Annotated in this window: 88 protein-coding genes, 1 tRNA gene and 6 pseudogenes; 45 read left to right on the top strand and 50 right to left on the bottom strand. The window is 59.2% G+C overall.

Annotated elements, in window-relative coordinates; all coding sequences use genetic code 11:
* The first annotated feature begins 159 nt into the window (after window positions 1-159).
* The 5 genes from QMX88_RS08905 (at window position 160) to QMX88_RS08885 (ending at window position 4551) form a co-directional block, all read left to right on the top strand.
* Window positions 160-792 (top strand): sarcosine oxidase subunit gamma, encoded by a 633-nt coding sequence (locus tag QMX88_RS08905; RefSeq protein ID WP_282368335.1) that lies wholly within the window; start codon window positions 160-162, stop codon window positions 790-792.
* 147 nt (window positions 793-939) lie between these two features.
* Complete coding sequence (gene purU / locus QMX88_RS08900; RefSeq protein ID WP_122536486.1) at window positions 940-1797, top strand: formyltetrahydrofolate deformylase; 858 nt, start codon at window positions 940-942, stop codon at window positions 1795-1797.
* 126 nt (window positions 1798-1923) lie between these two features.
* Complete coding sequence (fdhA, locus tag QMX88_RS08895) at window positions 1924-3123, top strand: formaldehyde dehydrogenase, glutathione-independent (RefSeq protein ID WP_282368332.1); 1200 nt, start codon at window positions 1924-1926, stop codon at window positions 3121-3123.
* 309 nt (window positions 3124-3432) lie between these two features.
* Window positions 3433-3900, top strand: a complete 468-nt coding sequence (locus tag QMX88_RS08890; RefSeq protein WP_282368330.1) for a DUF1190 domain-containing protein — start codon at window positions 3433-3435, stop codon at window positions 3898-3900.
* Window positions 3901-3987: 87 nt separating this feature from the next.
* The gene (locus QMX88_RS08885; RefSeq protein WP_282368328.1) at window positions 3988-4551 is read left to right on the top strand and encodes a DUF2780 domain-containing protein; all 564 of its coding nucleotides are present in this window, start codon (window positions 3988-3990) and stop codon (window positions 4549-4551) included.
* Between the two features lie 51 nt (window positions 4552-4602).
* On the opposite strand, the gene QMX88_RS08880 is transcribed toward QMX88_RS08885, so the two are convergent.
* Window positions 4603-5490, bottom strand: coding sequence for an acyltransferase (locus tag QMX88_RS08880; protein ID WP_282368326.1), 888 nt, complete (start codon window positions 5488-5490; stop codon window positions 4603-4605).
* 223 nt (window positions 5491-5713) lie between these two features.
* On the opposite strand from QMX88_RS08880, the gene rloA2 reads away from it, so the two are divergent.
* From rloA2 to creD, 4 genes are all read left to right on the top strand, one after another.
* Window positions 5714-6214, top strand: coding sequence for a retropepsin-like aspartic peptidase RloA2 (gene rloA2, locus QMX88_RS08875; protein WP_282368324.1), 501 nt, complete (start codon window positions 5714-5716; stop codon window positions 6212-6214).
* A 59-nt stretch (window positions 6215-6273) separates the two neighbouring features.
* Window positions 6274-6954, top strand: a complete 681-nt coding sequence (gene creB / locus QMX88_RS08870) for a two-component system response regulator CreB (protein WP_282368322.1) — start codon at window positions 6274-6276, stop codon at window positions 6952-6954.
* Entirely contained in the window at window positions 6954-8384 is a 1431-nt protein-coding gene (gene creC / locus QMX88_RS08865; protein WP_282368319.1) for a two-component system sensor histidine kinase CreC, read from the top strand. Before creB ends, creC begins: the two co-directional genes overlap by 1 nt.
* Window positions 8385-8525: 141 nt before the next feature.
* Complete coding sequence (creD, locus tag QMX88_RS08860) at window positions 8526-9902, top strand: cell envelope integrity protein CreD (protein WP_282368317.1); 1377 nt, start codon at window positions 8526-8528, stop codon at window positions 9900-9902.
* A gap of 182 nt (window positions 9903-10084) precedes the next feature.
* Here creD and QMX88_RS08855 read toward each other — a convergent pair whose 3' ends face one another.
* The 11 genes from QMX88_RS08855 to QMX88_RS08805 all read right to left on the bottom strand — a co-directional run bounded on the left by QMX88_RS08855 (window position 10085) and on the right by QMX88_RS08805 (window position 22480).
* Window positions 10085-10714: a glutathione S-transferase family protein gene (locus QMX88_RS08855; protein ID WP_192173159.1), complete on the bottom strand. Its 630-nt coding sequence runs from the start codon at window positions 10712-10714 to the stop codon at window positions 10085-10087.
* A 106-nt stretch (window positions 10715-10820) separates the two neighbouring features.
* Window positions 10821-12134, bottom strand: a complete 1314-nt coding sequence (locus tag QMX88_RS08850; RefSeq protein ID WP_282368314.1) for an MFS transporter — start codon at window positions 12132-12134, stop codon at window positions 10821-10823.
* A gap of 587 nt (window positions 12135-12721) precedes the next feature.
* Window positions 12722-13207, bottom strand: coding sequence for a hypothetical protein (locus QMX88_RS08845; RefSeq protein ID WP_282368312.1), 486 nt, complete (start codon window positions 13205-13207; stop codon window positions 12722-12724).
* Window positions 13208-13221: 14 nt separating this feature from the next.
* Window positions 13222-13710 carry an Hcp family type VI secretion system effector gene (locus QMX88_RS08840; RefSeq protein ID WP_282368310.1) on the bottom strand — a complete coding sequence of 163 codons (489 nt, stop codon included), beginning with the start codon at window positions 13708-13710 and terminating at the stop codon, window positions 13222-13224.
* A 281-nt stretch (window positions 13711-13991) separates the two neighbouring features.
* Window positions 13992-14183 (bottom strand): hypothetical protein, encoded by a 192-nt coding sequence (locus tag QMX88_RS08835; protein WP_074886829.1) that lies wholly within the window; start codon window positions 14181-14183, stop codon window positions 13992-13994.
* Window positions 14180-15319 (bottom strand): PepSY-associated TM helix domain-containing protein, encoded by a 1140-nt coding sequence (locus QMX88_RS08830; RefSeq protein ID WP_192173154.1) that lies wholly within the window; start codon window positions 15317-15319, stop codon window positions 14180-14182. The genes QMX88_RS08835 and QMX88_RS08830 overlap by 4 nt, the downstream gene beginning before the upstream one ends.
* Window positions 15320-15400: 81 nt before the next feature.
* Complete coding sequence (locus tag QMX88_RS08825) at window positions 15401-17836, bottom strand: TonB-dependent siderophore receptor (RefSeq protein ID WP_282368307.1); 2436 nt, start codon at window positions 17834-17836, stop codon at window positions 15401-15403.
* 312 nt (window positions 17837-18148) lie between these two features.
* The gene (locus QMX88_RS08820; protein ID WP_282368305.1) at window positions 18149-19141 is read right to left on the bottom strand and encodes a FecR family protein; all 993 of its coding nucleotides are present in this window, start codon (window positions 19139-19141) and stop codon (window positions 18149-18151) included.
* Window positions 19138-19656 (bottom strand): RNA polymerase sigma factor, encoded by a 519-nt coding sequence (locus QMX88_RS08815; protein WP_282368303.1) that lies wholly within the window; start codon window positions 19654-19656, stop codon window positions 19138-19140. Before QMX88_RS08815 ends, QMX88_RS08820 begins: the two co-directional genes overlap by 4 nt.
* Before the next feature lie 159 nt (window positions 19657-19815).
* Window positions 19816-20535 carry a 3'-5' exonuclease gene (locus tag QMX88_RS08810; RefSeq protein WP_282368301.1) on the bottom strand — a complete coding sequence of 240 codons (720 nt, stop codon included), beginning with the start codon at window positions 20533-20535 and terminating at the stop codon, window positions 19816-19818.
* A gap of 10 nt (window positions 20536-20545) precedes the next feature.
* Entirely contained in the window at window positions 20546-22480 is a 1935-nt protein-coding gene (locus QMX88_RS08805) for a putative nucleotidyltransferase substrate binding domain-containing protein (protein ID WP_282368299.1), read from the bottom strand.
* A 233-nt stretch (window positions 22481-22713) separates the two neighbouring features.
* Between QMX88_RS08805 and QMX88_RS08800 the strand changes: the two genes are divergently transcribed.
* Window positions 22714-23160, top strand: a complete 447-nt coding sequence (locus tag QMX88_RS08800; RefSeq protein ID WP_163022123.1) for a response regulator — start codon at window positions 22714-22716, stop codon at window positions 23158-23160.
* Window positions 23161-23257: 97 nt separating this feature from the next.
* Here QMX88_RS08800 and QMX88_RS08795 read toward each other — a convergent pair whose 3' ends face one another.
* Window positions 23258-25435 (bottom strand): malate synthase G, encoded by a 2178-nt coding sequence (locus tag QMX88_RS08795; RefSeq protein WP_282368294.1) that lies wholly within the window; start codon window positions 25433-25435, stop codon window positions 23258-23260.
* A complete protein-coding gene (locus tag QMX88_RS08790; protein ID WP_282368292.1) occupies window positions 25428-25715 on the bottom strand; it encodes a hypothetical protein in 288 nt (95 codons plus the stop codon). The genes QMX88_RS08795 and QMX88_RS08790 overlap by 8 nt, the downstream gene beginning before the upstream one ends.
* A gap of 189 nt (window positions 25716-25904) precedes the next feature.
* Between QMX88_RS08790 and QMX88_RS08785 the strand changes: the two genes are divergently transcribed.
* On the top strand, window positions 25905-26423 hold the full coding sequence (locus QMX88_RS08785; protein WP_282368291.1) for a glycine cleavage system protein R: 519 nt from the start codon (window positions 25905-25907) through the stop codon (window positions 26421-26423).
* Between the two features lie 59 nt (window positions 26424-26482).
* Here the strand turns inward: QMX88_RS08785 and rarD are convergent, their stop codons facing one another.
* From rarD to QMX88_RS08760, 5 genes are all read right to left on the bottom strand, one after another.
* Window positions 26483-27376 (bottom strand): EamA family transporter RarD, encoded by an 894-nt coding sequence (gene rarD, locus QMX88_RS08780; protein ID WP_282368289.1) that lies wholly within the window; start codon window positions 27374-27376, stop codon window positions 26483-26485.
* 55 nt (window positions 27377-27431) lie between these two features.
* On the bottom strand, window positions 27432-28406 hold the full coding sequence (locus tag QMX88_RS08775; RefSeq protein WP_192173144.1) for a serine/threonine protein kinase: 975 nt from the start codon (window positions 28404-28406) through the stop codon (window positions 27432-27434).
* 346 nt (window positions 28407-28752) lie between these two features.
* On the bottom strand, window positions 28753-30666 hold the full coding sequence (locus QMX88_RS08770) for a PhoX family protein (RefSeq protein WP_282368287.1): 1914 nt from the start codon (window positions 30664-30666) through the stop codon (window positions 28753-28755).
* 103 nt (window positions 30667-30769) lie between these two features.
* Window positions 30770-31534 carry a TOBE domain-containing protein gene (locus QMX88_RS08765; protein WP_282368286.1) on the bottom strand — a complete coding sequence of 255 codons (765 nt, stop codon included), beginning with the start codon at window positions 31532-31534 and terminating at the stop codon, window positions 30770-30772.
* A gap of 91 nt (window positions 31535-31625) precedes the next feature.
* Window positions 31626-32360, bottom strand: coding sequence for a ComF family protein (locus tag QMX88_RS08760; RefSeq protein ID WP_282368284.1), 735 nt, complete (start codon window positions 32358-32360; stop codon window positions 31626-31628).
* 109 nt (window positions 32361-32469) lie between these two features.
* Here QMX88_RS08760 and bioB point away from each other — a divergent pair, with 109 nt between their 5' ends.
* The 11 genes from bioB to QMX88_RS08705 all read left to right on the top strand — a co-directional run bounded on the left by bioB (window position 32470) and on the right by QMX88_RS08705 (window position 44770).
* On the top strand, window positions 32470-33525 hold the full coding sequence (gene bioB / locus QMX88_RS08755) for a biotin synthase BioB (RefSeq protein WP_192173140.1): 1056 nt from the start codon (window positions 32470-32472) through the stop codon (window positions 33523-33525).
* A gap of 182 nt (window positions 33526-33707) precedes the next feature.
* Entirely contained in the window at window positions 33708-34898 is a 1191-nt protein-coding gene (gene bioF, locus QMX88_RS08750; protein ID WP_282368282.1) for an 8-amino-7-oxononanoate synthase, read from the top strand.
* Entirely contained in the window at window positions 34891-35622 is a 732-nt protein-coding gene (locus tag QMX88_RS08745) for an alpha/beta fold hydrolase (RefSeq protein ID WP_282368280.1), read from the top strand. The genes bioF and QMX88_RS08745 overlap by 8 nt, the downstream gene beginning before the upstream one ends.
* Window positions 35615-36463: a malonyl-ACP O-methyltransferase BioC gene (gene bioC / locus QMX88_RS08740; RefSeq protein ID WP_282368278.1), complete on the top strand. Its 849-nt coding sequence runs from the start codon at window positions 35615-35617 to the stop codon at window positions 36461-36463. The genes QMX88_RS08745 and bioC overlap by 8 nt, the downstream gene beginning before the upstream one ends.
* Window positions 36464-36550: 87 nt before the next feature.
* Window positions 36551-37231: a dethiobiotin synthase gene (gene bioD / locus QMX88_RS08735; protein WP_192173136.1), complete on the top strand. Its 681-nt coding sequence runs from the start codon at window positions 36551-36553 to the stop codon at window positions 37229-37231.
* Window positions 37232-37355: 124 nt separating this feature from the next.
* Complete coding sequence (locus tag QMX88_RS08730; protein ID WP_282368275.1) at window positions 37356-37652, top strand: pyrroloquinoline quinone biosynthesis protein PqqE; 297 nt, start codon at window positions 37356-37358, stop codon at window positions 37650-37652.
* A gap of 351 nt (window positions 37653-38003) precedes the next feature.
* Entirely contained in the window at window positions 38004-39809 is a 1806-nt protein-coding gene (locus QMX88_RS08725; protein WP_282368273.1) for a phenylacyl-CoA dehydrogenase, read from the top strand.
* A gap of 177 nt (window positions 39810-39986) precedes the next feature.
* Window positions 39987-41282 carry a GGDEF domain-containing protein gene (locus QMX88_RS08720; RefSeq protein WP_282368271.1) on the top strand — a complete coding sequence of 432 codons (1296 nt, stop codon included), beginning with the start codon at window positions 39987-39989 and terminating at the stop codon, window positions 41280-41282.
* 222 nt (window positions 41283-41504) lie between these two features.
* Complete coding sequence (locus QMX88_RS08715; RefSeq protein ID WP_282368269.1) at window positions 41505-43283, top strand: acyl-CoA dehydrogenase C-terminal domain-containing protein; 1779 nt, start codon at window positions 41505-41507, stop codon at window positions 43281-43283.
* Between the two features lie 373 nt (window positions 43284-43656).
* On the top strand, window positions 43657-43818 hold the full coding sequence (locus QMX88_RS08710) for a YqaE/Pmp3 family membrane protein (RefSeq protein ID WP_037019089.1): 162 nt from the start codon (window positions 43657-43659) through the stop codon (window positions 43816-43818).
* 85 nt (window positions 43819-43903) lie between these two features.
* The gene (locus tag QMX88_RS08705; protein WP_282368259.1) at window positions 43904-44770 is read left to right on the top strand and encodes a DMT family transporter; all 867 of its coding nucleotides are present in this window, start codon (window positions 43904-43906) and stop codon (window positions 44768-44770) included.
* Between the two features lie 208 nt (window positions 44771-44978).
* Here the strand turns inward: QMX88_RS08705 and QMX88_RS08700 are convergent, their stop codons facing one another.
* The 10 genes from QMX88_RS08700 to QMX88_RS08655 form a co-directional block, all read right to left on the bottom strand.
* Window positions 44979-46805: a S9 family peptidase gene (locus tag QMX88_RS08700; protein ID WP_282368257.1), complete on the bottom strand. Its 1827-nt coding sequence runs from the start codon at window positions 46803-46805 to the stop codon at window positions 44979-44981.
* A complete protein-coding gene (gene pqqE / locus QMX88_RS08695) occupies window positions 46771-47958 on the bottom strand; it encodes a pyrroloquinoline quinone biosynthesis protein PqqE (RefSeq protein ID WP_282368255.1) in 1188 nt (395 codons plus the stop codon). Before pqqE ends, QMX88_RS08700 begins: the two co-directional genes overlap by 35 nt.
* Window positions 47930-48205, bottom strand: a complete 276-nt coding sequence (gene pqqD, locus QMX88_RS08690) for a pyrroloquinoline quinone biosynthesis peptide chaperone PqqD (RefSeq protein ID WP_282368254.1) — start codon at window positions 48203-48205, stop codon at window positions 47930-47932. Before pqqD ends, pqqE begins: the two co-directional genes overlap by 29 nt.
* Window positions 48202-48957, bottom strand: coding sequence for a pyrroloquinoline-quinone synthase PqqC (gene pqqC / locus QMX88_RS08685; RefSeq protein ID WP_282368253.1), 756 nt, complete (start codon window positions 48955-48957; stop codon window positions 48202-48204). The genes pqqD and pqqC overlap by 4 nt, the downstream gene beginning before the upstream one ends.
* A 139-nt stretch (window positions 48958-49096) precedes the next feature.
* Complete coding sequence (pqqB, locus tag QMX88_RS08680) at window positions 49097-50008, bottom strand: pyrroloquinoline quinone biosynthesis protein PqqB (protein ID WP_282368252.1); 912 nt, start codon at window positions 50006-50008, stop codon at window positions 49097-49099.
* A gap of 93 nt (window positions 50009-50101) precedes the next feature.
* Window positions 50102-50173 carry a pyrroloquinoline quinone precursor peptide PqqA gene (gene pqqA / locus QMX88_RS08675; protein WP_008365141.1) on the bottom strand — a complete coding sequence of 24 codons (72 nt, stop codon included), beginning with the start codon at window positions 50171-50173 and terminating at the stop codon, window positions 50102-50104.
* 188 nt (window positions 50174-50361) lie between these two features.
* The gene (gene pqqF / locus QMX88_RS08670) at window positions 50362-52725 is read right to left on the bottom strand and encodes a pyrroloquinoline quinone biosynthesis protein PqqF (RefSeq protein ID WP_282368251.1); all 2364 of its coding nucleotides are present in this window, start codon (window positions 52723-52725) and stop codon (window positions 50362-50364) included.
* A 94-nt stretch (window positions 52726-52819) separates the two neighbouring features.
* Window positions 52820-53620 (bottom strand): carbon-nitrogen hydrolase family protein, encoded by an 801-nt coding sequence (locus tag QMX88_RS08665; RefSeq protein WP_282368250.1) that lies wholly within the window; start codon window positions 53618-53620, stop codon window positions 52820-52822.
* Window positions 53621-53630: 10 nt separating this feature from the next.
* A complete protein-coding gene (locus QMX88_RS08660; RefSeq protein WP_192173124.1) occupies window positions 53631-55325 on the bottom strand; it encodes a flavin monoamine oxidase family protein in 1695 nt (564 codons plus the stop codon).
* A gap of 142 nt (window positions 55326-55467) precedes the next feature.
* Window positions 55468-55929 (bottom strand): Lrp/AsnC family transcriptional regulator, encoded by a 462-nt coding sequence (locus tag QMX88_RS08655; protein ID WP_192173123.1) that lies wholly within the window; start codon window positions 55927-55929, stop codon window positions 55468-55470.
* A 248-nt stretch (window positions 55930-56177) separates the two neighbouring features.
* Here QMX88_RS08655 and ppk2 point away from each other — a divergent pair, with 248 nt between their 5' ends.
* The gene (ppk2, locus tag QMX88_RS08650; RefSeq protein WP_192173122.1) at window positions 56178-57089 is read left to right on the top strand and encodes a polyphosphate kinase 2; all 912 of its coding nucleotides are present in this window, start codon (window positions 56178-56180) and stop codon (window positions 57087-57089) included.
* Between the two features lie 36 nt (window positions 57090-57125).
* Here ppk2 and QMX88_RS08645 read toward each other — a convergent pair whose 3' ends face one another.
* A complete protein-coding gene (locus tag QMX88_RS08645; RefSeq protein ID WP_282368249.1) occupies window positions 57126-58172 on the bottom strand; it encodes an FUSC family protein in 1047 nt (348 codons plus the stop codon).
* Window positions 58173-58340: 168 nt separating this feature from the next.
* Between QMX88_RS08645 and QMX88_RS08640 the strand changes: the two genes are divergently transcribed.
* The 13 genes and pseudogenes from QMX88_RS08640 to trbJ all read left to right on the top strand — a co-directional run.
* Window positions 58341-58961 carry a YjfI family protein gene (locus tag QMX88_RS08640; protein ID WP_192173120.1) on the top strand — a complete coding sequence of 207 codons (621 nt, stop codon included), beginning with the start codon at window positions 58341-58343 and terminating at the stop codon, window positions 58959-58961.
* A gap of 15 nt (window positions 58962-58976) precedes the next feature.
* Window positions 58977-59684: a PspA/IM30 family protein gene (locus tag QMX88_RS08635; RefSeq protein ID WP_074886925.1), complete on the top strand. Its 708-nt coding sequence runs from the start codon at window positions 58977-58979 to the stop codon at window positions 59682-59684.
* Window positions 59685-59761: 77 nt separating this feature from the next.
* A complete protein-coding gene (locus tag QMX88_RS08630; RefSeq protein WP_282368243.1) occupies window positions 59762-60325 on the top strand; it encodes a rhomboid family intramembrane serine protease in 564 nt (187 codons plus the stop codon).
* A 49-nt stretch (window positions 60326-60374) separates the two neighbouring features.
* On the top strand, window positions 60375-61034 hold the full coding sequence (locus QMX88_RS08625; protein ID WP_282368241.1) for a DUF2491 family protein: 660 nt from the start codon (window positions 60375-60377) through the stop codon (window positions 61032-61034).
* A 13-nt stretch (window positions 61035-61047) separates the two neighbouring features.
* Window positions 61048-61473 (top strand): DUF350 domain-containing protein, encoded by a 426-nt coding sequence (locus tag QMX88_RS08620; protein WP_074886933.1) that lies wholly within the window; start codon window positions 61048-61050, stop codon window positions 61471-61473.
* A 28-nt stretch (window positions 61474-61501) separates the two neighbouring features.
* Complete coding sequence (locus QMX88_RS08615) at window positions 61502-62227, top strand: DUF1190 domain-containing protein (RefSeq protein ID WP_282368238.1); 726 nt, start codon at window positions 61502-61504, stop codon at window positions 62225-62227.
* Window positions 62228-62241: 14 nt separating this feature from the next.
* Entirely contained in the window at window positions 62242-63399 is a 1158-nt protein-coding gene (locus tag QMX88_RS08610) for a glutathionylspermidine synthase family protein (protein WP_282368236.1), read from the top strand.
* Window positions 63400-63976: 577 nt separating this feature from the next.
* Entirely contained in the window at window positions 63977-65845 is a 1869-nt protein-coding gene (locus QMX88_RS08600) for an ATP-binding protein (protein ID WP_336620218.1), read from the top strand.
* Window positions 65827-65916: pseudogene (locus tag QMX88_RS29615) on the top strand (hypothetical protein); the annotation flags it as partial. The gene QMX88_RS08600 and the pseudogene QMX88_RS29615, both read left to right, overlap by 19 nt.
* Before the next feature lie 54 nt (window positions 65917-65970).
* Window positions 65971-66540: a hypothetical protein gene (locus QMX88_RS08595; protein ID WP_282368234.1), complete on the top strand. Its 570-nt coding sequence runs from the start codon at window positions 65971-65973 to the stop codon at window positions 66538-66540.
* Window positions 66537-67718 (top strand): UvrD-helicase domain-containing protein, encoded by a 1182-nt coding sequence (locus QMX88_RS08590; protein ID WP_282368232.1) that lies wholly within the window; start codon window positions 66537-66539, stop codon window positions 67716-67718. Before QMX88_RS08595 ends, QMX88_RS08590 begins: the two co-directional genes overlap by 4 nt.
* Before the next feature lie 15 nt (window positions 67719-67733).
* On the top strand, window positions 67734-68366 hold the full coding sequence (locus tag QMX88_RS08585) for a hypothetical protein (RefSeq protein ID WP_282368230.1): 633 nt from the start codon (window positions 67734-67736) through the stop codon (window positions 68364-68366).
* A gap of 733 nt (window positions 68367-69099) precedes the next feature.
* Window positions 69100-69721, top strand: a pseudogene (trbJ, locus tag QMX88_RS08580) (P-type conjugative transfer protein TrbJ); the annotation flags it as partial.
* A 316-nt stretch (window positions 69722-70037) separates the two neighbouring features.
* Here the strand turns inward: trbJ and QMX88_RS08575 are convergent.
* From QMX88_RS08575 to rpsU, 7 genes and pseudogenes are all read right to left on the bottom strand, one after another.
* The gene (locus QMX88_RS08575) at window positions 70038-70592 is read right to left on the bottom strand and encodes a site-specific integrase (RefSeq protein ID WP_282368228.1); all 555 of its coding nucleotides are present in this window, start codon (window positions 70590-70592) and stop codon (window positions 70038-70040) included.
* A gap of 105 nt (window positions 70593-70697) precedes the next feature.
* Window positions 70698-71039, bottom strand: coding sequence for an integrase (locus QMX88_RS08570; RefSeq protein ID WP_282368226.1), 342 nt, complete (start codon window positions 71037-71039; stop codon window positions 70698-70700).
* 127 nt (window positions 71040-71166) lie between these two features.
* A tRNA-Ile gene (locus QMX88_RS08565) sits at window positions 71167-71243 on the bottom strand.
* Window positions 71244-71258: 15 nt separating this feature from the next.
* Window positions 71259-74201 (bottom strand): annotated as a pseudogene (locus tag QMX88_RS08560) (sensor domain-containing protein); the annotation flags it as partial.
* A gap of 440 nt (window positions 74202-74641) precedes the next feature.
* The gene (gene rpoD / locus QMX88_RS08555; protein WP_282368224.1) at window positions 74642-76486 is read right to left on the bottom strand and encodes an RNA polymerase sigma factor RpoD; all 1845 of its coding nucleotides are present in this window, start codon (window positions 76484-76486) and stop codon (window positions 74642-74644) included.
* Between the two features lie 67 nt (window positions 76487-76553).
* Window positions 76554-78521: a DNA primase gene (gene dnaG, locus QMX88_RS08550; protein WP_192173114.1), complete on the bottom strand. Its 1968-nt coding sequence runs from the start codon at window positions 78519-78521 to the stop codon at window positions 76554-76556.
* 262 nt (window positions 78522-78783) lie between these two features.
* Window positions 78784-78999: a 30S ribosomal protein S21 gene (gene rpsU, locus QMX88_RS08545; protein ID WP_002551877.1), complete on the bottom strand. Its 216-nt coding sequence runs from the start codon at window positions 78997-78999 to the stop codon at window positions 78784-78786.
* Window positions 79000-79195: 196 nt separating this feature from the next.
* Between rpsU and tsaD the strand changes: the two genes are divergently transcribed.
* Complete coding sequence (gene tsaD, locus QMX88_RS08540) at window positions 79196-80221, top strand: tRNA (adenosine(37)-N6)-threonylcarbamoyltransferase complex transferase subunit TsaD (protein WP_282368222.1); 1026 nt, start codon at window positions 79196-79198, stop codon at window positions 80219-80221.
* Between the two features lie 48 nt (window positions 80222-80269).
* Here the strand turns inward: tsaD and plsY are convergent, their stop codons facing one another.
* On the bottom strand, window positions 80270-80839 hold the full coding sequence (gene plsY / locus QMX88_RS08535) for a glycerol-3-phosphate 1-O-acyltransferase PlsY (protein WP_074886952.1): 570 nt from the start codon (window positions 80837-80839) through the stop codon (window positions 80270-80272).
* Window positions 80840-80913: 74 nt separating this feature from the next.
* On the opposite strand from plsY, the gene folB reads away from it, so the two are divergent.
* Both folB and folK read left to right on the top strand, forming a co-directional pair.
* A complete protein-coding gene (folB, locus tag QMX88_RS08530; RefSeq protein ID WP_282368217.1) occupies window positions 80914-81267 on the top strand; it encodes a dihydroneopterin aldolase in 354 nt (117 codons plus the stop codon).
* On the top strand, window positions 81258-81785 hold the full coding sequence (gene folK / locus QMX88_RS08525) for a 2-amino-4-hydroxy-6-hydroxymethyldihydropteridine diphosphokinase (RefSeq protein ID WP_282368215.1): 528 nt from the start codon (window positions 81258-81260) through the stop codon (window positions 81783-81785). Before folB ends, folK begins: the two co-directional genes overlap by 10 nt.
* A gap of 40 nt (window positions 81786-81825) precedes the next feature.
* Here folK and QMX88_RS08520 read toward each other — a convergent pair whose 3' ends face one another.
* From QMX88_RS08520 to QMX88_RS08470, 11 genes and pseudogenes are all read right to left on the bottom strand, one after another.
* A complete protein-coding gene (locus QMX88_RS08520; RefSeq protein WP_282368213.1) occupies window positions 81826-83055 on the bottom strand; it encodes a multifunctional CCA addition/repair protein in 1230 nt (409 codons plus the stop codon).
* A 70-nt stretch (window positions 83056-83125) separates the two neighbouring features.
* On the bottom strand, window positions 83126-84688 hold the full coding sequence (locus tag QMX88_RS08515) for a SpoVR family protein (protein WP_133775468.1): 1563 nt from the start codon (window positions 84686-84688) through the stop codon (window positions 83126-83128).
* Window positions 84685-85956 (bottom strand): YeaH/YhbH family protein, encoded by a 1272-nt coding sequence (locus tag QMX88_RS08510; RefSeq protein WP_074886967.1) that lies wholly within the window; start codon window positions 85954-85956, stop codon window positions 84685-84687. The genes QMX88_RS08515 and QMX88_RS08510 overlap by 4 nt, the downstream gene beginning before the upstream one ends.
* A gap of 116 nt (window positions 85957-86072) precedes the next feature.
* On the bottom strand, window positions 86073-87995 hold the full coding sequence (locus QMX88_RS08505; RefSeq protein WP_192173109.1) for a PrkA family serine protein kinase: 1923 nt from the start codon (window positions 87993-87995) through the stop codon (window positions 86073-86075).
* A 287-nt stretch (window positions 87996-88282) separates the two neighbouring features.
* Complete coding sequence (gene glpE / locus QMX88_RS08500; protein ID WP_192173108.1) at window positions 88283-88603, bottom strand: thiosulfate sulfurtransferase GlpE; 321 nt, start codon at window positions 88601-88603, stop codon at window positions 88283-88285.
* Window positions 88604-88690: 87 nt separating this feature from the next.
* Window positions 88691-89541: pseudogene (locus tag QMX88_RS08495) on the bottom strand (symmetrical bis(5'-nucleosyl)-tetraphosphatase); the annotation flags it as partial.
* Window positions 89541-89921 (bottom strand): Co2+/Mg2+ efflux protein ApaG, encoded by a 381-nt coding sequence (gene apaG, locus QMX88_RS08490; protein WP_192173106.1) that lies wholly within the window; start codon window positions 89919-89921, stop codon window positions 89541-89543. The gene apaG and the pseudogene QMX88_RS08495, both read right to left, overlap by 1 nt.
* A gap of 117 nt (window positions 89922-90038) precedes the next feature.
* Window positions 90039-90845, bottom strand: a complete 807-nt coding sequence (gene rsmA, locus QMX88_RS08485; RefSeq protein WP_192173105.1) for a 16S rRNA (adenine(1518)-N(6)/adenine(1519)-N(6))-dimethyltransferase RsmA — start codon at window positions 90843-90845, stop codon at window positions 90039-90041.
* A complete protein-coding gene (gene pdxA, locus QMX88_RS08480) occupies window positions 90842-91831 on the bottom strand; it encodes a 4-hydroxythreonine-4-phosphate dehydrogenase PdxA (protein ID WP_282368204.1) in 990 nt (329 codons plus the stop codon). Before pdxA ends, rsmA begins: the two co-directional genes overlap by 4 nt.
* Window positions 91828-93150, bottom strand: a complete 1323-nt coding sequence (locus tag QMX88_RS08475; RefSeq protein ID WP_282368202.1) for a peptidylprolyl isomerase — start codon at window positions 93148-93150, stop codon at window positions 91828-91830. The genes pdxA and QMX88_RS08475 overlap by 4 nt, the downstream gene beginning before the upstream one ends.
* Entirely contained in the window at window positions 93131-95914 is a 2784-nt protein-coding gene (locus QMX88_RS08470) for an LPS-assembly protein LptD (protein ID WP_282368201.1), read from the bottom strand. Before QMX88_RS08470 ends, QMX88_RS08475 begins: the two co-directional genes overlap by 20 nt.
* 129 nt (window positions 95915-96043) lie before the next feature.
* Between QMX88_RS08470 and QMX88_RS08465 the strand changes: the two genes are divergently transcribed.
* The 4 genes and pseudogenes from QMX88_RS08465 to QMX88_RS29605 form a co-directional block, all read left to right on the top strand.
* A complete protein-coding gene (locus QMX88_RS08465) occupies window positions 96044-97087 on the top strand; it encodes an aminoglycoside phosphotransferase family protein (protein ID WP_282368200.1) in 1044 nt (347 codons plus the stop codon).
* Between the two features lie 58 nt (window positions 97088-97145).
* Window positions 97146-97814 carry an N-acetylmuramate alpha-1-phosphate uridylyltransferase MurU gene (gene murU / locus QMX88_RS08460; protein WP_192173100.1) on the top strand — a complete coding sequence of 223 codons (669 nt, stop codon included), beginning with the start codon at window positions 97146-97148 and terminating at the stop codon, window positions 97812-97814.
* Window positions 97815-98307 (top strand): annotated as a pseudogene (locus tag QMX88_RS29610) (TerB family tellurite resistance protein); the annotation flags it as partial.
* 74 nt (window positions 98308-98381) lie between these two features.
* Window positions 98382-98588 (top strand): annotated as a pseudogene (locus QMX88_RS29605) (DnaJ domain-containing protein); the annotation flags it as partial.
* A 54-nt stretch (window positions 98589-98642) separates the two neighbouring features.
* Here the strand turns inward: QMX88_RS29605 and QMX88_RS08450 are convergent.
* The gene (locus QMX88_RS08450; protein WP_282368194.1) at window positions 98643-99626 is read right to left on the bottom strand and encodes an alpha/beta hydrolase family protein; all 984 of its coding nucleotides are present in this window, start codon (window positions 99624-99626) and stop codon (window positions 98643-98645) included.
* A 223-nt stretch (window positions 99627-99849) separates the two neighbouring features.
* Here QMX88_RS08450 and QMX88_RS08445 point away from each other — a divergent pair, with 223 nt between their 5' ends.
* Entirely contained in the window at window positions 99850-101838 is a 1989-nt protein-coding gene (locus QMX88_RS08445) for a PAS domain-containing sensor histidine kinase (RefSeq protein WP_442969441.1), read from the top strand.
* A complete protein-coding gene (locus QMX88_RS08440) occupies window positions 101835-102464 on the top strand; it encodes a response regulator (RefSeq protein WP_122536572.1) in 630 nt (209 codons plus the stop codon). Before QMX88_RS08445 ends, QMX88_RS08440 begins: the two co-directional genes overlap by 4 nt.
* Window positions 102465-102562 lie beyond the last annotated feature (98 nt).

The raw sequence follows: 102562 nt of genomic DNA, 5'->3' as shown, positions 1-102562 counted from the left end.
GAGTAAGTCTTGGCTTGCTTACATCCCTGTGGGAGTGAGCTTGCTCGCGCTGGCGTGAGATCAGGCTCACATCTGGTGACTGATACACCGCGATCGCGAGCAAGCTCACTCCTACGGGAACGTGTTCACTGAAACAACAGAATTCAACACAGGTGCTCTATGACCACAGCCAACGTTTACCAACAGCGGCCAGCGACCGAGGCCAAAGCCGAGTCGCCACTGTTTCATGCTGACCTTCAGAGCCTGATTGGCAAGGGCCGCAGCAATCCGGGCGTCGTGCTGCGGGAGAAAAAACTGCTTGGCCACCTGACCATCCGTGGCGATGGCCACGACCCGGCGTTCGCGGCCGGCGTGCACAAGGCGCTGGGCATGGAACTGCCGGGCGCGCTGGCGCTGGTCTCCAGCGGCGATAGCTCGATCCAGTGGCTGGGCCCGGATGAGTGGCTGTTGATCGTCCCGACCGGTGAAGAATTCGCCGCCGAGCAGAAGCTGCGCGAAGCGCTCGCTGGTCTGCACATCGCTATCGTCAACGTCAGCGGCGGGCAATCGCTGCTGGAGCTGACCGGTCCGAAGGTGCGCGAAGTGCTGATGAAGTCCACCAGCTATGACGTGCACCCGAATAATTTCCCGGTGGGGAAGGCCATCGGCACGGTGTTCGCCAAATCGCAGCTGGTGATCCGCCGTACCGGTGAAGAGACCTGGGAACTGGTCATCCGCCGCAGCTTTGCCGATTACTGGTGGCTGTGGCTGCAGGACGCGAGCTCGGAGTATGGTTTGGGCGTCGCTGCCTGATTCCGGATTGACGACACGACCTGTGCTGATCGTTCCCACGCTCAGCGTGGGAACGCCGCCTGTGATGCTCCGCGTCACTCGACTATGGACGCGGAGCGTCCTGAACCGCATTCCCACGCAGAGCGTGGGAACGATCAAGGAATATCTATGAGCCGCGCCCCCGATACCTGGATTCTGACCGCCGACTGTCCCAGCGTGCTGGGCACGGTGGACGCGGTGACGCGTTACCTCTTTGAGCAGGGCTGCTACGTCACCGAGCACCATTCGTTCGATGACCGGCTGTCCAGCCGCTTCTTTATTCGCGTCGAGTTCCGCCAGCCGGAGGGATTTGACGAGTCGTCTTTCCGTGCCGGCCTGGCCGAGCGCGGCGAATCCTTCGGCATGATCTTCGAGCTCACGGCCCCGAATTACCGCCCGAAAGTGGTGATCATGGTCTCCAAAGCCGACCACTGCCTGAACGATCTGCTCTACCGCCAGCGCATCAATCAGCTGTCCATGGACGTGGTTGCTGTCGTCTCCAATCACCCGGACCTCGAACCATTGGCGCGCTGGCACGACATCCCCTACTACCACTTCCCTCTCGATCCCAACGACAAACCGGCCCAGGAAGCGCGGGTGATGAAGGTGATCGAAGACACCGGCGCCGAACTGGTGGTGCTTGCCCGCTACATGCAGGTGCTGTCGCCGGAGCTGTGCCGCAAGCTCGATGGCAAGGCGATCAATATTCATCACTCGCTGCTGCCAGGCTTCAAGGGCGCCAAGCCCTATCACCAGGCTTACAACAAGGGTGTGAAACTGGTCGGCGCGACGGCGCATTACATTAACAACGACCTCGACGAAGGGCCGATCATCGCCCAGGGCGTCGAAGTGGTCGACCACAGTCACTACCCTGAAGACCTGATCGCCAAGGGCCGCGACATCGAAGGCCTGACCCTGGCACGCGCAGTGGGTTACCACATTGAGCGCCGGGTGTTTCTCAACGCCAACAGGACGGTGGTGCTGTAGGTGGTAGCTGCAAGCTTCAAGCTTCAAGCCGCAAGAAAAGGCGGTGTTCACACTTCTTGCGGCTTGTAGCTTGCCGCTCGAAACCCGATCCACTCTCTATCCAACAATAAATAAAGAGGTGATGGCATGTCTGGTAATCGTGGTGTGGTGTATCTCGGCGCAGGCAAGGTCGAAGTACAGAAAATCGACTATCCCAAGATGCAGGACCCGCGCGGCAAGAAGATCGAGCACGGGGTGATCTTGCGCGTGGTTTCCACCAACATTTGTGGTTCCGATCAACACATGGTGCGTGGCCGAACGACGGCCCAGGTTGGCCTCGTACTGGGTCACGAAATCACCGGTGAAGTGATCGAGAAGGGCAGCGACGTCGAGAATCTCAAGATCGGCGATCTGGTGTCCGTGCCGTTCAACGTCGCCTGCGGCCGTTGCCGCTCCTGCAAAGAACAACACACCGGCGTCTGCCTGACCGTTAACCCGGCCCGTGCCGGCGGTGCCTACGGTTACGTCGACATGGGCGACTGGACCGGCGGGCAGGCCGAATACGTGCTCGTGCCCTACGCCGACTTCAACCTGCTCAAGCTTCCCGATCGCGACAAGGCGATGTCGAAGATCCGCGACCTGACCTGCCTTTCCGACATCCTGCCGACCGGCTACCACGGCGCAGTGACTGCCGGCGTTGGCCCGGGCAGCTCGGTGTACATCGCCGGCGCCGGTCCCGTGGGGCTTGCCGCTGCTGCCTCGGCCCGCTTGCTGGGCGCTGCAGTTGTGATCGTCGGTGACGTCAACCCGGTGCGTCTGGCGCACGCCAAGGCGCAGGGTTTTGAGATCGCCGACCTGTCCAAAGACGCCCCGCTGCACGAGCAAATCGCCGATCTGCTGGGTGAGCCCGAAGTGGACTGCGCCGTCGACGCTGTGGGCTTTGAAGCGCGCGGTCATGGCCATACGGGCGCCAAGGCCGAGGCACCGGCCACCGTACTCAACTCACTGATGGGCGTGGTTCGCGTCGCTGGCAAGATCGGCATTCCCGGCCTTTACGTAACGGAAGACCCGGGCGCCGTGGACGCTGCCGCCAAGGTGGGCGCGCTGAGCATTCGTTTCGGCCTGGGCTGGGCGAAATCCCACAGCTTCCACACCGGCCAGACACCGGTCATGAAGTACAACCGTCAACTGATGCAGGCCATCATGTGGGACCGCATCAACATCGCCGATGTGGTGGGCGTGGAAGTCATCAGCCTCGACGATGCCCCGCGCGGTTATGGCGAGTTCGATGCCGGTGTGCCGAAGAAATTCGTCATCGATCCGCACAAACTGTTCAGCGCCGCGTGATCCTCTGACGCTCACAAAAGGCGACCTTCGGGTCGCTTTTTTTATGTCCGACGTAGGGTTCTAACCCGACATTTGTAGGGCGTTTCTGAAAATGGTTGAGGAGCGCTTGAATTGCGTTCCTGCTTGTTTCAGCTGCCTTTTCTCCGTGCTATTTGTCCGGCCGGTTTTTCAGGTGGCGGGTCATGCATGGTTGTCAGGTGGGTTAGAACATCGATTCATTTCCTCGTCGCAATGCCGCTGCTCTGGCTGCCGGCGACGTTGGCAAGCGCTCACCTGGAGCCCTTTTCGTCGGGCTGGGCTTCCTCGGAAATGTTCTTTGAAAATCCGAATGCCTGCATCTGGGCCGGGGTCGACCCGCCGGTCTGCGAGGCAGGATACCGCGCTGCTTACCGACAGCATGTGCGAGTGGCGCCGACCTACCGTGAGCTGGCGGACTGCGAGGCGGACTTCACCCCGGGTGAGTGTTTCGCGGCCGACGTTTCCCGGCTCTGGTCGCCCTGGCTGTCCGGTTTCGCGATCATCACCCAGGTTCAGCTGACATCCACCGGGGGTAGCCCCGACTCCCAGGTGCGCCTCTTCAGTGAGCCGCTCTATCGCGGCGCCGATCATCAGGGCGGCACGCGCTTGATCAGCCTGCGGGAGAAGCTTAACAACGGCGAGCATTTCGATAAGGCATTCATTCGCCACCGAGTCCTTCAGGCGGGTTCGAAGGCTGCGAATCAACGGCTGGCGCGGACCTTCGAGCCGCAGCGCCTGTTTTATGTGAGCGAACCCTGAGACCCTGCGTGGAACTTCCCTTCGAGGGGCGGTCCAACGCGTGTTTACCCGGCCATGGCCGGTCTCCCGGAAAACGAGGTTGTTGCGATGAAAGTTTCACTGAAAAACGTACGCGGTGCTGCGCTGGCGAGCCTGATGGCGCTGGCAGCGACGCCGGTCTTCGCTTTCAATCTGAATGACGCGGCCAATGCTGTTTCCAATGCCACCGGCGGCCAGCAAAAGGCAACCGCCGCGCCTGAAGCAGCCGGGCTGTTGAACACGCTGGGCACCCAGTTGAACGTCACACCGGAGCAAGCGGTTGGCGGGACTGGAGCCTTGTTGGGGCTGGCCAAAAACAAGCTCGCCGGCAACGACTATTCGCAACTGAGCAAATCAGTGCCAGGCCTCGACCAGCTGGCCGGCACATCAGCCCTTGGTAGCCTGAGTGGTCTGGGCGGACTGTTGGGTAATTCCGGGAGCAGCAACTCTGCTCTGGATAGCGCACTGGGCAACGTGCAGAGCATGGGCGACGTGAACAAGGCGTTCAGCGCGCTGGGCATGAACAGCAGCATGGTCAGCCAGTTCGTCCCGGTGATTCTGCAATACCTCGGTCAGCAAGGCGCTGGCGGTTCGGCGTTGCAGGCGTTGAGTGGCGTCTGGGGCGCCAAGTAAATTGAGTTGCCGCGCCCCTGCAAAAGGGGCGCTTGTTGCCAAGAAGTGGTGCTAGGAAATCAGGCCGCGTAACTCGGCAATTCGCGCATCCTTCTCTTCCCACAGCCGGTTGACCCAGTCCTGCACATACACGCGGAACACCGGGTCGTTCTCGTAATCGCCCTGCCACAGCGCCGGGTCGAGTTCGCGGGTCTGGATGTCGACGATCACCCGCGGCACCCGTCCTGAAATCAAGTCCCAGAACCCCGGAATGCGCGCACTCGGATAAACGACCGTCACATCGAGCACCGCGTCCAGTTGCTCACCCATCGCCGCCAGCACAAATGCGACGCCGCCCGCCTTGGGCTTGAGCAAGTAACGATAGGGCGAAGCCTGCTCGGCTTTCTTGGCTGGGGTAAAGCGCGTCCCCTCCAGGTAATTCACCACCGTCACCGGCTGACGTTTGAACAGTTCGCACGCCTCCCGGGTGATTTCCAGATCCTTACCCTTGAGCTCGGGATGCCTGGCCAGAAACGCTTTCGTGTAGCGCTTCATGAACGGGTAATCGAGCGCCCACCACGCCAGCCCCAGGAACGGCACCCAGATCAGCTCTTTCTTGAGGAAGAATTTGAAGAACGGCGTACGTCGATTCAGCGCCTGTACCAGCGCCGGGATGTCGACCCAGGACTGGTGGTTGCCGATGACCAGGTAGGACGTGTCGCCACGCAGGCCTTCGTCGCCGCGGATTTCCCACTGGGTTGGCAGGCAAATTTTGAAAATCAGCTTGTTGATCTCACACCAGGTCTCGGCGATCCACATCACTGCCGCCGAGCAGTTGTCGCGCATCTCGCTCTGGAACACCAACTTGAGCAGCGCGAAGACCATCAGCGGGCCGATCAGCACCAGCGTATTGAGCAGAAGCAGCAGCGTGACGGCAATTCCGGTGAGCAGGTGACGCATAAGGCACTCGCGGTCGACAGGGTGGCGCGCAATGATAAGCAGGCCGGGCGCCTGGCGCAAAATCCCTGGTGGCACCGACGAATGTTTCACGCCGTTTTCGGTACGCTTCCCATTGCCTGCACCGCGACTGCCCGGTGCTGCAGTTCCGGGCGCGAACCATCGGCAAAGTTATGGTCTAAACCGGGCACGCCCGACCGCTCATCCATCACGAGGAAAATGTGACGTGAAATCCCTTCTGGCGCTTATGTCTTTGCTGGCGTTGCCTGTCATGGCTGCCGAACCGACGCTGTACGGCCGTTACGAATACATTCAGGTCTCGGAGATCGGCGAGACGTTCAAAGCCAAAATGGACACCGGCGCGTTGACCGCATCGCTGTCGGCCAAGGACATCGAACTGTTCAAGCGCGATGGCGATGACTGGGTGCGCTTCCGTCTGGCGACCAAAGACGCCGACAGCAAAGTGTACGAGCACAAGGTTTCGCGCATCAGCCGAATCAAGGGCCGTTCCGAAGGCGACGATGAAGAAGAACCGGCTGACCCGACCAAGCGCCCGGTCGTGGACCTCGAACTGTGCCTGGGCAACGTCAAGCGCACCGTTGAGGTCAACCTCGTCGACCGCAGCCACTTCAACTATCCCTTACTGATTGGCGCCAAGGCCCTGCGCGAATTCGGCGCGGCGGTTAACCCGGCCCGTCGGTATACGGCGGACAAGCCTGACTGCTGATTGACGCGCGGGACTGATATCCGGCACCGTTCCGGCTTTACGCCACGTGCTCGGATGCCATGCCCCACATTCTCATTGTCGAAGACGAAGCCGCCATTGCCGATACCCTCATCTATGCCCTGCAGGGCGAGGGTTTCACCACTGCGTGGCTAACGCTGGGACAGGCGGCCGTCGACCTGCAACGCGAGACGCCCGCCGACCTCATCATCCTCGACATCGGCCTGCCCGATATCAGCGGCTTCGAAGCCTGCAAACAACTGCGTCGGTTTACCGAGGTGCCGGTGATGTTTCTGAGCGCCCGTGATGGTGAAATTGATCGCGTGGTGGGGCTGGAAATCGGCGCGGATGACTACGTCGTCAAGCCGTTCAGCCCGCGTGAAGTCACTGCACGGGTTAAGGCGATCCTCAAACGAATCGCGCCTCTGGTCGACGCCAATCCCCCCACCGGCCATTTTTCGGTGGATGCCCAGCGCGTGCTGATCAGCTATCGCGGCCAGCCCATGAGCCTGACGCGGCACGAGTTTCGCCTGTTGCGCTGTCTGCTGGAGCAACCAGGACGGGTGTTTAGCCGAGAGCAGTTACTCGATGCGGTCGGCGTTGCCAGCGATGCCGGCTACGAGCGCAGCATCGACAGCCACATCAAAAGCGTCCGCGCCAAGTTGCGGGCGATCGTCGCCGAGGCCGAGCCGATTCAGACCCATCGCGGGCTTGGCTACAGCTACAGCCCGGATCACAGCTGATGCGGCTGGGCCTGCGGATTTTTCTGGTCTATGCCCTGTTCATTGGCCTGACGGGGTATTTCGTCCTCAACACGGTGATGAAAGAGGTGCGCCCCGGCGTTCGGCAATCTACCGAAGAGACGCTGGTGGACACCGCAAACCTTCTTGCCGAGGTGCTGCAGGCCGACGTTAAAGCGGGCACCTTGAGCCAGAGCCGCTTTCCGCAAGTGCTCACGGCCTATGGGTTGCGACAGCCGGACGCGAAGATCTGGGGCATGCCAAAGAATCAGGTCAATAACCGCGTGTATGTGACCGACGCCCACGGCATTGTGTTGCTCGACTCCAGCGGAGAGGCTGTGGGGCAGGATTATTCACGCTGGAATGATGTGTTTCTCACCTTGCGTGGCCAATATGGCGCGCGCTCGACCCGCAGCGATCCTCAGGACCCTAACTCATCGGTCATGCACGTTGGCGCGCCGATTCGCGACGGTGACCGCATTATCGGTGTCGTGACCGTGGCCAAACCCAATAGCTCGCTGCAGCCTTACGTCGACCGGACAGAGCGGCGTCTGCTGTATTACGGCGCGGGGCTGATCGTTCTGGGGGTGATGTTCGCTGGGTTGCTGTCGTGGTGGGTGAGCAGCGCGCTGCGTCGATTGACCGAATACGCCCAGGCCGTGAGCGAAGGGCGCCGCGTCGAGCTGCCCCGGTATCGAGGCGGCGAGCTGGCGCAGTTGTCTGCAGCCGTCGAGCACATGCGCACACAGCTGGAAGGCAAGGACTACGTCGAGCGCTATGTGCACACCCTCACCCATGAACTGAAAAGCCCCCTTGCTGCGATCCGCGGCGCTGCCGAGCTGTTGCAGGGCGACATGCCCGCCGATCAGCGGCAGCGCTTCGTCAGCAACATCGATAACGAAAGCGCGCGCGTCCAGCAGTTGATCGAACGGCTGCTGAATCTGGCCATGGTCGAACAACGCCAGGGACTGGAAGAGCGCGTCCTGGTGCCACTTGCCGGGCTGGTCGAGGACACGCTGGCGGCGCAGGCCGCGCGCATCGAGCGCAAGGGTTTGATCGTCGAACGGCTGATTACGGCTGAGGTGTTTGTGACTGGGGAGCGCTTTCTGTTGCGCCAGGCGTTCTCCAATTTGCTCGACAACGCGCTGGACTTCACGCCAGACGGAGGCACGTTGCGCTTCAGCGCCGAGCGGGAGGGCGAGCGCGTGAACGTGCTGTTTTTCAACAGCGCCGACCCCATTCCCGAATACGCACTGCCTCGCCTGAGCGAGCGCTTCTATTCCTTGCCCAGGCCCGACAGTGGCCGCAAAAGCACTGGCCTTGGGCTCAACTTCGTTGAAGAAGTGATGCAGTTGCATGGAGGGGAAATGCAGATACGGAATGTTGCAGGCGGGGTGATGGTGGTGTTGCAGCTGCGAGTAACGCTGCGATAAAACAAGCCGGTCCGTTAACGTTGTAGACCTGGAGAGGCAAGGGTTTCATCGTCCGAAACATTCCACACAATCTCCACACTTCCCCCACGACTGCTCCACACAGACTTTTCAGAATCTCCCCATCAAAACCGGGAGAGTTCGATGAACAAGGGCATGTCGATTTACAAGGTGGGAATGATCGGTCTGTTGATACTGGCGCTGATGATCCCGTTGATGATGATCAATGGCCTTATCCAGGATCGACAGAGCAGGCGCGACGAAGTGGTCGAAGACATCGCGCGCAGCTCCAGTTACAGCCAGCACATCAGCGGGCCGCTATTGATCGTGCCGTATCGCAAGTTGACCCGGATCTGGAAGCTCAACGCGGAGTCGCGCGAGCGCTATCAGGAAACGGTTGAGGAAAAGGGCCGCTTGTACTTCCTTCCCGAACGCTTTGAACTGGATGGCAAGGTCCAGACCGAAGTGCGTTCGCGCGGCATTTACGAGGCTCGCCTTTATCACGCCGATAACACGCTGAGTGGGCAGTTCGTGCTGCCCGAGCACTTTGGCCTGGGCAATGATTTCGAGAACTACCGGTTCGATGCCCCTTTTCTTGCTGTCGGCATTACAGATATTCGTGGCATCGAAAGTGCGCTGAAGCTTGATCTCAATGGCGAACAACTGGACTTCGTTCCAGGTACCGACGTGGCGCTGTTGGGGGAGGGCGTGAGCGTCGTGCTGCCGCTGGAAACCGGCGTCGAGCAGAAGCGCCTGAATTTCGCGTTCGATCTTCGTCTGCAGGGCACTGGACAGTTGCAGATCACGCCCGTGGGCAAATCGAGTGTTGTACGGGTGGCGGCTGACTGGCCGCATCCGAGCTTCATTGGCAACTACCTGCCCGCCAGTCGCGACGTTTCCGGGCAGGGCTTCACCGCCAATTGGCAGACTTCTTTCTTCGCAACCAATCTGCAGGAAATTCTCAACCGCTGTTCATCCAGCGAAGTGTGTACCGAGTTCGCCGGTCGCAGTTTCGGCGTGAGCTTCATATCGCCGGTCGACCAGTACCTCAAGAGTGATCGCTCGATCAAATATGCGCTGCTCTTCATCACGCTCACCTTCGCGGGCTTCCTGCTGTTCGAAGTGCTCAAAGGGCTGGCGGTCCACCCGGTGCAATACGCTCTGGTCGGTGCGTCGCTGGCGTTGTTCTATCTGCTGTTGTTGTCGCTGTCGGAGCACCTGGGCTTCACGCTCGCGTACGTGTTATCGGCCAGTGCCTGTGTGGCGCTGATCGGGTTCTACGTCTGCCATGTGCTGGGCAGCGTTCGTCACGGACTGTCATTCGGCGTGGCGCTGGGAATCCTGTATGCATTGCTTTACGGCCTGCTCGGTGCCGAAGACTACGCCTTGCTGATGGGCGCTCTACTACTGTTCGGAGTGCTCGGCGTGTTCATGGTGCTGACGCGCAAGCTGGACTGGTATGCGCTGGCGCAACGTCCCGCAAAACCTGCCGCGCTGGTGGTCGAGGCGAGTCATGAGTAGTCGGGTGGGACTGCGCGAAGACCAGCAGATCGGGCACGGGCTTGCAGTGGAGATAGCGAACTGGCTGCGGACCGACGAAGGCCGATTCCTTCGCGGTCCGACGGCGCAGCCCTCACCGAGGCGGACCGATTCGCGTCGCGCGAATGAATCCGACCTCGTTGATACCTTTGATTTGAAAGCAATCAGGCGGGCGGCTGGGTTTCCAGCATCGATGGCCGCTGACTGACTTCGTAATACCAGTTCGCCAATCGCGGGTAGCTGCTGCGCCAGCCCAGATTTGGCTGGCGGAAATCCAGATAGCCCAGCGCACAGGCCACGCTGATCGACGCCACGTCGAAATGCGTACTCAGTTCAGTGACGGCTTCGGCTTCGAAGTAGGCCAGCGTGCGAGCGATTTTCTCTTGCTGGGCGTCGAGCCATTCCGCCCAGTGTTTCTCCTCGGGCCGCAGGAAGGTCTCGTACCGGATGAGCAGCGCAGCGTCCATGAGGGCATCGGCCAGTGACGCGAGCGTCAATCGCCGCCAGCGCGCCGAGCCTTCTTTGGGAATGAGAGGGTTGCCGACGTGCTGTTGATCCAGGTATTCGAGAATGACCCGGCTGTCATGGATCACGTTGTCGTCAGCCAGGCACAGCGCCGGAATCTTCCCGCACGGATTGTCGCGGCAGACTTCGGCGTCGGGGCTGACGGGGGTGAGCGCAACCGCTTTGAGACTGACCCGGCTTGCCTGTCCGGTTTCATGAAGCAGGATCAGCACCTTGCGCGCGAAGGGTGAAGCGGCGTTGTAATGCAGCGTCATGCTGGGCGCAGACATGGATATTCCTCTGATCGACCTGGCCCTCCAGACTAGTGAGGGCAAGGACGCTGTGCAATATCCGGATGATATGCCGGGCCGATTTGCGACGGCCCGGACCTGAATGTCAGACCGTCGGGACCCCGTCTGCCGAGTCTGCCGATGCCGTTCCGGATTGCGCCGAAGGTGTGCCGGTCAACAGCGGCTTGGCGACAAACCAGATGATCGTGGCGGCGACGAGATCGAAAGCGGCCAGGGCCACAAACAGCGGGCTGTAGCCAACCTTGGTGACCATGATCCCGAGCACCAGCGTGAACAGCGCCGCGCCCAGAAACCCGAACATGCCACCCAGGCCGGTTGCCGTACCCACTTCGTTCTTGCCGAAAGAGTCCGACGTGATGGCGTACAACGCGCCTGACAGCGTCTGGTGCGCAAAACCGCCAGCGCACAGCAGCGCGATGGCGACGTAAGGGCTGTCCACCAGACCGATGCAGCCAGGGCCGATCATGCACAGCGAACCGAACACCATCACCATCTTGCGCGACGTCAGCAGCGAGACGTTGAAGTGCTTGTAAAAGAACGGGCTCAGGTAACCGCCCAACACGCAGCCAATGTCGGCGGCTAGAAACGGCAGCCAGGCAAACATCGCGATTTCCTTGATGTTCATGTGGCGTTCGGTCATCAGGTACAGCGGAATCCACGCGTTGAACGTCTGCCAGGCCGGCTCCGACAGCATGCGTGCCGAAGCGATTGCGTAGAAATTGCGGGTGCCGACGATCTTCTTCCAGCTGGCGTGCTTGGTCGGCGCGTCCTTCAGGTGGGATTCCTGACCGGCAAGAATGTAATCGCGTTCCTCATCGCCCAGCAGACGCTGATTGCGCGGGTGCTTGTAGAAGAACAGCCAGCCTGCGCTCCACAGCAGACCCAGCCCGCCGACGATGACGAACGCGATCTGCCAGCCGCTGTGCAGGATCGCCCAGACCACGAGGGGAGGGGCCAGCAACGCGCCGATCGACGAACCGATGTTGAACCAGCCGATGGCGACCGAGCGCTCTTTGGCCGGAAACCATTCAGTGGTCGCTTTGATCGCCGCAGGAAAACCCGCCGCTTCAGTGATGCCCAGCAAGCTGCGCAGGAACGCCAGACTCTGCCAACCGGTGGCCATGGCCGCCGATGCGCACGCCACCGACCAGGCAATGGCGAAAACCGCGAAGCCGATTTTGGTCCCGATGGCGTCAATCACGTAGCCGGCAACCGGCTGCATGAAGGCATAGCCCATCTGCCACGCGATGACTACGTGCGAGTACTGTTCGGTGGAAATGTTCAGCTCGCTCATCATGGTGGGAGCGGCGACGGAGAGGGTGTTGCGCGCGAGATAGTTGACGATCAGCCCGCCGGTTATCAGCGCGACCATCCACCAACGGATGCCTTTGATTTTCATCGAGTCCACTCTGGGTATTGTTTTTATTTAGCGGCGATCGTTATACGTCGTCGTATGACTCGATTTAGTCAAACGCACGTTTTGTTGTCAATTGAAATACCTGCAAATCGCCATTGTATTTCTTTATGTAACTGGATTGTCACCGGCGGGGCTGGGTTTTGGGGTGATCGATTGCCTATGGAGTCGTGAGATTCGGAGGCAGAACACGGGCCAGCCGGATGTGTAAATGGCGGGAGGTCATGTGATGACTAGGATGGCGGAACGTGCTTGCCCCGCGCGAGGAGGAGCGTGGGACAAGCCAGTTGGTGGGTGGGGCAATGCGATTCGCTACTTTGGCTCGTCGTCACGCCACCAGCTGTATATCACTAGGTCTACTCCGAGATAGAAAATGCCAAATAACAGTGTTTCGTAATCCAGGAAGTAGGCATCTCGCACTTCTTCCATTGCGACAATCCATGAGATGACGTACTTGAAGTAGAAGACTATCAGCGCCAAGCCGGTCAAGCATTGAAAGAGTCTTGGTACGGTGATTCGACGGGTACCCCAGATTACAAAACACATAATTGCCAGGGACAGACCAGTTCCCATCAGCGGCCGCCGTTCACTTTCAGGATCAAGGATGCTGACGAGCGTTGAGGACCGATGCCACCTGACACTTGGGCATCAATACTGACGATGACGTCTCCTGAATGAAAGGTCGGCAATCTGTTTTTGGTCGCCGAGGCGGATGTTGTTCCAGCGATCTTTTGCGCGATGCTCCCTAACGGTGACGCAAGTTTTCCTCCGATGGAGCCAACCAGGGTTCCTATCGTAGCCCTCTGATCATTAAGCAGGTCTGCTGAGTTACGGCTCACTGGTTGTGACACCGCAAGCACCATCCGGCAAGGCCGCCCCTGTGCAAGCATTCGCTCGTAGGTTTCTTCAATCAACCGGATGACCCCAAAATGACCCTTGGTTATTTCCGGTAGGTTGATCGTTCTCAACGATGCGGCATCGTCCGGCTGCACGGTGAAGTGAATAAGCGTAAACACGACACCGTAATGGCCGACATGTTGGGTACGTTCGAAGTCCATGACATGTCCCTCGCTCAGCAATATTGCTTATTGCCGATCCTGTCCCATCCGCCTGTTACGCTGCCGGCCGCGCTCCCGTCGTTTCTGTTTTGCAGGGTGTAGGTCGAGCGGATACGGCCGTAGTTGAGCTGGATGAGTTCGGTGGGAATGCCGTCGTTGGCGAGTTGGTTGTATTCGGCAATGATCACTTCTTCGAGAATGATTTCGTAGAACTTCATTTTGTCGCCCCCTGCACGGTGTACGGAAAGCTTCACTTCCTTGAAGTGCTCTCCGGCGCAGTTGGCTGCCATCAGCTTGCAGCTCGACTTGTCGAGCATCTTGGTCAGCGTCAGGTTGCTGAGCGTGGTACGCCCGGAAGTCGCGCCGCCTGCCGTGCTGGCTGTAACGGACGCGCTCTGGTAGGTGCCGAACGAATATCCGGTGATTTCAATCCAGTCTTTACACTGCTCATCCAGTGCTTCGCCAGCAATGCCTTCAATCTTCAAAAATGCGTCGAGCGCCATTGTGGGTCTTCCCGATGGATAGTGTGGATGCCCTGCCAGGGCGGAATATCGATTATCGGGAGGGTGACTCGCAGGGGAGGCCAGCGTGGGAGCCGGAGCGTGTAGGACGCTTAGTGTTGTTGCGAGGGAAGTTTCTTACGGACTTGTTCGACTTATAACCAAGGGAGGCCAGGCAGGATGCGATGTTTTACTGCGGATGCGCGCGCCCCTGCCATCGTCAAAGCAAACCGGTTCATTGGGTACGGTTCGATGTCAATCATGCAGAAGCGGGGTTCTGCGGATCAAACCCGCTTGCGCGCCATCAATCCTTTGCAGCTGTACCATGTCGGAATGGCCATGCCCACCCAGGCGAGTACATCCCACGCGCCGTCGCCGAGCAGCGCGGCGAACAGGCCGACTGCGGTCAGCAGGGCGATCCAGCCGGGCGTGCCGAAGGTCTTCCAGAATGCCGAATGCTTCTTGTGCCGGGTCATGCGACTTCTGCCTCGACTGCGACGTTCTTGGCCGCAGCGACTGTGGCGCGACGTCGGACCCACCACAGGTACAAGCCACTGCCGAGGACGATGATCGTCAGCACATCCAGCGCGGCCCAGAGGATTTTCATCGGCATGCCGCCGTAGTCGCCGAAGTGCAGCGGTTGCGACAGCAGTAGGGCGTCCATGTACCACGGGCGTCCCAGTGTTGCGGTGACGTGCAGGTCCTGAGCGTCGATCAGGACAGGGGTCAGCAGGTGGGACGTCAGGTGCGTGTCGCCTTTCATGAAGACCGCGTAGTGATGCTCGCTGGAAAAGCGCGAGCCGGGAAAGGCAATGAAGCTCGGCTCGGCGCCAGGGACAGTGGCTTTGGAAATGTCGATCAATCGGGTCGCCGGTGCGCGTTCGGCCAGGGGCGGGGCGTCCTTGTACGGCGCGATCATGGTCATCAACGCGTCGGTGCGCCATTGCGCGATCACCAGATCGGCGCAGGCGTTGAGCACGCCAGTCAGGCCGACGACCACGGCCCAGGTCAGCGTGACGACGCCGATCAGGTTGTGCAGATCAAGCCAACGCACTCGCTTCGATTTATTCGGGCGCACTGTGGCGAAATCCAGCCGGCGCATGAAGGGCGCATACAACACGACGCCGGACACGATCGCCATGACAAACAGCAGTCCCATGAATGCCAGCAACAGCTTGCCCGGCAGCCCCGCGTACATGTCCACGTGCAGGCGCAGCATGATCATCATGAAACCGCCATTGGCGCTCGGCGTTTCCATCGCCTCGCCGGTGCGCGCGTCGAGCATGAAACTGTGGGATTCGTTCGGGTCGCCGCCCGCAGTCTTGCCCATGATGGCGTACACGCCGTTGGGGTCATCGTCGTCCCAGCCGAAATACTGCATCACGTCGCCGGGGCGATGGGCCTCGGCTGAGCGGACCAGTTGTTCAAGGTCCAGATGCGGCGTGCCGGCGGGCATTTCCTTGAATTCCGGCGCGTCGCCCGTCAGGTGAGCGATCTCGTGACTGAAGATCAGCGGCAAGCCAGTGATCGCCAGCATCAGCAGGAATGCCGTACAGATCAGGCTGGTCCACGTATGGATGAAAGACCAGCGGCGGATGGTTTGGCTTTTCATGTGGAAATCCGGAGTCAGCGAAAGCAACAAAGGCCGCTGTGTGGGAGCGGCCCTTGTTTCAGGTAATGAGAGTTTAAACGATTACCATTTGTAGTCTACGCTCGCGAGCACCGTACGACGGTCACCGTAGTAGCAATAGAAGCCGTCGCAGGTGGAAATGTATTCCTTGTCGAAGACGTTGTTGGCGTTGACCGACACGCTCACACCCTTGAGCGAGTTGGTCATGCGGCCAAGGTCGTAATGCACGGCGGCGTCGTAGACGGTGTAAGCGTTGCTGTGGCCGTAGTTGGAATCGGCGACGAAACCGTAACTGCCGATTGCAATATTGTCGGTCTCGCCAATGTAGCGCGCGCCGAAGCCCAGGCCGAAACCGTCGAGCACGCCGTTGTGCCAGGTGTAATCACCCCAGATCGCCGCCTGGTTTTCCGGCGTCAGTGGCAGCGGACGATTCTTGTCCAGCGGGTCGGTGACCTTGGTCATCTTGCTGTTGGCGTATGTGTAGGACGCCGTCACTTTCAGGTTGTCGGTGACATCGCCTACCGCTTCAAGCTCGAAGCCGCGCACCTTCGCTTCACCCAGTGGGCGCTGAACGCCGAGGGTGTCGCTGAGCACGATGTCGCGGCGGGTCAGATCATAAGCCGCTGCAGTGAAGAGGATGTTGCTGCCCGGCGGCTGGTATTTGAGGCCCACTTCGTACTGCTTGCCCGTCCCCGGCTGGAATGCCACGCCATTGGCGCCGCCTTGTTCGGCCTGGAAAGACTCGGCGTAGGAAATGTACGGCGTGAAGCCGGAATCGAAGACGTAGCTGAGCGCGGCGTTGCCGGTGAACGCGCTGTCGGTGCGGTCGTCGGACTGATCGGTGTTGTAGAACTTCGATTCGGTCTTGAGCAGATCCTGCCGGCCGCCCAGGGTCAGACGCCAGTTATCCAGGGCCAGTTGGTCCTGAATGTAGACGCCGACGTCCTGGGTTTTCTGGTTGTAATCCTGATACGCGGTGTAATCGACGTTGCTGAAGTCCTGCCCGTAAATCGGCTTGGCGATGTTGCTGGTCGGCGCGTTACCGTACTGCCATTTGTAGTTGTGATTCAGGCGCTGATAGTCGAGCCCCAGCAACACGGTGTGTTTGAGTGCGCCGGTGTCGAAGTCGGCTTGCAGGTTGTTGTCCAGCGCGAACTGGGAAATGTCCTCGTTCACGACGTTGGCGCCGCGAGCAACGGTGCCATCGTCGGACACCGAGCCGAAGTAACCGCCTGCCGTGATCCCCTGAAAGGACAGGTCACTCTTGGTGTAGCGGACGTTCTGCTTGAACTGCCACACGTCATTCAGACGGTGCTCGAACGCATAGCCCAGCGCGTAATAGGTTTTGTCGTAGAACTCCCAGTCCGGATCACCGAGGTTTTCGTGGTACTTCACGCGCCCCACGGCCGATGGGTATTTGGTGCCCTGAATCGGCAGGAACTGGCTGGTAATGCCGGTATCGTCGCGGTTGAACTGGCTGAGGAAAGTCAGCTTGGTGTCCGGGTCGATGTTCCAGGTCAGGCTCGGCGCGATGTTGTAACGCTTGTCATCGATGTGGTCCACCGAGGTGCCGCTGTCACGCACGACGCCGCTGACGCGGTACTCGAAATTGTCGGCATCGTCGATCTTGCCGGTGCTGTCGAAGCTGATCTGCTTGCGGTTGTAAGTACCGACCTGAACCTGCACTTCGTGGCTGGCTTCGGCTTCAGGGCGACGACTGACCATGTCGAGCATGCCGCCCGGCGGGGTCTGACCGTAAACCGAAGAGGCCGGGCCACGCAGGAGGGCGATGCGCTCCAGGTCCCACGTCTCCATCTTCGGCATGACGTAGGCGCCTTTTGGCAGCGGCAGGCCGTCGAGGAACTGGGTGGGTTCGAAGCCGCGGACCTTTAGCCACTCGGCCCGGCTGTCGCTGCCGTAACTGCTGGCGACCACGCCTGGCATGTAGCGAACGGCGTCGTCGATGTTCTGTACCGCGCGATCCTGCATCTGCTGCCGGGTCGCGACCGAGATCGAGCGCGGTGCTTCGACCAGTGCAGTATCGGTTTTGGTGCCCGCTGCGGTGCGACTGGCGGCGTATCCCTGCGCCGGCCCCCACGCGCTTTCGAAACTTTCCTGACTGCCTTGAATGCTGGTCGCCGGTAACGCCATCGCACCTTCAGGCGCAGCCACCAGCGTGTAGGTCCCCGCCGTGGTCAGATTCAACTGCAAGCCGGTGCCACGCAGCGCTTGGCCCATCGCGCCTGATGCGTCGAATTGACCCTGAACCGGCGCCGACGTGCGGCCCGCGGCCAGTGCCGGATCCAGCGACAGGGCCAGGCCTGCCTGACTGGCGATCTGCGTCAGCGTCGTGGACAACGGCGCGGCCGGCAGATCGTAGGCGCGAACGCTGGAAGCCTGGGAAGCGGCCATCAGCGGCGCACTGAGCATCGGTGCGGCAATGGCGACGGCGATAGCCAGCAGACTCGGTCGCAGGAGGGTTTGAAGCGTGCGGGACATGAACGGCACCTCGATGGAAATGGTTCTCAATGCCTATGTGCCGAACGAGATCTGGAAAGTGATAGGGCCGGGCGAAAATAATTTGCGCAGGCGCTAAGTAGGCCGTGATCAATGACCCTGGGTGAAAGTTACCCTTTGCCAGACAGCGGCGCTTTCGCGCATCAAATATGGTCCATGTGAGAGCGAGCTTGCTCGCGAAGACGGTGTTTCAGCTACGGAAGATTTAGCGGATGTACTGACTTCTTCGCGAGCAAGCTCACTCCCACAAGTTCTGTGGCCTGGCGATCGCATGCATCCAAGAGGGCAGCCGATTTACAGCGCCGTCGCCGGCTTCTTGTCGCTGCCGACCACCGTCACCCACCACTGCGTCCGCGCCTCGATCTGCACCGGCAGCGTGGGCGTCAGTGCCTTGAGCGCCAGGTCGGTGTTGGTCAGCGGAAAGCTGCCGGTAATGCGCAGGTCGGCGACGTCCTTCGCCACGCCGAGATGGCCCTGACGATAACGGGCAAGCTCCGCGACCACGTCTCCCAGGCGGGCGTTGTCGACCACCAGCATGCCGCGCATCCAGGCGCCGGTGCCGGGCGCAAGGGCGAGCATGGGACCGAGGCTGTTGCGATGAATCAACATCTGCTGCCCTTCGTGCAGCACCAGTTCGTGGCTGGAAGCCTGCGGATGAGCGGCGACGGCTGACTGCAGCACGCTCAACAGCGTGCCGTCAGTCTGCCGTTTGACCAGAAACTGCGTGCCCAGGGCGCGCATCTGTCCTTCGGGGGTTTCGACGATGAACGGACGCGTGTCGTTGTGGCTCCCGGTTTCCACAAAGATTTCGCCTTCCTGAAGCACGATCCGTCGCTGTGTGGCGTCGAATCGCACGTCCAGCGCGGTGTGAGTGTTGAGCCGGATCAGGGTGTTATCCGACAGGCGAATGGTGCGCTGCTCGCCGGTGGCGGTGCGCAGATCCGCCAGCCAGTAATCCACCGGCAGCAGTCGATTTCCCAGAAAAACCGTCAAGCCCAGCGCCAGCGCGACCCCTGCCACCCCGCGGCCCAGCTTGCGCAACCGCAAGCCCATGCCATCACGGGAACGCAAAAGCGCTGAACGTGCCGGGCCAGTGGTCCCGGCGAAACGCTGATCGACCATGCCCAACTGCATCCAGGCGCGGGCATGTTCGTCGCTGGCGGCGTACCACTTGGCGAACTCTTCGCGCTCGACCTCACTGCCCCGGCCGCAGTCCAGGCACAGTTGCCAGGCGATGGCGGCGTCCAGCACATGGGACGAAACAGGTCGGGTGGACAGGCGGCTCATGTTGGCTCGCCATACAGCGCGATGTAGCACTGGCGCAAACCCTGGGCCAGGTACTGACGCACGCGGGGCACCGAGACGCCGAGCTTCGTGGCGATCTCCGCGTGGGGCATGCCGTCCAGGCGGTTGTACAAAAAGGCGGCGCGCGCCTTGCTGGACAACTTTCCCAAGAGGCGATCGATGGATTTGAGGTCTTCGAGAATCAGCTGCTGCTCCTCCAGCGAAGGCTGCTCCGCCTCTGGAATCAGCATCAGCTCGTCCAGATACGCCTGTTCCAGCGCTGCCCGGCGGAAGTAGTCGAACAACAAGCCCTTCGCGATTGAGACCAGAAAGGCTCGGGGCTCGCGGGGTTCAAGCAATTGCTCGCGGCCGAGCAGGCGAATGAACGTGTCCTGGCTAAGGTCTTCGGCGCGATGGGGGCAGGCCACGTTGCGTCTTAGCCAACCCAGCAACCAGCCGCGATGGTCGCGATAGAGCGTTCCGACAAGCTGCTGCTGGGGACTTTGAAGTGACGACACAAGCGCACCGAGGAGAACAAAGGGGCTAACGAGAATTGTTCGCGATTGTGTCAGAGCCGCCCAATGCTGGCAATTGGTCCTTGTAGGAAGAAGCCGAACGGTTGATGTACGAATCGACCATTGGATTTGTGAGGCGAGACGGGATCTAGAGGTGAAACGCTAAAACGAATGCGATTGCTGCTGCCGTCGCCATTTCGCCACGCCTTGCTCCAGCTGTGCCGGGGTTTCGATCCCTTGTCGCTTGGCGTGACTGAACAGGATCATCGCGAGTTCGGCGGTTACCAAGGCATCGGCGCTGGCGTGATGGCGCTCTTCGGCGTGGAGCCCGAAGAATCGACTCCAGTCGTCCAGGCCTGCCTGACGCAAATTCGCGTTCGGGCAGACGAAAGGCGCGATGTGAGCGACATCAATAAAAGGGTGCAGCAGGCGATAGCCGAGGCTTTCCTTTAATGCGCGGCCCAGCATGTGCTCGTCGAACGCCGCATGGAACGCCAGCAGCGGGCTGTCGCCCACGAACGCCATGAAATCCAGCAGTGCGTCCACCGGCTCGCTCCCTGCGGCGATCGCGCTGGGCCCCAGCCCGTGAATCAACACGCTCGGGCTGAGTTTGTGATCGCTGCGCATCAGCGTGCGCTCGAATTGCTGCCCCAGATCGATGGCACCGTCTTCGATGACCACTGCGCCGATCGACAGCACCTCGTCCCGCTGCAGATTCAGCCCACTTGTTTCAAGATCGACCACCACCCAGCGTTGCTGGCGCAGCGTGTTCTGATCCAACGCGCCCGGGCCGGGCAGGGCGCGCAGGCGCTGTTGCTGCTCTGGCGTCAGCTCAGGGGCAACGGCGCGTTTGGGTGGCCTGAGCCAGCGGAACAAATTCATGATCAGTCGCTTACAGTTGGTAGCGCACGGTGAGGCTGGTCTGCAGCCGCTGCGCCTGACGGAACGACTCACGCAGAATGCGTCGGTCCAGATGATTGAGCACATCCGGGTCGATGCGATTGGAGTACGGCAGGTTTTGCCGGTTCTGCTGCTGATGCTGTTGCATGCGGGTTTGCTGAATGAAGTGGTAGGCCTCTTCATACGCCGCACCGTCCAGCGGGTCGATAACCTCTTTGGCCACCAGCTGACGCAGCCTTTCCAGGGTGTTGCAGGCCTCGACGCCGTTGGCCAGCGCCAGCAATCTCGCCCCGTCGACGAATGGCGTCAGGCCTTGGGTTTTCAGATCCAGCGTATCTTTTTCACTGCCTTTGCGGGCGACCACGAAATCCTTGAAACGGCCCACCGGCGGCCGTTGACGCAGGGCGTTGTCGGCCATCATGCGCTGGAACAACGCGTTGTCTGCCACCTGGGCAAGAATGCTCTGACGCAATTGATCGCCGCCGCTTTCATCGCCCCAGACCACGCGTAGATCGAAATAGATGGAAGACGACAGCAGGTTCTCCGGCGTGGCTTCGCGGATGAACGATCCGAAGCGCCGCGCCCACTCGATGCGCGACAGGCACAGCTGCGGATTGCTCGCCATGATCCCGCCCTTGCACAGCGCGAATCCGCACACGGCCAGGCTTTGGTTGATCCGTTCGGCGAGGGGTAGCAACCGGCCGCGAATCTCGGCGGCCTCGGCGGCGTCCCTGGCTTCGAACAGAATGCCGTTGTCCTGATCGGTGTACAGCGTCTGCTCGCGGCGGCCCTCGCTGCCGAAACACAGCCAGCTGAAAGCAATGCCCGGATCGCCTTTGTCTTCCAGCGTAAGTTCGATGACGCGACAGACCATGTGGTCGTTGAGCAGCGTGATGATCTGAGTGATCTGCGTGGACGAGGCACCGTGGGCGAGCATACGGTCCACCAGTTGAACGATGTCGCCGCGCAGGTTGGCCAGCGAATCGATGCGCGGCGCGCTGCGGATGGTGCGCGCCAGATGCACCAGGTCCACGCGCTGCAGCGAGAACAGGTCGCGCTCGGAGACCACGCCGCACAGGCGCTGATCCTTGACCAGACAGACGTGGGCGATATGCCGCTGGGTCATGGCAATGGCGGCATCGAAGGCGCTGGCGTCCGGGCTCAGGTAAAACGGCGCCTGAATCATGCTGCGTTCGATGGGCGCGCCGAAGTCGGCATCGACTTTTGCGACGACCTGGCGCAGATCGCGCAGCGTGAAAATCCCCAGCGGCGCCTTGGCCTCGTCCACGATGACAATACTGCCGACCTGCTGCTCGTCCATCTGGCGCACGGCCTCCCGCAGCGGCGTGTCGGGGGAGCAGGTCACCGGGTGACGCATCGCCAGTTCACCCAGTCGCGTATTCAGTGAGTATTGCGTGCCGAGTGTTTCCACCGCCTTCTGCTTTACTTGCTGATTCACCTGATCGAGCAGGCTGCTGACACCGCGCAGAGCGAAGTCGCGGAACTCATTCGAGAGCCCGAACAGCTTGATGAAGGCTTGCTTGTTCAGCTGCAGGCAGAAGGTGTCTTCGGCCGCCAGATGCTCGGTTCGCGTGGCGCGTTCGCCGAGCAGCGCAGCGAGGGGAAAGCACTCGCCGGTGGTAATTTCGAACGTGGTCTCGGTGCCGCCTTTTGCCGAATGGGGGCGCTCGCCTACTACGCGGCCTTGTTTGACGATGTAAAAATGTTCTACTGGCCCATCGCTAGGCTTGATGATGCTCTCGTCTGTAGCGTAGAAACGCAGGTGACACTGTTCCACAAGGTAGGCCAGGTGGGCGTTTTCCATCTGGTTGAAGGGCGGGAATTTTTGCAGGAACTGCATCGTGCCGTGGATGTTCTGCAGAACGGCTGTTTTGCCTGCCTGGGTAAAAGCGTCCGCTTTGCTCATGACCGATACCGCTTGTTTTTATTGACCCCATGGTCGACCGCTTATCGGGCAGTGCCCATTGGACGTAAGTCTTAGGTGACTGCGAAGGCGTTGAATCGCATCGAACCAAGGTGTAATACCGCAGCGATGCAGTTAGCGCGAGGCTCAAGGGCCCGGCATGAAGCCGACAGGATGTGCAGCGTATCTATCGCTTGCGCTGTCAGAATTGGAGTCGACAGGAAGATGAGACGGGTATGTTCGATCACAGTATTTTGAGTGATGAAGAGCGCGAAGCCCTCAATGAGGTGATGCTCGCGCCTGCGTCCCAATCGCCACAACGGGTGTTGATCGTCGATGACGACAAGGATGCTCGGGAAGTTCTGGCCGAAATTCTCAGTCTCAATGACATCAGCTGCATCACCGCCGCCGGCGGCACCAGCGCCATGCACTTGCTGCAGACCCGGCCGTCCATTGCGCTGCTGATCACCGATCTGCGCATGGCGCCGTGCGACGGGCTGGATCTGATCCGTCGGGTTCGCGAATCGGACCGTGCGGAGTTGCCGATCATTATCGTGTCCGGCGACGCCAACGTACGCGACGCCATCGATGCCATGCACCTGAGCGTGGTGGATTTTCTGCTCAAGCCGATCAACACCAAGCAGCTGTTGCGACTGGTGAAGCGGGAACTGGAAATGGCCTGATAACGCCGCCTTCGGGCTGCGTTGAAGCAATGAAAGTTGTGCAATAAAAAAGGCGGTGTCCATTTACGTGGACACCGCCTTTTTGTTTGGGTGCTGGTTACGCCCCGTGTTTCGCCTTGAACTCCCGACGGCGACGATGCAGCACCGGCTCGGTGTAGCCATTGGGCTGCCGCGTGCCCTCGATCACCAGCTCAACCGCTGCCTGAAACGCGATGTTGCTGTCGAAGTCCGGCGCGAGCGGACGATACAGCGCATCGCCTGCGTTCTGACGGTCCACGACCGGCGCCATGCGCTTCAGACTTTCCATCACCTGCTGCTCGCTGACCACGCCGTGGCGCAGCCAGTTGGCGATGTGCTGGCTGGAAATCCGCAGCGTGGCACGGTCCTCCATCAGGCCGATGTCGTTGATGTCCGGCACCTTCGAGCAGCCGACGCCCTGATCGATCCAGCGCACCACATACCCGAGGATGCCCTGTGAGTTGTTGTCCAGCTCGTTCTGAATCTCTTCCGCCGTCCAGTCGGTGTTCGGTGCAAGCGGGATGGTCAGAATGTCATCGACCGAGGCCGGCGCGCGCTGGGCGAGTTCAGCCTGACGCGCGAACACATCGACCTTGTGGTAGTGCAACGCGTGCAGCGCAGCGGCAGTGGGCGATGGCACCCACGCGGTGTTGGCGCCGGCCAGTGGATGGGCGATTTTCTGTTCGAGCATCGCCGCCATCAAGTCAGGCATCGCCCACATCCCTTTGCCGATCTGCGCGCGCCCTTGCAGACCGCATTTCAAGCCGATATCGACGTTGGAATTTTCGTACGCGCCGATCCACTTTTCCGCTTTCATCTGTGCCTTGCGTACAACAGGCCCTGCTTCCATGGACGTGTGAATCTCGTCGCCGGTGCGGTCCAGGAAACCCGTGTTGATGAACACCACACGCTCGCTCGCCGCCTGAATGCAGGCCTTGAGGTTGATTGTGGTGCGGCGCTCTTCGTCCATGATCCCGACTTTGAGCGTATTGCGCGGCAGGTTCAGCACCGCTTCGATGCGCCCGAACAGTTCGTTGGTGAACGCCACTTCCTCAGGGCCGTGCATCTTCGGTTTGACGATGTACATCGAGCCCGTGCGGCTGTTGGCGCGAGAGGTATTGCCCTTGAGGTTGTGGATGGCCGCGAGGCTGGTCAGCAGGCCGTCGAGAATGCCCTCCGGCACTTCGTTGCCCTGATTGTCGAGGATCGCATCAATGGTCATCAGGTGGCCGACGTTGCGCACGAACAACAGCGAGCGGCCATGCAGCGTGACGGGTTCGCCGGTGGGCGAGGTGTAGACGCGGTCGGCGTTCATCGTGCGGGTAAAACGGGTGCCGCCTTTGGAGACTTCTTCGGACAGATCGCCCTTCATCAGCCCCAGCCAGTTGCGGTACACCACGACCTTGTCGTCAGCGTCCACGGCCGCGATGGAGTCTTCGCAATCCATGATGGTGGTCAGCGCCGCTTCCATCAGTACGTCTTTGACACCGGCCGGGTCGGTCTGGCCGACGGGGCTCGTCGCGTCGATCTGGAGTTCGAAGTGCAGGCCGTTATGCTTGAACAGCAGCGCGGTCGGCGCCGACGCGTCGCCCTGGAAGCCGATCAGTTGGGCATCATCGTGCAGGCCGGTGTTGCTGCCGCCCTTGAGGCTGACGATCAACATGCCATCGACCAGCTTGTAGCCGGTGGAGTCGACGTGGGAGCCCGCCGCCAGAGGAGCCGCTTCGTCCAGGAACGCTCGGGCGAAGGCGATGACTTTGTCGCCGCGGACCCGGTTGTAGGTTTTGCCCTTTTCCGCGCCCCCGGCTTCGCTGATGGCGTCGGTACCGTACAGCGCGTCATACAGCGAGCCCCAGCGGGCATTCGATGCATTGAGCGCGAAGCGCGCGTTCATTACCGGCACCACCAACTGCGGGCCGGCCATGCGGGCGATTTCTTCGTCGACGTTTTGCGTGGTGATCTGGAAGTCCGCCGCTTCTGGCAGCAGATAGCCGATTTCCAGCAGGAACGCCTTGTAGGCGGCTGCATCGTGGGCGTTGCCGGCATTGGACTGATGCCAGGCGTCGATAAGCGCCTGGAATTCGTCTCGTTTAGCGAGCAGGGCTTTGTTCTTAGGTGCCAGCTCGTGGATGAGCGCATCGGCACCGGCCCAGAATGCAGCGGCGTCGAGGCCGGTTCCGGGAATGGCTTCGTTGTTCACAAAATCCAGCAGGACGTTGGCGACCCGCAGGCCACCGACTTGAACGTGTTCAGTCATTGCTTGCCTCACTCTGCTCAGCTATCTGCGCTTCAATCATGAGCGCTTTCTTGTTAAAGCCGTCGACGTCGCTGCGTGCCCTTCCAGAACATGCCGTTGCGGGCGGCTGGGCGGGGCGGCGGGCACCTGAGGTAAAGCACTGAAACAGGTTTTGGCCTTGCAGGAACATCGGATCAGGCCTGGATTCGACATCTATGTAGTGAACGCGAAGCGATACTACATGATGAGTTGCGGCATGAAAATCAGACTGAATGTGCACCGAGCGACCGGACTTGGGCATTCGGTCACGCGGCGGTGTCGGATGTTCTCAAAGAACGTGCAGATTGTTCCAGGTAATTATCAGGATCGTACACAAAATTCCTGAGGTGGTCACGCCACTGCGCGCCGGGCAGACATGCCTATACTCCCCCACAACCCATGGGGCGTGGTATTAAACAGGCCTCACTCGCTGCGGATAAAGGAGTCGTTTGTGGATCATCTTATCGTCACGGTGTCTGCGCCAGACAAGCCAGGCGTGGTCGAGCAGCTCGCGGCATGCATTGCCGATCACGGTGGCAATTGGCTGGAAAGCCGTATGTCACACATGGCCGGGCAGTTCGCCGGGATCCTGCGGGTCAGCGCGCCGGTCGACGCGCATCCGCCCCTGCGCAGCGCGCTGGAAGGGCTCTCGGCAAAAGGCATCCGCGTCCTGTTCGCCGAAGTCCTTCCGGAATCCTTGCCGGAGTGGAGGCCCATCACCATGGATCTGGTGGGCAATGATCGATCCGGGATCGTGCGCGACGTCACTCGCGTGCTGACCGAGCAAGGCGTCAACCTGGAGCATCTGGTGACCAGCGTCGAGCCAGCACCCATGAGCAGCGAAACGCTGTTTCGCGCCCATGTCGAGTTGGGATTGCCGATGGATCTTTCACTGGATGTGCTGCAGCAGCGGCTGGAAACCCTGGCGGATGACCTGATGGTGGAATTACATCTGCCCACGGACGAGTAATTGGTGTCACCGCTGCAGGCTCCGGTTTTGGCGGGCCTGCAGCGATTCCTCTTGCCTGCTCAGGCCTGGGCGCGTTTGCGTAGCGAGCGCCAGGCGTCGACGCTGTAAATGATCAACCCGGCCCAGATGAAGGCGAAGGTCACCAAGGTGGCCGAGGGCATGTGTTCGTCGTACAGCACAACCGCCAAAGTCAGCACGAGGGTCGGTGCGATGTACTGCAAAAAGCCCAGCGTCGCGTAGGGCAAATGCCTGGCTGCGGCGTTGAAACACACCAGCGGCACGAGGGTCACCGGACCCGCCGCCGCAAGCCATAGCGCTTGCGATGTGGTCCAGAACGCCGGCTGAGCGCTGTGGGCCAGCGGGTTGAAAATCAACCAGCCCACGGCCAGCGGCACCAGAATCCAGGTCTCCACCACCAGCCCGGGCAACGCCGCCACCGGCGCTTTTTTGCGAATCAGGCCGTAGAAGCCGAAGGTGAACGCCAGCGCGAGCGATACCCACGGCAGGCTGCCCACTTGCCAGACCTGCTGAAGCACACCGATCAACGCCAGCATCACTGCCACCCATTGTAAGGGGCGCAGTCTTTCACGCAGCAGCACCATGCCGAGCATCACGTTGATCAGCGGGTTGATGAAGTAACCCAGGCTGGCTTCGACCATGTGGTTGTTGTTCACGGCCCAGACGTAGATCAGCCAGTTGGCGGCGATCAGCGTACCGCTGCAGGCGAGAATGGCGAGGCGTTTGGGATTATCCCGCAGCGCTTGCCACCAGCCGGGATGCTTCCAGACCAGCAGCAGAAGCGAGCCGAAGATGGCCGACCAGATCGCCCGATTGACGATGATTTCCAGCGAGGGAACGCTGGCAAGCACCTTGAAGTAGATCGGAAACAGTCCCCAGATGATGTAGGCGCTCAGGCCCAGAATGTACCCGCGACGCGGGTTGGCAGCTTGCATGAGTGGTCCTTCGGCAAGTTTCTTGTTGTGGTGTCCTGCAGGGTGTTCAGCGTTTTCAGAACAGCTTCAGCGGTTCCTCGTTCAGCGCGGACAATTGCTCGCGCAGGGCCAGCACCTGGTCGCCCCAATAGCGTTCGGTGCCGAACCAGGAAAAGCTGTGGGGGAACGCTGGATCGTCCCAGCGACGCGCCAGCCAGGCGCTGTAATGCAGCAGGCGCAGTGCGCGCAGGGGTTCGATGAGCGCCAGTTCACGGGGATCGAAGTCGTGAAACTCGTTGTAGCCGTCCATCAATTCCGACAACTGACTCAGACAATCCTGACGATCACCTGCGAGCATCATCCAGACATCCTGCACCGCCGGGCCCATGCGGCAGTCGTCGAGGTCGACGATGTGGAAGATGTCGTCGCGGGTCATCATGTTGCCGGGGTGGCAATCGCCGTGCATGCGGATGTTCTGATGGGGCGTGGCGGCGTAGACGTCTTCCACGCGCTTGAGCAGGTCTTTGGCAACGGATTCATAGGCCGGCAGCAGGCTGCGGGGAATCACGTTGTTGTCCAGCAGGTAGTTCAGCGAGTTGTGGCCGAAGTTCTGCACGCCGAGGGCTTCGCGGTGCTGGAACGGGCGCGTGGCGCCGACAGCGTGAATGCGCCCGAGCAACTGGCCGAGACGGTACAGCTGATCAAGGTTGCCGGGCTCTGGCGCGCGGCCGCCACGACGGGGGAAGAGGGTGAAACGAAAACCGGCGTGCTCGAACAAGGTCTCGCCGTTGTGCACGAGGGGCGCGACGACCGGGATTTCGACGTCGGCGAGCTCGGCGGTGAAGCTGTGCTCTTCGAGAATGGCGTCGTTGGTCCAGCGATCGGGCCGGTAGAACTTGGCAATCAGCGGCTGCTGTTCATCGATGCCGACCTGATAAACGCGGTTCTCGTAACTGTTGAGCGCGAGAATACGGGCGTCGGTGACAAAGCCGATGCTCTCGACGGCGTCCAGCACCAGGTCAGGTGTAAGTGTTGCGAACGGGTGGGCCATGCTAACTCCTGCGCGCAGCAGGCTGCCGCGTCGGGCCAGTCATGGTAACTCAGGCGTGTTACACCTGACACAGTGGCAAGCTCACTTCCGCAAGTGCGATGCGGATTGGAAGGCTGCATCAGCAGACGACCGCGATCCTTGTGGGAGATATGCCGGCGACCAAACGCCGCGCTGTCGCGCAGCAAACACCGTCCATGTGGGAGTCGAGCTTGCTCGCGAAGAGGCCAGGACACCCGCTGCATCTTTAGCGCCTGAATCGCCGTCTTCGTGAGCAAGCTCACTCCCACAGAGGCTGTGTTTGCAGCGAGATAGCGCCTCGCCTGGACTACGGGAGATCTCCCAAAAATTAGGCGCCGATCACGCCGCCATCTTCCCGCGTGATCACCATCACCGAGGACCTCGGCTTGCCGTTCGGCACGTGCTCCGGGAAGGTCGAACCGCCGTTTTCGCCAGGGTGCTGAATGCCGACGAACAGCGCTTTCTGGTCGGGCGCGAAGCTGATGCCGGTCACTTCACACCCCACCGGCCCGACCATGAATCGGCGAATCTCGCCGCTTGCCGGGTCAGCGCACAGCATCTGGTTATTGCCCATGCCGGCGAAGTCGCCCGCGTTGGTGGCGTCGCCATCCGTCAGAATCCACAGCCGCCCGGCAGCATCGAAACCCAGGCCATCCGGGCTGTTGAACATGTTCTGCGGATTGATATTGGTTGATCCGCCCTGCGGCGTTCCTGCATGCACACCTGGGTTGCCGGCGACGACGAACAAGTCCCATGCGAAATCCATGGCGGCGGCGTCCGACCCGGTTTCCTGCCAGCGCAGAATCTGCCCGTACTGGTTTTTCGCCCGGGGATTTGGCCCGCCCACTGGCTGCCCTTCATCGCCACGCTTGATGTTGTTGGTGAGCGTGCAATAGACCTGGCCGTCCTTGGGGCTGACAACGATCCATTCAGGGCGGTCCATGCGCGTCGCTTTCACCTGGCTTGCCGCCAGGCGCGCATGGATCAGCACTTCGGCCTGATTGGCAAAACCGCTGGCCGCGTCGATGCCGTTCTTGCCGTGGCTCAACTCAATCCATTTGCCTTGGCCTTTCGGGTGATCGGGGTTGCTGTCGCCAGCGTCGAACTGCGCCACATACAGCGTGCCGTAGTCGAGGATGTCGCGGTTGGCCTTACGGTTCTTGTGGTCGACCTTGTCCCGGCTGATGAATTTGTAGATGAATTCGCCGCGCTCATCGTCGCCCATGTACACCACGACGCGGCCATCTTTGGTTTCGGTCAGCGCGGCGTTTTCGTGTTTGAAACGGCCCAGGGCGGTGCGTTTGACCGGCGTGGATTTCGGATCGAACGGGTCGATCTCCACCACCCAGCCATGGCGATTGGGTTCGTTGGGGTTTTTCGCGACGTCAAAGCGCGGATCGTGCAGGTGCCAGTTCACTTCCTTGCTTGCGGCCGTCACACCATAGCGTTTGGTTGCGGCGTCGAAGGTCTGTGCCGGATCGCTGCTGCCGAAGCAGTCGGTGAAGTTCTCTTCGCAGGTCAGATAGGTGCCCCACGGCGTCTTGCCGTTGGCGCAGTTCTGGAAAGTCCCAAGCACGTTCTTGCCGGTCTTGTCGGCGGCGGTTTTCAACCACTCATGGCCGGCTGCCGGGCCGCTCAGGCGAATCGGCGTGTTGCCGTGGATGCGCCGGTTGTATTTGGAGCCCTGGACGAACGCCCATTGCTGACCTTCGCGTTTGACCTCGATCACCGAAACGCCTTCGCTGGCCTGGGCCTTGTGCGCGTCTTCGGCCGATTGCGGGTCTTTGCCGTGATCAAACAGGTATCGGTAACTGGTGTATTCGTTGTTGATCGCCATCAGCGCGCGGCTGGCGGTGTCCGGCTTGTCGCCGGGGAAGGTAAACAGACTCATGCCGTCATTGTTGTCGCCGAACTGCAGCTCCTGCATCTTCGCCGTGCCCTTGCCACTGGGGTCGAAAGCCGGGCCGTTGGTGTGCAGCGGCTGGCCCCAACTGATCAGGACCGAGGAGCGATAGCCCGGCGGTAGACTGATGCTGTCGGCGGTGGAGGAGGGGATGCTGTCGAAGCCGAGCAGCGTCCCGTTGGCAGCGCTGACACTGGCGGCCATGACGCTGCGGCTGAGCAGGTTGCCCCCGAGAAACATCGCCGCGCCGCACAGGGCGCCCGCGCTGATGAATCCGCGTCGGGTCAGGCCAACCATGTTTTCGAGGTCGGTGGATTGGTTATCTTTTAATCGCGTCATCACGGGCTCCCTGCGGTTTAGGGCAAAACCCTATGCAGTGCTCATGACGTTATTGTGTCGGTCAAATGACGAGTCGGGCGCCAGTGGTGCGTGCAAGCGGCGCTTAAAGCGGCGTACCGAGCAGAATGTTTGAGGGCGCAAATTGAACCTTGATCTCACCGCCGACCTTGAGCTGCAAGGCGTGCAGCCGGTCCGCATCGACCACCGCGCAGAGAATCTGGTGGCTGGGAAGGACAATTCTGACTTCACTCGGGCCATCCTCGGCGTCGAGAATTTCCTCGATTTGACCGGTGAGGCAATTGTGTCCGGTTGTTTCAGCCTGGTCAGGCGCTATTAATTCCAGCCAGCCGGCCTTGATCAGGGCGAACACATCCGTGCCGATCTCAAGGCCCAGTCGCAAGGTGCTGTCGTGGGTGATCTGCGCCTCGATCGACAAGCCGCCCGCGAGCTGCAACGTGATCATGTCGTTGCGGCCCTGAGAACGAACGCCGCTGACCTGACCATGCAGCTGATTCCGAGCGCTGGTCCGCAGCATCAAGCGGCTGAGCAGAGCGAGGTCGTCAGATTCCTCCGAGGTTTCCAGCAGCTGAGTCTGTAACGCCTGCAGGCGCTGATAGAGCCGCAGCACCCGCTCGCCTTCGGCCGACAATTTGGCGCCGCCGCCTCCACGGCCGCCAACGCTGCGCTCGACCAGCGGTTTTTGCGCCAGATTGTTCAGCTCATCGATGGCGTCCCACGTCGCCTTGTAACTCAGCCCGGCGCTTTTCGCCGCTCGAGTGATCGAACCCTGCTCGGCAATGTGCTGCAACAGCGCGATGCGATGCGGGCGACGAACCATGTGCTGGGTGAGGGAAGGCGGTAGTGACATAGGGGTCGGATGCGCTGGAAGTGATGACGCCGGAGTGTAAGCCAAAACGCCTTGCACCCGAATGCTGCGGATTCCCTGATCTCCTGGCTGGCTAGTCCCCGGGCTTCGGCGTTCTTGCCAGGCAATACACATCCACCGATCTGGCGCCGGCCTTGATCAACAGTGCTGCCAGCGCATTCGCCGTCGAGCCGGTGGTGAGGACGTCGTCAATCAGGGCAAGGTGCTTGCCGATAATCGGCGTGGCGTCCCTCAGCGAAAAGGCAGACGCCAGATTGCGCTTTCTGGCTTTTGCATCCAGACCCTGCTGCGAAGGTGTTTCTTTCACGCGGCGGATCACGCGCTCATCAACAGGCAGTCCCAGGCGAGCGCCGAGCCAGTTCGCCAACATCGCTGCCTGATTGAAGCCTCGCTGGCGCAGTCGTTTTTTGGCGAGCGGCACCGGGATAAGACAATCGGGTCGGCGCATGCCATCGTTGAAGCGATGCTGCAGGGTCTCGCCCAACAGCTCCGCCAGCAGTCGGCCGAGCGGCCATTTCCGCTGATGCTTGAAGCGTGTGACCAGCGCGTCGATCGGGAAGTCGTACAGCCACGGAGCGACGACGTCATTAAAGGCGGGAGGGTTGCGATTGCAGGCGCCGCAGGTCAGGCCGGACATCGGCATGGGCAGCGCGCAACGGTCGCACTGGTCAATCAGCCACGGGAGTTCGCGCTCACAGGGCATGCAGATCGGGGTGCTTGAATCAGTCGCTTCATCGCACAACAAACACGTTTGTGCGTTTTTTAACCAGATGTAAACCTCGTGCCCGTTATATGGTTGACAGCGCATGTCGCTTCCTTAAATATGCCGAACATCCGTGTTGCGCCTGTGGGCTTCCGGTTTTGCCGCTGGGCAAAGCCGCCCGGGTCATCGTCCAGAAAACATCAAGGAGCCGCCCATGAGCGCCAGCATCAATGCCAACCTGCGTCACGACTGGAATCTAGCCGAGGTCAAGGCGCTGTTCACACAGCCATTCAATGACCTGCTGTTTCAGGCGCAAACCGTGCACCGCGCTCACTTCGACGCCAACCGCGTGCAAGTCTCGACCCTGCTGTCGATCAAAACCGGCGCCTGCCCGGAAGACTGCAAGTACTGCCCGCAATCGGGCCACTACAACACCGGTCTGGAAAAAGAAAAGCTGATGCAGGTCCAGCAAGTGCTAGAAGAGGCCGCACGCGCCAAGGCGATTGGTTCGACCCGTTTCTGCATGGGCGCGGCGTGGAAACATCCGTCGGCCAAAGACATGCCCTACGTGCTGGAGATGGTCAAAGGCGTCAAAGCCATGGGCCTGGAAACCTGCATGACCCTCGGCAAGCTGGATCAGGACCAGACCCAAGCGCTGGCTGACGCTGGCCTCGATTACTACAACCACAACCTCGACACGTCGCCGGATTTCTACACCAGCATCATTACCACCCGTACCTACAGCGAGCGCCTGCAGACGCTGGCGTACGTGCGTGATTCGGGAATGAAGATCTGCTCCGGCGGCATCCTGGGCATGGGTGAATCCCTGGACGACCGCGCCAACCTGCTGATCCAGCTGGCTAACCTGCCAGAGCATCCGGAATCCGTGCCGATCAACATGCTGGTGAAGGTGGCCGGCACGCCGCTGGAGAACGCCGAGGATATCGACCCGTTCGACTTCATCCGCATGCTGGCCGTCGCGCGCATCCTGATGCCGCAATCCCACGTGCGCCTGTCCGCAGGCCGCGAAGCCATGAATGACCAGATGCAGGCCCTGGCGTTCTTCGCCGGCGCCAACTCGATCTTCTACGGCGACAAACTGCTGACCACCGCCAACCCTCAGTCCGACAAGGACATGCAGCTGTTCTCGCGTCTGGGCATTCAGCCCGAAGCGCGCGAAGAGCACTCGGACGAGGTGCATCAGGCAGCCATCGAACAAGCGCTGATCGAGCAGAAAAGCAGCGAGCTGTTTTACGACGCGGCTGTTTGATGCGCCTTCGATCCTCCGGTCGGAGTGCAACACACTGTGGGAGTGAGCTTGCTCACGAATGCGTCAGGTAAGGCGGCATCCATGCTGAATGTGCCGTCCTATTCGCGAGCAAGCTCACTCCCACAGGTCTACGTCCGAGCGGGAGATAACGGCGTAGTCATAAATCCGCTCACGAGGCCCGCATGTCCTTTGATCTGAACGCACGTCTCGCTGCCCGTCGTGCCGAGCACCTTTATCGTCAGCGGCCCTTGCTGCAAAGCCCGCAGGGCCCTGAAGTCATTGTCGACGGCAAGCCGCTGCTGGCGTTCTGCAACAACGATTACATGGGCCTGGCCAATCACCCCGAGGTCATCGCGGCCTGGCAGGCCGGCGCCGAACGTTGGGGCGTAGGCGGTGGTGCCTCGCATTTGGTGATCGGCCACAGCACGCCCCATCACGCGCTCGAAGAAGCCCTCGCCGAGTTCACCGGTCGGCCCCGCGCGCTGTTGTTTTCCAACGGTTACATGGCCAACCTCGGCACCGTTACTGCGTTGGTGGGCCAGGGTGACACCGTGCTGGAAGACCGCCTCAATCATGCTTCGTTGCTCGACGCCGGCCTGCTTAGCGGCGCCCGTTTCGCCCGCTACCTGCACAACGATTGCGACAGCCTCGCCAGCCGGTTGGACAAAGCGGTGGGCGACACGCTGGTAGTCACCGACGGTGTGTTCAGCATGGACGGCGACGTCGCTGACCTCCCCGCGCTGGCCAAGGCGGCGAAAGCCAAAAACGCATGGCTGATGGTCGACGATGCACACGGCTTTGGCCCGCTGGGTGCAAACGGTGCGGGTATCGTCGAGCACTTCGGCCTTGGCATCGATGACGTCCCGGTGCTGATCGGCACGCTGGGTAAGTCCTTCGGCACCGCGGGCGCGTTCGTTGCGGGCAGCGAAGAGTTGATCGAAACGCTGATCCAGTTCGCCCGTCCCTACATCTACACCACCAGCCAGCCGCCGGCGCTGGCGTGCGCGACGCTGAAAAGCCTCGAACTGCTGCGCACTGAACACTGGCGGCGTGAGCACCTCGCGGCACTGATTAAACAGTTTCGCGCCGGCGCTCAAGCCCTCGGCCTTGAGCTGATGGACAGTTTCACGCCCATCCAGCCGATCCTGATCGGCGACAGCGGTCGCGCGTTGCGGCTGTCGCAGTTGCTGCGCGAGCGCGGCGTGATGGTCACCGCCATTCGACCGCCGACAGTGCCTGCGGGCAGCGCGCGTTTACGCGTGACATTGTCCGCCGCCCACAGTGAGGCGCAGGTGCAGCTATTGTTGCAGGCACTGGAGCAGTGTTATCCGCTGCTGGGCGTAGACGAATCTTCGGAGCTGGACCATGCGTGATCAGTTGATCCTGTTGCCGGGCTGGGGCCTTGGCGTCTCGCCCCTTGAACCGCTGGCTGCAGCGCTGCGAGGGCTCGACGAACATTTGCGGGTGGTGATCGAGCCGTTGCCTGACATGGACACCGACAATCTCGACGACTGGCTCGATGAACTGGATTCGACATTGCCCGACAACGTCTGGCTGGGCGGTTGGTCGCTGGGCGGCATGCTGGCGACCGAACTGGCCGCGCGCAGGGGCGAGCGCTGCTGTGGTCTGGCGACGTTCGCCAGCAACGTCTGCTTTGTGGCCCGCAGCGAGTGGCCCAACGCGATGCCGCAAACTGATTTCGACGCCTTTATTGCCGGTTGCAAAGCCGATCTGGACGGAACGCTCAAGCGCTTCAGTCTTTTGTGCGTGCAAGGCGCCGAAGAGCCACGGGCGCTGTCGAGACAGTTAAAAGCCTGCGCGCCCCACGGCACCAGCGCCGGCTTGATCGAAGGCCTGAAGCTGCTCGAGCAAATGGACACGCGCAAAGCGCTGCAAGCGTTTCGCGGCCCTCAATTGCACCTGTTTGGCGGCCTTGATGCGTTGGTGCCGGCAGAAGCATCGGCGGATGTTCTGACCTTCCAGCCTGACATCGAAGTCGGCGTGATCGAGCAGGCCAGTCACGCTTTCATTCTGGAAAACCCGCACGGCGTCGCCGCTGCAGTTCATGCGTTTTTACACGAGTCCGGTGATGACTGATCTTTCCCACTGCGCGGTGCTAAAGGCCGTGAAACAGCAACAGGTTAATGGGCAACAGGCACTACCTGACAAGCGTCAGGTGGCGGCGTCCTTCTCGAAGGCCGCGACCAGCTACGACAGCGTGGCCGACTTGCAGCGCGCCGTCGGCACCGAGCTGATGACACGGCTGCCGGACCTGGTGCCATCCCTGTGGCTGGACCTGGGCAGCGGAACAGGGTGTTTCAGCCGCGCGCTGGCGCAGCAGTTTCCCCAAAGCGAAGGGGTTGCGCTGGACCTCGCCGAAGGCATGCTGCGTTATGCACGGTCATTGGGTGGCGCGGTTCATTACGTGGCTGGCGACGCCGAGAACCTGCCGCTGCGCGACGCGAGTGTTGACCTGATGTTCTCCAGCCTGGCGGTGCAATGGTGCCCGGATTTCTCCGCGGTGCTGAGCGAAGCGCGTCGCGTGCTCAAACCGGGTGGCGTATTCGCCTTCGCCAGCCTCTGCGTCGGGACGCTGTTTGAACTGCGCGACAGCTGGCAGGCGGTGGATGGCATGGTCCACGTCAATCGCTTCCGCGAGCGCGAGGAGTATCAACGCCTCTGCACTGCCAGCGGTTTGAACGTGCGCAGCCTCGAAGTGTTGCCCCACGTCTTGCACTATCCCGACGTGCGCAGCCTGACCCATGAACTCAAGGCACTGGGCGCGCACAACATCAATCCGGGTCGTCCGGGAGGCCTGACTGGCCGTGCGCGAATCCAGGCGTTGATGGAGGCGTACGAAAGGTTTCGTCAGGAAGACGGCCTGCCCGCCACGTATCAGGTGGTGTACGGCATTCTGGCGAAATCCGGCGTTGATTAAAGAATGATCTATTTAGTCGGCGTCTGTTAGACGGGCGCTATAGTAAGCAGGGAATAGTTTGAAATATCTGAACGGATGGTCGCCACGATGAGCGCTGCATATTTCATCACGGGAACCGATACCGACGTCGGCAAGACCACCATCGCCACGGGGCTTCTCTACGCGGCGCGGCAGTCGGGGTTGAGCACGGCGGCGGGCAAGCCGGTCGCCTCCGGCTGCGACGTTAAACCCAAGGGGTTGCGCAACTCGGACGCCGTCGCCTTGCGTGCCGAATGTTCGATCCAGCTGACCTACAACGAGGTCAACCCGGTGGCCTTCGAGCCTGCCATCGCGCCCCATCTGGCCGCGCGAGAAGCAGGAGTCGCGCTGACCGTGCAGTCCTTGCTCGGCCCGATGCGGCATATCCTCGATAAGCAGGCTGATTTCACCCTGATCGAAGGGGCTGGCGGCTGGCGCGTTCCACTGGCCGATCAGGCCAATCTGTCTGACCTGGCCATCGCGCTCAACCTGCCGGTGATTCTGGTGGTGGGCGTGCGCCTGGGCTGCATCAGCCATGCGTTGCTGTCAGCCGAAGCCATCGCCAACGACGGTCTGCAACTGGCGGGCTGGGTGGCGAATATCATCGATCCCAAAACGTCTCGGCTTGAAGAGAACCTCGCCACGCTGGCTGAGCGTTTGCCGGCGCCGTGCCTGGGGCGCGTGCCGTTCATGAAGAAGGCAACCGCGGAAATGATCGCCGAGCATCTGCATCTGGAGTTGCTGGATTAAGCGTTAGGGCGTCGCCGAGTGTGAGGTGCGTCACAAGGCGCAATGCCACTAGTCGCGTCGCCGAGTAATCCGGGCGCATTGCTGCTTTAATCGCTGTGTTCGTTCCGAACAGAGGATCGTGCTCATGCAAATCTCACTGAACAACACGTTGTACCCGGGCCTTAGCGCAATGCAGGTCGGGCAGAGCCGTGTCGATCAGGCTGCGACGCAGTTGGCCAGTCCCGCGACTGAAGTGTCCGGGCGCAGTCAGTCTTCGGATTTCCAGCTTGAGCGCCTGCGCTCGGTCGATCGTCCGCAACGCTCCGACATGGCTACCAATGTGGTTGAACTGACCCAAGGCCGGATTCAAGTCCAGGCTGGCGTCAAAGTTGAAAAAGCCAGCGATGAAGCACTCGGCCCGCTGATCGATACCTTCGCCTGATCCCCCCCCCTGGTCGTGCGCCAAAGCGCACGGCTTTGGTCGCTCTTCCTTTCCTGAATAACGCCTCATTCACGCGCCCATCCCGTGCGCGCAGTGGCCTGTATTTCCCTCACGCTCTCTAGACTTAACGCACCGGTCTGAACCGCATGGCGGCGTACGCGCTCGCCTGCATCCCGCACGCCGGGAGGTGATGAAAGTTGCAGGGCGTCCCTTGACAAGGTATAGGCGTAAACGTATGTTTCAAACACCTGTTTGATCGCCGCGTGATCTCAAATCCCGGCGCCGGGGCAATGCCCCACAGTGACCACACGGTCATCCAATTCCAGGATTCACCAGCAGAGGTTTATCGCTATGCCTGACTACAAGGCCCCCTTGCGTGATATTCGCTTCGTCCGTGACGAGCTGCTCGGCTACGAAGCGCACTATCAGAGTCTGCCAGCATGCCAGGACGCCACGCCTGACATGGTTGACGCCATTCTCGAGGAAGGCGCCAAGTTTTGTGAGCAGGTCCTGGCCCCGCTGAACCGTGTCGGTGACACCGAAGGCTGCACCTGGAGCGAGTCCGGCGTAAAAACGCCGACCGGATTCAAGGAAGCCTACAAACAGTTCGTCGAAGGCGGCTGGCCGAGCCTGGCCCACGACGTCGCCCATGGTGGCCAGGGTCTGCCCGAGTCGCTGGGTCTGGCGGTCAGTGAAATGGTCGGCGAAGCCAACTGGTCGTGGGGCATGTACCCGGGCCTTTCCCATGGTGCGATGAACACCATCTCCCAGCACGGCACCCCTGAGCAGCAAGACGCTTACCTGACCAAACTGGTTTCGGGTGAATGGACCGGCACCATGTGCCTGACCGAACCTCACTGCGGCACCGACCTGGGCATGCTGCGCACCAAGGCCGAGCCTCAGGCTGACGGCTCGTACAAAGTGTCCGGCACCAAGATCTTCATTTCCGCTGGCGAACACGACATGGCCGATAACATCGTCCACATCGTGCTGGCCCGCCTGCCCGACGCACCTGCTGGCACCAAAGGCATTTCCCTGTTCATCGTGCCGAAATTCGTGCCGGCCGCTGACGGCAGCGTCGGTGAGCGCAATGCTGTGACCTGCGGTTCGCTGGAACACAAGATGGGCATTCACGGCAACGCCACCTGCGTGATGAACTTCGACGGCGCCACGGGCTTCCTGATCGGCCCGCCGAACAAGGGCCTGAACTGCATGTTCACCTTCATGAACACCGCACGTCTGGGCACTGCGCTGCAAGGGCTCGCCCACGCCGAGATCGGTTTCCAGGGCGGCCTGAAATACGCCCGCGAGCGTCTGCAGATGCGTTCGCTGACTGGCCCGAAAGCGCCGGAAAAAGCCGCTGACCCGATCATCGTTCACCCTGACGTGCGTCGCATGCTGCTGACCATGAAGGCCTTCGCCGAGGGGACTCGTGCGATGGTGTACTTCACCGCCAAGCAGGTCGACATCGCCAAATACAGCGACGACCCCGAAGCCAAGAAGCAAGCTGACGGCCTGCTGGCATTCATGACGCCGATCGCCAAGGCGTTCATGACTGAAGTCGGTTTCGAAGCCGCCAACCACGGCGTGCAGATCTATGGCGGCCACGGCTTCATCGCCGAGTGGGGCATGGAGCAGAACGTTCGCGACGCCCGTATTGCCATGCTGTACGAAGGCACCACCGGTATTCAGGCGCTCGACCTGCTGGGTCGAAAAGTACTGATGACTCAAGGCGAGGCGCTCAAGGGCTTCACCAAGATCGTCCACAAGTTCTGCCAGTCCCAGGAAGGCAACGAAGCGATCAGCGAGTTCGTGGCGCCGCTCGCTGCGCTGAACAAAGAATGGGGCGAACTGACCATGAAGGTCGGCATGGCCGCCATGAAAGACCGTGAAGAAGTCGGTGCCGCTTCGGTGGATTACCTGATGTTCTCCGGTTATGCCTGCCTGGCGTACTTCTGGGCTGACATGGCTCGTGTGGCAGCCGAGAAACTGGCGGCCGGCACCAGCGAAGAAGCCTTCTACACCGCCAAGCTGCAGACAGCGCGCTTCTACTTCCAGCGTATTCTGCCGCGCACCCGCACTCACGTGGCAACCATGCTGTCGGGCGCAAGCAACCTGATGGACATGAACGAAGAACACTTCGGCCTGGCTTACTAAGTCACCGCAAGCGTTTCCCTCAAGCCGCTTGTCCTCAGGGACAAGCGGCTTTTTTGTGCCTGCCGATCCTTGTCCCAAGGCCATGCACATTCTTCCTCATCCTATGCATGACGCGGCCGATACAGGCACAATGCCATTTAATCAGCGCTCGCATCTTTCGGTGAGGAGATAGTCCTTTTGCTGCGCCCCTCTGCCGCACGGCTCAGTCATTTTTTACCCTCTCTGGCCTTGCTGATTGCCGGACTGGCGGCCGCGTACGTGAAAGACCTCAACGTCTTCTTCACCTCACTCTTCAACGTGCTGCCCACGCTGGTGCTGTTGCTGGGCGGCGCGTATTGCGGGGTTTACAAGCGGCAGCGTGAACTGTTCCTGATGATCACGGTGTACATCGCCTATTTCCTGCTCGACACACAGACCGACTATTACCGCGATAACGGAAAGGTCCGAGAGGACGCCGCCGTGGTGTTTCATCTGTGCTGCCTGTTGCTCCCGGTCATGTTCGGCCTGTTTGCCGCGTGGGAAGAGCGGACCCATCTGTTTCAAGACCTTGTCGCTCGACTGGCGGTACTGGTCGCCGTCGGCAGCGTCGCGCTGGGACTCGAACAGAGCTTCCCCGCCGTGCTGCTCGCCTGGCTCGCCGACATCCGCTGGCCGGCGCTGCACGGAGACTGGATGAGCCTCATCCAGTTGTCCTACGTGACGTTTTTCATCGCGTTCGCCGTGTTGATCACCCAGTACCTCTATAAGCCGCGCCCCCTGCATGCCGCTCAACTGGTGGGGTTGCTCGGAATGTTCTGGGCGTTGCCGAAAACCTTCATCCTGCCGTTCACCCTGAACATCATGTGCAGCCAGGTGATGTTGATGATTGCCGCAGCGGTCGCGCACGAGGCCTATCAAATGGCGTTCCGCGACGAACTGACCGGGCTGCCAGGCCGACGCGCACTCAATGAGCGGATGCAGCGACTGGGCCGCAATTACGTGCTGGCGATGAGCGACGTCGATCACTTCAAGAAATTCAACGACACACACGGTCATGATGTCGGCGATCAGGTGCTGCGTCTGGTGGCGAGCAAATTGTCGAAGATCACCAACGGCGGCGGGCGCGCCTATCGATATGGCGGTGAAGAGTTCGCCATCGTGTTTGCCGGCAAAACCCTGGAAGAGTGCATGCCGCACCTTGAAGTCATTCGCGAAACCATTGCCAGCTATCAGATTCACCTGCGCAACCAGGACAATCGTCCAAACGATGACCTGCAAGGGCGTCAGCGTCGAGCGGGCTCTCAGGCATCAACAGTTTCGGTGACCGTCAGCATTGGCGTGGCCGAGCGCCTGCCCGAGCACCGCAATCCGGAAGAGGTCCTAAAATCCGCCGATCAGGCGCTGTATGCCGCCAAAGGCGCTGGCCGTAACTGCGTCATCAGCCATGCGCAAACCAGCAAGCGCGGCGCTGTTCGCATGGCCGCAGCCGGCTAAAACCTACTCCTTTTCATCACCCAACGAACGCATACGCAGCCATGTGCGGGAAGAACTCGACTGTCGCTCTATCGTGACCGGATCCTTGGTAATAGTCACGCGTTGACCCTATGTGTCGCAAATGGTGTTCAGGTACACTCGTTCCACTGACACATCGGCGCCGCAATCTCCGTGCTGTGCCGCTCCTCCCCCGAGTTCTTTGCCGCTGAAACGAGGTTTGCCATGGCTGACTACAAAGCGCCCTTGCGCGATATGCGCTTCGTCCTCAATGAAGTGTTCGAAGTCTCCCGACTTTGGGCCACGCTTCCCGAACTGTCTGAAACCGTGGACGCCGAGACCGTCGAGGCGATTCTCGAAGAGGCGGGCAAAGTCACTGGCAGATCCGTCGCACCGCTGAGCCGCGCGGCCGATGAGGAAGGCTGCCACTGGAAAGACACCGTTGTCACCACACCTGCAGGTTTCGTTCAAGCGTACAAAACGTATGCGGAAGGGGGATGGGTCGGCGTCGGCGGCAATCCGGAATTCGGCGGCATGGGCATGCCCAAGGCGGTCTCTGCTCAAGTCGAAGAGATGGTCAACTCCGCCAGCCTGGCGTTCGGGCTGTACCCGATGTTGACGTCCGGCGCCTGCGTCTCGATCAATAACCACGCCAGCGAAGCGCTGAAAACCAAATACCTGCCGAACATGTACGCCGGCATATGGGCCGGTTCGATGTGCCTGACCGAAGCCCACGCCGGCACGGATCTCGGGATTATCCGCACGAAAGCGGAGCCGCAGACCGATGGGTCCTACAAGGTCAGCGGTACTAAAATCTTCATCACCGGCGGCGAGCACGACCTCACCGAGAACATCATCCATTTGGTGCTGGCCAAACTGCCCGACGCACCGGCCGGGCCGAAGGGCATTTCGCTGTTCCTCGTGCCGAAAATCATGGTCAACGACGACGGCAGCCTGGGTGAGCGCAACACGGTGTTCTGCGGGTCCATTGAGCACAAAATGGGCATTCAGGCATCGGCCACCTGCGTGCTGAATTTTGATCAGGCCAAGGGCTACCTGATCGGGGAGCCGAATAAAGGCCTCGCGGCGATGTTCACCATGATGAATTACGAGCGCTTGGGTGTAGGCATTCAGGGCCTGGCGTCCGGCGAGCGTTCGTATCAGAACGCGATCGAGTACGCCCGCGACCGTCTGCAAAGCCGGGCACCGACAGGCGCGCAGTCCAAAGACACCATTGCCGACCCGATCATCGTTCACCCCGATGTGCGCCGCATGCTGTTGACAATGAAGGCGCTGAACGAAGGCGGTCGCGCGTTCTCGACGTACGTGGCCATGCAACTGGACACCGCCAAGTACAGCGAAAACGCCGACGTGCGTCAGCGCGCCGATGCGTTGGTTGCACTGCTGACGCCTGTTGCCAAGGCCTTTCTCACCGACATGGGCCTGGACACCACCGTGCACGGTCAGCAGGTGTTCGGCGGTCATGGCTACATTCGCGAATGGGGCCAGGAACAACTGGTGCGTGACGTGCGCATTACCCAGATCTACGAAGGCACCAACGGCATTCAGGCACTGGACCTGATGGGTCGTAAGGTTGTCGCCAGTGGCGGGGCGTACTACAAGCTGTTCTCTGACGAAGTCCGTGAATTCATTGCGTCGTCTGACAGCTCGCAGGCCGAGTTCACCAAGCCGTTGGCCGCTGCCTTGACCACGCTGGACGAATTGACCGACTGGGTGCTGGACCGGGCGCGTAGCAACCCGAATGAAATCGGTGCCGCTTCCGTCGAGTATCTGCATGTATTCGGATACACGGCGTACGCCTACATGTGGGCGATGATGGCAAACGCGGCGTGGGGCAAGGAAACTCAGGAAGATTTCTACGCCAGTAAGCTGGGCACTGCGCGTTTCTACTTCGCGCGTCTGCTGCCTCGAATTCAGTCCCTTTCAGCGTCGGTGAGGGCTGGCAGTGAGTCGCTGTACCTATTGGAGGCGTCACAGTTCTGACACCACGAAAATCATGTAAGCATTCGCTTACATGACGTGGTGGCATTCGGCTCTATCGCTCCAGTGGATCCAAGTTTAATCTACTCACATGGACGTAGCGCAGGACGCGCAACAGATAACAGGGACACGTAAGGGATTGCCTGCCAGGACGGCGGGAAGAAATGGAAGTCATGGGAAACAGTCTGGAAAACCTCGCTTAGGCGGGGTTTTCTTTTTTCTGCTTCCTGGAAAAGTCCTATTCCTTCGACCGCTTCGGTTGGCGCGCCTGCGCGAGAAGGTAATGGCTTGACGATAGCGCTGCGGAACCCCTGTAACGACCCAAGGTCGATTAGCTGTGCGGCCCCCATTGGGCCATTAACCAGGAGCTTCACCCATGGACATCATTCGCATCATCATCGCCATCCTGCTGCCACCCCTGGGCGTGTTCCTGCAAGTCGGCTTCGCCGGTGCCTTCTGGCTGAACATCCTGCTGACCCTGTTGGGCTACATCCCGGGGATCATCCACGCGATCTACATCATTGTCAGTCGCAAGTAACTCAATCCGCTTAACACCGCGCTTCCTGTCTCAGGTCAGCTGACATAGAGTCCGACGTCGGACTTTATGATCAGGAAGGTCAGGGATGGACGTTGTTTTGGGATTACTCGCCGCTCTGTTCTGGGGCGGCACAGATTTTCTGGTAGGGCTCAATGCCCGTGCCGTTGGGGTCAAGCGAGCGGTTTACTTCGGTCAGGCGCTTGGCTTTCTGATCATGTGCATTCTGTTGCTGTGCTTCCCGGCTTTCATCTCCCAATCATTCTCTGCGCCTTGGCACACGTGGCTTCTGGGTGTACTCGCTTCGGTTTTCACGGTCAGTGGTGCGCTGGCGTTATCCAAAGCGTTCTCGCTCGGCAAAGCTTCGATTGTGGCTCCACTGGTGACGTCGTACGGCGTCTTCACCACGCTGTTCTCGTGGGCGAGCGGCGAGCACATCTCGATGACGCAGCTGTTGTTGATCGCGTTGTGCGTGCTGGGAGTCGTTCTGTCGAGCATCACGTCAGGTAACGATTCCACGGCGAAAAAGCACAACCAGCAAGCGATTGTCTACGCACTGGGCGCCGCCTTGCTGTACGGATCGAGCTTCTGGATGCAGGGCCGTTACGCGTTGCCAGCACTGGGCCCGGTCACGATGCTCTGGCTGGGGTATCTGGTCGGGCTCGCCGTTTTGTCGCCGATGATTTTGCGAATGAAAGACGCCCTGAAGTTGCCGCCTGCACGCGCCGGGGTAACCCTTGTGGCGGCAAGCCTGCTCAACCTGGGTGGGTTTTCTGCGTTCTCGTATGGCGCGATGGTGGGATCGATTTCCGTGGTCACCGTCATCAGTACCCTGTCAGGAGGTATCGCCGCCGTGCTTGGCTTCCTGTTCTTCAAAGAGCGGCTCAGCGCCATTCAGGTCTGCGGGGTGGGGCTGGTATTGATCGGTGCCGTGGCGCTGCACGTTTATGGATGAGCCAATCACGGGCTCGCGCGGTTACACATGGCGATGTCGCGGGTTTGACAGTTTACGCACAAGCTGTGGGAGCGAGCTTGCTCGCGAAGGGGCCGGTACAACCGCTAAAATTCCAGCGGTTGAAATGTCTTCTTCGTGAGCAAGCTCATTCCCACATGATCGCGTTGGCCAGGTGCGTCAGTGGCTGACGCGCAAAACGTCCGACACCTCACCCATCAATCACCTTGCGGTAAAACGCCCATTCGGTTTCCAGTGCATGGGCCTGGTTGGCGGCTTTGCGGAAGCCGTGGCGTTCGTCGGGGTAGAAGTGCCCTTCCGCCGGTATGCCGTTTTCCAGTAACGCATTGAGCATGTCGCGGGTCTGGGCGGGGACGACCACGGCGTCGAGTTCGCCCTGGAAGAAGATCACCGGGACCTTGATCTGGTCAGCATGCAGCAGCGGCGTGCGTTTCCGGTAGCGCCCCATGTCGACATCGGGGTCGCCGATCAGCCAGTCCAGGTAATCCGCTTCGAACTTGTGCGTGGCCTCCGCCAGTGCCAGCGGATCGCTCACCCCATACAGGCTTGCCCCTGCGCGGAACACATCCTTGAACGCCAGTGCGCACAGCGTCGTATAGCCACCTGCACTGCCCCCGCGAATGAATGCGTTTTCCGGATCGATCAGGCCCTGATTGCCCAGGTATTCAACCACTGCGCAGGCGTCTTCGACATCGACAACGCCCCATTCCAGAAACAGTGCCTGGCGATAGGCGCGGCCGTAACCGGTGCTGCCGCGATAGTTGAGGTCGGCGACGGCGAAGCCCCGCTGCGTCCAGAACTGAATGCGCGGGTCCAGTGCGGGGTAGCACGCGGAGGTCGGGCCGCCGTGGATAAACACCACCAGCGGCGGCTTGTCGTCGCCATTCATGGCCGGATAGAAATACCCGTGCGCTTCGCTGGAGCCGCTCGGATAACGCAGGGTTTGCGGCTGGCTGATGCGCTCAATGGGGAGCGGGCTCATGCCGCCGGCCAGCACCTGAACGCGCTTGTCAGCACGACTGATGACAATGACAGCAGAAGGGCTGACGGGGGACGCGGCGATGCAATAGACATAGTCCGAGTCCACCGCGAGGCTTCTGAAACGGCTGTAATCGCCGCTGAAATCGTCAACTGAACCCTGCGCCGAGCGCACGCCGAGCAGGCCTTTGCCGTCTTCGAACCAGGCGGCGAGGTACGCACCGTCGCCAAGCGGCGCCCAAGTTGACGCGCCCAGTTGCCACGGCGCCGACGCGTGGTCGGCAGGGGCGGCAGGAAGTGCTTCAAAACCATCCAGCGTCTCAACCCACGGCTGCCAGAAGCCGGCGCGGTCGGTCAGGCAATACAAGCGGCCAGTTTCATCAAAGCGGGGTTGCTGCAGGGATTCCAGCCCCAACCCGCCCGCGAGGCAGTGCGGCCTGCCCCATGAGAAGTCGGGCTGGCGTTCGACGCTCATCAGTCGCGAGGACGTCCAGGGCTGATGGGGCCGCCACCACTCGATCCACACCAGACGATTGCCATCCGGGCTGACGGAGGGCGACGCATAAAAGTCGGCACCTTCGGCCAGTACGTGGCGGCGGCCGTCGGAGACGTCGAATCCGACCAACCGATGAGTATCCTTATCCTCCTCAACCGCCAGAATCTGCCCACGCGCATAGCGGACATCTCCGAAGAGCTTGTCGCCTTGGGTCAGGGGTTGAGGCGTTTGGGAATCGAAGGGCTGGAGGTAAATCTGCTGGTCCGCTTCGTTGACGAACACCACGGCATCGTCAGTCAGGCAGAACGAACCGCCGCCGTATTCATACACCCGGCTGCGCACGCTGAAACCCTCGGGGGTCAGGCAAGCAGTCGCGCCGTCGTGCCAGCGCCAGATGCGCGTCGCGGCATCCTGCGGGCGGAATTCACTCCAGAAAAGCCCCGCAGGGCTGACGCTGAGTTCGGCGAAATCGGTGCCTGCCGCCACAGCCTGGGCGGCAGAAAGAAGGTCAGGACTTGGCGATGAGGCGTGAGTTTCGTTCATTGCGGAAGGCCAGTTGCTCGATGGTCTGGCTAGCATACTCGGCTTCATCACGGGCCTGGGTGATCAAGTGATGCTGCGGCGACTTGCTGCACACCGGGTCCGTGTTGCTCGCATCGCCGGTGAGCATGAATGCCTGACAACGGCAGCCGCCGAAGTCCTTTTCCTTCTCGTCGCAGGAGCGGCAAGGCTCTGGCATCCACTCGTAACCGCGAAAGCGATTGAAGCCGAACGACTCATACCAGATGTGCTGCATCGTGTGATCGCGCACGTTGGGGAACTGGATTGGCATCTGCCGCGCGCCATGGCACGGCAGCGCAGTGCCGTCCGGCGTCACGGTCAGGAACAGATTGCCCCAGCCGTTCATGCACGCTTTTGGGCGCTCTTCGTAGTAATCGGGGGTGACGAAGATCAGCTTCACCGGGTGGTTTTCCGCGGCGAGCTTGACCCGGTATTCGTTGGTGATGCGTTCGGCGCGCACAAGTTGGTCTTTGGTCGGCAGCAAGCCCACACGATTCAGGTGCGCCCAGCCGTAGAACTGACAGGTCGCCAGCTCCACGAAGTCAGCTTCCAGCGCCACACAAAGCTCGATGATCTTGTCGATCTTGTCGATGTTATGCCGGTGGGTCACGAAGTTGAGGACCATCGGATAGCCATGCTTTTTCACGGCGCGGGCCATTTCCAGCTTCTGCGCAAAGGCTTTCTTCGAGCCGGCGAGCATGTTGTTCACTTGCTCGTCGCTGGCCTGGAAGCTGATCTGGATGTGGTCCAGCCCGGCTTCCTTGAAGTCGATGATCTTCTGCTCGGTCAGGCCGATGCCGGAGGTGATCAGGTTGGTGTAGAAGCCCAGCCGCCGCGCTTCGGCAATCAGCTCGGCCAGGTCCTGACGCACCAGCGGCTCGCCGCCCGAGAAGCCGATCTGCGCCGCGCCCATCTGCCGGGCTTCGGCCATGACTTTGAACCATTGCTCGGTGCTCAACTCTTGGCCCTGCTTGGCAAAATCCAGCGGGTTGGAGCAATACGGGCATTGCAACGGGCAGCGATAGGTCAGCTCGGCAAGCAGCCACAGCGGCAGCCCAACCGGGGGCGTGGGCGGAATGTGGACATCGGACTGAGTATTCACTGAGTCAGGCAAATTCGATCCAGAGTTCTGCACGGGCGACCTCCATGAATTGCTCGACGTCGGTGCCGAGTTCGGGGACGCCGGGGAATTTTTCGTCAAGCAGCGCAATGATGGCGCCGACGCTGCGCTGCCCGTCAATCAGGCCACCGATCGCACTCGCGCTTTCATTGAGCTTGATCATGCCCTCGGGGTAGAGCAGCACGTAACCGTTTTGCGCCGGCTCGAACTGGAAACGATAACCGCGGCGCCAGTTGGGCACCTGTTCGCGATTGAAGCTCATAGGGCGATTCCTTTGTGCCAGACGCGTTGGTCGGTCACGCTGTGATAGGGCGGGCGGTTCAGCTCGTAGGCCATGCTCATGGCATCGAGCATGCTCCACAAAATGTCGAGTTTGAACTGCAGAATTTCCAGCATGCGCTGCTGGCCTTCCCGCGTGGTGTAGTGCTGCAGCGTGATCGCCAGACCATGCTCGACGTCGCGGCGGGCCTGACCCAGGCGGGTGCGGAAGTATTCGTAGCCGGTCGGGTCGATCCACGGGTAGTGCTGCGGCCAGCTGTCCAGGCGCGACTGATGGATCTGCGGCGCAAACAGCTCGGTCAGCGAACTGCTCGCTGCTTCCTGCCAGTTGGCGCGGCGGGCAAAGTTGACGTAGGCGTCGACGGCAAATCGTACGCCCGGCAGGACGAGCTCCTGCGAGCGCAACTGGTCAGGGTCCAGTCCCACGGCCTGACCCAGACGCAACCAGGCTTCAATGCCACCGTCTTCACCGGGGGCGCCGTCATGATCCAGCAAGCGCTGTATCCACTCGCGGCGGATCTCCCGGTCCGGGCAGTTGGCCAGGATCGCAGCGTCCTTCAGCGGGATATTCACCTGATAGTAGAACCGGTTGGCGACCCAGCCCTGAATCTGCTCGCGGGTCGCGCGCCCTTCGTACATCGCCACATGGAAAGGGTGATAGATGTGGTAATACGCGCCCTTGGCGCGCAGGGCCTGTTCGAATTCAACGGGGGACAGCGGCGTTGCATCGTTCATGTCGGCAGTTCTCGTCAAGAATTTCCGCAGATCCCGTTGGCGTGAGCTGCTCACGAAGGCGATCTAGCTGTGCCTCATCGGCTGGCTGACCTGACACCTTCATGAGCAAACTCACCCCACGGTCGGTTATTCAGCGTTCTTAAAGCTCGATGCTCATCCCGTCGAATGCCACTTCGACGTTCCGCCGCGCCAGTTCAGCGCGCTCGGGCGAGTCTTCGTCGAGGATAGGGTTGGTGTTGTTGATGTGGATAAGCACCTTGCGCTGTTGCGGCAGCTTTTCCAGCACTTCGAGCATGCCGCCGGGGCCGTTTTGCGCCAGATGACCCATCTCCGTCCCGGTGCGGGTGCCGACGCCACGACGCTGCATCTCATCGTCGTCCCACATCGTACCGTCGACCAACAGGCAGTCGGCGCCGCTCATCTTCTCCATGAGGGCGTCATCGACTTTGCCCAGGCCCGGCGCGTAGAACAGTTTGCCGCCCGTGCTCAGGTCCTCGACCATCAAGCCGATGTTGTCGCCCGGGTGTGGGTCGAATCGGTGTGGCGAGTAGGGCGGTGCCGCACTGCGCAGTGGAAATGGCGTAAAGCGCAGATTCGGGCAGGCCGGAATGACAAAACTGCCTTCCAGCTCGATGCGATTCCAGGCCAGGCCGCCGTTCCAGTGTTTGAGCATGTTGAACAGCGGGAAACCCGTGCTCAGATCCTCATGAACCATGTCCGTGCACCAGACTTGATGCGGGCAGCCCTCACGCAGGCTCAGCAAACCGGTGGTGTGGTCGATCTGGCTGTCCATCAGAAGGATCGCGCTGATCCCGGTATCGCGCAGGCCGCGATTGGGCTGCATCGGGGCGAACCCCTGAAGCTGGGCGCGGATGTCGGGAGAGGCGTTGCACAGGATCCAGTTCACCCCGTCGTCCGACAGCGCGATGGACGACTGGGTGCGCGCATGCGCCCGCAAGCTGCCGTCGCGAAAGCCTGCGCAATTGACGCAGTTGCAGTTCCACTGAGGGAAACCGCCGCCGGCGGCGGAACCGAGAATCTGGATGTGCATGTAAACCCCGTAGCGACGGGCCAGGCCGGCCCTGAATCAGAATCGCGTTAATAAAAAAGCCCCGGCGAACCGAGGCTTCTCACCGCGCAACAATCAACGGCTTGCGAAGTACATGGTGACTTCAAAGCCGATACGCAGATCAGTGTAAGCAGGTTTAGTCCACATAATTGACTCCTTCTGGGTTAGTGCAGCGGTGGGTGAGTACATTCGTTAGTGCTCCTGCGAGCGGAGACGTTCAAATGCTTAGGGGGCTATGTTACTAAAATTATCGAAAGGCCAATGATGAAATATCCAATAAAGATCCTTGCACAACGGGCAATGATCAGTTGGTTGTGGCCTACGGTCGGGGCGGGCTAGAGGGCGTTAGGGCGGTTCGATAGGCAGAGTCTGGGGCTGTCGGGCTGGGCCAGCCGATGAGCGGTTTCGAGCAGAGCGGCTTGCTGGAGATGTGCAAGGGAATGTTGCAGGCAGGCGTTGTAGTCGCTTCCGTGTCCCGCCAGATGCGCTTGCCAGAGCAGCTCGGCCGCTTGCGAGTGCTCCATGTCAGTCGTTTCGAGTTGATCCCGCAGGATTTTTACCTGCCCGGGTAAGTCTGCGGCGTTAATCATTGTCGGCAGACTCTTGATGAACGTCTCAATGTGCGCAACGAGTTGCTCCGCGCTCGCGCTGGGCGATTGCACGCCGAACAGCAGACCGCCCTGGCCAGCGATCTGTCGGAAACCACTGAAAACGGCGTAACCCAACTGCAACTCGACCCGTAGGCGCTGGTAGAACGGAGCCTGCATCAGCTGTGCGAAGAGTCGCCACGTGGCTTCGTCGTCGAGAGAGTGGGAGGGCGTTGGGTAGAAGATCAGCAGCGCAGTTTCGGAAGATTCCGACGGTTCGATTGCCCACCGTGTGCCTGTGGCCCGAGGTGCTGTGAGTGCTGAATGCTCCGGGGCACCGGGGATGAGCCGAGCGGCGTGACTCAACAACTGTTGCGCTGAGGGGGTGAAGCCCGTGGCAAACCCTGTCCAACCAGCCTCAGCCCAAACGCGCTGCAGGTCGTGGGTTTGTGGGGTGACTGGGTTGTTCAAATAATGATCAGGCAGCGTCTTCAACAGCTGACGGATCGGGATAACGGCCGGTTCATTAGCTGGCGCACCGTAGCGTGCCAAGGCTTGAGCATCCGGCTTGCCGAGCAAAAGCAGAGCCTGCTCCAGCACGGCGGGCAGCGGTTGCGCCAGGCCTGAGACTTTCAACTGCCAGAATCTGCCGTAGGCACTGAATGCCAGCGTGACCCCCGCTTGACTGGATTGGGCAGTCAGCGGTTTCAGGCTTGCCTCCAGCACCCGAGCAAGCGTTGGTTGCGCCGTGGCAAGCGTCCATCGCAGGTACAGTGCGGCTTCGCCGTTTTCTGGCAGCGCGTCGCTGAATGTCAGCGCGGGCAGCCTCGAGCTCAGCGCCCTGGCAGGCGTTGCCTGGTTCAAAAATGGATTGGGGTCGGGCAGCCGCCAATGGACGGTTGAGGCGTCGTACGCCGGAGACTCGGCTTGCGCCTGCAACAGCGCGTCTGGTGTGAGCTGGCTGAGCAGTGCGTCGACCGCATCTACCGACAGGCCCGCCGCATTAGCTTCCGCGCTGAAATACCGCGCCAGCGAAAGCGCGCCGCTGACGGCCAGACGCCGCTGTTCCAGTCGCGCGTATTCTTCGAGCAACGGGCGGTAATGGGATTTGAAAAAGGCGAGCCAGCCGAACACGGTTGCTGATACGTGCGATGACGCGTCGGGTGTCTTCGCGGCCAATGCGACCTCAATGTCGATGATTGCCTGGCCGCCAAACTCATACATGACCTCGGCCTTCAGCGACTCAATCAAGCCTCGGTCACGCAGCTCCGCCACCAGCCCGCCCCCTTGCGCGTCATTCATCCAGGTGCAGAGAAACGCCGCGGCCTGTTCTTGCCCTGCCGGTAAGCCTTCGCATGCGAACGTCAGATGCATCCGACGCTGATCAGCCTCGCCGATTGGCTTCGGTGCATCAGTGAGCAGCGCAGGCGGCTGCTGTTGCTCAACCCGAATACCTTGAGCGAAACACCCGCCAGACTGCGTGGCCAATTGTTCCAGTTCATCCAGCGACTGAGGCCCCGCGAGGCTCAACGTCATCTGCCCGGCCTGATAGAACCTTCGGTAGAAATCCTGCAGCGCATGCTGAAACGCCTGACGCGGCACTGGAAGGCTGAAGCGATTGCCGGCATGAAACCATCGAATCGGATGCAAGGCCGACAAGGGCTGCAGGCGCTTCAGCAGGTCACGAGAGGCATCGTCCCGCGACCAGGCAATGAATTCCGCGTGCAGCACCTCCCGTTCTCGCAGCTGATCGGCAATCGTCATACGCGGATGTGCGAGCATTTCGCACAGCCGCTCGAGACCGTCGGGGAACACGGCGCACGGCAGCTCGAAGAAAAAGTCGGTGGTGCGCTCGCGTGTGCTGGCGTTCACTTGCCCGCCATGACGCTGCACGAACGCCATCAGCTTTTCGTCATCCGTGAAGCGCTCGGTGCCGAGAAAAAACAAGTGCTCAAGAAAATGCGCCAGCCCCGGCCAGCGGGCCGAGACATCATGACTGCCTGCCGCCACCCGCAATGCCGCCGCGCAACGCTTCAAACGTGGGGCCGAAACAAGCACCACGTTCAGGCCGTTGGGCAGGGTCAGGGATCGCTGGCTGATGGGGTTGGGCATGGCGCTTGTGAGGTTAGATGACTGAGCGGCCATGCTAGCGGATTACGGGCGTGCAGGTGTGGGACGTGCGCAGGGGCGGCGCAGGAGAATTACCTTACGGTTTACCCAGACCGGAATAGAAACCCGGTCGGCGATCCTTGAAATACGTATTGATCGCCTGAGATTCGCTCATCGATTCACGGTCCAGATCCGCAATCACCAGCGCCTCATCCTGTCCAGCAAGACCGATTTGCCGGCCGTCAGGCGCGCAGATGCTGCTCAAACCGCAGTAATGAATCTCGCCCTCACTGCCGCAGTAATTGGCGTAGATCAGGTAGCACTGGTTCTCGAAGGCGCGGGCCCGCACGGTGACTTCCGCGACGAAATCGTAGGGCGCCATGTTCGCGGTCGGTACCAGAATCAGGTCGGCGCCGGCCAGGGCCAGATGCCGTGTGTTCTCGGGAAACTCGACGTCGTAGCAGATCAAAAGGCCGAGTTTCCAGCCTCCGAATGCCACCACCGGAAAGTGCTCATCGCCCGCACTGAACATCGCGTTGTCCAGCTCGCCATACAGATGGGTCTTACGGTAATTGCAGAGCCGAACACCTTGCGCGTCGATCAACTGCACGGCGTTGTAAACCTGGCCGTCGGTGCTCAACTCCGGGTAGCCGTACAGAATCGCGACGCCCGTGGCCTGAGCGATCTCGGCAATCTTCAGCGCAGCCGCGCCGTTGCTTGCTTGTGCCAACTCCCGCGCGGCCTGGGCGCCAATGTTGTACCCGCTGAGAAACATCTCCGGTAAGACCAGCAGCTTCGCCCCCTGGGCCGATGCTTTGATCGCCTGAGCTTCCAGGCGCATGAGGTTGGCGCTGACATCCAGCGGCAGCGGCGGGCATTGGTAGAGGGCGACGCGCATAGTGGCTTCCTTATTCCGGCAAAACGATCGGGCCGATTTCGTGGAACACGTCACCCGGGCCCGGGTTCTCGGCGTGAGTCTTGCCGCCAAAGTGGGTCATGATGCCCCACACCGCGTTCAGCGACGTCTGCACAGCGCCCTCAACCCAGGCCGGCGTCCAGGACACATCGTCACCGGCGATGAAAATGCCGCGTTGCTCGTCAGGCATGTCCTTCTGCATGAAGTGCGCGTACATCCGCTGGTTATAACGGTAGTGGCCCGGCAGCGCGCCTTTGAAAGCACCGAGGAAGTGTGGGTCGGATTCCCACGACACGGTGATCGGGTCTCCGATGACGCGTGCGGCGATATCGACCTTCGGGTAGATCTTTTTCAGCGCGCCGAGCGCCAGGCTGACGCGTTTTTCCACGGGGTGAGGGAGCATTTTCAGCGCGTCGCTCATCCACGAGTACGACAGGCAAATCACCCCCGGCTTCTCGACGCCGTTGGAATAGGTGCCGTTGTCGAATAGATAGGTGCCACGGGTCAGGCGATCAGTCAGGGTCATGCTCATCATGTCGCGGCCGGTCTCCGGGTCTTTGTCTTTCCAGAACGGCCGGTCCACCATGACGAAGGTTTTCGACGCCTGCATGTAACGCGTGCGGTCCAGTGCCATCCACATCTTCTGGGAAAACAGCGACTCTTCGCACTCGATCTGGGTGGTCAGCAACCAAGTCTGGCACGTCGCCAAAACCGCATCGTAATGGCGAACGTCACCCAGATTGTCCGTGACCGCGAACTGGCCGTTGGCGGCGCGGCTGATGCCTTTGACGCCCGTGCGCGGGGCGCCTCGGTGCAGCGTCGACAGGCTGGTGCCTTCTGGCCAATGGGCGCAACGTTCAGGGGCGTGGCGCCAGATGCCGATAGGGACTTGCGCGACGCCGCCGACGATCAGGTGCTGGTGATCGTCGCAGTTGGTCATGACCACGCGGAAGATCTCCAGCATCGAGTTCGGGAAGTCCGAGTCCCAGCCACCGGTGCCGAAACCGACCTGCCCAAACACTTCGCGGTGATAGAACGACAGCTTGGCGAAGGCCTTGGACGTGGCAACGAAATCATAGAACGTGCGGTCGTCCCACAACGGCACCAATTTGTTCCATAGCTCCTTGAGCCGAGGCACATCGCGGTCGCGGATGGCTTGCTGGATGTCGGCGAACTGCGAGCCGTCCTCCAGCGCGTCCGCCCAGGCGTCAGCCACTTCCTGAAACAGCGCAGGCAAGTCCGACAGTTTCTGTGCGTAGTGAGTGCTGCCTTCCAGATCAATCACTGTGCTGCCCGACGCGGCCGTCAGCGGGTTGGGGAAGGGCTTGGACTCCAGGCCGAGCTTGTCGACGTAGTGATAAAAAGCGGTGGAGGACACCGGGAAGCGCATGCCGCCCAGCTCGGCGATGATGCCTTCAGCGCCTTCGAATTGTTGCGAACGCAGGCGGCCGCCCATTTTGGAGGCTTCATAAACGACGGGTTTGAGACCCAGCTTCATCAGCTCATAAGCCGCGACCAGCCCGGCGATGCCTGCGCCGACAATCGCCACCTCTTTGCCGAGGTTTTCCGTAGGAATGCTACCAAGGCCAGCTGGGTGTTCAATCCAGTCGTCGAAGGCAAACGGGAAGTCCGGGCCGAAAATCGTGATCGGTTTCTTTCCGTTGGCGGGGTGGCGATTGTTCTTCATGACTGACCTTGTTCGACTGGGGCGCGAAAGTGAACAAGTCTAGATAACAGTTGGGACGTTAATAAGACGCAGAGTGCCGTCGTTGTGTCGAGAACCTCAGCAAAGTGACGGAGCTTTTCGTCATATTGTCGGAAATGGCGCGTCAGGACGGCTGGCCGCGATCAATCTTGCTGCTGAGGATGATCGACGTGGTGGTCTTCTCCACCCCGTCGACGCTGCCGATCAGATCAAGCATCTGATCCAGCTGCTCCGGCGAATCCGTGCGCAGCCAGGCGACGTAATCAAATTCGCCGCTCACTGCGCACAACTGCTGCACCTGCGCCAGTGCACTCAGCCGCCGCAGCACTTCTTTGCCGGAGCGAGGCTGCACGGTGATGCCGACGTAAGCCTGCAGACCTCCATCCACCAGCCGCTGACCCAGTCGCACGCCGTAGCCAGTGATGATTTTGGCTTTTTCCAGGCGCGCCAGTCGCGAGGTCACGGTCGTCCGCGCGATGCCCAATTGCCGAGCCAGATTGGCGACCGGTTCCCGGGCGTTGATTTGCAGCGCGGCGATCAGTTTGCGGTCGATGTCGTCGAGCGCTGGTGGGCGGGTGTCAGGCAAGGGCGGATCTCCTTCGGCAAGCGGGGCATGTTAGGAGATTCCGTAGGGGTTTGGGTGATATTCGAATGGCAAGGCGACGCGAAAGCTCAAGGATTCTGCGTTGATTGTCCATCAGAGATGGGCGTCAGAGAACCTGCGTCGGTCATGTAGGACTTTTCCGCGCTGTAAGGCTTTTGTCATTCTTCTGTCACCCCCGGCGTGCCTAAATTCTCTCCCCACCCCTTTGAATCCACGCCGGGAGCCTCGTCATGACTCTGGATTTCTCCGAAACCGCCCGCTACATCCAGGCCGATATCCTCGACAGCTTCGACGAAGAACTGGAAATGGAGTACGACGACGCGCGCCTGGATGGCCTGTTGGCTGACTTGGGTGAGGAGGTGCCCAAAGGGATTGATCGCCGCCTGTATTTCCGTGAGCTGCTGCGCCTGCAGGGCGAGCTGGTGAAACTGCAGGACTGGGTGGTGAGCCAGAAGCTCAAGGTGGTCGTGCTGTTCGAAGGCCGGGATGCGGCAGGCAAGGGCGGTGCGATCAAGCGCATCACTCAGCGGCTCAACCCGCGGGTCTGCCGTGTGGCTGCACTGACCGCGCCGAGTGAACGCGAGCGCACGCAGTGGTACTTCCAGCGCTACGTCGCGCACCTTCCTGCGGCTGGCGAAATGGTGCTGTTCGACCGCAGTTGGTACAACCGGGCCGGGGTCGAGCGGGTCATGGGCTTCTGCAATGACGAGGAGTACGAAGAGTTTTTCCGCACCGTGCCCGAGTTCGAAAAAATGCTGGTGCGCTCGGGCATCATCCTGATCAAGTACTGGTTCTCCATCACCGATGACGAGCAATACCGGCGCTTTCTGATGCGCATCCATGACCCGCTGAAACAGTGGAAGCTTTCGCCCATGGACCTCGAATCCCGTCGTCGCTGGGAGGCCTACACCAACGCGAAGGAAGAAATGCTCACGCGTTCCCACACTGACGTCGCGCCGTGGTGGATTGTCGAGGCCGACGACAAGAAACGCGCGCGCTTGAATTGCATTCACCACCTGCTGGAGCAGATCCCGCGCGGCGATACCGAGACACCGCAAGTGGTGCTGCCGGAGCGCGAGTACAACGCCAATTACCTACGGGCACCGGTACCGCGTGAGATGGTTGTTCCGCCGGTTTATTGATCCTCCGCCGATATGTGATCACAGCGCTGGCAGGGTTCAGATCTTCCACGCCGGCGCTGTTTTCGCCAGTCGCTGTTGCAGGCTTTCGAGATTCTGCGTGAACTGGCGGGTCATCAGCTGATAACCGAGCACCTCGGTCGAGGCGGTTGGAACGTCGGGCCCGACGGTCAAACTCTCGGTTGGCCGCTGCAAACGCTCGGTCGCACCGGTCTGCAGCGCGCGGGCCATGCCGATCAACATGCGACGAATGCGCCGTTGCTCCGCCGTCACCCCTGTACTGCCAGTGTCCGCTGGACGCAGGTTCGACAGAATCTCGAGAATGCTCAGGCACATTCGGTAGTGGCTCTGAATAGCGTCCAGCTCAACGATCGAAATCTTCACTTCCTTGGACACCGACGGCATCAGCGAACGCAGCTGCAACAACGTCGCGCCCATCCGTGCCGTCAGCTTCACGTGCTCATCTGCGGTGATCGACTGCCCGCTGGCGATGCGATCGTAAGCCAGGGCACAGTCCCGCAGGCCACTTGCCAGGTTGTAGCGCCACGAATACACGGCGTACAGCGGCAGCGCGAATGAGAACGCCAGGGCGAGGGCGATGCCGATCAGGATATCCACCGTCCGCCACAACCCGTCCGTGATCGGGTTATCACCGTGGCCCGCCACGATAAACAGGGTGATCGCCGACAGCAGCGCCGTGTAGCCGCCCTTGCCGATGGCGTGATACGCGAAGAAGCCGCAGATCAGCGACATGATCACGTACGTCAACAACGGCATGCCCAGATAGCTTTCCTGCGCCACGATCGCCAGGCCCAGGGCCGCCCCTATCAGCGTCCCGTAGGCCCGCTCTACCGACTTCTTGCCGATGTTGCCGTGGTGCTGCAACCCGCCAATCACGATCAGCATCGTCACCGACGCCCACTCACCGTGGGGCAAATTAATGCCGGTCGTCAGAAGAATCGACACCATTAGTCCGACCACGATGCGACCGGCGTGAATGTAGCGGGCATGGCGATAGCGGCGGTATGGGTCCAGCAGTGGACGCAGGGCGCGGCGAAGCCAGGAGGGGAGAGAGGCTGAGTTCATGGGGTTACAGACCATGGGGATGATGAATATATCCGAAGCCCGGCAAACGCGGCGCGTCACCACCGGCATTGCCTCATTCACCAAATCATCACATGTGAGATGTTGCGTATCGGGATGCTTGCGCGTAGGGTGCGTTGCTATCACATGTGATGTTCAGGAAAAACCTCAATGGCTCGGAAAACTTCAACCGACTACATGCGCGAAATGCGCGCTCGGCTGACGGCTGCCGGGTACGTGAAACGAGAGCTGTACGTACTTCCAGAAAACGCGGAAGTGCTGAGAGACATCGAAAAAGTGCTGCGCCAGCCCTACTTGGGTAACCGGATCAAACTGGAGGGATTCATGACTGAGAACACCAATTGGACCATCGACACGCTTCACTCGGCCTTCGCCGAACTGGACGTGGTGAAGAACGAAGACATCAAACTAACCCTTATTCACGGTGCCGAGCCGAGTCTGAGCCTGGTGATGAACCAGTTCGGCGGCTTGCCCATCATCATTGCCATTGCGGGCGACCAGATCCTGGTTGATTCCGTCCTGGTCTACGCCTCTCAGGTCAAAGACCCAACGTCTTTCAACGAGACAGTGTTGCGCAGTCGGGACCTCTTCCCGCTGTCTTCGATCGGCATCGAGACCATGCCAAACGGCGAAACCGTCTACAGCATGTTCGGCGCCCTGAGTGCCGCCTCTTCGCTGACGGTCATCGTCCACGAAGTCCTCACGCTGGCAGACAACGTGATTCGTGCGGCTGATGCCTACGAAGACCTTCTAACAGTTGATTCACAGTAATCGGGAGACACATCAATGAGCCTTTGGAAAAAAATGGTCACAGCGCTGCGTGGTGGGGCTTCCGAGGTGGGTGAAGCCATCGTCGATGCTCAGGCACTGCGAATCCTCGACCAGGAAATCCGTGACGCCGACGCCTCTATGCTTGCGGCGCGCAACCAGCTGATTCAGATCAAAGCCAAGCACAAGCTCTCGCTGCAACGCGTCGAAGAGCACGACAAGAACATCGCCAACTGGGAGCAGAAAGCCCTCGCGGCGATGAATAAAGGCGAAGAAGCCCTCGCCCTCGAGTGTGCCGAGAAAGTGGCCGAGCTGACGGCCCTGCGCGATCAAGAGAAGCTTGCCGCCGATCAGTTTGGCGTCCATGTGGCCAAGTTGACCGCACAGGTCATCAAGGCTGAAAGCCAGATCAAAGGCTTGCGTCAGCAGACCGATATGGCCAAGGCCCGCGACAGCGTGCAAAAGGCGCAGATCAACGCCGCTGCCGCAACCGGTGGTGCCAACGGCCGACTCGAAACCGCAGTGGGTTCGCTGGCCCGTATCAAGCAGCGTCAGGATGAGCAGGACGCGAGGCTTGAAGCGGCCGACGAGCTGACCGAGGCTGCCAATGGCGGTGATCTGGAGCGTCGTCTTCAGGATGCCGGGATCGGCGCAAAAACAGGCGGCGCGGCTGACGTGCTGGCCCGCTTGAAAGCGCAAAACCAGAGCGGTAACGCTGGGCAATAAGCACCGTTAAAAATAGGCAGCCGGATTTCCGTCTGCCTTTTTTCGGTTTCAGTTTTTTGGGCTCCAGCGGTGTACAGATGAATATCGGAAATGGACTACGAACGATACTCTGCCTTGCCGCTGTGATGATCGTTGTGCAGATGGTTAACTCCCTGACCGCCAACAGCCTGCTGTTCCACGGCCTGGTGCCCAGGACGGTATCAGGACTCCAAGGCGTCGTTTTCTCCCCGTTTCTCCATGGCTCTGTCCGTCACCTGCTGAGCAATCTGCTGCCTTTTGTGGTGCTGAGCTGGCTGGTTGCGACCGAGGGGCTTCAACGTTACGTCCGCGTGGTGCTGCTCATCGTTGTCCTCGGCGGGCTGATGGTCTGGGTGGTCGGCCGGCCGGTCATCCATGTGGGCGCCAGCGGTCTGATCTTTGGCTTGTGGGCGTATCTGCTGGCCCGGGCGTGGTACCAGCGCAGCCTGGCGAGTTTCGCGATTGCACTGGTGACCCTGCTGGGCTACAGCGGTTTGATCTTTGGGTTCATTCCGGTGCCGGGCGTATCGATTGAGTCACACCTGTGTGGCGCGCTTGCCGGTATTGTGACGGCCTGGCTGATGCACTCGCGGCGGCTTCTCGAGCGAGATCCGGCGCAGTGAATTTAAAAATTTTTACATCGCCTCGGCGCGAATTCAAAGGAGATGAAACATGAGCTGGATCAAACGCGCATTAGGCCTGGAGTCCCCCACTCCACCGGGCGGTCTCGGCAATCCAAGCCTGGCTAACCCGTTCGGGCTGGCGACCGGTCGTATGCTCGACCTCGACGACTCGCTAAAGCTGATGCTCGACGGCCATTCGGAGCTGGTGGTACCTGACGAAGAAGTGGTCTGGGCGGTGGGTCAGGTTGACCTCGGGCAATCGGTCCGTCTGGTGCGCTTCTACTTCGAGGACGAAGATTACTGGCTGCAGGTCATGATGAACGGGCCTGCCGCTGAAGATGTTCAGGACATCATCCTGTTCGGTTACAGCAGCGCCGTCACGATCAACAGCGAGGCGGAGCTCAAGCGTCTGGTGGGGCCTGCGTCCAAAGTCGGTCTGCCGGTATTCGAGCATGACGGCTGGGAGTACGGTCGTCAGTGGGGCACGGAACAAGGCCAGACCGAGCTCACGCCCATGGACGAGCACGTCGTCAGTCCTGACGGTGCCTACCGCGTCAAGCACCTGAGCATGTTGTACGCGCGGGACACCGGACTGGTGGATCGTCGCGAGTTTCTGTTGCTGTCCGTTGAAGAGGACGAGGAGGGCGTTGTCTCCTTCACCACGTCGGTCGGCGTGACCCTGCAGTCCACTGATTTCACCGTCATTTAAAAGGAAGTAAAAAATGCTTGAAGCGCTTCGTATGTCTGTCAGCTTCCAGTCGTTGCTGAGTTTTGTGGTCTACATCATTGTGGCCGGCGGATTGTTCTCGTTGTTTCAGATGGCCTACACGCGTCTGACGCCGCACAAGGAATTTGCCCAGATTCGTGAGGGCAATGTTGCCGCCGCCGTCGCCCTCGGCGGTGCGCTGATCGGTTTCGCTCTTCCTGCCAGCAACGTGATCACCTACAGCATCAGCGTGCTGGATGTGGTGATCTGGGCAGTAATCGCAGCAGTCGTACAGCTGCTGGCCTTCACCGCCACCAGCATGGTGCTCAAGGATCTGTCCGCACGCATTACCCGAGGCGAGCTTGCGGCGGCCATCTACGCCGCCAGCGTCTCGATCAGTGTCGGTTTTCTTAATTCGGCCTGCATGACGCCGTCGACCTGATCGCCCGTTATCGAAAAAGGAGTTATCGATGAGACGTAGTTCCCTCAAGCTGGTCCTGGCCAGCACCCTGCCGTTAGCGATCAGCGCATGCAGCAAGTCCGATACCGTCGAGGTTTCCGCGCAGCAGACCTATCCGTCGGTTCAGTCCTGCGTTGACCAGAAAGTACCGGTCGACATCTGCTCGGACGCTTACATGAGCGCCCTGGCGGAGCACCGCCGCATTGCCCCGACCTACGATGACAAGACGGCTTGCGAAGCAGATTTCGTCCCCGATTACTGCCAGCAGAATGCCGATGGCAAGTTCACGCCCAAGCTCGGCGGTTTTCAGCTGGAAGTTTCCGGTGAGCTTCCCAAGTCCCAGGTTGACGCAGCGAAGGCCCAGGCTAACCAGTCGGGTGGCGGTGGTGGTGGCTTCGGTTCCGGGGTAAACGGATTCCTGATGGGCATGCTCGTCAGTAACATGGTCAACGGATTCACCGGCGGTGGCGGTCGTTACTACGCTCAGCCCATCTACCAGGAGCGGGACTCGAGGGGTGGGTATGGGTATTCCACGCTGTCGCGCCAGATCGAGCAGGGCAAAACCTTCGGCAACTCCACCCAGGCGCGAACCAGCTCGACCGGCACTTACAGCAAAAGCACCCTGGGCCGGAATTCATCGGTCTCGTCCTCCGTCTCCCGTGGCGGTTTTGGCAGCCAGGCCACCGCTCGCAGCGGTTGGGGTGGCAAAAGCAGCGGTTCAAGCTTCGGCGGATAACAGGGACGTTACCCATGAAAAGGATCAGCATCCAGGAACGTCCTGATTGGCGCCAGACGGCCGAGCGTGAAGGCTTCAACTTTCATACCATCGACGGCGAGCGCTACTGGGATGAGCGGGCCTACTACCAGTTCACCGAAGCGCAGATCACACGCGACATTGAAGCGCCGACCCAGGAGCTTCATGCCATGTGCCTGGACATTGTGGAAAGGGTCGTCGAGAGCGAAAAGCTGCTGACCCGGCTGGCCATTCCGCAGGCGTTCTTTGATCTGGTTCGCACCTCGTGGAAGGAAGGCCACCCGCATCTGTATGGCCGCTTTGACTTCAGCTATGACGGCATAAACCCGGCCAAGCTGCTGGAAGCCAACATGGACACGCCTACGTCAGCGTATGAAGCGGGCGCGTTTCAGCTCATCTGGCTTGAAGAGCAGATCCAGCGCGGCGTATTGCCGGCCCACGCTTCGCAATTCAACTCGATAGCGGAGGATCTGGTCCGGGCTTTTGCGGCGATCAAGGAGGGCGGACCGTTCTACTTTTCGTGTATGTCAGGCTCCATCGAAGACCGGGGTACGACGGAATTCCTGCGCAAAATGGCTGAACATGTCGGCATCGAAACCCGCCACATCGACATCGAAGACATTGGCCTGAACGCCAACGGCCGATTTGTCGACCTCGAAGGCCGCTGGATCGAACGCATCTTCAAACTGCACGCTTGGGAGCATGTCTTTCATGAGCCCCACGGCCAGGCCATACCGCAATGCGACACACAGTTCATCGAGCCTGCCTGGAAGGCGATCATTTCGAACAAAGGCATCCTGCCGTTGCTTTGGGAATTCAACGAAGGGCATCCCAATCTGTTGCCGTCCTTCGTTGATAAGCACCCGCAATCTGCGGTGCCAAAAGGCTGGGTGCGCAAGCCGTACTTTTCCCGCGAAGGCGCCAACATCGAAATCCGCACCCCGACTGACCAGGTCATTTTCGAAGATGGCCCTTACAACGATGCGCCCTACATCCTTCAAGAGTTCGCGCCACTGCCTCGTTTTGGAGACAGCTACACGCTGATCGGATCGTGGGTGGTGGGTGATACGGCTTCGGGGATCGGGATTCGTGAAGATGACAGTTTGATCACCAAGGACAGCAGCCGGTTTTTGCCGCATGTGGTGATTGATTGAGGTTGTGATGAGGCCGGCGGTGGGTATCGCGAAAGAACGAAAAAAGCCGCGCAATGCGCGGCTTTCTATTTGGTGGGCCCACACGTACTCGAACCGTGGACCAAGGGATTATGAGTTGCTGGGCGACGGTGTATGCCTAGAAAAGTCGTTCGTAGGTGAACGTAGGTTGGCATAGCTTGGGGGCCTGTGTTTGCTGGTCTTTAGCGTAATCTTAAGAAGTTTGTTGAAACTGAATGCTGTACTGGAAGTGTACCGATTTTTTAGCGGATTAGCTCAGGAGGTGTATTGATCAAGGTTTTTTGATAGCCCGTCCATGAACATTTGTGAGGCCTGCCGTAAATAGCAGCCCTCTCCATCGCGTAACCGGCACCAAGACGCCAAGACGCCAAGACGCCAAGACGCCAAGACGTCAACCGGCCAGCCTGAGTTCGGAGACAACGTAGCTTCGCCCGACAGCGGTGACAAAAAAATGACCATTTCTGTTCGTGTATACAGCGGATTCACCCGCTGGCAATATCAAATAGCCTTCATTTGTTGCGGGCGATTCACAGGCAGATGAGACCAACAAGGAAAAGTTATGTGCGCACAAATATTTCGCGAAATTTCCGAGCCCATTAGAATTGGGTTATCTCATGATGAGTATTGGGGAGGTGCTGATGGCGGACTCATTACGTGTTGGGAAGTTGGTAGAGGACTTGGAGAAAGTAATCCCGATTTAAGGTTGAAGTGTGAAGCTGGAGAACTACCCGTCCTAGGATGGAAGGGCGGAGTAGGTTTGGTTGACAAAAAAATAAAAAAAATTGGATCGTTGAAGTATCTTGCCCAATGGCAAGGCATACGTGGCGAAAACTTATCAATAAATACTAGTATTGAAACGACTATTATATGCGCTAAGACGGGGAGCACTGTGGTGTTTTCGCCAGGCCGCGAAAGCAACTCTGATGCTGTATCTGTCACGGAAATATTAAAAGGATGTAATAAAATGCGGCTAGATCGATACAGTATTCGAAACTATCGGCGTTTAGAAAATGTAGAAATTAGTTTGGAATCAACTGAAACAATATTTGTAGGTGCGAATAATGCCGGAAAAACCTCAGCCACCGCTGCATTTAGAGCTTTCGTATCAAACCGGCTCGAGTTTAGGATTCATGACTTTCCGACGGAATTAATAAACGAGTTTGACCGATTTGGCGAAGAGAACGCGGTATCGCAAACGGCTCTACCTTCTATAGAACTCGACCTTTGGTTTTCGTTTAATCCTGATATTGAGTATGGACGTGTCGCCTACCTGTTGCCAAGAATTGGTAAAGAGGATGTTGAGGCCGGTATTCGGCTCCAATACTCTGTGACATCTCCCGAGCAGCTGCTCCTAGATTATAATAAATCCTATCCCCCAATAAAGATCGCTACTGATGATAAAAATAAGCGAGTGCGCAAATCTCTTAGCCACTATTTAAGTCAAGATGGAGTGTTGAAAAAGCATTTTGGTTTAAAGTACTATGTTCTCGAAAGGGCTCGGCTTGATACAGATCTATTACTTCATCCTTTAGATTATCAAGTCGGCAAAAAGGCTTTGGCATCTCTTATTCGGGTTGATTTTGTTGATGCACAGCGTAATATTGACGATGGGTCTACATCTAAAAGCAATCGTTTGTCAGATATTTTCTTAGATTTTTATAAGCATAATCTCAATAAAATGGACGATGATAGCGAGTCTTTGGAGATTATTGAAAGAAGCAACGATAACCTTTCGGATCATTATGAGAAGGAATTTTATTCGCTGATTCAGACTATCGAGGAGTTGGGTTTTCCCGGTGCAAATGACAGGAAGCTTAAAGTTATTTCTAATCTCAACCCAGAGAAAGCTTTGAGTGGTAATGCCATCCTCACTTATTTTGATGCTGATTCAAAGCACCCGCTTCCAGAGTCTTATAATGGGTTGGGATATAAGAATCTTATATACATGGCAATCCAGGTCGCCCACTTCCAAATCCAGTGGCTTAATACTGAAGTGGACCGTCCGCTTTGTCAGCTGATATTTATTGAAGAGCCAGAGGCGCATTTGCATGCGCAAGTGCAACAAGTATTTATTCGCAAAATTCGTAAAGCAATTCAAAAGACAACGAAGAATCTAGGGCATGAGAGCCATTGCCCTCAGCTTGTGATCACCACGCATTCATCCCACATTATTGCAGAGGCAGATTTTAAGAGAATTCGGTATTTCCGTAGATGTGTTAGCACTTTCGGTACGCCTAAAACTGCGATCAATAAAGCGACAGCTACTAAAGTACTGAATTTGGCTAAATTTGCGTCAGAATGTACTGAGCAAGAGAATCTCAACTTTCTACAGAAATACCTTTCCCTGACTCACTGCGATCTATTTTTTGCAGACGCTGCAATCATCATAGAAGGAACCGTTGAGAGCGTATCTTACTCCCTGATATAATTAAAAATTACCACCCTATATTAGAGTATGCCTATATAACCACCCTTCAGCTTGGAGGGGCGTTTGCGCATAAGTTTCTACCCCTGATAAAGTTTCTAGATTTAACCTGTCTCGTAATAACGGACTTGGATTCTGTAGATCGAAATGATAATAGGAAATCATGCAGAGCTGATACTGTAGATGCAGTCAGTAGCAATGCTTCCATCACTGCTTTGCTTCTTAATGGTAAGAAAGGGCTAAAGGGAGAGGATAAAATCAGATATGATCAGGCTAGATTGATATCTAATTTATTAGTTTTAAAGCAAGATCAAAAAAAGGTTCCTGATAGTAGGATTTACGTAACATTTCAGGAAGCTATTGAGATATCTAGCGCAACAGAAAAAAAGAAGGTGATTCCGAGAACATTTGAAGAGTCATTTATTTATACAAATTTTGATCTGGTGGCAGCGGGGAAACTCGACGTTTTGATTGAATACCCTGAGGGCGCGACTATTGAGCAGCACTACCAGAAAACTTATGATGAAGTTGTGAAAAATTTTAAGAAGGTAGAATTTGCGTTAAATCAAATTGAAACTCTTGAGGAGTGGAAATCTCCTAAATATATATCTGATGGATTGACATGGCTATCGTCTACATTGATCGTCACGACAGACATCACCCTGATGTTTGATTCCGAAATTGGGGTGGTAAAATGAATATTGCAGTTGTTGATCCAGATGAAAACATAAAAAAATTTATCGATTCTATGGAAAGTTTTTCGGTAATCGCGGGTGCTGGATCCGGCAAAACGGGATCGCTGGTCAAGGCTTTGAACTATATATCAACAACTTATGGCGTTCCGATGCTGGCCTCAGGTCAAAAGGTCGCATGCATAACTTATACTAATGCGGCTGTAGATGTCATAAAAAAACGCACGAACCTAAACGAACTGTTCCTGGTGAGTACGATTCATAGGTTTATGTGGGATCAAATAAATAGCTTTCAAAGTGATATTAGGAGTTCTATAAAGGAGCGCATAATTCCAAAAAGGATAGAAAAGAAAAATGAAAAGACAAAGGGTAATAGCAAAGAGGCAGTCAAGGCTCGAGCGCAAATTGTGAGGCTGACAAGTGCTTTGATCTCCGTAGATGGTGTCGAAGTCTTCAAGTATAGTGACAGTGGATACAGCGTATTCGAAAAAGGGCAGTTGGATCACGATGATGTTATCGATATAGCGTCGGATTTAATATTGAATCATAAATCCCTGCGTCGAATAATAGGTCAACGGTTTCCTTATATTTTTATTGATGAGGCTCAAGATACGTTCCCTAATGTTATTGAAGCTTTCAATAGTATATCGGGCGAGCCCGGTCTTCCTATTACGGGATATTTTGGAGATCCGATCCAACAAATCTACGAAAAGCGCGCAGGTGATTTTAAAGGTCCTCCTGGGTCATATAAAATTGAGAAAAATATTAATTATAGGTGCTCAGTTGAGGTTATAAATATCCTCAAATCTATAAGGCCAGAACTTCCGCAACACCCTGGCAGCGAAAACGCTCAGGGTAGTGTTGAGTTATTAATAATAAAGTCTGAGAATGGAGAGGGAGAGAGAAATACTTACTCGAGTAGACAGCTTGCCGATAATATATTGAAATTTGATCGGGCTTTAGAGGCTGTTGGTTGGCAAGGTGACGACGAAGTTAAACAGCTATACCTCACTCGTCAGATGATAGCGGTCCGCATGGGCTTTTCGAGGTTAAACAAATTATTTACCGGGCCTTATTCTTCACAACACTCCGAAGATTCTTTTAAAGAGGGAAGTCACTACTTGATTTCACCATTTGTTAATACATTGGTTCCCTTAATTAATTATTTGGATTCCGAAGACTGAGGTGCTATATCAGCTTTGCTTAGAGAAACAAGTCCTGCGTTAGATCCAGAAGGAAAGAATAAAAGCAAGTCTCTTAGAGATGTTTCGCGGGAGATAAGAAAAAACATCGAAGAGTTGAGTCGGCTTTGGACGTCAAGTACAACGTATCAAGTTTTGCGATTCGCGCGTGATAACGATCTTTTTAAGAGTAATCAAAGGTTGGATGAGCACCTTTCACGCTCGCCACGGGAGGAGGAGTATGACGATGAAATTCACTATTTGGACAAGGCGGATTGGTTGTGCGACGAGTTTTTCAAGCTCACATGTGAAGAGTTGCCGCCTCTTTATAAGTTTATTAATAAAATGACTCCCTATAGTACTCAGCACGGCGTGAAAGGAGATGAATTTCCAAAGGTTCTGGTAGTGTTTGACGATGTTGAGGCAAATTGGAACCAATACAGCTTTTCTAAACTTTTCATGCCTAAGACCGCTGGTACAGAACCTACTGATGGTCAGAGGACAAAAAGTTATAATCTTGCATACGTTTGTTTTTCTCGCGCTGCAAAGGATCTCAAAATAATGATTTTTAGTAGCAGTCCTGAGGCAGCTAAGATAGAAATAGAATCAAGTGGATTATTTGGATCTGCTAAAGTTACGTTGTTTATGTAATTTTGTGTGCGCCATGAATTTGGCGCAACTTTTTTGCCACAGAAGTCATGAATGTAGATCTCTCAAGTTATCAGGCTTATCTTGGCTTCGCTTTTGCTTAGGCTCAACTCTCTTTCCCGTCTGCTTCGTGGCGCGTTAGCCAGGCAGTGTTGCAGAGCAGCACTATTTATTGAGCCTAGGGCGAATAAGGATCGTTGGATGTGGAAGCAAGCGAAGCTAGTGGGCCCACAATACACATCTTGCCGTACGGCTGAATAAGATTGTATGCGATTACTGCTTACTAGGTTACTAGGTTACTAGGTTACTAGGCTGTTAATTTATAGAAGTCACACACGATCGCATAGATTCGCATAGATTCGCATTGAATCGCGTTAGCTTGCATTAGTATTAACTAACTTGCTTAGTGGGTTGTTTTCGCGTTAGCTCGTCCGTGGTAAAACGCAATAAAACGCGTAGGAGGAGCACCAATGAAAAAAGACGGTTCGAGAGTTATCTATAAGAGATCTGGTCGCTCGGAGTTTCTTTCAATACGAGCCGAGCTGGAGAAAAAAAATTGCCCGAGGGCACACGCTAGCTGAAATATATGATCATCATGCAAGCGTCTTCAACTTCGGATACTCACAGTTTACAAGGTATGTAGCTCGCTATTGCCAAAGAGCTCGGCGGATTGTCACGTGCGGATCTCAGAGGGCCGAGAAATGAAGCAGTTGCCCAAAGTTTCGTATCATTATTAATATTTCTTTTTTCAGGAAGAAACGCTTTCGCCACATATTGCACAAACTGTTCTACATTTTATCAACAGATGTTCGAATACGCTGAGGCTGTCAGCGCTACGTTAAACACTGCTGAACAGCTAAAACGCAAGTTCAGTAGTACCAAAACATGGTTACTCAGGGCGCAGCCCTACCCAATTCATTGTTCGGCAGCATCGCGGCCGACTTGAAGAGCGTGGCTGACATCTACACCCGCTCTCAGGCCTTGGGCCGCCAAATTCAGAATATGGATTCACAGTTCAACACGGATCTCCCGGATTTGAGTCCTACCTGAATCAAGCCGCGAACTCGGCGGAAGTCCCGGCGCGGGATTGCTATCAGAAGTGGTTGGAACAAGGCAGCGACAACGTAAAGACGGCACTCGAGGCGGTAAACCTCAATACCAGCGCGTTCGAGTCTGAAGACGTCCAGCTTGATCGCATGGTGGCCCGTTCGCAGTCAGCCGTAGGCCGCATGCAAGCCATACAGGCGGGCAACGAAATCGTCTCGCAGAACGTGCAGCAACTGCGCGATCTGATGGCCACCCAAATCAACATGCAGTGCAACTACATTACCCAGCAAGGCGACCGGAAGGCCGTTAGCCCTCCCGATGACTCAGAGAGTTCCATTGCTGATCGGTATGCTTTTTATCATGCGCACAGCCTTGGTCTCACAGCGGCTGATGAGGTTGAACTAAGAGGCCAGGCCCGCCTCACGACTGACGCACGTCTGACGGACACCAAAAAGCAGATGTTGATGCTTCGGGCGTCCGGTTTGAACCGGAGTGAGATTGCTCGGACAATTGGTATCAGTCGTCAGGCTGTTTCAAAGTCGCTTGCTTCGACCCCTTCTTCGTTCCAGCTCGGCGGCGCGCCAGAGCATCCAGTTCGTTGACCAAGTCTTCTGCACGTAAGTGGGTTTAGCGTCGAAGCATCTGCATAGATTTGTGGCCGCTGATAGCAGCAACCTTTTGGTCACTCATGCCTCCTTCGACAAGGCGGCTCACTGCTTCATGGCGCAGGTCGTGAAACCTGAAATCAGGTAGGTCGAGCCTCTTCTTCAGCTGACCCCAAATTTTCGTGAAGGTATACGGCCGACGCTTCCCGTCTTTTCCAGGCTCGCCGAAGAACACCAGATTGCAGTCGATTGGTCGCACCGGGTTATCTATCGCGGCTTTAAATACTTCGGTAGCACGTTTGCCGAGAGGCACAGTGAGCGAGCCGTCGTTCTTTGTGTCTGAGAGACGTATGACGCGCTTTGCCAGATCCACTTGAGGTCGACGTAGGGAAGAGATCTCCTGAGGAGCGCATGCCCGTTTCCAAAGCGATGCAAACAATCCGCCCAACATAGGATTGCTATGCCGATTCACGGCGGCGAGCAGAAGGCGTTCTTCCTTCGGCGATAACCTCCGATCACGGCTATCCCCGGGGCTATGCTTACGGATGTTTAGCACTGGATTGAACGTCAGACCCAAACCCCACTCCTGAATCGCTACCGTGTATAGGTGGCTCAATAGGGCCGGCTCGAGGCGCACGGTGTTGTTGCTAATGGTGCCGTCTCGGCTCCGTTCGCTCAGGCGCTAGTCGCGATAGCCAGCGATGGTTTCTGTGGAGAGGGCAGCCAGTGAGTACTTACCCAGGTGCTCTATAAGCTTCTTGGCTTTCGAGGTTTCGCCACGCTGAGTGCTTGGCTTCTTGGTGGGGGTGATGTCGCTCAGGTAGCACTTTAGTGCTGCTTCTAGCGTCATGCGTTCAGAACCGCTGCGCTGGATGTAAACCCCTCTGACCATTTCCTCTTCAGTACGCCGAGACCAGTCTTCCGCATCACGCTTGGTGCGGAAGGTTTTGGCTACTGTTGGCCAGCCGGTTTTGCGGATCAAAGCCTTCAAAGTGCCGGAAGGAGTTTTGACTAGTGTTGCCATCTGAAAGGACTCCAAAGGTGTACTGGCGCACCAGCACTGTACCGATTTTGTACCTTTGGACCATAGGACTGTATTAGTGGAGAACCACCCAGAAACGCGAAAGCCGCGCAATGCGCGGCTTTCTATTTGGTGGGCCCACACGGACTCGAACCGTGGACCAAGGGATTATGAGTCCCCTGCTCTAACCAACTGAGCTATAGGCCCTCAGTAGGCCGCGGATTATAACGACGGTTTACGCGCTGTGCTATCCGAAACGTCTGAAACGGTTGTACGAAGAAATGTCGTGCAGAATTCCTCCGCGCACAGGGGGAGGCTGACGAGGTAGCCCTGGATTTGTTCGCAGCCCTCGTCCGCCAGGAATTGCTGCTGTTCGAGGGTTTCGACGCCTTCTGCGATGACTGTCAGCTGCATGCTGCGGCCCAGCGCAATGATGGCGCGGACAATCGCCGCATCGTGGGGGTCATCAGGCAAACCGCGCACGAACGATTGGTCGATCTTAAGGATGTCCAGCGGCAGGCGCTTGAGGTAACTGAGCGAAGAGTAGCCGGTGCCGAAGTCGTCAATCGCCAGCTGTACACCGAGTGTTTTCAGGCGATGCAGGACTGAAAGCGCTTCCTCGGTCTGCGACATGATGAAGTTCTCGGTGATCTCCAGTTGCAGACACCCTGGCTGCAGCTGGTGCTGGAGCAGCAGTCGTTCGATCTTGTTGACGAGATCGGTCTGACGTAACTGGGCGCCGGCGAGGTTCACTGACAATGGGCCGGACATGTCGTAGCGCTGGTCCCACGCATGCAATTGCTGGCAGGCCGTATCGAGCACCCATTCCCCGATCTGCAGGATCATGCCGTTTTCTTCTGCCAGCGGGATGAACCGCTCAGGTGGGACATCGCCGAACGTGGGGTGAAACCAGCGTATCAGCGCTTCGGCGCCGACCAGTCGGTGTGTCAGCAGGCTGATCTTGGGCTGGTAGGACAGGGTGAACTCGTTACGCTCGATGGCGCGCCGCAGTTCGTGCTCCAGGGCGACTCGCTCGCTGGCCTGAGCGGTCAGATCGCGCGTGTAGTGCTCGACGCGGTTACGCCCTTTGGCCTTCGAACGATACATCGCCGCGTCGGCGTTCTTGATCAGCGTGGCGACGTCCGCGCCGTCTGTGGGAAACAGCGCGCTGCCAATGCTGGTGCTCATGAAGAACTCGTGTTCGCCCGCTTGAAACGGCGCTGAAAAGCTGTTGAGCAGCTTGGTGGCGACCACTTCGGCGTCAGTCGGATTTTGCAGGCCCGGCAACAGGATAATGAACTCGTCGCCTCCGAGTCGCGCGACGGTGTCGATGTCACGCAGGTTCTCCTTCAGGCGCACCGCAATGCTCTTCAGCAGCAGATCGCCGACCGGGTGACCGAGACTGTCATTGATGTGCTTGAAGCGATCCAGGTCGAGGAACAACACCGCGCCGAGGCTGTAAGCCGCTCTTGAGTGAATCAGCGCGGCGTGCAGTCGGCTTTCGAACAGCGTCCGATTGGGCAGGCCGGTCAGCGGGTCGTGGTGCGCCTGATAATCCAGCCGTGCCTGAGCCTGCTTCAGGCTGGAAATATCAGCGAACACCGCGACAAAATGGGTGATGAATTTATCGCGATTGCGCACGGCATTGATAGTCAGCCAGCTTGGGTAGATCTCGCCATTTTTGCGCCGGTTGCTGATCTCGCCCTGCCAATGACCCTCTGCCGTCAGTTGGTACCACATGGCGGCGTAGAATGCGCTGTCGTGGAATCCGGACGCCAGGAGACGCGGTGTCTCGCCGAGGGCTTCCTGTTCGCTGTAGCCGGTGATCTCGCTGAAGGCGCGGTTGACGGCATTGATCCGCTGCCGGGTGTCGGTGATCAACACACCCTCCGCCGTGCTCTCAAATACCGTCGCGGCCAGTTGCAGTTTCTCCTGCATCTGGTGGCGGTCGGTGATGTCGCGCGCGATGGTAAGCATGTAATCCTCACCGGCAATCGGCAGCGGTCGCGCGGAAATCTCGCACAGGCGGATCTGACCATCCCTTCGACGAATGTGGCTGGTGAAGTCCTTCACGAAGCCGTCGCGGTTCAATTGCTCAAGCAGTTGCTGTCGCTCGTTCAGGTTTACCCAGATGCCCAGGTCGAGGGTGGTACGGTCTACGGACAGCGAGCTGTGATAACCGGTGATCCGGCTGAAACCGTCGTTAACCTCCACCAGCAACCCGTCGTTTTGCCGTGTAATCAGCAGTCCGTCTGGCGAAGAATGGAAGGCCTTGGCAAATTTCTCTTCGGACATTTGCAGCTGTTGCTGGGCTTCCTTGAGCGGCGTGATGTCCCTCACCACCAGAACCACTGCGGCCGTGGAGTCCAGATCAAAGGGCTCGGCTGACAGAAGCCCGGTGAACAGGCGGCCATCACTGCGCCGAAACGGCATTTCCAGATTGCGTATGCTGCCCCTTTGAAGGCGTTGCAGCAGACTGTGGCCGATGTCGGGAATGCCCCAGATATCCAACTCGGAGGGCACGCGTCCTACAACGTCGGCCGGGCTGACGCCAATTTGCTCGGCAAATGCCGGATTGGCCTCCAGAAAACAGCCATCGGAAAGGCGCGCGATCACCAGCATGTCAGGGCATTGCGCGAACACCGAGGCGAACTTCCCTTCCGACAGGCGCAGCGCTTCTTCGGTCTGCTTGGCTTCGCTGATGTCGATCATCAGCCCGCGCATCACGGGCTCTCGGCCACAGCCGATCATGCTCACGATATCGCGAATCCAGACCACCCTGCCGTCGGCGCTCAGGACTCGGTAATCGACGCTGTGATCGTTGCCTTCCGCAACCTCACGGTCGCAGTAGGCTTGGGCGTAGTCGATGTCCTCGGGATGAACGATGCTGCGCCAGAATCCGGGCCTTCGCCACTGGTGCAGCGGGTACCCCAGCAATTCCTGCGCATGGGGCGAGACGTAGTTGTAGGAGTAGTCGTGAGTGTTGGCTTCCCACGCGATGGCCGAAAGGCTCTCGATCATCCCGCGATAGTGGTACTCGCTGCTGCGCAGCTCTTGTTCCAGCGCAATCCGGCGGGAAATTTCCGAGCTGAGGCGACGGTTGACCCGCACCACAATGGCCAGCACTGTTGTCAGCACCAGCAGCCCGGGCAGTCCGATCAGCAAGAACTCGTGCCAGAGCTTGCTGCGTTCGCTGGCATGGATACCTGCCGGCAATGCGGCTGACGAATCCGTCAGGTCGTTGTGTCGTTCTGATGGGCGCGCCTGATTGGCACCGACAAATCGGTCGCTGAGCAGGGGAGTGGATAAGTTTTGGTTTATATCGACTGGATTTCTGGATTGGGCGTCTTCGGTGGACTGTAACCCTTGCCGCATCGCTTGCCCTTCATCTTCGTTGTGAAGCAATGCCTGGGCTGAGACTGCAGAGGAGGTAAGCAAACATAAGAGAGCAATGGCCGGCATCCAAATCATGGCAGCCTCGGTGATTCATTGGTAAGAATCAAACGAGTGTAGCCGGGCTGGACAACAGTGGCACTGTGCCGAAAATTTATTCCTTAAAACGCAAAACCCCCAGCAATGCCGGGGGTTTTGGTATGACGCGTCGCTTACTCGTCGAGGAACGAACGCAGGTGTTCGCTTCGCGTCGGGTGACGCAGCTTGCGCAACGCCTTGGCTTCGATCTGACGGATACGCTCACGGGTTACATCGAACTGCTTACCAACTTCCTCAAGGGTGTGGTCAGTATTCATGTCGATACCGAAACGCATACGCAGGACCTTGGCTTCACGGGCGGTGAGGCCCGACAGCACTTCGCGCGTCGCTTCTTTCAAGCTCTCTACCGTGGCGACGTCGATTGGCGACTGCATGGTCGAATCTTCGATGAAGTCACCCAGGTGGGAATCTTCGTCGTCACCGATCGGCGTTTCCATGGAGATCGGCTCTTTCGCGATCTTCAACACCTTGCGGATCTTGTCCTCAGGCATTTCCATGCGTTCGCCCAGCTCTTCCGGCGTCGGTTCGCGACCCATTTCCTGCAACATCTGACGGGAAATGCGGTTGAGCTTGTTGATCGTCTCGATCATGTGCACCGGAATACGAATGGTGCGTGCCTGGTCAGCGATCGAGCGAGTGATCGCCTGACGAATCCACCAGGTGGCGTACGTCGAGAACTTGTAACCACGACGGTATTCGAACTTGTCCACCGCCTTCATCAAACCGATGTTGCCTTCCTGGATCAGATCGAGGAATTGCAGGCCACGGTTGGTGTACTTCTTGGCGATCGAGATCACCAGACGCAGGTTGGCTTCAACCATTTCTTTCTTCGCGCGGCGGGCCTTGGCCTCACCGATCGACATCCGACGGTTGATGTCCTTGATTTCCAGAATGGTCAGGCCGGTTTCTTCTTCCAGCGCGGTCAGCTTTTGCTGGCAGCGCTGAATGTCGGCCTGAAGACGACCAATGGCTTCAGCGTATTTGCTTTTGCCTTTGGCCAGCCCATCGGTCCAGCTCTGGTCAACTTCGTTGCCCGGGAACTGGCGCAGGAAGTCGGCGCGCGGCATGCGTGCATCACGAACACACAGCTGCATGATGGCGCGTTCCTGGGCACGCAGACGCTCTAGGGCACCGCGGACGCGCTCAACCAGACCTTCAAACTGCTTAGGAACCAGCTTGATCGGCATGAACAGCTCTGCCAGAGCCAGCAGTTCAGCGTTGGCCTGCTTGCTGCCACGACCGTGCTTTTTCAACGCCTTGAAAGCGATTGCCATCTGGTCTGAAACGGCACCGAAGCGCTGGGCGGCGATGACTGGATCCGGGCCGCTTTCGACCTCGTCCTCTTCATCGTCGGTAGCGTCGTCCTCTTCGTCGTCAGCCCCTTCGACTTTCTCGGCCTTGGGATCTACCGGAGGCGGGACTTCGGCTGGCGGCGCTATGCCGTCGTCCGGGTCGATATATCCGCTCAAAACGTCGGACAGGCGACCGCCTTCGGTGGTAACGCGAGTGTACTCGGAGAGAATGTGCTCAACCGTGCCAGGGAAGTGCGCGATGGCGCCCATCACTTCACGGATGCCTTCTTCGATACGCTTGGCGATTTCAATTTCGCCTTCACGTGTCAGAAGCTCGACGGTACCCATTTCGCGCATATACATGCGCACTGGGTCAGTCGTGCGACCGATGTCGGTCTCCACCGCAGCCAACGCAGCAGCGGCTTCTTCAGCGGCTGCCTCGTCGGTATCGGCGTCGGCCAACATAAGGGCGTCCGCATCCGGAGCACTCTCGTGTACGGGGATCCCCATGTCGTTGATCATGCGGATGATGTCTTCCACCTGCTCTGGATCTGAAATATCCTCAGGCAGGTGGTCGTTGACCTCTGCGTAAGTCAGATACTTCTGCTCACGACCCAGGGTGATCAACTCTTTGATACGAGACTGCTGTTGCGCTTTTCCGGACATAACACCCTATCCACTGAAGGTCTTGGCGGGCAAAAAACAAGCCGGGGATTATACCCGAGCTATGACCTCACACGCCAGTTGAGGTCGGGGTTTGTGCAGGAACTTTGCGATTTAACAGGTTGAGCAGCTGAACTTTTTCTTCCGCGCTCAGGCCTGACTGCCGTTCCTTCCTGATCAATTGCTCCAGATGTCGCTCGCGTTGGCGGGCAGACAAGCTAGTTATAGTGTCGAAAAACTGTTGTTCAAGGTTATCGGCCGAGATCAACCATTCCTTTTCCGCCAGTTGACGCAGCAATCGTCCTTGATCGGTGCCATGCCAGCGGGCAATCAACTGCATCGTGCGCAGCTTCGGGTTTTTCTGTGTGGCGTCGATCAGTGCCACCAGAAGCTGTGAATACACATTCTCTTCATCGGCGAACGTACTGGCGTTGGCGACCTGCGCTGACAGTTCAGGGTGGTGCAGCAACGTTCTGAGTGCTGTCAGTGCCGGTGGCTCGACCGTCGCCGGTGTGCGTGGCCCGCGAGGTTCAAAATCAGGACGCTTGCCGTTCTTGTCCCATTTCTTGCCTTTGTCCCACGGCTTCTTGTCCCATTTCTTCTGCTGACCGCCCGGCGCGCTCGGTGTCCATTCCTGCTGCGCCTGGTAATCGTGCTGCTGGTAATCGCCGTAATCCGGCACGGCGTCGTAATCAAAGCCCGGATCGTAGCTGGGCTGGGCTTCCGCCGGAGCAGACTGCATCAACTGGCTGACTGCAGCGGTGTCCAGTCCGGTGATCTCTTTCAGGCGTCGACGCATCAGCTCACGCAAATTCGCGCCCGGCACTTTTTCGATCAGTGGCGCAGCCAGCGTTACCATGTGTGCCTTGCCTTCCAGGGAGCGCGGGTCGGCCTCCTTGGTCAGTTGCTCGAAAAAATAGTCGGCCAGCGGTTGTGCGTGCTGGTTGATCCTGGCCTTGAATGCGTCGGTGCCTTCGGCCCGCACCAGAGTGTCGGGATCTTCCCCTTCGGGCAGAAACAGAAATCTCGCGCGCCGGCCGTCCTGCAAACCGGGAATCGTCGCTTCCAGCGCGCGCCAGGCGGCGTTTCGGCCAGCCTGGTCACCGTCAAAGCAGAACAACACGTTCGGTACCACGCGAAACAGCCGCTTCAAATGCTCTTCACTGGTCGCCGTACCCAGCGTCGCAACGGCATTGCGCAAGCCTTGTTGGGCCAGCGCAATAACGTCCATGTAGCCTTCGACGACGATAATCTCGTCCAGGTTACGGTTAAATTTGCGAGCTTCGAATAAACCGTATAACTCCTGACCCTTATGAAACACCGGGGTTTCAGGAGAGTTCAGGTATTTGGGCTTGTCGTCGCCCAGTACCCGCCCGCCAAATGCGATAACACGGCCGCGACTGTCGCGAATGGGGAACATCACCCGGTCGCGAAAGCGGTCGTAGCGTTTGCCGGTTTCGGCGTTTTCGATCAACAGGCCGGCATCGATCATCGCCTTCTGTTGAAGGGTGTCGCTGCTAAGGTGTTTGTAGAGGTTATCCCAGCCAGGAGGGGCGAAGCCGAGTCCGAAGTCCCGGGCAATCTCGCCTGACAGGCCACGGCCTTTCAGGTATTCCACCGCAGATTTTCGCGTTGGATGGCTCTTCAGCGCAGCGCGATAGTAGTCGGCGGCGGCTGTTAATAGGGGGTAGAGCGGCGAATCGGTAGGCTGCCTGGGCTTTTGCCCTTTGACGCCTTGTTCGCGTGGGACTTCCATCCCGGCGGCTTTGGCCAGGTCTTCGACGGCCTGGGGGAAATCCAGGTTGTCGTGGTCCATGATGAAGCCGAGGGCATTGCCACCCGCGCCACAGCCGAAGCAGTAATAGAACTGTTTGTCCGGGCTGACGCTGAACGACGGTGTCTTCTCTTTATGGAAAGGACAACAGGCGCTGAAGTTCTTGCCGGTCTTTTTTAATTGAACGCGTGAGCTGACAACATCGACGATGTCGGTGCGGTTCAGGAGGTCGTCAATAAAACCTTGGGGAATCAGTCCGGCCATGGCGTTCTCATCATCAGGCGCCCCGCCAGAAAGATCGTGGCGAATCCAAACCGTAACGACGGTTGCTTGGTCAGTGTAGACGGGTCAACGCGGCCTGAATCAGGCTGGAAGAAATCGACGGGGTTTGTCTCGGTCGCATCTGCGGCGTCAACAGCCTCTGTCTTGTGTTGCTTGATCGGTGTTGCCTGAGGCTAGAACTGCAACTGCCGACAGCCCGGCTTTGAAGGCCGGGCAAGGCAGAAGCTTGCGTCAGACGTCTGTATTAATACAGACGAACGGCGCGGCGCTGTTCGCGCTGTACTTTCTTGGCGTGACGCTTAACAGCAGCTGCTGCTTTACGCTTACGCTCAGAAGTCGGCTTCTCGTAAAATTCGCGGCTACGAACTTCAGCCAGAACACCGGCTTTTTCGCAGGAGCGCTTGAAACGACGCAGAGCTACGTCGAAGGGTTCGTTCTCTTTAACTTTGACGGCTGGCATCCAGAGCTACCTTCATTCATTACCGGGGTCAACGCTTACTGCAACGCTTGCACTAAGTACGTCGGTTTTTAAGGGTTGCGGATGTTAACCCCTTGCTTCGCGGAATGCAAAGCCTCTGATCGAAAAGCACTGGTCGCAGGCATGAGCGGCGACTATTATGCGCGCCTTCGAATTCAGCCTCCACAAGGCGTACCCCATGCTAGTACTGGGAATGGAAACTTCCTGCGATGAGACCGGTGTCGCGCTGTACGACAGCGACCGCGGGTTGCTTGCCGATGCATTATTCAGCCAGATCGACCTGCACCGCGTCTACGGTGGCGTGGTCCCGGAGCTTGCCTCGCGCGATCACGTAAAACGCATGCTGCCCTTGATTCGTCAGGTGTTGGCCGAGGCGGACTGCGCCGTGACCGAGATCGATGCCATCGCTTATACCGCTGGCCCGGGACTGGTCGGGGCCCTGCTGGTAGGGGCTTCGTGCGCACAGGCTCTGGCGTTTGCGTGGGACATTCCGGCGCTGGGTGTTCACCACATGGAAGGGCATCTGCTGGCGCCGATGCTGGAGGAAAATCCGCCTGAGTTTCCGTTCGTCGCTTTGTTGGTTTCCGGCGGCCATACGCAGCTGGTTCGCGTCGATGGTATTGGTCTTTACGAGCTGCTGGGCGAGACCCTGGACGACGCCGCCGGCGAAGCTTTCGACAAAACCGCAAAGATGATGGGGCTGAACTACCCCGGTGGTCCGGAGATTTCCCGTCTGGCGCAATCCGGTGTGTCTGGGCGGTTTGTCTTTCCGCGTCCGATGACGGACCGCCCCGGGCTGGATTTCAGCTTCAGCGGCTTGAAAACCTTTTCGCTGAACACGTGGCAGCAGTGCCAGAGCGCCGGGGACGACAGCGAGCAAACCCGTTGCGACATCTCGCTGGCCTTCCAGCAGGCGGTGGTGGACACTTTGACCATCAAGTGCAAACGCGCGCTGAAGCAGACCGGGCTCAAGCGTCTGGTCATCGCCGGTGGCGTGAGCGCGAACAAGGCGTTGCGCCAGTCGCTGGAGCAGATGCTCGATGGCCTGGGCGGCAATGTCTACTACGCGCGTCCTGAGTTCTGCACCGACAACGGCGCGATGATCGCCTTTGCCGGCTGCCAGCGTTTGCGGGCGGGGCAGAGGGAAAGTTTGAGCATTACGGTTCAGGCGCGCTGGCCGATGGAGCAGTTGCCCGGTCTTTGAGGGCAAATAGGTTTGAGCGCCTGATTGGGGATGTGAAAGGGGGCAGCGTCAGAAATGCCGTTCGCGCCCGGCAAACAGGTCGCGTAGATTGCCCCGATGGCGCCAGACGATGAGCAACGTCAATACGCTCATCGGCAGCAAAGCGTGGGGTTCCTGCCAGGCAAGCAGCGGAAGGGTGAGCGGCGTGGCAATCAGGGACGCCAACGAACTGGTGCGAGTGAGGTAGAACGTCAGCAGCCAGGCGCCTATGGCGAGCAGGGCGGCTGGCGGATACAAGGCCAGCAACATGCCGGCGGCCGTGGCCACGCCCTTGCCGCCACGAAAACGGAAGTACAGCGGGAACAGATGCCCCAGCACTGCGCACAGTCCGATCCAGGCCTGCAGGCGTGGGTCGAGGTCCAATCCTCTGGCGATCAGCACCGGGATCATGCCTTTGCAGACGTCGCCAATCAGGGTCAGTACCGCGAGTTTCTTGCCGGCCAGGCGCAGCATGTTGGTGGCGCCGGCGTTGCCCGAGCCGCTGGCGCGAGGGTCCGGGCGACCGGTTATGCGGCTGATCAGGATGGCAAAGGACAGCGAGCCGAGCAGGTAGGCGAGGACCGCCAGTAACCAAAACATGCTAACCATTCCGGGCGAGGTTGCCTTGATTCTAACGGCGCATCGCGCCCTTGTCGTGCAGCGGAGAAACAGGCTTGGACAGAGTTTTCATTGAGGGTCTGGAGGTCGATACCGTCATCGGCGCGTACGACTGGGAGCGTGGTATTCGCCAGTGCCTGCGTCTGGACCTGAGTTTTGCCTGGGACAATCGGCCTGCAGCCGCAGGCGACGACCTGACCAAGGCGCTCGATTACGCCAGTGTGTCCGCACGAATTCAGACGTTCGCCGAAGCCTCTCAATTCCAGCTGGTCGAGACCTTTGCCGAGCGACTCGCCGACGTGCTGATGAGCGAGTTCAACATTCCCTGGCTGCACCTCAAATTGACCAAGCCGGGAGCCGTGCCTGCGGCGAAGGGCGTTGGGGTGGAGATCGAGCGCGGATGTCGCTGACACGGATTTTTCTGGGACTGGGCAGCAACATCGAGCGGGAGCGCCATCTGTGCGCTGGCCTCGAGGCCCTTGCCGGCTTTCTGACCGACATGACCTGCTCGCCCGTGTTCGAAAGTCATCCGGTGGGGATCAAGAGCGGGCCGTTTTTCAATCTGGTGGTGTCGGCGCTGACCGACCTGCCGCTGACTGAGCTGGACCGCCGCCTCAAATTCATCGAAGCCGATAACGGGCGTTATGCCCCTGATCGAAAGGGGCTGCCGCTGGACATCGACGTCCTGCTGTATGGCGAACAGGTCGGAAACTTCGACGGCCTGATTCTGCCTCGGGCTGAAATCCTCAAAAACGCGTTCGTGCTGTGGCCGCTGTCACTGATCGCGCCGCAACGCCTGCATCCAGAGGCCGGCGTGTCATTTGCCCAGCTTTGGGCCGATGCGAACATCGATCAGAAACTCTGGCCGGTTGCCTTTGAATGGCGCGGCGAGCAACTCACCCCGGCCACCCTGCTGGCTACGATGTAGCAGCCAGCCAGCCCGACCGAACCGCAGCTAAGCCAAGGGTTTAAAGCTGATACGACGCCTTGTATACCTTCAGCGTATCCAGCCGCTCCCGCTTGAGCGCCTCGCCCAGTTGGTGGCCCTGAAAACCCTTCTCCAGCAGCGGTTGCACTGCCACTTGCCGCGCCGCTTCGGCAGCGCCGCGCAGATACTCGGCCTGCGGATACGTGCGCGACTCAAATCCCTTGCGGCCTCGGGCGTCCATTTCGCAGGCAGCGATGAACTCCTCGAAGCGCTGCGGGCGGCGATACACGTCAAAGCTCTGCAGCAGATCCAGCAATGTCGAAGGCTTCAGCTCCAGCGCGCGATGGCCATGGGTGTGATATTCGCCCACCAGCAGCGCCAGTTCCTGACAGTCCCTCGGCACCTTGAAACGCTGGTTCATTGCCTTGATCGCTTTGAGTCCCTTGTGCTCATGGGCGATATGTCGCGGCCAGTCCTCTTGCGGCGTGAGGCCCTTGCCCAAGTCGTGCAGCAAGCAAGCCCAGCGCACGCTTAGCGGCTGGCGGTGCAGGGCGGACTGATGCAGCACGCTGAGGACGTGCAGACCGGTATCGATTTCAGGGTGGTGCGCTTCCGGCTGAGGCACGCCAAACAGCGCGTCGACTTCTGGCATCAGCACGTTCAGGGCGCCGCATTCACGCAGGACTTCGATGAACACCTGCGGCTCTTTTTCCATCAGCGCGCGGGAGATTTCCTTCCAGCTGCGCTCCGGTGTCAGCGCTTCCAGTTCACCGGAACCGCTCAGTTGGCGCATCAGTTCGAGGGTCTCCGGGGCGATGGTGAAACCGTCGGGGGCATAGCGCGCGGCGAAGCGGGCCACGCGCAGGACGCGCAGTGGATCTTCGGCGAATGCGGGGGAAACGTGACGCAATACTCGGGCTTTGAGGTCCTGCTGCCCATGATAAGGATCCGTCAGCTGACCGTTCTTGTCTTCGGCAATGGCATTGATGGTCAGGTCGCGGCGGATCAGGTCTTGCTCCAGCGTGACGTCCGGGTGGGCGTGAAAAACAAAGCCGCCGTAGCCTTTGCCGGTCTTGCGTTCGGTGCGGGCCAGTGCGTACTCCTCACCGGTCAGCGGATGCAGGAAAACGGGAAAATCCGTTCCCACCGGCCGGTAGCCCTTGACCAGCATCTCCTCGGTCGACGCACCCACCACTACCCAGTCAATGTCAGTGACCGGTTTGCCAAGCAGGCGATCGCGTACCGCGCCGCCAACTTTATAAATCTGCATAAAAAAGCCTCCGTGAGGGCGACAGGATAAACCTTAAGTCGCGATCGCGGAGGCTGGAAACGCTCAAGGTTTATAAGTGGACGACCGCCAGGTCCAGCCGGGGATATTCACTGTCAGCGTGTTCGCTTCTCGGCGGCACATGGTGGACTTTCATCACCTGGTCGCCTTGCAGCGTTTCCAGATGGATATCAAAACCCCACAACCGATGCAGGTGTTTCAGCACCTCATCCGTCGAATCGCCCAAGGGTTTGCGGTCGTGCTGTTGATGACGAAGGGTCAGGGAGCGGTCGCCGCGCCGGTCAATGCTGTAGATCTGCACGTTGGGTTCGCGGTTGCCGAGGTTATATTGCGCGGCGAGAGTTTCACGAATCACCTTGTAGCCGGTTTCATCGTGGATGGCAGGCACGAGAAGATCGTCCTTTTGATCATCGTCCAGAATGCTGAACAACTTCAGGTCACGGATCACCTTGGGCGACAGGTACTGCAGGATGAAGCTCTCGTCCTTGAAGCTGCTCATCGCAAACTTCACCGCGGTCAGCCAGTCGGTGCCGGCCAGATCGGGAAACCAGTGGCGGTCTTCCTCGGTCGGGTGCTCGCACATCCGCCGGATGTCCTGATACATGGCAAAGCCCAGCGTGTAGGGATTGATGCCGCTATAGTAGGGACTGTCGAAGCCCGGCTGGTAGACGACACTGGTGTGGGAGGTCAGGAATTCGAGCATGAAACCGTCAGTCACCAGCCCCTCGTCGTACAGATCGTTCATCAGCGTGTAATGCCAGAACGTTGCCCAGCCCTCGTTCATCACTTGGGTCTGACGCTGTGGGTAGAAATACTGGGCAATCTTGCGCACGATGCGCACCACTTCACGCTGCCAGGGCTCCAGCAATGGGGCGTGCTTTTCGATGAAGTAAAGGATGTTTTCCTGGGGCTCGGCGGGGAAGCGCGAGAAGTCCTCTTTGTCGTTCTTGCTCGCACTTTTCGGAATCGTACGCCACAGATCGTTGATCTGCTTCTGCAGGTGCTCTTCCCGGTCCTTCATGCGGCGGCGTTCTTCCTCCGCCGAAATCGGATAGGGCCGCTTGTAGCGATCGACGCCGTAGTTCATCAGCGCGTGGCAGGAATCCAGCAGATCCTCGACCGCATCGATCCCGTGGCGCTCTTCGCACTGCATGATGTACTGCTTGGCGAAGACGAGGTAATCGATGATCGAACTGGCGTCGGTCCAGGTGCGGAACAGGTAATTGCCCTTGAAGAAGCTGTTATGCCCATAGCAGGCGTGGGCCACGACCAGCGCCTGCATGCAGATGGTGTTCTCTTCCATCAGATAGGCGATGCACGGGTCGGAGTTGATGACGATCTCGTAGGCCAGACCCATCTGGCCCCGCGAGTAGGATTTTTCCGTGCTGAGGAAGTGCTTGCCGTAGGACCAATGGTGATAACCCAAGGGCATGCCGACAGACGCATAGGCGTCCATCATCTGCTCGGCGGTGATCACCTCGATCTGGTTGGGGTAAGTGTCCAGCGCATAACGTTCGGCAATGCGGCTGATCTCCCGGTCGTAGGCCTGGATCAGTTCGAACGTCCACTCTGAACCCGTGGAGAGGGGTTGGCGCTTCTGCTCTCTAGCGGTCATGTCACTAACCTGCGCTGGAAGAGTTCACGGAACACCGGATAGATATCACCGGCAGAGACCAGCTGCTGCTGGGCGAACGTGTCGGCGAAGGCTTCGCCGATGCGCTCGTATTCGAACCACAGCGCCTGATGTTCGCGCGGGGTGATTTCGACGTAGGTGTAGTACTGCACGAACGGCATGATTTGTTTGATCAGGATATCGCGGCAAATGGGCGAGTCATCGTTCCAGTTGTCGCCGTCCGAGGCCTGGGCTGCGTAGATATTCCATTCGTTGGTGGGGTAGCGCTCGGCCATGATTTCCTGCATCAGCTTCAATGCGCTGGAAACGATGGTGCCGCCGGTTTCCCGTGAATAGAAAAACTCCTCTTCGTCGACTTCCCGCGCACTGGTGTGGTGGCGGATGAAGACGACTTCGATCTTGTCGTAGTTACGCTTGAGGAACAGATACAGCAGGATGAAAAAGCGCTTGGCGATGTCCTTGGTGGCCTGGGTCATCGACCCGGAAACGTCCATCAGACAGAACATCACGGCTTTGGAGCTGGGGTTCGGCTGTTTGACCAGCAGGTTGTATTTGAGGTCGAAGGTGTCCAGATACGGGACGCGACGAATGCGCGCCTGAAGTTTTGCGGCCTCGATTTCCAGCTCCTGGATGTCGCCGAAGTTGTCGGGCTCCTCGATCCTCAGGCGTTCCAGCTCAGCCTGCACTTGGCGCAGCTTGGCCCTGCTGCTGCCGGACAGCGCGATACGCCGTGCATGTGCCGAGCGCAATGTGCGGATGATGTTGATGCGTGACGGGTTGCCTTCGTTACTGATGCCCGCGCGAACGGTCTTGAACGTGTCAGTGCCGCTCAGGTTGCGCTTGACCAGATTGGGCAGCTCCAGATCCTCGAACATGAATTCGAGAAATTCTTCCTGAGTGATCTGGAACACGAACTCATCCATGCCTTCGCCGGAGTTGCCCGCCTTGCCAGGCCCTTTGCCACCGCCGCCACCTTGCGGGCGTGCAATGTGCTCACCGGTGGTGAACTCCTTGTTACCCGGATGAACAACCGTTTGCTTGCCGCCGCGACCATGGTGCAACACCGGCTCATCGATATCCCGACCCGGAATACTGATCTGTTCGCCATGCTCCATATCGGTAATGGAGCGCCGGCTAACGGCTTCTTCAACTGCCTTCTTGATGTGGTCACGATAACGGCGAAGAAAGCGCTGCCGATTCACCGTGCTCTTGTTCTTCCCATTGAGACGTCGGTCGATCACATAGCTCATAGGCCCCTCCGGGGAGCTTCAAGTTGTGAGCCGCAAGCTGCGAGTAGAGGCGGTTATCCGGATAGCAGATGACGCGCATTCTTCCTGCAGCCTGTGGCTTGACGCTTGCAGCTGCCTTACTGCGATTTCCGGACCCGTAGGTACCATTCGGAAAGAAGCCTTACCTGTTTATCGGTGTAGCCCCGCTCGACCATTCGTGTGACAAAGTCGTTGTGCTTCTGCTGGTCCTCTTTGCTGGCCTTGGCGTTGAAACTGATGACCGGCAGCAGGTCTTCGGTGTTCGAGAACATTTTCTTCTCGATTACCACCCGCAGCTTCTCGTAGCTCAGCCAGGTCGGGTTCTTGCCGTTGTTGTTGGCGCGGGCTCGCAGCACGAAGTTGACGATCTCGTTGCGGAAGTCTTTCGGGTTACTGATGCCAGCCGGTTTTTCGATCTTCTCCAGTTCCTCGTTCAACGCCACACGATTAAGGATCTCGCCGGTCTCCGGATCACGGTATTCCTGATCCTGAATCCAGAAGTCCGCGTACAGCACGTAGCGGTCAAAAATGTTTTGGCCGTACTCGCTGTAGGACTCGAGGTACGCAGTCTGGATTTCCTTGCCGATGAACTCGATGTAGCGCGGCGCCAGGTATTCCTTGATGAAGCGCAGATACCTCTCGCGGGTTTCGGCCTGGAACTGCTCCTGCTCAATCTGTTGCTCCAGCACGTACAGCAAATGGACCGGGTTGGCGGCGATCTCATGGGGGTCGAAGTTGAAAACCTTTGACAGGATCTTGAACGCGAACCGGGTCGAGAGACCGTTCATGCCTTCGTCGACACCGGCGCTGTCGCGGTATTCCTGAATCGACTTGGCTTTTGGGTCGGTGTCCTTGAGGTTCTCGCCGTCGTAGACCCTCATCTTGGAATAGATGTTGGAGTTGTCTGGCTCTTTAAGCCGCGACAGCACGGTGAACTGCGCGAGCATCTTCAGCGTGTCCGGCGCGCAGTGGGCTTTGGCCAGCGAGCTGTTGAACAGCAGCTTGTCGTAAATCTTGATCTCGTCACTGACCCGCAGGCAGTACGGCACCTTCACGATGTAAATCCGGTCGATGAAGGCTTCGTTGTTCTTGTTGTTGCGGAAGCTGTGCCATTCCGATTCGTTGGAGTGGGCCAGCAAAATACCGGTGAACGGAATCGCGCCCAGGCCTTCGGTACTGTTGTAGTTACCTTCCTGGGTGGCGGTCAGCAGTGGGTGAAGCACCTTGATCGGCGCCTTGAACATTTCCACGAATTCCATCAGGCCCTGGTTGGCCCGGCACAGCGCGCCCGAATAGCTGTAAGCGTCAGCGTCGTTCTGTGGGTATTCCTCGAGCTTGCGGATATCGACCTTACCCACCAGCGCCGAGATGTCCTGGTTGTTCTCGTCACCGGGCTCGGTTTTGGCGACGGCGATCTGGTTGAGAATGGAAGGGTAGAGTTTCACCACTTTGAACTGACTGATGTCGCCGCCGAATTCGGCCAGTCGTTTGGTCGCCCATGGCGACATGATGGTGTTCAGGTACCGGCGCGGGATGCCGTAGTCCTCTTCGAGGATCGTCCCGTCTTCGGTGGGTTTGAACAGGCCCAAAGGGGATTCGAAAACCGGGGACCCTTTGATGGCGTAGAACGGTACTTTTTCGACCAGCGTTTTGAGTTTTTCAGCCAGGGACGACTTGCCGCCGCCTACCGGGCCGAGCAGGTAAAGGATCTGCTTCTTCTCTTCCAGGCCTTGGGCGGCGTGGCGGAAGTACGAGACGATTTGCTCGATGCAGTCCTCCATGCCGTGGAAATCCTCGAACGCCGGATAGCGCCGGATGACCTTGTTGGAGAAGATTCTGGACAGCCTGGAGTTGGTCGACGTGTCGAACAACTCAGGCTCACCGATGGCCATCAGCAGACGTTCTGCGGCGGAAGCGTATGCGCTGCGATCGGTTTTGCAGAGCTCGAGATACTCCTGTAGCGAGAGCTCTTCCTGCCGTGTCGATTCAAAGCGTTGTTGGAAGTGGCTAAAAATACTCATGACGTCACCTCGCTCGATACGTGGAGCCGGCGGCGGATCGTCAGTTGATGCTGGATGGAAGCCGATCACTCGGCTGCCATTACCCCCCAAACACCATAAAAGTAGCTACCGATGACCCACGCGCCGGTGTACCGGCTCTCCCCTGATTCGGATGGCCTGAGGCTAAGAGTAGTTCGGATTCGGGCACAGAAAGAAGCAGTGGGGATGAAGAGGGCATACCCGTTCGTCAGATGAGGGCGCGAGCCCGCGTAGGACGCGGGATAGCGGCCAGCAAAAATATTTTTCGATCAGCCTTGCGTGGTTTCAGCAGGGAATTGGGTTTTCCACAACTCGAAACCGCCATCCATGCTGTAGACCTCGGAGAAGCCCTGACCTACAAGATAGGCCGCTGCGCTCTGACTGGAGTTGCCGTGATAGCAGAGGACGACCAACGGTTTGTCCAGATCGGCCTGACGGATGAAGTCGGCGATGGAATGGTTGTCGAGGTGATGGGAATCCGGAATGTGCTGGGACGCGTAGGTCTGCGCGTCACGTACGTCCACCAGCACGGCGCCTTGTTCGCGCAGGGCATGGACTTGTTCGGGTGAAATGCGTTTGAAGTCAGTCATGGCTCGGGCTCCTGGGCCGTCGGGTCCTCGAACGGTCGAGAACGTAGTTAGATCTTTACTGCTGCAGCGGAATTGGCTCGCTGAGGGGGGGGTAGCGCAGGGGCGGGCACCTTTGCGTTGCCGCGCTCGTCGCAGTCGCAACGGATCAGCGCGCGAGTGTCGACGTTGAGCAGCGTCATGGCGCCGCCCCAGACACAGCCCGTGTCCAGCGCATACACCCCGGGCTCGTCACATCGGCCTTCAAGTGCGGCCCAGTGACCAAAAATGATACCGACGCCCTTGGTCTTGCGCTCCTTGTGCTTGAACCACGGCGCGTAACCCGCCGGCGCACTGTCAAGGCCTTCCTTGCTCTTGAGGTCAAGCTTGCCATCGCTGGTGCAAAAACGCATGCGCGTGAAGTAGTTTGTGATCACCCGCAGCCGGGTGACGCCCTGCAGGTCTTTGTCCCACTTGGCAGGCTCGTTACCGTACATGCCGTCGAGAAAAGGCTCGAAGCGATTGTCATCGCGCAATACCTGTTCCACCTCTTCGGCGCAGCGCAGTGCTTTCTTCAGCGTCCATTGCGGCGGAATCCCTGCGTGCACCAGTGCGATGTCGCGTTCGGCGTCGTAATGCATCAGCTTCTGTTGGCGCAACCAGTCGAGCAGCACGACGGCGTCTGGCGCTTCCAGAATCTCCCGCAGCGTGTCGCCTTTCTTCAAGCGCTCGATATTGCGGCCGGCCGCCAGCAGGTGCAGGTCGTGATTGCCCAGTACGCAGACGATCGAGTCGCGCATGGCGTAGAGATAGCGCAGGGTTTCCAGTGACTGTGGACCTCGGTTGACGAGGTCGCCGACCAGCCAGAGCGTGTCTTTGCCGGGCTCGAATGCAACGCGTTCGAGCAGGCACTTCAGCGGTTCAAGGCAGCCTTGCAGGTCGCCGACTGCGTAGACCGCCATCAGTGAAGCGCCCCCGGGACGGCCAGACGGAACGGAGCGATGACAGCATCGAAGCGCTTGCCGTCTTCGGCGAGCATTTGATAAGTGCCCTGCATGTTGCCCACCTTGGTGGTCATCACGGTGCCGCTGGTGTAGGTGTGGCTTTGTCCCGGCTGGATCAGCGGTTGCTGTCCAACAACGCCGTCGCCGCGCACCTCTTCAACCTGACCGTCGCCGTCGGTAATCACCCAATGGCGTGACAGCAACTTGGCTGGCAACTCGCCGTTGTTCTGCACGGTGATGGTGTAGGCGAAGGCGAAGCGGTTTTGCTCAGGCTGAGACTGTTCGGCTAGGAATCGGGTCTCGACGCTGACGTCGACCTGGTAACGAGAATCAGACATGCAAGAGGCCTTAGAAGCGAAAGCGGAAATAGCCGGAAGTCGTCCGGTTGGAAATCAGTCTAGGACATGTCACGGATAAAGACCGATGAGGCTTTGACCGGACATGTCCCGAGAAAGTCAGGCGGCGACTGGCTTTTCGCTGAGCTTGTCGGCCAGTCGCACAAACGCCGCCAGATCCAGCTGCTCCGGACGCAGGCTGCCATCGACGCCGGCTTCGGTGATTTCTTCGCTGGTCAGCAGGGCTTTCAGCGTATTGCGCAGGGTCTTGCGGCGCTGGTTGAAGGCCTCGCGGACGACGCGCTCAAGCACGCGGTGATCCTTGGCCGGGTGCGGCAGGGTTTCATGGGGCACTAGACGAACGATGGCGGAATCCACTTTCGGCGGCGGATTGAACGCGCCCGGACCAACGTTGAACAGATGCTCAACGCGGCAGTGGTACTGAACCATGATCGACAGCCGTCCCCAATCACCGCCACCCGGACCTGCCGCCAGGCGCTCGACCACTTCTTTCTGCAGCATGAAGTGCATGTCGCGGATCAGGTAAGCGTTCTGCAGCAGATGAAAAATCAGCGGCGTGGAGATGTTGTACGGCAGGTTGCCAACGACACGGAGGCTGTTGGGTGCGGCGTTCAGGCTGGTGAAGTCAAACTTCAGTGCGTCACCCTGATGCAGACTGAAATTCGGCTTGCTGCCGAACTGATGCATGAGAATCGGCACGAGGTCTTTGTCGAGCTCGACGACGTCCAACTGTGCGCCGCTGTTCAGCAGACCCTCGGTCAGGGCACCTTGTCCCGGGCCGATTTCCAGCATGCGGTCCTCGGTCTTGGCCCGAATGGAGCGCAGGATCTTGTCGATCACACCGGCATCGTGCAGGAAGTTCTGGCCAAAACGCTTGCGCGCCTTGTGTTGAAATTGCTCGTTCATGAATGGGTCTCGGCCATCTGATAGGCGGTTTCCAGAGCGACCCTGAGGCTGCCGGTGTCAATCTTGCCGGTGCCCGCCAGATCCAGCGCCGTGCCGTGATCGACGGAGGTGCGAATGATCGGCAGGCCCAGCGTGATGTTGACGGCGGCGCCGAAGCCTTTGTACTTCAGCACGGGCAGGCCCTGGTCGTGGTACATCGCCAGCACTGCGTCGCAGTGCTCCAGATATTTGGGGGTGAAGAGCGTGTCGGCAGGCAGCGGGCCATGTAAATCCAGGCCCTCGCTGCGCAGACGCGCCAGGGTAGGTTCAATGATGTCGATTTCTTCGCGGCCCAGGTGACCGCTCTCGCCGGCATGGGGGTTCAGGCCACAGACCAGAATCCGCGGGCGGGCGATACCGAATTTTTTGACCAGATCCGCGTGCAGGATGCGCGTCACGCGCTCCAGCCGTTCAGCGGTGATCGCGTCGGCGACGTCACGCAGGGGCAGGTGAGTGGTCACCAGCGCCACCCGCAGATCACCGGTTGCCAGCATCATCACCACCTGTTCGGTGTGGGTCAGCTCCGCAAGAAATTCAGTGTGCCCGGAGAACGCGATGCCACTGTCGTTGATCACGCCCTTGTGCACCGGCGCTGTGATCATGCCGGCGAAGTGGCCGTCCAGGCAGCCCTGGCCGGCGCGGGTCAGGGTTTCGAGCACGAAGCCGCCGTTGGCTTTGTCGAGCTGGCCGGCAATGACCGGCGCCTGAACCGGCGTGTCCCAGACATACAGACTGCCAGCGGGGGCCGGGACGTCAGGCCAGGCGGCGGGTGTAACGGGGATCAAGCTGACAACCACACCCAGCCGGGCGGCCCGCTCGGTGAGCAGGTCGCAGCTGGTAATGGCAATCAGGGGATGGGGCTGGGACTGCGCGGCGAGCAGCAGGCAAAGGTCGGGACCGATGCCGGCCGGCTCGCCGGGTGTCAGGGCGAAACGCTGGGGTTTCACTTGGCCGCCTGATCAGCTCCGGGGAGCTTGATCTCGACGTAGGCTTCATCACGGATCTGACGCAGCCAGGTTTGCAGCTCTTCGTCGTACTTGCGGTTACGCAGTACAGTCATCGCCTGTTGCTCACGGGCCTGACTGGTGCTGTCAGTCGAGCGACGGCCGAGGACTTCCAGAACGTGCCAGCCGAATTGACTCTCGAACGGCTTGGACACGACACCCTGAGGTGTCTCGTTCATGACGTCGCGGAACTCCGGAACCAGCGAACGCGGGTCAACCCAGTTCATGTCGCCGCCGTTGAGTGCCGAACCCGGATCTTCGGAGAAGCTCTTCGCCAGTTCGCCGAAGTCTTCGCCATTCTGGATCCGGTCGTAGATCCGTTGCGCCAGCAGCTTGGTCTCGGCTGGGCTACGGATTTCGCTTGGCTTGATCAGGATGTGACGCACGTGAACCTCGTCGCGCATCTGGGTCTGAGTCTCGCCGCCGCGTTTTTCCAGCAGCTTGAGAATGATGAAGCCGCCCGGTGTACGCGCAGGAGGGGTGACCTCACCCGGACGCATCGACGACAGCATGTCACCAAACGGAGGCGGCAACTGAGCGGCTTTACGCCAGCCCATATCACCACCGTCCAGAGCACTTTCGCTGGCCGACGACGCGATTGCCATCTGCTCGAAGTTCGCACCCTGTTGCAGCTTGCCGTAGAGGTCCTTGGCTTTGGCTGCAGCGGCCTGAATTTGATCCGACGTCGCGCTGTCCGGCGTCGGGATCAAGATGTTGGCCAAGTGGAATTCTTCGGAGAACTGAGCCTTGCCCAGGTCGGAAGCGAGGAAGTTCTTCACTTCCTGCTCCGAGACCTGAATACGTTCGGCAACCCGGCGCTGACGCACACGGCTGATGATCATTTCCCGGCGGATCTGCTCACGTGCGCTGGTGTAGGACAGCCCGTCGTGGGTCAGTGCAGCCTTGAACTGGTCAACACTCATGTTGTTGCGTTGAGCGATGGTCGCAACCGCCTGATTCAGTTCTTCATCGCTGATGCGAATGCCGGAGCGTTCGCCGATCTGGATCTGCAGGTTTTCCAGGATCAGACGATCCAGGACCTGAGACTCCAGCGCGCTGGCAGGCGGAACACCCTGCCCGCGCTTGGCGATGGTTTGCTGAACCTCACGGGTGCGCTGGTCGAGCTGGCTTTGCATGACCACGTCGTTGTCGACGATGGCAACTACCTTGTCGATGGTGCGCACTTCAGCGTGCGCAACAGTACCGATAAGCAGCGCGCCCAGCATCAGCGGGCGCAGACAATCAGAAAGCTTGGTCTTCACGTTCACGATAACCTTGGATGCCTTTGTCGAGGAAGCTTTCAACTTTTTGGCCAACGACGCCGCCAAGTCCCTTCAACACGATTTGTAGGAAGACGCCGCGGTCGCCTTTTTCGTTCTGCGGTATCTCTTGGGTGGACTCGTCATAGTCGACCCAGTACCGGTTGATCAGACGCAGCTTCCAGCAGCAGTTGTCATATTCAAAACCACCAAAGGCTTCGAGGGTGCGGTCACGGTTGTAGTCGTACTGCCAGCGAGCGATGGCGCTCCACTGCGGAACCACAGGCCAGATGACCGAGAAGTCATGTTGCTGAATCTTGTAGTAGTCCTTGATGACGGTGCCATCCGGATAGGTGTAGTCACCCCCACCTACGCTCCAGCGACCTGTAGTCTGGTCGTAACGAACCTGGTCGTTGCGATAGCGGTAGCCGGCGTTGATGATTTTGCCCGGCTCGTCTTCAGGCTGGTAGTGAACCATTGCGCTGCCGGAGCGAGTGCTGCGGCTGTCCGGGTCCCAGTTGAAGTCCGACGTCGCCCGCCAGTCGCGGTTGAAGCGGTATTCGTATTCGAGTGCGTAAGGCGACACGTCGGACTGGGCGTCCTTGCGGTCTTCGTAGGCAATGCCTGGCAGTTGCACCTTACGGTCGGCGAAATACACCGCCTGACCAATGCTGACACGCTGACGCTCGAAACCGTTGTCTTCGATCCAGCGGTTGGTTACGCCCAGGGACAGCTTGTTCTCGTCACCGATACGGTCGGAGCCGACGAAGCGGTTGTCGCGGAACAGCGAGGCGTAGTTGAAAGTGGTTTCCGCACTGTCGAAGATCGGGATGTCGTTCTGATCTTTCTCAGGGACATAGAGATAGTACAGACGAGGTTCCAGTGTCTGACGGTAGTCTTTACCAAACCAGCTGGTTTTGCGATCAAAGTACAGGCCGCTGTCGACGTTGAAGATCGGGACGGCACGGTTTTCGGTGCTGTGATAAGACTCATCAGCCAACAGCGTGCGCTTGCCCTGAGCATCTAGGTCCAGATCGTACTGGGTGTAAACGTACTTCAACTTGGGCGTCACATAACCGTAGCTGGCAGTTAGGGGAAGGCTGATAGACGGCGCGAGGTTGAGGCGGTCGCCGTTGGCACGCGCCAGACCCGATACATTCTGGTCAAGACGTCGGGAAGCGATGCCGTCTTCATCGACGAAGTTTCCGGTTCTCAGGTCGCGATCAAACCGAACCAGCTCAGTGTCGTAGTCAAACTTCAAACCTGCTGGTTGGTACGGCAGCGTGCCGGTCAACGTCAGCTGAGGCAGACGTGCATACGGCGTGATCTGAGTAACCGTGGTCAGCTGATACTGCTGCGCATTGAGCGTTGCGGTGTAGTTGTCACCGCGGTAGTAGACAGCGCCCTGCTGGTTCAGGAAGTCGTGAGTACTTACGCCTTCCTGGCCGCTTTTCAGGTCTTTGAAGTAATAAGGATCACTGACCTTGGTGTAGTCGATCCTGCTGCTCAGACGCGAATCCAGGCCACTGCGATCCTGCCAGTTGACCAACCAGCGGGTATCTTTGTAGTCCGACTGCAGCTTGCGATCGTCGTCGTCATCGTTCAGGTAAGCCGCACCGAACTGACCTTCGCTGGTCTTGGTCAGGTAGCGGAACTCGCCTTCCAGCAGCAGACCGCGTTTGGCCATGTAAGTTGGGTACAGCGTGGCGTCGTAGTTCGGCGCCAGATTGAAATAGTACGGTGTGAGCAACGAGAAGCCGGTTTCTGTGCCGGTACCGATGGTCGGTGGCAGAAAGCCGGACTGGCGACGGTCGTCGATCGGGAAATAAATGTAAGGCGTGTAAAGGATCGGAATGTCATGAACGCGCAGTGTGGCGTTGGTGGCAGTACCGAAACCGGTGGCCGGGTTCAGGGTGATGTTGTTGCCCTTAACGGTCCACGCGTTGCTGTTCGGTTCGCACGTGGTGTACGTGCCGTCCTTCAAGCGGATGATCGCGTTCTCGGCACGACGAGCGTACAGGGCGTTACCGCGAACGTTGTTCTTGTGCAGCACGTACTCGGCGTTGTCGACTTTGGCTTCGCCGGTGTCGAGCTGGACTTCAGCGTGATCACCGACGATCAGGGCGCCGTTGTCGCGCAGACGGACATCGCCGTTCAGCTCGCCACGGTTCTCGGCCTGATGCAGGCTGGCTTCGTCAGCCTCGACCTGCATGCTGCCCTGACGCAGGACAACATCACCGGCCAGAGTCGCAACCTGTTCTTCCTGCTGATAACGGGAAGCCTTGGCGCCGATGAAAGTCGGTGCATCGCTCTTCGGCGTCTTGTCGTCCATGCCCGGACGGATCGGTTCGATGTAGGCGCCCGAGCAGTACGGACCGGTCTCGGCCAGTTGGGCTGCGGTCAGCTTCTCGCGCGGCACCCAGTCAAGGTGGCTGTAATCGGCGCTGCGCGATTTCAGGCCACGGCCCTTGGCCTCGGTGACCAGCATCGTTTTGGGCACGACTTCGCCATCGGAGGTGGTGGTCGTCTGAGCGCCATCTGCCGTGCTGCTGTTGGACGAAACACTGTTGGCGTCGTGCACGGGGCGCGGAGGCAACTGGGCTGCGTTGGTTTTCGGAGAGCAATCCCATGCACCTGTTGCAGACACCGAGCAGTCATACTGTTCAGCGGCAACCACGTACGGGACGGCCAGGGGTTGCATCGCCAGCAAACTGCCGGTTACGAGCAACGGAAATTTTTTACGAAACGCGGGGGATTTCAATGCCATCTTATTAGTCCGGGCTTCCTGCGCGCCATCTGCCCGCGGGGGGGCCGCACGCCTCTCGATGGGCTGAAAAAGATGTCGGATAATAAAGCATGACCCGCTTGACGGCTAGCGCCGTCGGAGACCCTTGCAATGCCAGATCAAGATGTACGCCTGCAACACCTGAAAGTTTGGCTCGATGAGCAGCTCCCGCGGTTATTTGAGGCCCAGGGCTGGGGCCCGATTCCCCCGGCCACGTTGACTGCCGCCAGTAGCGACGCCAGTTTCCGTCGCTACTTTCGCTGGGAGGGGGAGGGCCGAACTTTTATTGTCATGGACGCGCCGCCGCCCCAGGAAAACTGCAAACCCTTCGTGGATATCGCTCATTTATTGAGCGGGTCGGGCATTAATGTTCCGAAAATTTATGCCGAAGACCTGAATCAGGGCTTTCTTTTGTTGAACGACCTGGGTCGTCAGACCTACCTGGATGTCATCGACGAGCAAAACGCCGATCGGCTGTTCATGGACGCGATCGACGCACTGCTCGCCTACCAGCAACTGCCGATGAACGCGCCGTTGCCGAGTTACGACGTGGCACTGCTGCGCCGCGAGCTGGAGCTGTTTCCCGAGTGGTACGTGAAGCGTCATCTGGGCGTCGAGTTTGACCAGGCCCAGCAGGCCAGTTGGCAGGCAGTCAGCGATCTGCTGATCGAAAGCGCGCTGGCCCAGCCAAAGGTGCTGGTGCACCGTGACTACATGCCGCGCAACCTGATGCTCAGCGAACCGAACCCTGGCGTGCTGGATTTTCAGGACGCGGTGTACGGCCCGGTCACCTACGACATCACCTGCCTGTTCAAGGATGCTTTCCTGAGTTGGCCGGAGGAGCGCGTAGCGGCATGGCTCGAGCTGTACTGGAACAAGGCTGCGGCGGCGGGCATCCCGGTGCAGGGCGAATTCGATGAATTCCGGCGTGCCAGCGATCTGATGGGCGTGCAGCGGCATTTGAAGGTGATCGGTATTTTCGCCCGCATCTGCCACCGTGATGGCAAGCCACGCTACGTCGCCGATGTGCCGCGCTTCTTCTCTTATATAGAAGCAGTGTTGGCACGACGCCCGGAGCTGGTTGAACTGAGTAATCTGCTGACCAGCCTTGGCCATACAAAACCGACACAGGCAAAACCAGCATCTGTTGTGTAACGGAATGGACTGCAATTGAAGAGGGACTGCACGTGAAGATTGTCTTGATGAGGGCCGCATGAAAGCGATGATTCTGGCGGCGGGTAAAGGCGAGCGCCTGCGCCCGTTGACCCTGCACACGCCCAAACCGCTGGTGCGAGCCGGCGGTGTTCCACTGATTGAATATCACCTGCGCGCGATCAAATCGGCAGGTTTTGAAGACGTCGTGATCAACCACGCGTGGTTGGGCCAGCAGATCGAAAATCATGTGGGCGACGGTCACCAGTGGGGTCTGAATATCTCCTACTCCCCTGAGGGCGAACCGCTGGAGACGGGCGGCGGGATCTTTCGTGCGCTGCCGCTGCTGGGCGACGAGCCGTTTCTGGTGGTCAACGGAGACATCTGGGTCGATTTCGATTTCAGCGTGTTGATGAAGCCGCTCAAGGGGCTCGCCCATCTGGTGCTGGTGGACAACCCGCCGCATCACCCCGGCGGGGATTTTGCGCTGGTCGACGGGCAAGTTCACAACGATGCTGATCAGCCGCGCCTGACCTACAGCGGTATCGCGGTGCTGCATCCGCAACTTTTCGCGGGCTGCACCGAAGGCGCGTTCAAGCTGGCGCCTCTGTTGCGTGACGCCATGGCGAAAGGCCTAGTGACCGGCGAACGTTTTGCCGGCCGCTGGGTGGATGTCGGTACCCATGAGCGACTGGCCGAAGTCGAGCAGATCCTTGCGGTGAAGCCCTAGATGCTGTGGCCATTCACGGTGGTTGGCGGTGGCGTCGGGTATCTGATTGCCAGCATTCCCGGCGCCATGCTCGGCGCGCTTCTGGGGCAGGCGCTTGATCGGCGGCTGCATTTCCGGAGCTGGGCGGAGATGCGCGAGCGTGCCAATGGCCGCACCGTGCCGCGCGACGACGAGCTTATTTTCATTCTGCTGGGGCGTCTGGCGAAGAGCGATGGCCGTGTGGTCGACGGGCACATTCAGCAGGCGCGCGTGGAAATGCGCCGACTGGACCTCAGCGAGGCAGCGCAGCGGCGGGCCATTCAGGCGTTCAATCGGGGCAAGGACGGGCGCGACAATTTGCGCGTCCACCTGACGCGCCTGAAAACCCAGCCCCACGCCGCAGAAGGTTTGTTGCGCGCCTGTTGGCGCATGGCGTGGGCGGATGGCAGGGCGTCGCGCACCGAGCGCGAATTGATTGTGCAGTGGGGCAAATGGCTGGGCTGGCCGCCAGGCAAAGTCGAAGGCTTATCCTCCACCGAAGACGAGCAGCGTTCGCGGGGTGCTCCCGCCAGCAGTAGCGGCGAGTTTCAGGACGCGCTGCGTTTGCTGGGCGTGAAAGCGGATGCGGAACCAGCGCAGATCAAGCGCGCTTACCGTCGATTGCTCAGTCGCCATCACCCGGACAAGATCGCTGGCAGTGGCGCCAATCAGATACAGGTGCGTGATGCCACCGAGAAAACCCGCGAGCTGCACCACGCCTACGCGGTCATTCGCGATCGGCGCGGGTTTCGCTGAGGCTCTGGGTCTGGATGCTGCCCGCAGCATGGGCAGCGTCGAAGGCGGAAATGGTTACTTTGCGGCGTCACCCTCCAGCCAACCCCGAACCCGACGAAACAATTGATCTTGCTCCATCGCGGGATTGCCGGGAATGGCGCTCAACGCCACTTGGGTGAACCTGGCGTTCTTGTTTCGTTTGCTGGCATCCAGGCGGTCTTGTGCCTGCTGACGCGGCACCGAACGGTCCTTGTTGACGAAGTCGGCCGTCGGGACTTTCAGCGTGGGCAGCAGCGCCATCAGCGACGGCGTTTCCTTGCCGGTGTCTACGGCCGTGACCATGACCAGGCGTTGAACGGCTGGCGAGGGCCGCTCGCTCATGTAACGCGCCGCCCAATAAGCGCCGCTGCCGTGACCGAGGAGGACGATGCTCCGGGCTTTGTTCTGCTGGGCGAAGGTCACGGCGCTGTCGATCCGGGTAAAGATTTTCTCGGCGCTGGCCTTGGCCATCTCGGCTTGGGCAGCTGCCTGTTCGGCGGCCGCTGCGGCCTCCGCTTCAGCAGTGGCTGCAGGATCCGGTGCCTTGACCGGCGCGTCCTTGGGTTTATCACCCGTAGAGGCCGCAGCCGGAGCATCCGCCGCGCGCGCGAATACGCCGTCATTGTGAGCGTCCGGCATGCTCAGACTGAGGCTGGACCACCCGACGTCCGGCAACTTGCGGCGCAGCGGTGCCACCGCAGTCGGCCAGTCTGCTGACTCATCGGCCCCCGGCACGATGATCACCGCGCCTTTGGGCTCGTCGACATTCGCCGGTTTCCACAACGCCAGAAACGTCTCGTCGCCCGCCTGCAACTGCTGTTGCTCGGCTTGTGGCACCTGACGCTCCAGCGCCAGGGTGTCTTCTTCAGTGCGCGACGGCAACGCCGCTCGCTCGACTGGCGCTTCAGCAGGCTTGGCGTCTTTGTCCGGCGCCGGGTCCGCGGCCATGACGAGCGGCGAGCAAGGTAGTATCAGCGTCAGGCACAGCGCAGGAAATAGTGCGCGAAGGGTGTAGGACATCGAATATTCCAAAGGCCGGAAACAATTCCGGCAGACTAATGGGTTGCTGGCTGTTTGTCAGGCCAGGCAATCGCCGCGTCTCAAGCAAGCGACAGACACAGAGCATGATCGGCATGGGATTCAGGGAAATGGAGACGACAGTTTGAGAATCCGTGCGCTGTGCCTTCGGGTTATCGGCGATACCCGCGCGCTCTTGATCGGCCTGATGCTGATCGCGTTGCCGATGTCGCACTATGCCGCCGCCTCGCCCACCCAGGCCGACCCCTTGACCAGCGAGCAAAGGGACTGGCTGACCCAGCGCGGGCAGTTGCGCGTCGGGCTCGTCCTTCAAACGCCTTACGCCCAGCTCGATCGTCGTGCGCAGCAGTTGTCCGGCGCGAACGTCGACCTCATCAATCTCATGGTAAAGACCCTTCAGGTGGAGCTGCTGTGGCGCAGTTATGCCGATCAGGGCGAGCTCGAAAAAGCCTTGGCCGACGGCCAGATCGACTTCGCGCCGGGCCTGACCCAGACGCCCGCCGGCTTGCGCCTGTGGCTGTATTCCGATCCGTACATGCGCGTTCCGCAACTGATCGTTGGCGAACGTGACGGCGCCGGCGCGGTGGATCTGGAAAAGCTCGACGGCCAGGTGCGCGTCGCTGTGCGCATGCCCAGCGTTACTGCTGACTACCTGCGCAGCAATTACACCCACCTCAATCTGCAAGGCGTGCCGCTGGAGCGTCAGGCGTTGCAGCTCTTGCTCAGTCAGCAGGCGCGATACGCCGTGATCGATGAGGCGCAACTCAGCCGTCTGTCCCGCGAAGCCGAGTTTGCCGGGCTCGCCGTGGTTGGCGACATTGGTTTCCCGCAGCTGCTGCGCGTGGCCTCCCGACGTGACACGCCGCAGCTCGCCGAGATTATCAGCCAGGCATTGAGCGCCATTCCGGCCCGGGATCTCGAACAACTGCATACGCAGTGGCTCCAGCCCAAATACCCGCAGATCAGTGAATCGCCGGGGCTGTGGAAGAACATCGCGCTGCTGCTGTTGGTCCTGCTCCTCGCCAGCGCGGCGATTGTTTACTGGCAGCGCAAACAACAGCAGCAATTGGAGAAACAATTACTCGCCGCCCGGGATGACATCGCCAGGCGTCTGGCAGGGGAGGAGGCATTGCGGCTGGCGCAGTTCTCCATCGATCAGAGCACCGTCGGCATTCTCTGGGTCAATTGGGACAGCCACGTGCGCTACGCCAATCAGGCCGCCGAAACCATGCTGGGTTATGCGCCGGGTGGAGTGGTGGACCGGCCGCTGATTGATTTCGAGCCGGGGCTGAACATGGATCGCTGGCTCAATCTGTGGAAAACCGCGCGCTCCAGCGAGGAAGGGCCGCAGAACTACGAAAGCAATTGCGTGCGCGCCGATGGCAGCATCCTGCCTGCCGATGTATCGCTGAGCTTTCTGCGTTTTCGCGACGCCGAGTACCTGGTGGTGTTCATCACCGACGTGACCGAACGACGCCGGTCCCTCGCCGCGTTGCAGGAGAGCGAGGCGCGCTTGCAGGTGCTGGCCGAGCAGTTGCGCGAGCTGTCGGCGCACCTGGAAACCGTGCGCGAAGAAGAAAAGGCCCGAATCGCCCGGGAAGTCCACGACGAGCTGGGTCAGATGCTGACCGTGCTCAAGCTGGAAACGTCCATGTGTGAACTGGCCTACGCCGATCTTGACCCTGGCTTGCGTGATCGGTTGAACAGCATGAAGCGCCTGATTGCGCAGTTGTTCCAGTTGGTGCGGGACGTGGCGACCGCGCTGCGGCCACCGATTCTTGATGCAGGCATTGCGTCAGCCATTGAATGGCAGGCCCGGCGCTTCGAGGCACGCACCCAGATTCCGTGCCTGGTGCAGGTGCCGGACAACTTGCCCAGCCTGCCGGACGCAACGGCCATCGGGCTGTTCCGCATTCTTCAGGAGTCGCTGACCAACGTCATGCGCCATGCCGAGGCGCACACGGTCGAGCTGAGCCTGACGCTGAGCGTTGGCGTGCTGTGCATGCGCATCGCCGACGACGGCAAGGGCTTCGATCAGCGCGCAGAACGTCCGGCGTCGTTCGGACTGGTGGGCATGCGCGAGCGGGTCCTGATCATGGGCGGGCAATTGCATCTGGACACCTTGCCCGGAGAAGGCACAACCTTGCGCATCCACATTCCGCTGGAACCGGTCGCTGAGGAGCACGTGCATTGATTCGCGTATTGGTTGCCGAAGACCACACGATTGTCCGCGAGGGCATCAAACAGCTGATCGGCCTGGCGAAAGATCTGCAAGTGGTCGGGGAGGCCAGCAATGGCGAGCAGTTGCTGGAGGCTTTGCGCCACATCCCGTGCGAGGTCGTGCTGCTGGATATTTCCATGCCGGGCGTCAATGGCCTGGAGGCGATCCCGAGAATTCGCGCGCTGAACAATCCGCCCGCGATTCTGGTGCTGTCGATGCACGATGAAGCGCAAATGGCCGCGCGGGCCTTGAAGGTCGGCGCCGCCGGCTACGCGACCAAGGACAGCGACCCTGCGTTGCTGCTGACGGCGATCCGGCGGGTGGCTGCGGGCGGGCGTTATATCGACCCGGACCTGGCCGATCGCATGGTGTTTGAGGTCGGTCTGACGGACAGCCGGCCGTTGCACTCATTGTTGTCCGAGCGCGAGTTCTCGGTGTTCGAGCGCCTGGCCCAGGGCGCGAACGTCAACGACATCGCCCAGCAACTGGCGCTGAGCAGCAAGACCATCAGCACCCACAAGGCGCGCCTGATGCAGAAGCTGAAAATCAATTCGCTGGCCGAGCTGGTGAAGTATGCGATGGAGCACAAGTTGGTTTGATTGCGTGTCTAAAAACGACTTCCTGTGGTACTTCGTAAAACGCAATCGCGAGCAAGCTCACTCCTACAGGTTATTGCGATCCCCTGTAGGAGTGAGCT

Source organism: Pseudomonas sp. PS02290 (genome assembly GCF_029960075.1).
GTDB lineage: Bacteria > Pseudomonadota > Gammaproteobacteria > Pseudomonadales > Pseudomonadaceae > Aquipseudomonas.
Note: the sequence above shows the minus strand (reverse complement) of the source record. Positions and strands in the feature narration are given on the sequence as shown.

Excerpts from the sequence above, each read along its gene's own strand:
- QMX88_RS08905 (WP_282368335.1), top strand. The coding sequence starts at position 160 with ATGACCACAGCCAACGTTTACCAACAGCGGCCAGCGACCGAGGCCAAA.
- purU (WP_122536486.1), top strand. The coding sequence starts at position 940 with ATGAGCCGCGCCCCCGATACCTGGATTCTGACCGCCGACTGTCCCAGC.
- fdhA (WP_282368332.1), top strand. The coding sequence starts at position 1,924 with ATGTCTGGTAATCGTGGTGTGGTGTATCTCGGCGCAGGCAAGGTCGAA.
- QMX88_RS08890 (WP_282368330.1), top strand. The coding sequence starts at position 3,433 with ATGTTCTTTGAAAATCCGAATGCCTGCATCTGGGCCGGGGTCGACCCG.
- QMX88_RS08885 (WP_282368328.1), top strand. The coding sequence starts at position 3,988 with ATGAAAGTTTCACTGAAAAACGTACGCGGTGCTGCGCTGGCGAGCCTG.
- QMX88_RS08880 (WP_282368326.1), bottom strand. The coding sequence starts at position 5,490 with ATGCGTCACCTGCTCACCGGAATTGCCGTCACGCTGCTGCTTCTGCTC.
- creB (WP_282368322.1), top strand. The coding sequence starts at position 6,274 with ATGCCCCACATTCTCATTGTCGAAGACGAAGCCGCCATTGCCGATACC.
- creC (WP_282368319.1), top strand. The coding sequence starts at position 6,954 with ATGCGGCTGGGCCTGCGGATTTTTCTGGTCTATGCCCTGTTCATTGGC.
- creD (WP_282368317.1), top strand. The coding sequence starts at position 8,526 with ATGAACAAGGGCATGTCGATTTACAAGGTGGGAATGATCGGTCTGTTG.
- QMX88_RS08855 (WP_192173159.1), bottom strand. The coding sequence starts at position 10,714 with ATGTCTGCGCCCAGCATGACGCTGCATTACAACGCCGCTTCACCCTTC.
- QMX88_RS08850 (WP_282368314.1), bottom strand. The coding sequence starts at position 12,134 with ATGAAAATCAAAGGCATCCGTTGGTGGATGGTCGCGCTGATAACCGGC.
- QMX88_RS08845 (WP_282368312.1), bottom strand. The coding sequence starts at position 13,207 with ATGGACTTCGAACGTACCCAACATGTCGGCCATTACGGTGTCGTGTTT.
- QMX88_RS08840 (WP_282368310.1), bottom strand. The coding sequence starts at position 13,710 with ATGGCGCTCGACGCATTTTTGAAGATTGAAGGCATTGCTGGCGAAGCA.
- QMX88_RS08835 (WP_074886829.1), bottom strand. The coding sequence starts at position 14,183 with ATGACCCGGCACAAGAAGCATTCGGCATTCTGGAAGACCTTCGGCACG.
- QMX88_RS08830 (WP_192173154.1), bottom strand. The coding sequence starts at position 15,319 with ATGAAAAGCCAAACCATCCGCCGCTGGTCTTTCATCCATACGTGGACC.
- QMX88_RS08825 (WP_282368307.1), bottom strand. The coding sequence starts at position 17,836 with ATGTCCCGCACGCTTCAAACCCTCCTGCGACCGAGTCTGCTGGCTATC.
- QMX88_RS08820 (WP_282368305.1), bottom strand. The coding sequence starts at position 19,141 with ATGAGCCGCCTGTCCACCCGACCTGTTTCGTCCCATGTGCTGGACGCC.
- QMX88_RS08810 (WP_282368301.1), bottom strand. The coding sequence starts at position 20,535 with ATGAATTTGTTCCGCTGGCTCAGGCCACCCAAACGCGCCGTTGCCCCT.
- QMX88_RS08805 (WP_282368299.1), bottom strand. The coding sequence starts at position 22,480 with ATGAGCAAAGCGGACGCTTTTACCCAGGCAGGCAAAACAGCCGTTCTG.
- QMX88_RS08800 (WP_163022123.1), top strand. The coding sequence starts at position 22,714 with ATGTTCGATCACAGTATTTTGAGTGATGAAGAGCGCGAAGCCCTCAAT.
- QMX88_RS08795 (WP_282368294.1), bottom strand. The coding sequence starts at position 25,435 with ATGACTGAACACGTTCAAGTCGGTGGCCTGCGGGTCGCCAACGTCCTG.
- QMX88_RS08790 (WP_282368292.1), bottom strand. The coding sequence starts at position 25,715 with ATGCCCAAGTCCGGTCGCTCGGTGCACATTCAGTCTGATTTTCATGCC.
- rarD (WP_282368289.1), bottom strand. The coding sequence starts at position 27,376 with ATGCAAGCTGCCAACCCGCGTCGCGGGTACATTCTGGGCCTGAGCGCC.
- QMX88_RS08775 (WP_192173144.1), bottom strand. The coding sequence starts at position 28,406 with ATGGCCCACCCGTTCGCAACACTTACACCTGACCTGGTGCTGGACGCC.
- QMX88_RS08770 (WP_282368287.1), bottom strand. The coding sequence starts at position 30,666 with ATGACGCGATTAAAAGATAACCAATCCACCGACCTCGAAAACATGGTT.
- QMX88_RS08765 (WP_282368286.1), bottom strand. The coding sequence starts at position 31,534 with ATGTCACTACCGCCTTCCCTCACCCAGCACATGGTTCGTCGCCCGCAT.
- QMX88_RS08760 (WP_282368284.1), bottom strand. The coding sequence starts at position 32,360 with ATGCGCTGTCAACCATATAACGGGCACGAGGTTTACATCTGGTTAAAA.
- bioB (WP_192173140.1), top strand. The coding sequence starts at position 32,470 with ATGAGCGCCAGCATCAATGCCAACCTGCGTCACGACTGGAATCTAGCC.
- bioF (WP_282368282.1), top strand. The coding sequence starts at position 33,708 with ATGTCCTTTGATCTGAACGCACGTCTCGCTGCCCGTCGTGCCGAGCAC.
- QMX88_RS08745 (WP_282368280.1), top strand. The coding sequence starts at position 34,891 with ATGCGTGATCAGTTGATCCTGTTGCCGGGCTGGGGCCTTGGCGTCTCG.
- bioC (WP_282368278.1), top strand. The coding sequence starts at position 35,615 with ATGACTGATCTTTCCCACTGCGCGGTGCTAAAGGCCGTGAAACAGCAA.
- bioD (WP_192173136.1), top strand. The coding sequence starts at position 36,551 with ATGAGCGCTGCATATTTCATCACGGGAACCGATACCGACGTCGGCAAG.
- QMX88_RS08730 (WP_282368275.1), top strand. The coding sequence starts at position 37,356 with ATGCAAATCTCACTGAACAACACGTTGTACCCGGGCCTTAGCGCAATG.
- QMX88_RS08725 (WP_282368273.1), top strand. The coding sequence starts at position 38,004 with ATGCCTGACTACAAGGCCCCCTTGCGTGATATTCGCTTCGTCCGTGAC.
- QMX88_RS08715 (WP_282368269.1), top strand. The coding sequence starts at position 41,505 with ATGGCTGACTACAAAGCGCCCTTGCGCGATATGCGCTTCGTCCTCAAT.
- QMX88_RS08710 (WP_037019089.1), top strand. The coding sequence starts at position 43,657 with ATGGACATCATTCGCATCATCATCGCCATCCTGCTGCCACCCCTGGGC.
- QMX88_RS08705 (WP_282368259.1), top strand. The coding sequence starts at position 43,904 with ATGGACGTTGTTTTGGGATTACTCGCCGCTCTGTTCTGGGGCGGCACA.
- QMX88_RS08700 (WP_282368257.1), bottom strand. The coding sequence starts at position 46,805 with ATGAACGAAACTCACGCCTCATCGCCAAGTCCTGACCTTCTTTCTGCC.
- pqqD (WP_282368254.1), bottom strand. The coding sequence starts at position 48,205 with ATGAGCTTCAATCGCGAACAGGTGCCCAACTGGCGCCGCGGTTATCGT.
- pqqC (WP_282368253.1), bottom strand. The coding sequence starts at position 48,957 with ATGAACGATGCAACGCCGCTGTCCCCCGTTGAATTCGAACAGGCCCTG.
- pqqB (WP_282368252.1), bottom strand. The coding sequence starts at position 50,008 with ATGCACATCCAGATTCTCGGTTCCGCCGCCGGCGGCGGTTTCCCTCAG.
- pqqF (WP_282368251.1), bottom strand. The coding sequence starts at position 52,725 with ATGCCCAACCCCATCAGCCAGCGATCCCTGACCCTGCCCAACGGCCTG.
- QMX88_RS08665 (WP_282368250.1), bottom strand. The coding sequence starts at position 53,620 with ATGCGCGTCGCCCTCTACCAATGCCCGCCGCTGCCGCTGGATGTCAGC.
- QMX88_RS08660 (WP_192173124.1), bottom strand. The coding sequence starts at position 55,325 with ATGAAGAACAATCGCCACCCCGCCAACGGAAAGAAACCGATCACGATT.
- ppk2 (WP_192173122.1), top strand. The coding sequence starts at position 56,178 with ATGACTCTGGATTTCTCCGAAACCGCCCGCTACATCCAGGCCGATATC.
- QMX88_RS08645 (WP_282368249.1), bottom strand. The coding sequence starts at position 58,172 with ATGAACTCAGCCTCTCTCCCCTCCTGGCTTCGCCGCGCCCTGCGTCCA.
- QMX88_RS08640 (WP_192173120.1), top strand. The coding sequence starts at position 58,341 with ATGGCTCGGAAAACTTCAACCGACTACATGCGCGAAATGCGCGCTCGG.
- QMX88_RS08635 (WP_074886925.1), top strand. The coding sequence starts at position 58,977 with ATGAGCCTTTGGAAAAAAATGGTCACAGCGCTGCGTGGTGGGGCTTCC.
- QMX88_RS08630 (WP_282368243.1), top strand. The coding sequence starts at position 59,762 with ATGAATATCGGAAATGGACTACGAACGATACTCTGCCTTGCCGCTGTG.
- QMX88_RS08625 (WP_282368241.1), top strand. The coding sequence starts at position 60,375 with ATGAGCTGGATCAAACGCGCATTAGGCCTGGAGTCCCCCACTCCACCG.
- QMX88_RS08620 (WP_074886933.1), top strand. The coding sequence starts at position 61,048 with ATGCTTGAAGCGCTTCGTATGTCTGTCAGCTTCCAGTCGTTGCTGAGT.
- QMX88_RS08615 (WP_282368238.1), top strand. The coding sequence starts at position 61,502 with ATGAGACGTAGTTCCCTCAAGCTGGTCCTGGCCAGCACCCTGCCGTTA.
- QMX88_RS08610 (WP_282368236.1), top strand. The coding sequence starts at position 62,242 with ATGAAAAGGATCAGCATCCAGGAACGTCCTGATTGGCGCCAGACGGCC.
- QMX88_RS08600 (WP_336620218.1), top strand. The coding sequence starts at position 63,977 with ATGTGCGCACAAATATTTCGCGAAATTTCCGAGCCCATTAGAATTGGG.
- QMX88_RS08590 (WP_282368232.1), top strand. The coding sequence starts at position 66,537 with ATGAATATTGCAGTTGTTGATCCAGATGAAAACATAAAAAAATTTATC.
- QMX88_RS08570 (WP_282368226.1), bottom strand. The coding sequence starts at position 71,039 with ATGGCAACACTAGTCAAAACTCCTTCCGGCACTTTGAAGGCTTTGATC.
- rpoD (WP_282368224.1), bottom strand. The coding sequence starts at position 76,486 with ATGTCCGGAAAAGCGCAACAGCAGTCTCGTATCAAAGAGTTGATCACC.
- dnaG (WP_192173114.1), bottom strand. The coding sequence starts at position 78,521 with ATGGCCGGACTGATTCCCCAAGGTTTTATTGACGACCTCCTGAACCGC.
- rpsU (WP_002551877.1), bottom strand. The coding sequence starts at position 78,999 with ATGCCAGCCGTCAAAGTTAAAGAGAACGAACCCTTCGACGTAGCTCTG.
- tsaD (WP_282368222.1), top strand. The coding sequence starts at position 79,196 with ATGCTAGTACTGGGAATGGAAACTTCCTGCGATGAGACCGGTGTCGCG.
- plsY (WP_074886952.1), bottom strand. The coding sequence starts at position 80,839 with ATGTTTTGGTTACTGGCGGTCCTCGCCTACCTGCTCGGCTCGCTGTCC.
- folK (WP_282368215.1), top strand. The coding sequence starts at position 81,258 with ATGTCGCTGACACGGATTTTTCTGGGACTGGGCAGCAACATCGAGCGG.
- QMX88_RS08520 (WP_282368213.1), bottom strand. The coding sequence starts at position 83,055 with ATGCAGATTTATAAAGTTGGCGGCGCGGTACGCGATCGCCTGCTTGGC.
- QMX88_RS08515 (WP_133775468.1), bottom strand. The coding sequence starts at position 84,688 with ATGACCGCTAGAGAGCAGAAGCGCCAACCCCTCTCCACGGGTTCAGAG.
- QMX88_RS08510 (WP_074886967.1), bottom strand. The coding sequence starts at position 85,956 with ATGAGCTATGTGATCGACCGACGTCTCAATGGGAAGAACAAGAGCACG.
- QMX88_RS08505 (WP_192173109.1), bottom strand. The coding sequence starts at position 87,995 with ATGAGTATTTTTAGCCACTTCCAACAACGCTTTGAATCGACACGGCAG.
- glpE (WP_192173108.1), bottom strand. The coding sequence starts at position 88,603 with ATGACTGACTTCAAACGCATTTCACCCGAACAAGTCCATGCCCTGCGC.
- apaG (WP_192173106.1), bottom strand. The coding sequence starts at position 89,921 with ATGTCTGATTCTCGTTACCAGGTCGACGTCAGCGTCGAGACCCGATTC.
- rsmA (WP_192173105.1), bottom strand. The coding sequence starts at position 90,845 with ATGAACGAGCAATTTCAACACAAGGCGCGCAAGCGTTTTGGCCAGAAC.
- QMX88_RS08470 (WP_282368201.1), bottom strand. The coding sequence starts at position 95,914 with ATGGCATTGAAATCCCCCGCGTTTCGTAAAAAATTTCCGTTGCTCGTA.
- QMX88_RS08465 (WP_282368200.1), top strand. The coding sequence starts at position 96,044 with ATGCCAGATCAAGATGTACGCCTGCAACACCTGAAAGTTTGGCTCGAT.
- murU (WP_192173100.1), top strand. The coding sequence starts at position 97,146 with ATGAAAGCGATGATTCTGGCGGCGGGTAAAGGCGAGCGCCTGCGCCCG.
- QMX88_RS08450 (WP_282368194.1), bottom strand. The coding sequence starts at position 99,626 with ATGTCCTACACCCTTCGCGCACTATTTCCTGCGCTGTGCCTGACGCTG.
- QMX88_RS08445 (WP_442969441.1), top strand. The coding sequence starts at position 99,850 with ATGTCGCACTATGCCGCCGCCTCGCCCACCCAGGCCGACCCCTTGACC.